Source organism: Lactococcus sp. (genome assembly GCF_036648155.1).
Classification (GTDB): domain Bacteria; phylum Bacillota; class Bacilli; order Lactobacillales; family Streptococcaceae; genus Lactococcus; species Lactococcus cremoris.
In genome coordinates, this window is sequence record NZ_JAVXIY010000004.1 from 1 (window position 1) to 113388 (window position 113388).

General features: G+C 35.2%; 135 protein-coding genes, 8 tRNA genes and 2 rRNA genes (1 of these 145 only partly in view). 124 read left to right on the forward strand and 21 right to left on the reverse strand.

Features of this window, described 5'->3' with window-relative positions; translation table 11 throughout:
• The 10 genes from RSC39_RS04640 to RSC39_RS04685 all read left to right on the forward strand — a co-directional run.
• Positions 1–335, forward strand: a 23S ribosomal RNA gene (locus tag RSC39_RS04640); the annotation flags it as partial.
• A gap of 83 nt (positions 336–418) precedes the next feature.
• Positions 419–534 (forward strand): 5S ribosomal RNA (rrf, locus tag RSC39_RS04645).
• 2 nt (positions 535–536) lie between these two features.
• Positions 537–609 (forward strand) — tRNA-Val (locus RSC39_RS04650).
• Positions 610–638: 29 nt separating this feature from the next.
• Positions 639–711 (forward strand) — tRNA-Asp (locus RSC39_RS04655).
• A 17-nt stretch (positions 712–728) separates the two neighbouring features.
• Positions 729–801: transfer RNA gene (locus RSC39_RS04660), tRNA-Lys, on the forward strand.
• 9 nt (positions 802–810) lie between these two features.
• Positions 811–892: transfer RNA gene (locus RSC39_RS04665), tRNA-Leu, on the forward strand.
• 13 nt (positions 893–905) lie between these two features.
• Positions 906–978, forward strand: a tRNA-Thr gene (locus tag RSC39_RS04670).
• A gap of 25 nt (positions 979–1003) precedes the next feature.
• Positions 1004–1075 (forward strand) — tRNA-Gly (locus RSC39_RS04675).
• 34 nt (positions 1076–1109) lie between these two features.
• Positions 1110–1195: transfer RNA gene (locus RSC39_RS04680), tRNA-Leu, on the forward strand.
• A gap of 160 nt (positions 1196–1355) precedes the next feature.
• Positions 1356–2252 (forward strand): class II fructose-bisphosphate aldolase, encoded by an 897-nt coding sequence (locus RSC39_RS04685; RefSeq protein ID WP_003131457.1) that lies wholly within the window; start codon positions 1356–1358, stop codon positions 2250–2252.
• A gap of 244 nt (positions 2253–2496) precedes the next feature.
• Here the strand turns inward: RSC39_RS04685 and RSC39_RS04690 are convergent, their stop codons facing one another.
• The 5 genes from RSC39_RS04690 to RSC39_RS04710 form a co-directional block, all read right to left on the reverse strand.
• Positions 2497–3846, reverse strand: a complete 1350-nt coding sequence (locus RSC39_RS04690) for a site-specific integrase (RefSeq protein ID WP_332535448.1) — start codon at positions 3844–3846, stop codon at positions 2497–2499.
• Between the two features lie 2 nt (positions 3847–3848).
• Complete coding sequence (locus RSC39_RS04695) at positions 3849–4097, reverse strand: DNA-binding protein (RefSeq protein ID WP_332535450.1); 249 nt, start codon at positions 4095–4097, stop codon at positions 3849–3851.
• Between the two features lie 83 nt (positions 4098–4180).
• Positions 4181–5542, reverse strand: a complete 1362-nt coding sequence (locus RSC39_RS04700; RefSeq protein ID WP_332535452.1) for a Rep family protein — start codon at positions 5540–5542, stop codon at positions 4181–4183.
• 359 nt (positions 5543–5901) lie between these two features.
• Positions 5902–6294 (reverse strand): hypothetical protein, encoded by a 393-nt coding sequence (locus RSC39_RS04705; protein WP_332535454.1) that lies wholly within the window; start codon positions 6292–6294, stop codon positions 5902–5904.
• Positions 6291–6752 (reverse strand): hypothetical protein, encoded by a 462-nt coding sequence (locus tag RSC39_RS04710; RefSeq protein ID WP_332535456.1) that lies wholly within the window; start codon positions 6750–6752, stop codon positions 6291–6293. The genes RSC39_RS04705 and RSC39_RS04710 overlap by 4 nt, the downstream gene beginning before the upstream one ends.
• Positions 6753–7050: 298 nt before the next feature.
• Between RSC39_RS04710 and RSC39_RS04715 the strand changes: the two genes are divergently transcribed.
• Together RSC39_RS04715 and RSC39_RS04720 are read left to right on the forward strand one after the other, a co-directional pair.
• Entirely contained in the window at positions 7051–7569 is a 519-nt protein-coding gene (locus RSC39_RS04715; protein WP_332535458.1) for a helix-turn-helix transcriptional regulator, read from the forward strand.
• Between the two features lies 1 nt (position 7570).
• The gene (locus tag RSC39_RS04720; protein ID WP_332535460.1) at positions 7571–8308 is read left to right on the forward strand and encodes a helix-turn-helix transcriptional regulator; all 738 of its coding nucleotides are present in this window, start codon (positions 7571–7573) and stop codon (positions 8306–8308) included.
• A gap of 365 nt (positions 8309–8673) precedes the next feature.
• Here RSC39_RS04720 and RSC39_RS04725 read toward each other — a convergent pair whose 3' ends face one another.
• Complete coding sequence (locus RSC39_RS04725; protein ID WP_332535462.1) at positions 8674–9651, reverse strand: LacI family DNA-binding transcriptional regulator; 978 nt, start codon at positions 9649–9651, stop codon at positions 8674–8676.
• A gap of 229 nt (positions 9652–9880) precedes the next feature.
• Between RSC39_RS04725 and RSC39_RS04730 the strand changes: the two genes are divergently transcribed.
• The 10 genes from RSC39_RS04730 to RSC39_RS04775 all read left to right on the forward strand — a co-directional run bounded on the left by RSC39_RS04730 (position 9881) and on the right by RSC39_RS04775 (position 20468).
• Positions 9881–11197, forward strand: coding sequence for an ABC transporter substrate-binding protein (locus tag RSC39_RS04730; RefSeq protein ID WP_332535464.1), 1317 nt, complete (start codon positions 9881–9883; stop codon positions 11195–11197).
• Between the two features lie 4 nt (positions 11198–11201).
• Positions 11202–12080, forward strand: coding sequence for a sugar ABC transporter permease (locus tag RSC39_RS04735; protein WP_332535466.1), 879 nt, complete (start codon positions 11202–11204; stop codon positions 12078–12080).
• A complete protein-coding gene (locus RSC39_RS04740) occupies positions 12067–12897 on the forward strand; it encodes a carbohydrate ABC transporter permease (RefSeq protein ID WP_332535468.1) in 831 nt (276 codons plus the stop codon). The genes RSC39_RS04735 and RSC39_RS04740 overlap by 14 nt, the downstream gene beginning before the upstream one ends.
• Positions 12898–13104: 207 nt before the next feature.
• Positions 13105–14025, forward strand: coding sequence for a DUF1861 family protein (locus RSC39_RS04745; RefSeq protein ID WP_332535470.1), 921 nt, complete (start codon positions 13105–13107; stop codon positions 14023–14025).
• Between the two features lie 227 nt (positions 14026–14252).
• Positions 14253–15308 carry a glycoside hydrolase family 130 protein gene (locus RSC39_RS04750; protein WP_332535472.1) on the forward strand — a complete coding sequence of 352 codons (1056 nt, stop codon included), beginning with the start codon at positions 14253–14255 and terminating at the stop codon, positions 15306–15308.
• A gap of 58 nt (positions 15309–15366) precedes the next feature.
• On the forward strand, positions 15367–16167 hold the full coding sequence (locus RSC39_RS04755) for an HAD-IIB family hydrolase (protein WP_332535474.1): 801 nt from the start codon (positions 15367–15369) through the stop codon (positions 16165–16167).
• A gap of 608 nt (positions 16168–16775) precedes the next feature.
• Positions 16776–18431: an amidase domain-containing protein gene (locus RSC39_RS04760; RefSeq protein WP_332535476.1), complete on the forward strand. Its 1656-nt coding sequence runs from the start codon at positions 16776–16778 to the stop codon at positions 18429–18431.
• A gap of 163 nt (positions 18432–18594) precedes the next feature.
• Positions 18595–19710: a DUF4097 domain-containing protein gene (locus RSC39_RS04765; RefSeq protein WP_063282067.1), complete on the forward strand. Its 1116-nt coding sequence runs from the start codon at positions 18595–18597 to the stop codon at positions 19708–19710.
• A 62-nt stretch (positions 19711–19772) separates the two neighbouring features.
• Positions 19773–19976, forward strand: a complete 204-nt coding sequence (locus RSC39_RS04770) for a PspC domain-containing protein (protein ID WP_332535478.1) — start codon at positions 19773–19775, stop codon at positions 19974–19976.
• 27 nt (positions 19977–20003) lie between these two features.
• Positions 20004–20468, forward strand: coding sequence for a PspC domain-containing protein (locus RSC39_RS04775; RefSeq protein WP_011835867.1), 465 nt, complete (start codon positions 20004–20006; stop codon positions 20466–20468).
• A 127-nt stretch (positions 20469–20595) separates the two neighbouring features.
• Here RSC39_RS04775 and RSC39_RS04780 read toward each other — a convergent pair whose 3' ends face one another.
• Entirely contained in the window at positions 20596–21348 is a 753-nt protein-coding gene (locus tag RSC39_RS04780) for a biotin--[acetyl-CoA-carboxylase] ligase (RefSeq protein ID WP_063282069.1), read from the reverse strand.
• 155 nt (positions 21349–21503) lie between these two features.
• On the opposite strand from RSC39_RS04780, the gene RSC39_RS04785 reads away from it, so the two are divergent.
• The 10 genes from RSC39_RS04785 to RSC39_RS04830 all read left to right on the forward strand — a co-directional run bounded on the left by RSC39_RS04785 (position 21504) and on the right by RSC39_RS04830 (position 32849).
• The gene (locus tag RSC39_RS04785) at positions 21504–22697 is read left to right on the forward strand and encodes a cyclopropane-fatty-acyl-phospholipid synthase family protein (protein WP_063282070.1); all 1194 of its coding nucleotides are present in this window, start codon (positions 21504–21506) and stop codon (positions 22695–22697) included.
• 544 nt (positions 22698–23241) lie between these two features.
• Entirely contained in the window at positions 23242–24441 is a 1200-nt protein-coding gene (metK, locus tag RSC39_RS04790; RefSeq protein WP_332535482.1) for a methionine adenosyltransferase, read from the forward strand.
• Between the two features lie 273 nt (positions 24442–24714).
• Complete coding sequence (locus RSC39_RS04795; protein ID WP_011676970.1) at positions 24715–25428, forward strand: glucosamine-6-phosphate deaminase; 714 nt, start codon at positions 24715–24717, stop codon at positions 25426–25428.
• Between the two features lie 233 nt (positions 25429–25661).
• On the forward strand, positions 25662–27257 hold the full coding sequence (rny, locus tag RSC39_RS04800; RefSeq protein WP_332535485.1) for a ribonuclease Y: 1596 nt from the start codon (positions 25662–25664) through the stop codon (positions 27255–27257).
• Between the two features lie 148 nt (positions 27258–27405).
• Positions 27406–28023: a guanylate kinase gene (gene gmk, locus RSC39_RS04805; protein WP_011835859.1), complete on the forward strand. Its 618-nt coding sequence runs from the start codon at positions 27406–27408 to the stop codon at positions 28021–28023.
• A 68-nt stretch (positions 28024–28091) separates the two neighbouring features.
• Positions 28092–28445: a DNA-directed RNA polymerase subunit omega gene (gene rpoZ, locus RSC39_RS04810; protein ID WP_011835858.1), complete on the forward strand. Its 354-nt coding sequence runs from the start codon at positions 28092–28094 to the stop codon at positions 28443–28445.
• 176 nt (positions 28446–28621) lie between these two features.
• Positions 28622–30967, forward strand: coding sequence for a primosomal protein N' (locus tag RSC39_RS04815; RefSeq protein ID WP_063282073.1), 2346 nt, complete (start codon positions 28622–28624; stop codon positions 30965–30967).
• A gap of 23 nt (positions 30968–30990) precedes the next feature.
• Entirely contained in the window at positions 30991–32241 is a 1251-nt protein-coding gene (locus RSC39_RS04820; protein WP_257013411.1) for a winged helix DNA-binding domain-containing protein, read from the forward strand.
• Positions 32228–32602 (forward strand): nuclear transport factor 2 family protein, encoded by a 375-nt coding sequence (locus tag RSC39_RS04825; RefSeq protein WP_063282074.1) that lies wholly within the window; start codon positions 32228–32230, stop codon positions 32600–32602. Before RSC39_RS04820 ends, RSC39_RS04825 begins: the two co-directional genes overlap by 14 nt.
• 13 nt (positions 32603–32615) lie before the next feature.
• Positions 32616–32849 (forward strand): NUDIX domain-containing protein, encoded by a 234-nt coding sequence (locus RSC39_RS04830; protein WP_332535491.1) that lies wholly within the window; start codon positions 32616–32618, stop codon positions 32847–32849.
• Between the two features lie 65 nt (positions 32850–32914).
• Here RSC39_RS04830 and RSC39_RS04835 read toward each other — a convergent pair whose 3' ends face one another.
• A complete protein-coding gene (locus RSC39_RS04835) occupies positions 32915–33049 on the reverse strand; it encodes a hypothetical protein (protein ID WP_332535493.1) in 135 nt (44 codons plus the stop codon).
• A 53-nt stretch (positions 33050–33102) separates the two neighbouring features.
• On the opposite strand from RSC39_RS04835, the gene RSC39_RS04840 reads away from it, so the two are divergent.
• The 7 genes from RSC39_RS04840 (at position 33103) to RSC39_RS04870 (ending at position 37402) form a co-directional block, all read left to right on the forward strand.
• Complete coding sequence (locus RSC39_RS04840; protein ID WP_332535495.1) at positions 33103–33567, forward strand: VOC family protein; 465 nt, start codon at positions 33103–33105, stop codon at positions 33565–33567.
• Entirely contained in the window at positions 33564–34535 is a 972-nt protein-coding gene (gene fmt, locus RSC39_RS04845) for a methionyl-tRNA formyltransferase (RefSeq protein WP_011676961.1), read from the forward strand. The genes RSC39_RS04840 and fmt overlap by 4 nt, the downstream gene beginning before the upstream one ends.
• A 235-nt stretch (positions 34536–34770) precedes the next feature.
• Entirely contained in the window at positions 34771–35013 is a 243-nt protein-coding gene (locus RSC39_RS04850; RefSeq protein WP_011676960.1) for a GlsB/YeaQ/YmgE family stress response membrane protein, read from the forward strand.
• Positions 35014–35040: 27 nt separating this feature from the next.
• Positions 35041–35601: an alkaline shock response membrane anchor protein AmaP gene (gene amaP / locus RSC39_RS04855; protein WP_021037831.1), complete on the forward strand. Its 561-nt coding sequence runs from the start codon at positions 35041–35043 to the stop codon at positions 35599–35601.
• A 10-nt stretch (positions 35602–35611) separates the two neighbouring features.
• Positions 35612–35800: a DUF2273 domain-containing protein gene (locus RSC39_RS04860; protein ID WP_011676958.1), complete on the forward strand. Its 189-nt coding sequence runs from the start codon at positions 35612–35614 to the stop codon at positions 35798–35800.
• Between the two features lie 9 nt (positions 35801–35809).
• Positions 35810–36316, forward strand: coding sequence for an Asp23/Gls24 family envelope stress response protein (locus RSC39_RS04865; protein ID WP_011676957.1), 507 nt, complete (start codon positions 35810–35812; stop codon positions 36314–36316).
• 366 nt (positions 36317–36682) lie between these two features.
• Positions 36683–37402 carry a hypothetical protein gene (locus tag RSC39_RS04870; protein ID WP_332535499.1) on the forward strand — a complete coding sequence of 240 codons (720 nt, stop codon included), beginning with the start codon at positions 36683–36685 and terminating at the stop codon, positions 37400–37402.
• Positions 37403–37865: 463 nt separating this feature from the next.
• Here the strand turns inward: RSC39_RS04870 and RSC39_RS04875 are convergent, their stop codons facing one another.
• From RSC39_RS04875 to RSC39_RS04890, 4 genes are all read right to left on the reverse strand, one after another.
• Positions 37866–39047, reverse strand: a complete 1182-nt coding sequence (locus tag RSC39_RS04875) for a site-specific integrase (protein WP_332535501.1) — start codon at positions 39045–39047, stop codon at positions 37866–37868.
• Between the two features lie 66 nt (positions 39048–39113).
• Positions 39114–39449 (reverse strand): hypothetical protein, encoded by a 336-nt coding sequence (locus RSC39_RS04880; protein ID WP_332535504.1) that lies wholly within the window; start codon positions 39447–39449, stop codon positions 39114–39116.
• A 13-nt stretch (positions 39450–39462) separates the two neighbouring features.
• Positions 39463–39897: a zinc peptidase gene (locus RSC39_RS04885; protein WP_011676954.1), complete on the reverse strand. Its 435-nt coding sequence runs from the start codon at positions 39895–39897 to the stop codon at positions 39463–39465.
• Between the two features lie 5 nt (positions 39898–39902).
• Complete coding sequence (locus tag RSC39_RS04890; RefSeq protein ID WP_332535506.1) at positions 39903–40415, reverse strand: helix-turn-helix domain-containing protein; 513 nt, start codon at positions 40413–40415, stop codon at positions 39903–39905.
• 205 nt (positions 40416–40620) lie between these two features.
• Between RSC39_RS04890 and RSC39_RS04895 the strand changes: the two genes are divergently transcribed.
• The gene (locus tag RSC39_RS04895) at positions 40621–40818 is read left to right on the forward strand and encodes a hypothetical protein (protein ID WP_058224595.1); all 198 of its coding nucleotides are present in this window, start codon (positions 40621–40623) and stop codon (positions 40816–40818) included.
• A gap of 27 nt (positions 40819–40845) precedes the next feature.
• Here RSC39_RS04895 and RSC39_RS04900 read toward each other — a convergent pair whose 3' ends face one another.
• Positions 40846–41538, reverse strand: a complete 693-nt coding sequence (locus tag RSC39_RS04900; RefSeq protein WP_058224596.1) for a hypothetical protein — start codon at positions 41536–41538, stop codon at positions 40846–40848.
• A gap of 153 nt (positions 41539–41691) precedes the next feature.
• On the opposite strand from RSC39_RS04900, the gene RSC39_RS04905 reads away from it, so the two are divergent.
• The 5 genes from RSC39_RS04905 (at position 41692) to RSC39_RS04925 (ending at position 43485) form a co-directional block, all read left to right on the forward strand.
• Positions 41692–41934: a hypothetical protein gene (locus tag RSC39_RS04905; protein WP_015966780.1), complete on the forward strand. Its 243-nt coding sequence runs from the start codon at positions 41692–41694 to the stop codon at positions 41932–41934.
• Between the two features lie 11 nt (positions 41935–41945).
• Entirely contained in the window at positions 41946–42164 is a 219-nt protein-coding gene (locus tag RSC39_RS04910; protein WP_075070419.1) for a hypothetical protein, read from the forward strand.
• 14 nt (positions 42165–42178) lie between these two features.
• Positions 42179–42946 (forward strand): phage antirepressor KilAC domain-containing protein, encoded by a 768-nt coding sequence (locus RSC39_RS04915; RefSeq protein ID WP_075070420.1) that lies wholly within the window; start codon positions 42179–42181, stop codon positions 42944–42946.
• A 12-nt stretch (positions 42947–42958) separates the two neighbouring features.
• Entirely contained in the window at positions 42959–43228 is a 270-nt protein-coding gene (locus RSC39_RS04920) for a hypothetical protein (protein ID WP_023164536.1), read from the forward strand.
• Between the two features lie 92 nt (positions 43229–43320).
• The gene (locus RSC39_RS04925) at positions 43321–43485 is read left to right on the forward strand and encodes a hypothetical protein (RefSeq protein WP_332535514.1); all 165 of its coding nucleotides are present in this window, start codon (positions 43321–43323) and stop codon (positions 43483–43485) included.
• Here RSC39_RS04925 and RSC39_RS04930 read toward each other — a convergent pair.
• The gene (locus RSC39_RS04930; RefSeq protein WP_311916830.1) at positions 43478–43867 is read right to left on the reverse strand and encodes a hypothetical protein; all 390 of its coding nucleotides are present in this window, start codon (positions 43865–43867) and stop codon (positions 43478–43480) included. The genes RSC39_RS04925 and RSC39_RS04930 overlap by 8 nt on opposite strands.
• A 104-nt stretch (positions 43868–43971) precedes the next feature.
• Between RSC39_RS04930 and RSC39_RS04935 the strand changes: the two genes are divergently transcribed.
• The 5 genes from RSC39_RS04935 to RSC39_RS04955 all read left to right on the forward strand — a co-directional run bounded on the left by RSC39_RS04935 (position 43972) and on the right by RSC39_RS04955 (position 46399).
• The gene (locus tag RSC39_RS04935) at positions 43972–44208 is read left to right on the forward strand and encodes a DUF1408 domain-containing protein (protein WP_015967983.1); all 237 of its coding nucleotides are present in this window, start codon (positions 43972–43974) and stop codon (positions 44206–44208) included.
• A gap of 98 nt (positions 44209–44306) precedes the next feature.
• Positions 44307–44696 (forward strand): hypothetical protein, encoded by a 390-nt coding sequence (locus RSC39_RS04940; RefSeq protein WP_332535519.1) that lies wholly within the window; start codon positions 44307–44309, stop codon positions 44694–44696.
• An 8-nt stretch (positions 44697–44704) separates the two neighbouring features.
• Positions 44705–45463: a Rad52/Rad22 family DNA repair protein gene (locus tag RSC39_RS04945; RefSeq protein ID WP_332535521.1), complete on the forward strand. Its 759-nt coding sequence runs from the start codon at positions 44705–44707 to the stop codon at positions 45461–45463.
• Positions 45456–45881 (forward strand): single-stranded DNA-binding protein, encoded by a 426-nt coding sequence (gene ssb, locus RSC39_RS04950; RefSeq protein WP_332535523.1) that lies wholly within the window; start codon positions 45456–45458, stop codon positions 45879–45881. The genes RSC39_RS04945 and ssb overlap by 8 nt, the downstream gene beginning before the upstream one ends.
• A 20-nt stretch (positions 45882–45901) precedes the next feature.
• On the forward strand, positions 45902–46399 hold the full coding sequence (locus RSC39_RS04955; RefSeq protein ID WP_332535525.1) for an NUMOD4 domain-containing protein: 498 nt from the start codon (positions 45902–45904) through the stop codon (positions 46397–46399).
• A gap of 150 nt (positions 46400–46549) precedes the next feature.
• Here the strand turns inward: RSC39_RS04955 and RSC39_RS04960 are convergent, their stop codons facing one another.
• Positions 46550–46792: a hypothetical protein gene (locus RSC39_RS04960; protein ID WP_332535527.1), complete on the reverse strand. Its 243-nt coding sequence runs from the start codon at positions 46790–46792 to the stop codon at positions 46550–46552.
• Positions 46793–46860: 68 nt separating this feature from the next.
• Between RSC39_RS04960 and RSC39_RS04965 the strand changes: the two genes are divergently transcribed.
• The 15 genes from RSC39_RS04965 (at position 46861) to RSC39_RS05035 (ending at position 52745) form a co-directional block, all read left to right on the forward strand.
• Complete coding sequence (locus RSC39_RS04965) at positions 46861–47649, forward strand: phage replisome organiser protein (RefSeq protein ID WP_332535529.1); 789 nt, start codon at positions 46861–46863, stop codon at positions 47647–47649.
• Complete coding sequence (locus RSC39_RS04970; RefSeq protein WP_332535531.1) at positions 47649–48374, forward strand: hypothetical protein; 726 nt, start codon at positions 47649–47651, stop codon at positions 48372–48374. The genes RSC39_RS04965 and RSC39_RS04970 overlap by 1 nt, the downstream gene beginning before the upstream one ends.
• Positions 48371–48745 (forward strand): DUF1064 domain-containing protein, encoded by a 375-nt coding sequence (locus tag RSC39_RS04975; RefSeq protein WP_011835831.1) that lies wholly within the window; start codon positions 48371–48373, stop codon positions 48743–48745. The genes RSC39_RS04970 and RSC39_RS04975 overlap by 4 nt, the downstream gene beginning before the upstream one ends.
• Complete coding sequence (locus tag RSC39_RS04980) at positions 48742–48987, forward strand: DUF1031 domain-containing protein (protein ID WP_332535533.1); 246 nt, start codon at positions 48742–48744, stop codon at positions 48985–48987. Before RSC39_RS04975 ends, RSC39_RS04980 begins: the two co-directional genes overlap by 4 nt.
• A 98-nt stretch (positions 48988–49085) precedes the next feature.
• Positions 49086–49418, forward strand: a complete 333-nt coding sequence (locus RSC39_RS04985; protein ID WP_332535535.1) for a hypothetical protein — start codon at positions 49086–49088, stop codon at positions 49416–49418.
• Between the two features lie 10 nt (positions 49419–49428).
• Positions 49429–49938: a hypothetical protein gene (locus RSC39_RS04990; protein WP_332535537.1), complete on the forward strand. Its 510-nt coding sequence runs from the start codon at positions 49429–49431 to the stop codon at positions 49936–49938.
• Positions 49939–49946: 8 nt separating this feature from the next.
• The gene (locus RSC39_RS04995) at positions 49947–50153 is read left to right on the forward strand and encodes a DUF1125 domain-containing protein (RefSeq protein WP_332535539.1); all 207 of its coding nucleotides are present in this window, start codon (positions 49947–49949) and stop codon (positions 50151–50153) included.
• Positions 50146–50775, forward strand: coding sequence for a DUF1642 domain-containing protein (locus RSC39_RS05000; RefSeq protein WP_332535541.1), 630 nt, complete (start codon positions 50146–50148; stop codon positions 50773–50775). Before RSC39_RS04995 ends, RSC39_RS05000 begins: the two co-directional genes overlap by 8 nt.
• The gene (locus tag RSC39_RS05005; protein WP_332535543.1) at positions 50772–51191 is read left to right on the forward strand and encodes a dUTP diphosphatase; all 420 of its coding nucleotides are present in this window, start codon (positions 50772–50774) and stop codon (positions 51189–51191) included. The genes RSC39_RS05000 and RSC39_RS05005 overlap by 4 nt, the downstream gene beginning before the upstream one ends.
• 4 nt (positions 51192–51195) lie before the next feature.
• Positions 51196–51459: a hypothetical protein gene (locus RSC39_RS05010; protein WP_332535545.1), complete on the forward strand. Its 264-nt coding sequence runs from the start codon at positions 51196–51198 to the stop codon at positions 51457–51459.
• Entirely contained in the window at positions 51446–51703 is a 258-nt protein-coding gene (locus RSC39_RS05015; RefSeq protein ID WP_332535547.1) for a hypothetical protein, read from the forward strand. The genes RSC39_RS05010 and RSC39_RS05015 overlap by 14 nt, the downstream gene beginning before the upstream one ends.
• Entirely contained in the window at positions 51693–52031 is a 339-nt protein-coding gene (locus RSC39_RS05020) for a hypothetical protein (RefSeq protein ID WP_332535549.1), read from the forward strand. The genes RSC39_RS05015 and RSC39_RS05020 overlap by 11 nt, the downstream gene beginning before the upstream one ends.
• A complete protein-coding gene (locus tag RSC39_RS05025) occupies positions 52021–52266 on the forward strand; it encodes a hypothetical protein (protein ID WP_259749506.1) in 246 nt (81 codons plus the stop codon). The genes RSC39_RS05020 and RSC39_RS05025 overlap by 11 nt, the downstream gene beginning before the upstream one ends.
• A 48-nt stretch (positions 52267–52314) precedes the next feature.
• Complete coding sequence (locus RSC39_RS05030) at positions 52315–52584, forward strand: hypothetical protein (RefSeq protein ID WP_332535554.1); 270 nt, start codon at positions 52315–52317, stop codon at positions 52582–52584.
• The gene (locus RSC39_RS05035; RefSeq protein WP_332535556.1) at positions 52581–52745 is read left to right on the forward strand and encodes a DUF1660 domain-containing protein; all 165 of its coding nucleotides are present in this window, start codon (positions 52581–52583) and stop codon (positions 52743–52745) included. Before RSC39_RS05030 ends, RSC39_RS05035 begins: the two co-directional genes overlap by 4 nt.
• A gap of 38 nt (positions 52746–52783) precedes the next feature.
• On the opposite strand, the gene RSC39_RS05040 is transcribed toward RSC39_RS05035, so the two are convergent.
• Positions 52784–52939 carry a hypothetical protein gene (locus RSC39_RS05040; protein WP_014572174.1) on the reverse strand — a complete coding sequence of 52 codons (156 nt, stop codon included), beginning with the start codon at positions 52937–52939 and terminating at the stop codon, positions 52784–52786.
• Between the two features lie 443 nt (positions 52940–53382).
• Here RSC39_RS05040 and RSC39_RS05045 point away from each other — a divergent pair, with 443 nt between their 5' ends.
• The 34 genes from RSC39_RS05045 (at position 53383) to rpsO (ending at position 84268) form a co-directional block, all read left to right on the forward strand.
• Positions 53383–54036, forward strand: a complete 654-nt coding sequence (locus RSC39_RS05045; protein WP_332535558.1) for an SPFH domain-containing protein — start codon at positions 53383–53385, stop codon at positions 54034–54036.
• Positions 54037–54111: 75 nt separating this feature from the next.
• Positions 54112–54411 carry a hypothetical protein gene (locus RSC39_RS05050; protein ID WP_332535560.1) on the forward strand — a complete coding sequence of 100 codons (300 nt, stop codon included), beginning with the start codon at positions 54112–54114 and terminating at the stop codon, positions 54409–54411.
• A gap of 48 nt (positions 54412–54459) precedes the next feature.
• Positions 54460–54759: an HNH endonuclease gene (locus RSC39_RS05055; protein WP_081213458.1), complete on the forward strand. Its 300-nt coding sequence runs from the start codon at positions 54460–54462 to the stop codon at positions 54757–54759.
• Positions 54760–54901: 142 nt separating this feature from the next.
• Positions 54902–55213, forward strand: a complete 312-nt coding sequence (locus tag RSC39_RS05060; protein ID WP_127093852.1) for a P27 family phage terminase small subunit — start codon at positions 54902–54904, stop codon at positions 55211–55213.
• Positions 55203–56942, forward strand: a complete 1740-nt coding sequence (locus tag RSC39_RS05065; protein WP_332535564.1) for a terminase TerL endonuclease subunit — start codon at positions 55203–55205, stop codon at positions 56940–56942. The genes RSC39_RS05060 and RSC39_RS05065 overlap by 11 nt, the downstream gene beginning before the upstream one ends.
• Before the next feature lie 813 nt (positions 56943–57755).
• Complete coding sequence (locus RSC39_RS05070; RefSeq protein ID WP_332535566.1) at positions 57756–59099, forward strand: phage portal protein; 1344 nt, start codon at positions 57756–57758, stop codon at positions 59097–59099.
• A complete protein-coding gene (locus RSC39_RS05075) occupies positions 59086–59874 on the forward strand; it encodes a head maturation protease, ClpP-related (protein WP_332535568.1) in 789 nt (262 codons plus the stop codon). The genes RSC39_RS05070 and RSC39_RS05075 overlap by 14 nt, the downstream gene beginning before the upstream one ends.
• Complete coding sequence (locus tag RSC39_RS05080; protein WP_332535570.1) at positions 59874–61019, forward strand: phage major capsid protein; 1146 nt, start codon at positions 59874–59876, stop codon at positions 61017–61019. Before RSC39_RS05075 ends, RSC39_RS05080 begins: the two co-directional genes overlap by 1 nt.
• A 10-nt stretch (positions 61020–61029) precedes the next feature.
• Positions 61030–61185, forward strand: a complete 156-nt coding sequence (locus RSC39_RS05085) for a hypothetical protein (RefSeq protein WP_167593704.1) — start codon at positions 61030–61032, stop codon at positions 61183–61185.
• Positions 61186–61197: 12 nt separating this feature from the next.
• On the forward strand, positions 61198–61503 hold the full coding sequence (locus RSC39_RS05090; protein ID WP_332535575.1) for a hypothetical protein: 306 nt from the start codon (positions 61198–61200) through the stop codon (positions 61501–61503).
• Entirely contained in the window at positions 61500–61886 is a 387-nt protein-coding gene (locus tag RSC39_RS05095) for a phage head-tail adapter protein (protein WP_332535577.1), read from the forward strand. Before RSC39_RS05090 ends, RSC39_RS05095 begins: the two co-directional genes overlap by 4 nt.
• Positions 61879–62283, forward strand: a complete 405-nt coding sequence (locus tag RSC39_RS05100) for an HK97 gp10 family phage protein (RefSeq protein ID WP_332535579.1) — start codon at positions 61879–61881, stop codon at positions 62281–62283. Before RSC39_RS05095 ends, RSC39_RS05100 begins: the two co-directional genes overlap by 8 nt.
• Positions 62280–62669 (forward strand): hypothetical protein, encoded by a 390-nt coding sequence (locus tag RSC39_RS05105; protein ID WP_332535581.1) that lies wholly within the window; start codon positions 62280–62282, stop codon positions 62667–62669. Before RSC39_RS05100 ends, RSC39_RS05105 begins: the two co-directional genes overlap by 4 nt.
• 14 nt (positions 62670–62683) lie before the next feature.
• Positions 62684–63262 carry a major tail protein gene (locus RSC39_RS05110; RefSeq protein WP_332535583.1) on the forward strand — a complete coding sequence of 193 codons (579 nt, stop codon included), beginning with the start codon at positions 62684–62686 and terminating at the stop codon, positions 63260–63262.
• A gap of 56 nt (positions 63263–63318) precedes the next feature.
• On the forward strand, positions 63319–63624 hold the full coding sequence (locus RSC39_RS05115) for a hypothetical protein (protein WP_029344157.1): 306 nt from the start codon (positions 63319–63321) through the stop codon (positions 63622–63624).
• Between the two features lie 307 nt (positions 63625–63931).
• On the forward strand, positions 63932–64633 hold the full coding sequence (locus RSC39_RS05120) for a DUF4352 domain-containing protein (RefSeq protein ID WP_332535586.1): 702 nt from the start codon (positions 63932–63934) through the stop codon (positions 64631–64633).
• A gap of 110 nt (positions 64634–64743) precedes the next feature.
• Positions 64744–68607, forward strand: coding sequence for a phage tail tape measure protein (locus RSC39_RS05125; RefSeq protein WP_332535589.1), 3864 nt, complete (start codon positions 64744–64746; stop codon positions 68605–68607).
• Complete coding sequence (locus RSC39_RS05130; RefSeq protein WP_332535591.1) at positions 68604–70139, forward strand: distal tail protein Dit; 1536 nt, start codon at positions 68604–68606, stop codon at positions 70137–70139. Before RSC39_RS05125 ends, RSC39_RS05130 begins: the two co-directional genes overlap by 4 nt.
• Positions 70139–71920, forward strand: coding sequence for a hypothetical protein (locus RSC39_RS05135; RefSeq protein WP_332535593.1), 1782 nt, complete (start codon positions 70139–70141; stop codon positions 71918–71920). Before RSC39_RS05130 ends, RSC39_RS05135 begins: the two co-directional genes overlap by 1 nt.
• 15 nt (positions 71921–71935) lie before the next feature.
• Positions 71936–73057 (forward strand): hypothetical protein, encoded by a 1122-nt coding sequence (locus tag RSC39_RS05140; RefSeq protein WP_332535595.1) that lies wholly within the window; start codon positions 71936–71938, stop codon positions 73055–73057.
• A complete protein-coding gene (locus RSC39_RS05145; RefSeq protein ID WP_023189746.1) occupies positions 73057–73230 on the forward strand; it encodes a hypothetical protein in 174 nt (57 codons plus the stop codon). The genes RSC39_RS05140 and RSC39_RS05145 overlap by 1 nt, the downstream gene beginning before the upstream one ends.
• Positions 73208–75220 carry a hypothetical protein gene (locus RSC39_RS05150; protein WP_332535597.1) on the forward strand — a complete coding sequence of 671 codons (2013 nt, stop codon included), beginning with the start codon at positions 73208–73210 and terminating at the stop codon, positions 75218–75220. The genes RSC39_RS05145 and RSC39_RS05150 overlap by 23 nt, the downstream gene beginning before the upstream one ends.
• Before the next feature lie 8 nt (positions 75221–75228).
• A complete protein-coding gene (locus RSC39_RS05155) occupies positions 75229–75465 on the forward strand; it encodes a hypothetical protein (protein ID WP_332535599.1) in 237 nt (78 codons plus the stop codon).
• 12 nt (positions 75466–75477) lie between these two features.
• Positions 75478–75825 (forward strand): hypothetical protein, encoded by a 348-nt coding sequence (locus RSC39_RS05160; RefSeq protein WP_259749483.1) that lies wholly within the window; start codon positions 75478–75480, stop codon positions 75823–75825.
• A gap of 15 nt (positions 75826–75840) precedes the next feature.
• Positions 75841–76302, forward strand: coding sequence for a phage holin (locus RSC39_RS05165; protein ID WP_259749482.1), 462 nt, complete (start codon positions 75841–75843; stop codon positions 76300–76302).
• A gap of 9 nt (positions 76303–76311) precedes the next feature.
• Positions 76312–77229: a GH25 family lysozyme gene (locus tag RSC39_RS05170; RefSeq protein WP_332535604.1), complete on the forward strand. Its 918-nt coding sequence runs from the start codon at positions 76312–76314 to the stop codon at positions 77227–77229.
• A 134-nt stretch (positions 77230–77363) separates the two neighbouring features.
• Positions 77364–77513: a hypothetical protein gene (locus tag RSC39_RS05175; RefSeq protein WP_160321621.1), complete on the forward strand. Its 150-nt coding sequence runs from the start codon at positions 77364–77366 to the stop codon at positions 77511–77513.
• A gap of 436 nt (positions 77514–77949) precedes the next feature.
• Positions 77950–78504 carry a PBECR4 domain-containing protein gene (locus RSC39_RS05180; protein ID WP_332535607.1) on the forward strand — a complete coding sequence of 185 codons (555 nt, stop codon included), beginning with the start codon at positions 77950–77952 and terminating at the stop codon, positions 78502–78504.
• A 76-nt stretch (positions 78505–78580) separates the two neighbouring features.
• Positions 78581–78724: a hypothetical protein gene (locus tag RSC39_RS05185; protein ID WP_182407466.1), complete on the forward strand. Its 144-nt coding sequence runs from the start codon at positions 78581–78583 to the stop codon at positions 78722–78724.
• A gap of 747 nt (positions 78725–79471) precedes the next feature.
• A tRNA-OTHER gene (locus tag RSC39_RS05190) sits at positions 79472–79532 on the forward strand.
• A gap of 245 nt (positions 79533–79777) precedes the next feature.
• Entirely contained in the window at positions 79778–81052 is a 1275-nt protein-coding gene (rsmB, locus tag RSC39_RS05195; RefSeq protein ID WP_332535612.1) for a 16S rRNA (cytosine(967)-C(5))-methyltransferase RsmB, read from the forward strand.
• Positions 81053–81183: 131 nt separating this feature from the next.
• Complete coding sequence (locus RSC39_RS05200; RefSeq protein WP_063282078.1) at positions 81184–81960, forward strand: Stp1/IreP family PP2C-type Ser/Thr phosphatase; 777 nt, start codon at positions 81184–81186, stop codon at positions 81958–81960.
• On the forward strand, positions 81960–83831 hold the full coding sequence (gene pknB / locus RSC39_RS05205) for a Stk1 family PASTA domain-containing Ser/Thr kinase (RefSeq protein ID WP_332535615.1): 1872 nt from the start codon (positions 81960–81962) through the stop codon (positions 83829–83831). The genes RSC39_RS05200 and pknB overlap by 1 nt, the downstream gene beginning before the upstream one ends.
• A 167-nt stretch (positions 83832–83998) precedes the next feature.
• A complete protein-coding gene (rpsO, locus tag RSC39_RS05210) occupies positions 83999–84268 on the forward strand; it encodes a 30S ribosomal protein S15 (RefSeq protein ID WP_010906184.1) in 270 nt (89 codons plus the stop codon).
• Between the two features lie 83 nt (positions 84269–84351).
• On the opposite strand, the gene proC is transcribed toward rpsO, so the two are convergent.
• On the reverse strand, positions 84352–85143 hold the full coding sequence (gene proC, locus RSC39_RS05215) for a pyrroline-5-carboxylate reductase (RefSeq protein ID WP_332535617.1): 792 nt from the start codon (positions 85141–85143) through the stop codon (positions 84352–84354).
• A gap of 223 nt (positions 85144–85366) precedes the next feature.
• Here proC and glmU point away from each other — a divergent pair, with 223 nt between their 5' ends.
• The 24 genes from glmU to ileS all read left to right on the forward strand — a co-directional run bounded on the left by glmU (position 85367) and on the right by ileS (position 110070).
• Positions 85367–86743 (forward strand): bifunctional UDP-N-acetylglucosamine diphosphorylase/glucosamine-1-phosphate N-acetyltransferase GlmU, encoded by a 1377-nt coding sequence (glmU, locus tag RSC39_RS05220; RefSeq protein WP_043735746.1) that lies wholly within the window; start codon positions 85367–85369, stop codon positions 86741–86743.
• A 100-nt stretch (positions 86744–86843) separates the two neighbouring features.
• The gene (locus tag RSC39_RS05225; RefSeq protein ID WP_332535621.1) at positions 86844–87428 is read left to right on the forward strand and encodes an NUDIX hydrolase; all 585 of its coding nucleotides are present in this window, start codon (positions 86844–86846) and stop codon (positions 87426–87428) included.
• On the forward strand, positions 87421–87699 hold the full coding sequence (gene macP, locus RSC39_RS05230) for a cell wall synthase accessory phosphoprotein MacP (RefSeq protein ID WP_011676893.1): 279 nt from the start codon (positions 87421–87423) through the stop codon (positions 87697–87699). Before RSC39_RS05225 ends, macP begins: the two co-directional genes overlap by 8 nt.
• A gap of 27 nt (positions 87700–87726) precedes the next feature.
• The gene (locus RSC39_RS05235) at positions 87727–88407 is read left to right on the forward strand and encodes a 5'-methylthioadenosine/adenosylhomocysteine nucleosidase (protein WP_063282081.1); all 681 of its coding nucleotides are present in this window, start codon (positions 87727–87729) and stop codon (positions 88405–88407) included.
• A gap of 135 nt (positions 88408–88542) precedes the next feature.
• Positions 88543–89046: a hypothetical protein gene (locus RSC39_RS05240; protein ID WP_063282082.1), complete on the forward strand. Its 504-nt coding sequence runs from the start codon at positions 88543–88545 to the stop codon at positions 89044–89046.
• 19 nt (positions 89047–89065) lie between these two features.
• Positions 89066–89740 carry an HD domain-containing protein gene (locus RSC39_RS05245; protein WP_332535624.1) on the forward strand — a complete coding sequence of 225 codons (675 nt, stop codon included), beginning with the start codon at positions 89066–89068 and terminating at the stop codon, positions 89738–89740.
• A 1035-nt stretch (positions 89741–90775) separates the two neighbouring features.
• Entirely contained in the window at positions 90776–91516 is a 741-nt protein-coding gene (locus RSC39_RS05250; RefSeq protein WP_063282084.1) for a hypothetical protein, read from the forward strand.
• Positions 91517–91531: 15 nt separating this feature from the next.
• A complete protein-coding gene (locus tag RSC39_RS05255; protein WP_332535628.1) occupies positions 91532–92242 on the forward strand; it encodes a hypothetical protein in 711 nt (236 codons plus the stop codon).
• Between the two features lie 308 nt (positions 92243–92550).
• Positions 92551–93861 carry an aminopeptidase C gene (gene pepC / locus RSC39_RS05260; RefSeq protein ID WP_063282086.1) on the forward strand — a complete coding sequence of 437 codons (1311 nt, stop codon included), beginning with the start codon at positions 92551–92553 and terminating at the stop codon, positions 93859–93861.
• Between the two features lie 79 nt (positions 93862–93940).
• Positions 93941–94345 (forward strand): MerR family transcriptional regulator, encoded by a 405-nt coding sequence (locus RSC39_RS05265; RefSeq protein ID WP_063282087.1) that lies wholly within the window; start codon positions 93941–93943, stop codon positions 94343–94345.
• Positions 94346–94360: 15 nt separating this feature from the next.
• Entirely contained in the window at positions 94361–95239 is an 879-nt protein-coding gene (locus RSC39_RS05270; protein ID WP_332535633.1) for a LysR family transcriptional regulator, read from the forward strand.
• 114 nt (positions 95240–95353) lie between these two features.
• Positions 95354–96679, forward strand: coding sequence for an MFS transporter (locus tag RSC39_RS05275; protein ID WP_332535635.1), 1326 nt, complete (start codon positions 95354–95356; stop codon positions 96677–96679).
• 11 nt (positions 96680–96690) lie between these two features.
• Entirely contained in the window at positions 96691–97536 is an 846-nt protein-coding gene (locus tag RSC39_RS05280) for an aldo/keto reductase (protein ID WP_332535637.1), read from the forward strand.
• A gap of 137 nt (positions 97537–97673) precedes the next feature.
• Positions 97674–98774, forward strand: a complete 1101-nt coding sequence (locus RSC39_RS05285; protein WP_332535639.1) for an FAD-dependent oxidoreductase — start codon at positions 97674–97676, stop codon at positions 98772–98774.
• Positions 98775–98937: 163 nt separating this feature from the next.
• The gene (gene rlmB, locus RSC39_RS05290) at positions 98938–99666 is read left to right on the forward strand and encodes a 23S rRNA (guanosine(2251)-2'-O)-methyltransferase RlmB (RefSeq protein WP_011835777.1); all 729 of its coding nucleotides are present in this window, start codon (positions 98938–98940) and stop codon (positions 99664–99666) included.
• A gap of 114 nt (positions 99667–99780) precedes the next feature.
• Entirely contained in the window at positions 99781–100650 is an 870-nt protein-coding gene (locus tag RSC39_RS05295; protein WP_063282092.1) for a DegV family protein, read from the forward strand.
• Positions 100651–100812: 162 nt separating this feature from the next.
• Positions 100813–102183 (forward strand): cell division protein FtsA, encoded by a 1371-nt coding sequence (gene ftsA, locus RSC39_RS05300; RefSeq protein ID WP_063282093.1) that lies wholly within the window; start codon positions 100813–100815, stop codon positions 102181–102183.
• A gap of 29 nt (positions 102184–102212) precedes the next feature.
• Positions 102213–103466, forward strand: coding sequence for a cell division protein FtsZ (ftsZ, locus tag RSC39_RS05305; RefSeq protein WP_332535642.1), 1254 nt, complete (start codon positions 102213–102215; stop codon positions 103464–103466).
• Between the two features lie 3 nt (positions 103467–103469).
• The gene (locus RSC39_RS05310) at positions 103470–104147 is read left to right on the forward strand and encodes a YggS family pyridoxal phosphate-dependent enzyme (protein WP_332535644.1); all 678 of its coding nucleotides are present in this window, start codon (positions 103470–103472) and stop codon (positions 104145–104147) included.
• Between the two features lie 33 nt (positions 104148–104180).
• Positions 104181–104768 (forward strand): cell division protein SepF, encoded by a 588-nt coding sequence (locus RSC39_RS05315; protein ID WP_332535647.1) that lies wholly within the window; start codon positions 104181–104183, stop codon positions 104766–104768.
• Positions 104768–105043 carry a YggT family protein gene (locus RSC39_RS05320; RefSeq protein ID WP_332535649.1) on the forward strand — a complete coding sequence of 92 codons (276 nt, stop codon included), beginning with the start codon at positions 104768–104770 and terminating at the stop codon, positions 105041–105043. Before RSC39_RS05315 ends, RSC39_RS05320 begins: the two co-directional genes overlap by 1 nt.
• Complete coding sequence (locus RSC39_RS05325; protein WP_332535651.1) at positions 105040–105837, forward strand: RNA-binding protein; 798 nt, start codon at positions 105040–105042, stop codon at positions 105835–105837. Before RSC39_RS05320 ends, RSC39_RS05325 begins: the two co-directional genes overlap by 4 nt.
• A 49-nt stretch (positions 105838–105886) precedes the next feature.
• Positions 105887–106822: a DivIVA domain-containing protein gene (locus RSC39_RS05330; RefSeq protein WP_332535653.1), complete on the forward strand. Its 936-nt coding sequence runs from the start codon at positions 105887–105889 to the stop codon at positions 106820–106822.
• Positions 106823–107271: 449 nt separating this feature from the next.
• Positions 107272–110070: an isoleucine--tRNA ligase gene (ileS, locus tag RSC39_RS05335; RefSeq protein WP_332535655.1), complete on the forward strand. Its 2799-nt coding sequence runs from the start codon at positions 107272–107274 to the stop codon at positions 110068–110070.
• A gap of 51 nt (positions 110071–110121) precedes the next feature.
• Here ileS and RSC39_RS05340 read toward each other — a convergent pair whose 3' ends face one another.
• Together RSC39_RS05340 and RSC39_RS05345 are read right to left on the reverse strand one after the other, a co-directional pair.
• The gene (locus tag RSC39_RS05340; RefSeq protein ID WP_081213940.1) at positions 110122–110238 is read right to left on the reverse strand and encodes a DUF4044 domain-containing protein; all 117 of its coding nucleotides are present in this window, start codon (positions 110236–110238) and stop codon (positions 110122–110124) included.
• A gap of 58 nt (positions 110239–110296) precedes the next feature.
• Positions 110297–110482: an SPJ_0845 family protein gene (locus tag RSC39_RS05345; protein ID WP_332535658.1), complete on the reverse strand. Its 186-nt coding sequence runs from the start codon at positions 110480–110482 to the stop codon at positions 110297–110299.
• Positions 110483–110725: 243 nt separating this feature from the next.
• On the opposite strand from RSC39_RS05345, the gene tuf reads away from it, so the two are divergent.
• Positions 110726–111913 carry an elongation factor Tu gene (gene tuf / locus RSC39_RS05350; RefSeq protein ID WP_063282102.1) on the forward strand — a complete coding sequence of 396 codons (1188 nt, stop codon included), beginning with the start codon at positions 110726–110728 and terminating at the stop codon, positions 111911–111913.
• Between the two features lie 88 nt (positions 111914–112001).
• On the opposite strand, the gene RSC39_RS05355 is transcribed toward tuf, so the two are convergent.
• Together RSC39_RS05355 and RSC39_RS05360 are read right to left on the reverse strand one after the other, a co-directional pair.
• A complete protein-coding gene (locus RSC39_RS05355) occupies positions 112002–112346 on the reverse strand; it encodes a DUF1831 domain-containing protein (protein WP_011835765.1) in 345 nt (114 codons plus the stop codon).
• 25 nt (positions 112347–112371) lie between these two features.
• On the reverse strand, positions 112372–113388 hold the 3' portion of the coding sequence (locus RSC39_RS05360) for a cysteine desulfurase family protein (protein WP_332535772.1). It continues 108 nt past the right edge of the window; 1017 of the gene's 1125 nt are visible here — the last part of the coding sequence; the start codon falls outside the window, past its right edge; its stop codon occupies positions 112372–112374.

Here is a 113388-nt window from a genome sequence, read left to right on the forward strand (position 1 = left end):
TAAAGCGGCACGCGAGCTGGGTTCTGAACGTCGTGAGACCGTTCGGTCCCTATCCGTCGCGGGCGTAGGTAATTTGAGAGGATCTGTCCTTAGTACGAGAGGACCGGGATGGACTTACCGCTGGTGTACCAGTTGTTCCGCCAGGAGCACGGCTGGATAGCTCTGTAGGGCAGGGCTAAGCGCTGAAAGCATCTAAGTGCGAAGCCCACCTCAAGATGAGATTACCCATTCGTAAGAATTAAGAGCCCAGAGAGATGATCTGGTAGATAGGCTGGAAGTGGAAGAGTTGCGAGACTTGGAGCGGACCAGTACTAATCGCTCGAGGACTTTACCAAAAGAGTCAAATATAAAATGCTTATGGTTTAGAAGTTAGAAGAATTGTTATTTAGTTTTGAATGTTCAAAGTAACATTTAATGATTTGGTCATCATTGCGATGGAGATACACCTGTTCCCATGTCGAACACAGAAGTTAAGTCCATCTACGGCGGAAGTACTTGGGGGTTGCCCCCTGGGAGATATGCGAGTGGCCAAGTTTGGGAGTTTAGCTCAGCTGGGAGAGCATCTGCCTTACAAGCAGAGGGTCAGCGGTTCGATCCCGTTAACTCCCATTGGTTGTTTCAGCCATTAATTGAATAAAGGTTCTGTAGTGTAGCGGTTATCACGTCGCCCTGTCACGGCGAAGATCGCGGGTTCGATTCCCGTCAGAACCGTTAGTAGTAATACTAATGACTCGTTAGCTCAGTTGGTAGAGCATTTGACTTTTAATCAAAGGGTCGCTGGTTCGAGCCCAGCACGGGTCATAATTCCTAGCGGATGTGGCGGAATTGGCAGACGCACTAGATTTAGGATCTAGCGCTTAACGGCGTGGGGGTTCAAGTCCCTTCATCCGCATACTAGGTTATTAGCCGACTTAGCTCAGTTGGTAGAGCATCTGATTTGTAATCAGAGGGTCGCGTGTTCGAATCATGTAGTCGGCATTGTCGTAAGACACAAAGTTTAAGTGCGAACGTAGTTCAGGGGTAGAACACAACCTTGCCATGGTTGGGGTCGCGAGTTCGAATCTCGTCGTTCGCTTGATAAATCTCCCTACGGGAGTTTTTGTATAATACCCGGGGTGGCGGAACTGGCAGACGCACAGGACTTAAAATCCTGCGAGGGGTAACCTTCGTACCGGTTCGAAACCGGTCCTCGGGATATGGTAAGATTAATAGTTTTAGCTATTAATCTTTTTTTATTTTTCTTTAAGAATGGCTTAATAAAGCGGTTACTTTGGATTTTTGTGAGCTTGGACTAGAAAAAAACTTCACAAAATGCTATACTAGGTAGGTAAAAAAATATTCGGAGGAATTTTGAAATGGCAATCGTTTCAGCAGAAAAATTCGTACAAGCCGCTCGTGATAACGGATACGCTATCGGTGGTTTCAACACAAACAACCTTGAATGGACTCAAGCTATCTTGCGCGCAGCAGAAGCTAAAAAGACTCCAGTATTGATCCAAACTTCTATGGGTGCGGCTAAATACATGGGTGGTTACAAAATGTGTAAACTCCTCATTGAAACTCTTGTAGAATCAATGGGAATCACAGTTCCAGTTGCTATTCATCTTGACCACGGTCATTTTGATGATGCTTTGGAATGTATCGAAGTTGGTTACTCATCATTGATGTTTGACGGCTCACATCTTCCAATCGAAGAAAACCTTAAACTTGCTGAAGAAGTTATCGCTAAAGCTCATGCTAAAGGCATTTCAGTTGAGTGTGAAGTTGGTTCAATTGGTGGTGAAGAAGACGGTATCGTTGGTGAAGGTGAACTTGCTCCTATCGATGATGCGGTTGCAATGGCTAAACTTGGTGTTGACTTCCTTGCAGCAGGTATCGGTAACATCCACGGTCCTTACCCAGAAAACTGGAAAGGTCTTCACATCGATCACCTTGAAAAATTGAACAAAGCACTTGTTGAAGCTATGGGACACAATGTGCCAATCGTACTTCACGGTGGTTCTGGTATTCCTGATGATCAAATCAGAGAAGCCATCGCTAACGGTGTAGCTAAAGTTAACGTTAACACTGAATGCCAACTTGCTTTCGCAGCTGCTACTCGTAAATTCGTTAATGAATTTGACGCAAATGAAGCAGAATACATGAAGAAAAAACTCTTTGACCCACGTAAATTCTTGAAACCTGGTTTCGATGCAATTACTGCGTCTGTTGAAGAACGTATCGACGTATTCGGTTCAGCAAACAAAGCTTAATCAGCTTATAAAACATGATTAAATAAACGTTTGTCACTTGTGACAGGCGTTTTTTTGATAGTTTGCCACTTATTTGCCACAGCTTTTAGTATTTCGCTTGACATCAATTATAAAACGCATATTTTGTAAGGGATATTATTCAAATATTGAGTACTCTTTATTCTTCTAGTTTGTAGTAAGATGATACTTACCGCATTTAGCTACAAAAAATAGGACATATCTTATTTGATAAGTCCTATAAATATTAATCAATAAGTGTGTCTATAGATTCTGTTATTGTGTCACTTGTTTTCTTTGTGATGTGTGTGTAGATTTCTTCTGTGATTTTGCTTCCAGACTTGTGACCGATGTATCGCTGAATTGCAAGAAGTGGAACATTTTTTTCAGCCATGTGGCTAACAAATGTGTGCCGAAAGATGTGAGTACTTATGTGCTTTTTGAATGTAAGTTGATTATCAATGTTTATCCCAACTTTTTTGACATGCCCTGTTTTAGTAATTTTTCCTGTTTCAGATGAATTAAGAAAATTATTGATTACAGAGTAATGGAGAGGGGTACCATTGAAATCAGTTTTGTAAAAACTTTTTGAAGAAAATATCCAATTGTTATCTCGGTAGTCAGGATTACCAATTATGTGGTATTGATTAATTTCTATTTCTTCTTGAAGTAGAAGCAGAGCTTTCTTTGATAGCCTAATTGTACGATAACTTTGTTTATTTTTTACATCTCCTTCATAATTATCTTTCGATGCTCCCCCGTATGTTGCACGAGTTCGCTCAATCTTAACTTTACCAGTGTCAAAAGAGATAGCAGAGGTTTTAAGTCCAAGGACTTCTCCAATACGCATTCCAGTTAATACCTGAAATTCAAGAATCCGAGCATACTGACTATTATGTTTTCTGACAATGGATAGGACTTCATTCAATTCATTTCTTTCCAAGTAATGATTTTCAATATCCTTATTTTTAAGTTGTTCAAGTTGTTCGTTCAATCCTTTTTCTTCAACTGTGACATAAGGCATTGGATTTTGTTCAGGTAATATATAGTTTTTCTTAATAGCAAATTTATAGATAGAACTCAAATCAGATTTTAAGGATTGAGCAATTCTTTTTTTATTTCCTAAAGGATAATAAGTATCTAACATACTTTGGATTAATTCAGAACGAATATTTTCTAATTTACTTTCAGAAGGGATATATTTTAATAAGTGATTTTTAAATCTACCATTTTCTCCTGCTAAAGTTTTGGGAGCGACTTTCTTTTTTTGAATTCTATCATTTTCCCATTCATTCCAAATTGTTTTAAAATTTATATTTTCTGTTGAATGTAGAGAGAATTTAGTAATATTTTGATAGATTTCGTTTGCTAAATTTTGCATATCACGTTGAATAATGCTTTTTAGCTGGTTTGAAATAAATATTTTTCCAGTTTTTTCATATTTTTCCTTGATTAAATACCATTCTGAAAGAAATTCCCTTCTTTTATTTGTCAATGGATGTTTAAAACTTGAACGAAATTTTACCTCAATAAATTCTTTCTTATTGGAAGCTTTAACAGCTTTTTGTAGTATGTTACTAATTTTTATATTATTCATTTTCAAGCACTCCTTTTGTAACGATGTTCTTGTTTATAATATAAAAACTTTAATAAGCCTTCAAAATTAATCCATACTATCTTTTGACTTGGATTAATTACATATTGTTTGTATTTAGGGTCATTTCTCATTGCTGTGAGATATGAATCAAGGGTCTTTATTTTTAAGCCATCAAATCTTTTGAGTACAGCTGATTTATTTCCCCACTCCGCCAGACAGTTTTCAACGGGAATATATTTTATATTTATCATATTTACTACCTCATTTGTGTTAAAATGTAGGTAAGCACTTATCCGACTAAAGTTTGTGCTTACCAAAACTATGGGAGTCCTTTTTAGGACTCTTTTGTTATAATTTTTGGTTTTAGAAAATCAAAATCGTTCTCAGTTTTTGGATATATTCTAGGTAAGAGATATTGATTTAAGAGTTTTTCAGTAAATTCATTTTGATTGTCTGTTGAAAAGATTGCTTCTAAATCAAAGTTAACTTCTTCTTTCTCATAAGTACTAATATTTCTTACTTTTGGAGAGAATAAGCGTTTGGTTTGTGAGAGTTGGTAATAAACGCCACCCTCATAACCTTTGCCTTGTTGCTTTTCAGAGAGGTTTGTACAAAAGTTAATCCGTCTGATATATTGGTCTAATGCTTCATCTTTAAAAATATTAAAGAACTGTTCTGGAAGTTGTGTATTAGTAATCAATATCAGCCTAGGCACCACTTGCTTATTAGTGAATCGAGCAGACATTCGAGAAGTGTTAATCGGGTCTAAGAGTTTAAGCCAGTCTGCCTTTCGTAAAGAATCGGGGCGGATATCGTCTAATAGGATAATATCTTCTCCGTAATAGTCATCAAAAGGATTAGAAGAAGAAGCGGAGTAGATACGACTTTTAAACTTATTTTCTTTCGCATATTCTCGTACTTTTTGAGCAATTGTTCTTGCAAGATAGGACTTTCCAAGTGAGCTTTTTCCTTGAAAGTACATGACTGTTAATTTATATTTTCCTGTGGTTAAATCTTTTAAATTTTTAAAAGCTAGTCTTTCAGCGTAAGAATCAAAAGCTTGTTTAAATTGTAGCTTATGATTACTGTAAAGGAGAAATAAATCATCATCTGCTAAGATATCTTCAAGGAAAAGTTTGCCTTTTAAGATTTGCTGATTAATTAAATCTAAACTTTCATCGGTTCGCTTTCTTTTGACCGTGGCACTTTGTTTCTCAAATTTTTTAGTATTGATTAAAATAAAATTTGAATAATCAAGTGTTCCAAAGGTTTCGACTTCATGAGTGGGGTATTGGTATTTATCTGGTTGTTGAGCATGTGTAAGATAAGCGAGTTGATTTTCTTCAAAATACTTGTTCCCATTTTTAGGAATTTCAATATACTGCTCTTTAATACCCAGTATTTTTGCAATTCTAGCGAGGGTTCGTTTGTCAGAGTATCTACCGTAGAGATGAACATGAGGAAAGATGAATTCGTTTAAATCATTCTTGTCTAAGTAGTGAACAATAAGCGCAATACATTCTAATTTAACTTTTTCCGACTCTAATGTTTTGAGTCGATGATAGATTTCTTCAAAAATAAGGGATTTGTTTTCTTTCCAATCATCAAAAAGCTTTAGTTTATCTTCTTCCCAATTCCAATATTCTGCTTTTAATTGTTGTTCAAAAACAAATTGTTTAATTCGTTTGTCTTCCATATGGAATTTCTTTCTTAATAAAAATGTCTAGGTAAAAGGGTAAAAGTGTCTAGCTAGATTTACCTTGCCAGTGATCTAGACAGTAAAAAGTGGAGATTTTATTAGGAAGGTTGAAATTGACAAAGTGCTGTTAAGTGTTGGTGTGTTTGGGGTTACACCATTTTGTTGACAAGCCCTAAAATGATGTGCACGTAGAAAACTGTCTAGGTAAGCACATTTTTATCTTCTCTAGGGCATGACTTCCACAGGCTGTTTTGTTCATTCGCCAGCGTCTCCCATGTGGTCTGCCCTACTCGTCTTGTGCTTCGCAGACGTCAGGCATCCCCCATGGCTTGTCGCATTCACACATCCTGTGGTAGTCATTCGCCTTTAGATAAAGTGATTTTATCAGTTACGAGTTTAACACCTCGCCAAGAACTCATTCCCATATCCCAAAGTAATCGAACTTGTGGATTTGTACATTCAATAACGGCTTCTTTTTCTTCCTCTTTGTAGTCTTGAAGTTCATCTAGTCCACTATAGACCTCAATTGTGATAGGTTTTAACTGTGAAAGGTCAACACCAGCTCGTTCTAATACGAGCGCCGTTCCGGCATCAAGTGCTTGTAAAACAGCTTTATTCCCGTCTTTTGAAAAGCGAGATTTTGCAAAATTGACCTTAAATTTTTTAGGGATATCGAAGTTATTTTTATCAAGGTTAACTCCACCAAGTTTTACAGTATTGTCATTGAGTGTTAATTTATTATTATTCATTTAAATAGTCCTTTTTTCTTTTTATTGTTTTCTTGATAAGCTCTAAATTCTTGCGTTAGAGTATCAAGTCCTGTTTTTAGTGACTGATTTTCTTTTTTTAGCAAATCAATTTGTTTTTTTGTTTGTAATCGATAGTTGATAAAAGCTTGTGCTAAGTGATTATGCTTGCCTTGGATATGTTCTAAGGTCAGAAGTTGTGCATTTCCCCAGACTTCGAATACAGTTTGTTCTAAACCTTTATAATCAATTAATTGTGCCATTTTTTGGAAACATCTTACTTCTTCTGAATCGAAGTCAGGGACTTTTTGCATCTGATTTCTTCCAATTTCCACAGTTTTTTCTTCAAATTCATATTTTGCTAGATGTTCAATTTGTTTTTTCCAACGTTTAAGAGTGGAAACAGATTTGCCCAAGTCATGAGCAAGGGTTTGAATATCCATATTAATATACTCTCTCATATTTAATTTTCAAAGGTCAGTATGTTATAATTGGGTTGTAAATTTTATTAAGTCGTCTTTTAGCCTGCCAGCGAAGACGATTTTTTTATTATTGGTGGGTCGTTCATACTCAAATTCTCCTTTCTTGTGATAAAAATCTTTTAAGTACTAATTAAATATGCTATAATAGATTAAAAATGTATAACTAACACTTAAAGTTTTATCTACTGTTTTTATAATATAACATCAAAAATGCTATTTGTCAATAAAAAAGTATTTATTTCTTTTTCAAATAGAACTAAAAGGACTATATAATAAAATGATTGAGAATCTTGGGAAAAATATAAAAACCTTACGTGTGAAGAATAACCTTTCACAACAAGACCTAGCAGATGAATTAGAGATTAGCATCGGAGCAATTTCTAAAATAGAACGTGGGGTAAGCTTCCCTTCTTTTTCTAATTTGGAAAAACTTAGTCTCATTTTAAGAACCAATGCGACAGAACTTTTTTCAGATGATACTGAACGCCTAAAACATTCGCAAGGGATTGACTTTGTGACTCATAATGTGATAAATGAAATAAAAGTACTTGATAACATTCGGGGTATTCAAAATACGACAGATGAACAAGAAGTTCAAAATGTTTTAGTTGGACTTGTTAAACAAATTATGGAGGTCGTTCAGAAAGAAAAGCGTCATATTCTCTATGAATCACTCAATCATTATTTATTTTCATTACTTAATCAACTGAATATTGAAAAAATTTATGAGGATTCGAAGAATAAAGAAGTTGTAGAAAAACAGAGGGTTTATAAAAATTCAAGAGAGGAGCAATAATATGAGAATGTTAGGAGAACATTGGAATGAAGAACGAGGATTGTATGTTGTTGATGAGAGTACAGGAGAAGTTTATGAGCAAGATGAATTATTTGATTTAATGGAGGAAATATTTACAAACGGATTCGGACATGAACCAGAAATAGCCGAAGAAAATAGGCCTCTATATGACTCTATGAGACTTGCCTTGAAACAAAAAAATTTTCACAAAAGCCCTCTGGGTCAACTTTTTGGAATGTCAGAATTGGAAACTAGAACACTTGCTTATAGAATGAAATACCAACGTTCACAGCAAAAGTTAGAAATTGGTGAAGTTGCCTCTAAAGTGGGAGTATCTGAAGAAGAATATGCTAATTGGGAAATGGGAGAAAGTAAGCCAACTGATGCTCAATTGAAAAAAGTAGCTTGGGAGTTAGGAACTTCATTAAATTATTTAATGGCAAAGGCTGATGCTTCCCCAAAGTTCGAAAAATTTGATAAAGAAGGAAAAGAGCGTTTCTATCAAATTTTTCGAGGAAGTTTAGATAAGCTATCAGAACAATTATCAAACCATACTATTACAAAAGAAGAATTTGAAAAGCAAGAAAAATTAATATTAGAAGTTCTTGAAGAAGCTCCAAATGTGGAAGTTCGTAAAGCACGGATTGGTTCACGAGGAATTGCTGAAACGAGTAGTGGAAGAAGTTTTGCTTTTAACTTAGAAGAAATAGAACAAAAAGAAACTGATGAGTTATCTTAATTGCAGTGAAAAAAGAAGAGTTTAAGGACCCTGAATTTAAGAAATTGTTTTCTGTGATTCATTATATAAACCAATCTCATGAGCTAATGGAAAAGTTATGTCAAATGCTTAATCTATTAGAAATCCTAAATATATTATTAATTTATGAATAAAATAATACTTATCTTAGCTAACCTATTTTTTCAAAAATACTATTAAAATAATATTTTTTTATATGAAAAAATTGAAAACAGGTAATAAAAATGCTTTCAATGTTTAACTAATAAAAACCACTATATCAATGTAGTGGTTTTCTTATGCTATAAATTTTAAAATCTACAAGTCTTTCGCTAAATTACGTAAGTTATTTTAATAGATTCACTAACTTACACTGAACCTAGAATAACAAGCGAAGGCATAATCTGTTTTATTATAAAAGGTGAATTTGGATTTTTAAGACGTTCCAACATGGATAGTGCTGCCTGCTTACCCATAAATTCTAGATTTGTACTTACATTAGTAAGTTTAGGATTTGAAATTTGTGTAAATTCCGTGTTATCGAAGCAGATAATATTAACATCCTTTGGGACATTATAGCCTTCAGACTGTAGGTAATAGTTAAGAATATATGCTAGTCCAGAGTTTACACAGAACCATGCATCGGGCATTGTTTTAATTTTTTTTAATTTGGAGAAGAGTATAGCTTGATTTTCTTCAATTTCAGTAATTTGATATTCAGGTTTAGCTGGGAGTTTAAAATCTTCAAGAGTTTGGATGTACCCCCTGTAGCGTTCATAGTAAGAAGGGGAAAAATTTATATCTCCTATGAAACCAATATTTTTATTATTATGACTGATCAAATACTTAACTGCTTCGTTAGCACCGTATGTATTGTTAGTTAAAATACAATCTGCCAAGAATGCCTGATTATGGTGGTCTACAATGATGCAAGGAATTCCTTGTTGAGTTAGAAGAGATATGTAATCATTAGTAATATGTGATATGACAAATAGCCCATCACATTTTAAAAGCTCGTTAGGAAGTATTTTATTATCTATCATATCTTCTGTTACTATTACTCTTTCTGTAAGATATTTTTCACTAGACAAATTATATTCAATACTTCGGATAATTTTATCAAAAAAACTCACTTGAGAAAAAGCAAAGTCAGTTGCTAAAATAAGAAATCGACCTTTTTCTTTTCTGTTTTGTTTTATATACCTATATCCTAATTCTTCAGCTTTTTCTCTTACTAATAATTTAGTTTCTTCACTCACCCCATTTTCATTTCTCAAAGCCTGTGAAACGGAATTTTTTGATATATCAAGGGCATCTGCTATTGTTTGCATAGATATCTGTTTCATTATATTCACCTTACAATATTTATAGTTAATATGATTATATACTTTTAAAAGGCTGATTACAAAGGATATATATGTCTAAAAATCAAAAAGTAATTTTTTGTAATTAGTCAATAAATAACTTTACAAATTAAAATAATTTAGATAAACTAATGTTGTAAAGGAAAACGCTTACTAATTTTTAAAAATTGAATTTTAAAATATTAGAAGTATTATAAAAGGAGGTTCTGGAATGAACTTAAGAAAAATAGTTATTGGCTCAGCAATTGTTTTAGCAGGGGTAGGAGGACTAACTGCTTGTGGGAAATCAGGAAATAATGCAAGTAAAGATGGTAAAACTACAATCACTTTTTGGGCAGCCACAAATCCTACACAATATAAGTTTTGGCAAAATATGGCTAAAGATTATGAAAAGGCCAATCCTGATATTACCATTAAAGTATCACAAATGAAGGAAAGTCCAACATCTGAAGCCACCATACAAGCAGCAATTGCCTCAAATACGCAACCCACAATGTCTGAAAATATTTCACGCTCATTTGCTGCGCAATTAGCAGATAGTAAAGCCATTATTCCACTTCAAAAAGAAAAAGGATTTGAGGACCTCGTTAATAAGAGAAATATGTCAAAAACAATGAAAAATTGGGAGTTTTCAGGTGGAAATGAATATGTTTTTCCAATTTATGTTAATCCAATGATGTTTGCATGGAATACGGTGGAACTTAAGAAATTAGGTTTTGATAAATCTCCTACCACCTATTCAGAGGTTGAAGCTGTTGCAAAAAAAATGAAAGAAGAGAATTCAAAAAAAGTAATTTGGCAATCACCAAATTTAACAAATACTACCGGGTACCAACGTTGGTTTGATTTCTTCTTACTTTATAATGCTGCAAGTAATGGAAGTCAATTTGTTTCAAATAATGAATATAAAGCTAATTCAAAATCTCTTTCTCAAGTTTATGGATTTATGAGTGACCTTTCTAAAGTAGGAGCGTTGAACACTGATAAAACTGAATCTCCTTTTGAAAAAGGATTATCTCTAGCTTCAGCAACTGGGTCGTGGAATTTCCCATACTGGCATGAGTCATTTCCTAAATTACAATACGGAAAGACTTATGATATAACAATGCCACCGGCACCAGATGGAACAGATAAATCTAATATCAAGACTTTTGCTGACTCGAAAGGGATAGTTGTTTACTCAAAAGCAACGAAAAAGGAAAAAGAAGCTGCTGTGGACTTCATGGAATATGTTTTTAAAGATAGTAAAAATGACTTAGCTTGGATGAAAACTACAAGTTTAACTCCTGCTACAGAAAATGCAACTTCAAATAAAGAGTTTAAGGAATACTTTGATAAGAATCCTGTGATGAAAAAATATGCAGATGCAGTTCCTGATGCTATTCCTGCAATGGATAACTCAAAATACAGTGAAATTCAACAAGCTTTTAGTGAAAAAGCGTGGGTTCCTGTTGTAAATGGGAAGATGAATGCAGCAGATGCTGTAAAAGAAACTGAAAAATCTGTAAATAATATTTTAGGTAAATAATGTTATGCAAAAAAATAATAATAAACTTGGGTGGTTGTTTGCATCGCCATACTTAATATTTACTGCTCTTTTCTTCTTATTGCCGTTATTTTGGTCTCTATGGCTAGCTTTTACAGATTGGAATATGATTAGTCCTAATATAAAATTTGTCGGTTTATCAAATTTTATTAAGGCAATTAAGGAACCTGCAGTACAATCAGCTTTCTTTGTAACCTATAAATTTCTTATTATATTTGTCCCTATAGCTTTGTTTCTATCTTTAGGAGTAGCTCTTCTAGTTAACTCATTACCTAAGTTCAAAGGAATGTTCATGGTTGCGTTTTTCCTTCCTTACTTGTCTAGTGGAGTTGTAACAGCTTTAATCGTAAAAGGGCTTACGTCGTCGAATGGTCCTCTTTCTAATTTTATAGAAAATACGTTCCATGTCAAGGTAGACTGGTTTAGTAATCCCACTATTGCAATTCTATTAATTTCATTTATGATTGCATGGAAAATGGCTGGATACTACGGTTTGATTCTAATATCTGGTCTACAAAACATTCAACCAGAAATTTATGAGTCTGCAAAGCTTGATGGAACAACTCCTTGGCAACGTTTTTGGAAAATTACCTTCCCATTATTATATCCCGCTTTTTTTACAGTAACTATTTTAGCGGTAGGCATTAGCTTTGGGATTTTTACGGAAGTTTATCAGTTGACTGGAGGTGGACCAGATTTTGCAACAAATACCTGGCAGATGGAAATTTATAGCCAAGCTTTTGTAAATCTTAACTCCGGTTATGCTTCAGCAATCGCGCTTATGTCAAGTATTATTACTTTTGCTTCTATTGGAGTAATTCGAAAGCTTTTAGAAATGTGGGGAAGAAAAAATGGGTGGCAATAGTAAAAAACGTCTAACTGCGCTCTATTCTGTTACGATTATAGTGATGTTAATGATGATTTTTCCATATATCTATTTATTACTACAATCATTTGCGCCTTGGGATCAAGTAAATCAGCGCATCATCCCAACATCGCTAACTCTAAGAAGTTGGGAATTTCTGTTCAGTGGATCATCAACCTCCTCAGACGTTCCGTGGATTGGGGCAATGTTTAATACTTTCTTTGTAACAACAGTATCAACAGCGTTAATGATTGTAACAGCATTAATGGTTGCCTATGCTTTGGCTAAAGTATCATTTAAAGGTAAAAAGTTGATTGGAAATTTTGTTATTTTTCAGATGTTTTTTCCAGCAATCATTCTATTGATTCCACAGTTTTTAATTGTAACAAAAATGGGATGGATAAATTCTTATCAAGGGATGATCGTACCAACTGCAATAAGCCTATGGGCTATATTTATGTACACAAATTTCTTTAAAGCAATTCCTAATGCAGTAATTGAAGCGGCTCGCATAGATGGTGCAAATGATTGGATTATTTTATTTAAGATAATTTTACCTATGTCACGATCTATAACAACGGTAATTTTCCTCATGCTATATACAGATCGTTGGACAACTCTTCTTTGGGACATGATTATTTCAAAAGATGATGCAACTGTCACACTCAATGTATTGATATCGCAAATGTTCGGACCTTATGGTTCGTACCCTGGTCCAATGTATGCCGCAAGTTTACTACTTACAGCCCCAATTATCATTCTATTTCTACTATTCTCAAAACAATTTCAAAAGGGAATGGATTTTGCATTAAAATGATGTGGAAGAACAGGGTAAATGTTCTGATTTAAGGAAAAAAGCCAATGAATCATGTAGAAGTCAAACTTGATTTAATAAAGCTAATACATCAAAAATTTAAAACCAGTGCTTCCTTTAAAAAATAGAGTGCTAAGAAGTTGATTAGAGTTTTAATTTGAAGATACACGTTATGTTTATCAAAATTTTGAAACTCTGATTTAGTATATATTGAAAGAAGAAAAAATGTTTAATTCAGAGAATTTATTAAGTAGTTATAGAAAACTAAGTATAGGGTTACAAGCTGAAAAGCTTATATTTACGGGTGTAGAAGGTTATGATGTTTATAATATATCTGCTCCATTTCAACTAAATAAACACCTTGTTTTAGCTGGAAGAATTGAAAAAAGAGATTCTGAAAATTCTCATATTGGATTATTTAAGTATAATAGTGAGAAAAAAATTTGGGAATTTATCAAAGATAGTATTGCTTTGGAACTCCAAGATCCTTTTGTAACAATAATTGATAATCAAATTATTATAGGAGGTGTAGAGGTTAGATTTGAAGGTGAGCATGTTGCTAAGTGGCGTACAGTATTTTATCAATTAAATGATACTAATAAGGTGGTTCTAATTTTTGAAGGCCCTTGGGGAATGAAAGATTTGCGCATAAAACAATTAAACGACGGGAAAATATTGATTTTGACACGACCTCAAGGTGATAAGGGAGGACTTGGAAAGATAGGATGTACAGTCATTAATAGCATGTCAGATCTTACTATCAGCGCCATTGAAAGTGCACATTTACTAAAGAATCAGTTTATTGATGAAGAGTGGGGGGGAGCTAATGAGATTCATATTATGAATGGTAAAATACATGTTTTGGGTCATATTGGGAGTAAAGACAAGAGTAAAAAGTTGCATTATCGTGCTTTTGTTTTTGAAATTAATGAAAAATATACCCATATATGTAAGCCTAGAATTATTGCAGAGCGATCAGATTTTTTAGATGGTCCAATGAAACGTCCGGATTTAAATGATGTTGTTTTTAGTGGAGGCTTAGTTATAGATGGAGAACAAGCTATACTTTATGCTGGAACAAGTGATGCTGAAGCACAAAAACTTATAATTCCCAATCCATTTACGGATTAAAAATGAAAAATAGTGATGTTTACAATAAATTAAAAGTTTAAGAAGTTGAGATGTGATAAATGATTTGAAAAATACTTACCTTATTTAAAAAAAGATAATGGGGTTTTTAAGTAAAAGATAATTTTTATCCAAACTTTATCCTAGCTTCTTGCTTAAAAATCTTAATTCTAAAGAAAGACTTCCAAAATAATATTAAAAAAATAGTATAAGGTAGAAAAGGTTAGTTTATGAAAATATATAGATTTAAAGAAAATCCATTAATTACTCCTCTTGATGTTCCACCCCTACATAAAAATCATGAAGTGATAGGAGCATTTAATGCTGGAGTTGCAGAGTACAAAGGTGAGACAATTTTACTTCTGCGTGTTGCGGAAAGGCCTCTAAGTAATGTTGAAAATATCGTAAAGGCACCTGTTTATAATATTAAAAGTCAAAGCCTTGATATAATTGAATTTAGTACTTTAGATACTGAATATGATTTTAAAGATCCTCGTACGATTAAAAAGCGAAGTGATCTGATTGGATTCGAGTATCTCACTTCTTTATCATACATTCGTATAGCGCGTAGTAAAGACGGGCATAATTTTGAAATTGACGATGAAGCTTTTATATATCCATTTAATGAGTATCAGACATTTGGGATTGAGGATGCCCGCTGCACACAAATTGGGGATGAATACTATATTAATTTTACTTCTGTCTCACCAAAAGGAATAGTTGACTCGCTTGTAGTAACAAAAGATTTTGAGAGTATCGACTATCTAGGTAATATTTTTGCGCCAGATAATAAAGACATTTTAATTTTTCCAGAGAAGATTAATGATAAATATTATGCCTTACATCGTCCAGAATCTAGTAATTTAAATAAAAGAGATGTTTGGATTGCTACAAGCCCAGATTTAATATCTTGGGGAAATCATAAACATCTAATCAAGACAAGCGAAGGAGATTGGGATAATGGTAGAGTTGGAGGTGGTCTAGTTCCTATTAAGACGGATAAAGGCTGGCTAGAAATATATCATGGGGCAACAAAAGATAATCGCTATTGCATGGGAGCTATATTACTTGATTTAGAGGATCCTTCAAAAGTTATAGCCAAGAGTGATAAACCTATAATGGTACCCGAAGAATCATATGAGAAAGAAGGATTTTTTGGTGAGGTTGTTTTCGGATGTGGAGGAATTGTTAAAGGTGATGAACTAACGATGTACTACGGAGTTGCGGACACTTCGATGGCTGGCTGTAGAATTAAAATTAGTGAAATACTTGAGCAGTTAGACTGAAAAATGAAAGATAAAACAGGTGTTGAAGTACCTGTTTTTTTAAAGGAGGAGCATAGAAATGAAACAACTAATAGCGTTTGATCAAGATGATACAATAAACATTACGAAATTACCCATGGATAGAGAAATGGCAATTCTTTTCAGCAAACTTTTAGAAAATTTTCAGGTATGTATTATTTCTGGTTGCGACTGGGAAGTAATGAAGAAAAATGATATTGAACCACTGAATGAACTAGGGGCTAGGATAAATTTTAAAAACTACTATATTTTACCTACGACTGGAACACAATTTTGGAAATATTGTGGAAATAGAAACATTAAGTTACAAGATGACGAAATTAAAGAAGAGGGTTGGAAGAGAGAATATGCCCATTTTTTGACAGATGAACAAGTGGGAATTATCACTTATGAAATTGAAACAGCAGTACGATCTTTGGGCTATTGGTGTGAAAATCCCAAAGGTGATATTATTGAAAATCGTGGTTCACAAGTAACCTATTCAGCTCTTGGACAATGGGCTCTACCTGAGAATAAGCATGGGTGGGATCAAGATTTATCTAAAAGGAAAGAGATAGTATCTAGAATTGAAACTAAGTTGTCTTCTATTGGGGTACAAGTGAATATTGGAGGGTCAACATCAATTGATGTAACGTTGCCAGGTATTGATAAATCATACGGAATGTCGAGACTAATTGAACAGACAGGTATTAAAAAAGAAGATATACTATTCATTGGGGATAAGCTTCGTCCTGGCGGAAATGACTATCCAGTTAAAGAATTTGGAATTGATACAATTGAAGTGAGTAATTGTGAGGACACCAAATGGCTATTAAAAGGAATTTTAGGTATGAAATATTAGAAGTAATAATCATACAAATGCACTAGAGGTTAGAGCTATAGTAAGAAAAAAATAACAGTTTAATACGATAAAGTAGGAATAATTAATGATTTTAGTAACCTGCCATCCTAACCTATTTGCCTCAAATTTGCCACACTATTTTGAGTAACATTGTGGATTATTGAAAATTACTTAACTGAATTAGTAACGAGGGAATAGGTTCTATTTCCTGTTTAAGAATTATTTAGTATCTTTTGTTGTGTGAGATGGTAAATTCAGCAAACAAAGCTTAATTTGCTTGTGGAACTAATATAAAAATAGAAATTGCTATTAGGCAGTTTCTTTTTTTGATTTAAGAGTAGAATTATGAAAATGATATCTAACTGGTTTAGTTGCTGAATTATATTAAGGTTTAGAATGCGATATAAGTGTTTCAAGCCTTTTATATCTAAATTATTTACTCCATAGAAGAGATTTTTCAAGCGATATGTATCATATAAGATACATATGATAATTAAAAGTCTTTAAGTTGACTTGGGTGTTTAAAAGTGTTACAATTTTGTAAATGTTAGCGTCTTTAAGAAATGATGTTGAAATTATAATATTGTAAGCATGGAGGATAAAATACATTGGTAAATACGCAAGTGAAGCGAGTGAAAAAACAAAAATTTATTGCCGGTACTGCTCTGATTTTAGGTATGGCAACGTTTGGTGTGGTTGGGAAGGCTGATGACCTTTCTTCTTCAAATACAAATGGAGGAGTAGATAACTCAAAAGTAGATAATAATAATCAGGAAAGTGTAAAAAAATCTACTGAAAGTGTTTCATCAACGCTTGAGAATTCGAATATTGTGTCCGAAAGTAAAACCACCTCAACAGTAGATTCTGAAAGTGCGCCTTCCAAGGTGATTAGTACAGGGGTTCAATCAAATATACCAAGTACATCTGACTCATCATCACAGCCAAGTACATCTGATTCATCATCAAAACCAAGTACATCTGACTCATCATCACAGCCAAGTACATCTGATTCATCATCAAAGCCAAGTACATCTGATTCATCATCAAAACCAAGTACACCTGATTCATCATCAAAACCAAGTACATCTAATTCATCATCAAATAATAATTCAGCTACTAAACCATCTACAACGACACAAGCGCCTCCAGTAGCACCTTCTACGCCATCAGCAATACCATCTACAACGGCGCCTTCTAATTATTATCAGAATAATTCTTATAATCAAACGTCAACTGCAGCGCAAGTTCCTTATTCTTCATCAGATTCAGCAGCCTCTGTATATAGTGGACCTGTATTGAAAAAAATCGAAGCAGCTAAACCAATTGAAAAAATTGACTCTTCTAGTACAGAAGCTTTTATTAAGAGTATCGCGGATCGAGTGCGCATTTTGGCAGGTAAGAATAATTTATTTGCTTCAATTATCTTGGCGCAAGCGATTTTAGAATCTGGTTCTGGCCAAAGTAATATGACCCAACAATATTTTAATATTTTCAATATTACAGGTGCCTATTTAGGAAAATCAATTTCATTTGAAACAGAAGAATTTTCTGGAAATAATCCTTATTATATTGAGCAAAGTTTTAGAGTTTATAGCAACTATGACCAAGCTTTAGATGATTATATCAACTTAATGATTAAGGGAACAACTTGGAATTCAGAAATTTACGCTGGTGCTTGGAAATCTCATGCAAAAACTTATCAAGAAGCAGCTCAAGCTTTACAAGGTATCTTTGCTACAGACCCTGAATATGCTCAAAAATTGATTGAAATTATTGAAGAATATAACTTGAATTTTTATGATAATGTCGACAGTACGACTCAAGTTTTAGATAGTAATATTCCAGAAAGTCCACTTGTCGCTTCAAAATTAGATTCATCAACTTATCCAGATTATAATGGGGTGGAATATCCTGGAGCGGATAGTTATGCTTTCGGTAACTGTACTCAATATGTTTATAATCGAATTATTCAGCTTGGTGGACAAATTGGGACTCATATGGGTAATGGTGGAGAATGGGGTATCAATGCTCAAACTCAAGGCTACTTTACGACAACTGTTCCTACTGAGGGGGATGCCGTCAGTTTCCCACCAGGTGTAGCTGGTTCTAGTCCAGAATATGGACATGTAGCTTTTGTTGAGAAAGTTTATCCTGATAATTCTATTTTAGTTTCTGAAATGAATGTAAAAGGAAATAATATTGTCAGTGAACGCCATATTTCTGCCGGAGTGGCTGCTTTAGCAACTTATATCCAACCTAAATAATTAGTAATGATAGAATAAAAAAGAAGAGATTAAAAATCAGCCCAAAGGCTGATTTTTATTTGGCAAAAGTTTGAGATAATAAGTGTACGAGATAAAGACAATCTCAATAAAAAAGTTTTTAAGATATTGAATGCTTGAATGAGCAGAGAAAGGATCTAAAAAAATGGCTAATAAAAAAGATAGAATAATGGATTTGATGCGTCGTGGAATTATCACGGAAGATGAAGCTTTAGAGCTACTTGAAAAAAATGGTTCAGTTGATTCAGAAACTTCGGATGAAAAAACAGATTCAAAAGAATTCTCATATACAGACAAAGAAGGATATGTTAATCACGATGTAGATTTTCCTGATGCAATGAAAAATGTTGCAGAAAGTTTGTTTGCTAGAGGAAAAGAAATTTTTCAAGGGGTAGCTAAATCAGTTGATGATAATATTGATTTTTCAAAAGGGTTTCCAAAAGTTAAATCAACTTCTCATATCGTAGAAAAAGATATTGAAGAAGATTTCAAAAAAATTGATCTCAATCTTAAAAGTGGTAAGGTAAGTATTTTACCTGGTGAAAATGCTCATGTAAAAGTAGAATACAAAGTTTACGGGGCAGTTGAAGATGGAAATGTAGAAGCTTATATCGCTGAAAAAACTAAACTTGAAGTTGAAGATGATGTGCTTGAAATTGAAGCAAATGGTCGAATTTCTGCAGATATTGAACTCTATTTACCAATTAAAGATTACGAAAATATCGAAATCAATGCACCTCATGCAGAACTTAAAGTTGAAAAAATTTCAACTCAAAAATTAAACATTAATCTCATTAATGGGACAGCTGAAGTTGTCGAAGTAAATAGTGATGAATTAAAAATTAATAATAAAAATGGTGAAATCAAGGTTCTTGATGGAACAAATTCAGATTTGGAATTAACTGCTGTTAATGGTAATATTAGAATTACGACAGCTTTCGAATCTGGTGATATCTCACTCGTTAACGGAAATATTTTGTTGACCGAAAAAACAGGAACGGCTCACAAATTAAACGTTAAAAATGTAAATGGGGACATTAAAGTTTCTGTGCCTGAAAGCTTAGGGTTAGTTGGACATGTTCGGACAGTCTTTGGCGGTTACAAAACACGTTTAAATCTTGATAGTCCATTTGAAGCAGGACGTAATGGTGCAGCTGTTGTCCGTCAAGGAGCAGAATCATTAACCTTCGAATTCGAAACGAAATCAGGAACAATTTGGCTTAAAGATACTGAAATGACTGACAAAGAAGAAAATGAATAATATTTTACTGACAGGATTTTTATAAGAGTTCTGTCAGTAAATTTTGAGAAGAAAGGTGAGAAATGGCTAAGAAACCTCTGAAAAGATCAAGTAGTAATCGAGTTATAGCAGGAACCGTCGGGGGACTTGGGGAATACTTTGGCTTGAGCCGTATAGTAATTAATGTAATTCGGGTTCTGATTGTGCTTGGTACTTTCGGAAGTTGGGGAACATTACTCATTGTTTATGTGATTGCGAGTCTATTAATGACACCGTCACAGGGATAACTCAATTATTAAAAGAAAGGATAAATTATGTCTCAAAGACAATTAACAAAATCGGTGACAAATCGTCGAGTGAGCGGTGTCATTGCAGGGATTGCAGAATATTTTGGTCTAGGTCGTGATGTTGTGACGATTCTTCGGATATTGTTTGTCGTCCTAGCTTTTGGTAGCTGGGGTGGCTTGATTCCCTTGTATTTCGTAGCAAGTTGGATTATTCCAAGTGCTAGACCACGAAATTACTATGATGATTCAGAAAATGATTATCAAGAAAAATGGAACCGCAAAGCGCAACATTTTGATGAAAAAATGGATCGTTGGTCAGAACGTTATTCAGATAAAATGAATAATTGGGCACGCCGTTATGAAGATAAAGGGCGCCAAAATCAACAAGATTCAAATCAATGGGGAAATCCGTGGGAAGAACCCAAAGGTCGTAAGACTAAAGAAGCTCAACCAGTTGAAAAAGAAAAAGAAGATGACTGGTCAGATTTTTAATAAATTTAACTGACAGAACTGTAAGTTCATCATAAGTTGTTCTGTCAGTCATTCATAACTGGTCCACCATGACCTAAAACTGGCCTCCTATATAATATAATAATAATAACTGGAAAAATGGACTTGATTAAGTCCATTTTTTTAGTGATATTTCACCGCTGGAAAGTATTTTTTGTTGACCATTAGCAAGCTTAACAATAAGCTCACCGTTGGAAGTCAAATCTGTAGCGATTCCTGAAAAGTTCTGACCAGATTGGACAAACTCAACTTCTTTTCCAAGAATAAAAGAGTGTGATTTATAGATTTCAAAAAAAGTTCCAGTGGATAGACGATGAAACTCTGACCAGATTTCGGCAATTAATTCTGAACGGTTGATGTTTGGTTTTTCATTGTAAAATAGAGAAGTTGCTTTATTCTCGATTTCAGGTGGAAATTGGGAAATAGAAAAATTAATTCCGACTCCAATTACAACCTGAGTTTCCTTAGCTGGATTTAGAGAAGTTTCGGCAAGGATACCGACAAACTTTTTATTATTTAAATAAAGATCATTAACCCATTTGATTTGTGGTTTTTTGTCAGTAAGTTTTTCAATGGCTGACACAACCGCGGCACCAGTAAGTAAAGTAAATTCTGGCAATTTTTCTGGTGCAACTGATGGCATAAGAGACAAACTCATATAAATTCCACCGGAGTCCGCAGCAAAATACTGACGGCCAAATCGACCATAAGTTTGATTTTGTTTTTCTGTGAGATAGAGACAATTTTCTTGACCATCTAATTTGGCATCTTTTTGAGTTGATTCAGATTCAGCAACAATCTTAACATCAGATAACCAAGGATTTTTTTGTAAAATGATAGATTTTTCGAGTTTGTCATTCATTTTTTTATTATATCAAAAAACTATTCTCTTATTCTTTTTTGCGATTTTAAAGCTGATGAAAGTTTTCAGAAAAGTCTAACGATAGTAAGTATTTGACTTTCAATTGTCTACGGAGTATAGTTTTATTAGAACAAAGTTAGGAAAGGGAAAATAACTTGGTATTTGAAAAAACAGTCTTGAACAAAGCACTTGCAGTTGCTTTCGATATCCCCATTGCAGTGACTTATTGGGATGGAAAAACAGAAAAGTATGGTGAAGGCGAAACGCAAGTTCACATCACTTTCAATAAAAAATTCTCATTTAGCGATTTATCATCAATGCCAACCTTGGTATTAGCTGAGGCTTATATGAATGAAGAAATTGACATTGAAGGGAGTATCCAAGAGCTTGTTGCATCAGCTTACCGTAAAGCGGGCAGTTTTTTAACTGACCAATCTGGCTTTGGTAAATCAATGCTCAAACTTTTGGGAAATCATTCTCAAAAACAATCTCGTGAAGATATTCATAGTCATTATGACATCGGAAATGACTTTTACAACAAATGGCTTGATCCAACAATGACTTACTCATGTGCATATTTTGAACATGAAGAAATGACACTTGAAGAAGCACAAATTGCTAAAGTTCATCATATCTTGGACAAACTTGATAGCAAACCTGGTGGACGTTTACTTGACATTGGATGTGGTTGGGGAACTTTGATGTTTAAAGCCGTGCAAGAATACGGACTTTCAGCAGTTGGAGTGACGCTTTCTGAAGAACAATATTATTATGTTCGTAAAAAAGCTGATGATTTGGGACTTTCTGACAAGGTTAAAGTTTACTTAGTTGACTATCGTGACCTCAAAGAAGAGCCATTTGATTACATTACCTCTGTCGGAATGTTTGAACATGTTGGGAAAGAAAACTTGGAAATGTATTTCCAAAAAGTGTCTGATTATCTCAAACCAAACGGTCGTGCCTTGATTCATGGAATTACTGGTCAACACCGTGGTGCCGGAGTGGACCCATTTATTGAAAAATATATTTTCCCCGGAGGATATATTCCAAACATCGCTGAAAATGTTGAGCATATCATGACAGCTGGTTTGCAAATGGATGACCTTGAACCTCTTCGCCGTCATTACCAAAAAACCCTTGAAATTTGGAATGAGAATTATCTTGAAGTATTTGGTGAAGTTGAAAAAGAAATGGGTAGACCATTTGCTCGCATGTGGACTCTTTATCTTCAAGCTTGTGCCGCAAGTTTTGAAGCTGGAAATATTGATGTCGTTCAATATCTCTTGACCAAAGGAGCCTCAGGACAAGGCTTGCCAATGACACGCGAATACATGTTTAAAAAACATTAAGTTTGACAATTGATAAGTTGAAAAGCAAGACCATTCAGTGTTTCGGGTCTGAATTATCATAAGAACAACTTATTTCAAATTTACTGATGAAAATACTAGCATATCTGTAAGCGCTGAAGCGCCAACGGCTATCCTATGATGAAAATACTAGCATATCCGTAATCGCTATCCATGCACTTCGTGCTACCTGAAGCATTTGCTTGTAGGGCGAATCGTCCATGGTTATTCTATGACAGAAATGAAACTCATCAGTAAATTTATTTTTAAAACATGTTAAGGAAAGAGTGCATTTTTTCCAAAAAAGAGGTAAAATAAGAGAGTTACGAGTCCCGAAAGGATTTGACCTATTTTAAAAATTACTGATGAAAATACTAGCATATCCGTAAGCGCTGAAGCGCCAACGGCTATCCTATGATGAAAATACTAGCATATCTGTAAATTGCTGAAGCAATAACAGCTATCCTATGACAGAACTTTCTGTCAGTAAAATTGAATAAGTTTAAAGACGCCTTGTAACCAAAATTTAGATTGGGGGACATTTTTAATGTCAGAAAAACATTTATTTACATCAGAATCAGTATCAGAAGGCCATCCAGATAAGGTTGCTGACCAAATCTCAGATGCCATTCTTGATGCCATTCTCGCACAAGACCCACAGGCACACGTTGCTTGTGAAACGGTCGTATATACAGGGACAGTCAATGTCTTTGGAGAAATATCAACATCAGCTTACGTTGATATTGCCCATGTTGTTCGCGAAACCATCAAAAAAATTGGCTATACTGATAGCGAAAATGGTTTTGATTACAAATCAGTCGGTGTTCACGTCTCACTCGTTGAGCAATCAAGCGATATTGCTCAAGGGGTAAACGAAGCTGAAGAAGTTCGCGATAAAAATGGTCAGTTAGTTGACCCACTTGATTTGATTGGTGCTGGTGACCAAGGAATGATGTTCGGTTTTGCAACTAACGAAACTGCCGAATACATGCCACTTGCCATTTCACTTTCACATAAATTAGTTAAGAAATTGGCTGATTTGCGTAAATCAGGTGAAATTTCATACTTGCGTCCAGATGCAAAATCACAAGTGACTGTAGAATATGATAATAATGGAAAAGCAAAACGTGTTGATACCGTTGTTATCTCGACTCAACATGCTGCTACAGCAACAAATGAAGAAATTCATGATGATGTGATTAACAAAGTGATTAAGGCTATTATTCCTGCCGAACTTTTGGATAATGAAACAAAATACTTTATCAATCCAACAGGACGTTTTGTTATCGGTGGTCCTCAAGGAGACTCAGGTTTGACTGGCCGTAAGATTATTGTTGATACTTACGGTGGTTATGCACCACATGGTGGTGGGGCCTTCTCAGGTAAGGATGCAACTAAGGTTGACCGTTCAGCTTCTTATGCGGCTCGCTATGTGGCTAAAAACATTGTGGCTGCTGGACTTGCTGATAAAGCTCAAATTCAACTTTCTTATGCGATTGGTGTGGCCACTCCTACATCAATCAATGTTGAGACTTTTGGTACAGGTAAAGTTTCAGATGATGAACTTTTGGCCGCAATCCGCAAGGTATTTGACCTCCGTCCAGCAGGTATTATCCAAATGCTTGACTTGCTTCGTCCAATTTATGGACAAACAGCAGCTTATGGGCACTTCGGCCGTACGGATATTGAATTGCCATGGGAACAAACGGACAAGGTTGAAGAATTGAAAGCTGTTTTAGGTAAATAAAATGCCTCGCCGAACTATGTTCGGTCTGACCTGACTTTGTCAGCTCCGCTGTCCGTTTTGTCTATCCGCTAAAGCGAATGACAAAAAGGCACTTCGGCCGTACGGATATTGAATTGCCATGGGAACAAACAGACAAGGTTGAAAAATTGAAAGCAATTCTTGAAAAATAATAAAAAAGCGGATTTCCGCTTTTTTATTTTCAACGAGTAGAGTTGCTTTCAATAGAATACTTAATCCTGTAAAATAGAAGTAACGATAAAAAAAGGAGCTTCTATGAAAAAAATAATCACTAAAGACTATGCAACGATGAGTGAACTTGCTGCAGCGATTGTTCTTGATAAGATGATGCAGCCAAAAAGAGTGAATCTTTCGCTAACAGCGGGGAATACTCCTCTTGGGATGTATGAGATTCTCTTTGATCGACTTCAAAAAATGAATTTTGACCGCTCAAATATCCATTATTATAATTTTGATGAAGTGCCTCTTGCTGGAGAACGTTATGGTTTGACAATGAGTGCTTTAAAAATGGCTTTTTATGACCGAGTGCATATTGATGATGGGAATCTCCATGAGTTAAATTCTCAAAATAATCAAGTTTTTGATCAAAAAATCTTGCAGGATGGTGGGATTGATTTGATTGTCATGGGGATAGGAGAAGATGGTCATTTTTGTGCAAATATGCCAGGACATACAAGTTTTGAGCGAGAAGTTTTTGCTGTTCCATTTGAAGAAGGGGATGAAATTTATCGGTCAATCAAAGAGCTGACAGATAAAGAACCGGCTTCTCCTTATGTCACTTTTGGGCCACGAACAGTTCTAGCAAGCAAGCAACTTTTAGTCTTTGCTGATGGAAAAAATAAAGCAGAGATTATGAAAAAAGTTCTTGAAGGACCAATAACGGAGGAAGTTCCTGCTTCGATTTTGCGAACGCATCCAAATATTACTTTTATTTTAGATGAGGCAGCAGCAGCTTTACTTGAAGATTAAAGAATAAATAAAGACAGTTATTGAAGTAGCTGTTTTTATTTATTCTCTTTGAAGTCTATTTATCATGACATAAATGACTTTAAAATATTCTGAAAGCGTTACACTATCTTTCATTGAATATTGAAGCTTAAAATGATATAATTAATGAGTGTTTTGCTATGCAAAATACATTAATTTATAATCAAACTGTGAGTAGAATTTATTGGAATGATTACTCACTTTAGAGGAGACTAATGGACATTATTTCTATCGTTCTCTTGGTCTTATTGGTTGTATTAGTTGTCGCATTTATTTTTTATGCCCAAAATATTAAGAAAAATAAGCAAGATGCTGAATCTCTTTTTAACGAAGCAGAAAATAAAGCAAATGAGGTGATGGCGAGTGCTAAACGTGAGGCGGAGTCTTTGAAAAGGGAGGCTGAAGCCTTCAAAAAAGAAGCCCGTTACACCCTTCGTGAAGAAGAACAAAAGCAACGTCGCGAAATCGAAGATGAATTTAAGCAGGAACGTCAGGAGTTAAAGGAGACTGAAAAGCGCCTAAAACAACGTGAAGAAATCTTAGACCGTAAGGATGATACCTTAACGAAAAAAGAAGAAAACTTAGATTCTAAAGAGGAAAACCTCGTTAGAAAAACTGATACGCTCAGTAAGCGAGAAGAACAATTAGCGCATATTGAAGAAAAGAAACGACTGGAATTGGAGCGTATTTCAAATTTGAGCATGGATGATGCTCGTGAAATTATCTTGAGTGAAACCCGTGATGGTTTAACAAAAGAGATGGCTCAAACAATTCGTCAAAGTGAAGAAAAAGCTCAAGCAGAAGCAGATAAAAGAGCTAAAAATATTATTTCACTTGCCATTCAACGTGTTTCATCTGATTCGGTAGCTGAACAAACTGTTTCAGTTGTCAATTTACCAGATGATGGCATGAAGGGTCGAATTATCGGTCGTGAAGGTCGTAATATTCGTACTTTTGAAGCTTTGACTGGAATTGATGTCATCATTGATGATACGCCAGAAGCAGTTGTACTTTCAGGATTTGATCCAATTCGTCGTGAAATTGCTCGAATGACACTTGAACAATTAGTTCAAGATGGTCGAATTCATCCAGCTCGCATTGAAGAGTTGGTTGAGAAAAATCGTAAGGCCCTTGATCACAAGATGCGTGAATATGGGGAACAAGCTGCATTTGAAGTGGGCGCGCATAATTTGCATCCTGACTTGATGAAGATTATGGGACGTTTACACTTCCGTACTTCTTATGGTCAAAATGTGCTTGACCATTCTGTTGAAGTGGCTCATATTGCTGGTAATTTAGCTGGTGAAATGGGAGAAAATGAGGCTCTTGCCAAACGTGCAGGATTCTTGCATGATATTGGTAAAGCACTTGACCATGAGGTTGAGGGAAGCCACGTTGAGATTGGTACAGAACTTGCACGTAAGTACAAGGAAAATCCAATTGTAATCAACACAATTGCTAGTCACCATGGCGATACAGAACCATTAAGTAACATCGCAGTACTTGTTGCAGCAGCAGATGCATTGTCAGCAGCACGTCCTGGAGCTCGTCGTGAATCAATTGAAAATTACATCAAACGTTTGAAAGACCTCGAAGCAATTTCAACAAGCTTTGATGGTGTGGAAACAGCCTTTGCTCTGCAAGCTGGACGTGAAATTCGAGTGATGGTTAAACCAGATAAATTGACGGATGACCAAATCGTAATTTTGGCGCGTGATGTGAAAAATCGAATCGAAGGTGAGATGGATTATCCTGGTAATATTAAAGTTACCGTTATCCGAGAAACTCGAGCGATTGACTACGCAAAATAAAAAAACTGTCTTAGGACGGTTTTTTTATTTCGGATTACTAAGTTATATATCTTTTGGGTTACAAAAGCTAGTTTCTAGAGTGGAGTTTTGATAGAATGAACTTAATCGTTGATTTATATAGAGAATTAAAGATATATCGGAGGAAAAAATGCGTGAGCGTGGTTTATTAATTGTTTTTTCTGGGCCTTCTGGTGTTGGAAAAGGAACAGTTCGTGCTAAAATTTTTGAAAGTGATAACAACTTTGAATATTCAGTGTCGATGACAACAAGAAAGCAACGTCCTGGTGAAGTAGATGGAAAAGATTATTATTTCCGGACACGTGATGAATTTGAAGAAATGATTCGCAATGGACAAATGCTCGAATATGCTGAATATGTTGGAAATTACTATGGCACACCTTTAACTTATGTCAATCAGACATTGGATGAAGGAAAAGATGTTTTTCTAGAAATTGAAGTGCAAGGTGCACTCCAAGTGAAAGAAAAAGTTCCAGATGGTGTTTTTGTCTTCTTGACTCCACCAGATTTGGAAGAATTGCGTGGACGTTTGGTGGGACGTGGAACAGATTCAGCTGAGGTCATTGCTTCACGACTTGAAAAAGCAAAAGAAGAAATTCGGTTGATGAGTGAATATGATTATGCGGTTGTCAATGATAAAGTTGAACTTGCTGCTGAACGTGTCAAGAAAATTATTGAGGCTGAACATTATCGAGTGGACCGCGTGATTGAACGTTATGTTCATATGATTGATGATGTAAAAGCTTAATATAAAAAATACTGACAGCCAAGTCAGAAATATTAAAATGAAAAGTTTAGAAAATGAGGTAATGGATTATGATGTTAGAACCTTCAATTGACAAATTATTGGATCAAGTGGACTCAAAATACTCTTTAGTTGTTTTGGAAGCAAAACGCGCTCATGAATTGCGTGATAAAGAACGTCCAACAAAAGAATTTAAAGCCGTAAAACGGACTTTGCAAGCTTTGGAAGAAATTGCTGATGGAACAGTTAAAATTCACCCAGCACCTGAATTGAAGCGCGAAACTTTGGTTGAAAAACGTGAGTTGGAACGTTTGCAAGCGAAAATGAAAGAACAACTTATCAAAGAACAAATTGCAAAAGAAGAAGCTGAAGAAGAAGCAAAACAAAAAAATAGTCGTGCGGCTAAAGCAGCTGCTGCAGAATAATTTTTTAGGCGTCAATTGGCGCTTTTTTTATTTTGTTTTACTGATTTTTATTAATATTAGCGGATATAGGACATCTGACAGAATCAAAGTTTATTCCATTGTCTAGTCGTAATTGGCAAATATCAAATAGTGAACTGTGTTATAATTAAAAGAAGAATTACGGAGGTCAAAACTGAATGAAAATTGCTAAAGTAATCGTTGACCTGCCTCTGATGCAGACTGATAAGCCTTTTTCTTATGCCATTTCAAAAGAATTTCAAAGTTTGATTGAACTGGGAATGCGGGTTCATGTTCCTTTTGGGACAGGAAATCGTTTGGTTCAAGGAATTATTGTTGGGATTGAGGAAGAAAAGGATGCAGAAAATTCGTCAGTAAATTTGAAAGATATTGCTGAGTTACTGGATGTTGAACCGGTACTGACCGAAGAACAACTCTGGTTAGCTGATGAAATGCGCCACTCGGTTTTCTCATATAAAATTTCTTGTTTGAAAGCGATGCTGCCTAATCTTTTGAATTCTAATTATGACAAACTCTTGAAATCTGCTGACGGAGCTGTCAGCAAATGGTCACAGCTGACAGAAGAAGAAAAAATTTCGTCAGCAAAAGCGGTGCGTGCTGGACAGCTGTCAGTAGAATATTTAGCCAAATCCAAAGAAAATCGGAAGACCGAAAAATATTTATCTATTCCGGATTTGGAAAAATTGGCTGAATTTGAAATTGAAAAACGAGCGAAAAAACGCTTGGAACTAAAATATTTTCTCTTACGAATGACCGAAGAAAAAATTGCTCTAAAATCTTTAAATTTTTCTTCACAAATTATCAAATTTTTCATTGAGCATGATTTGGTCAAAATTGAAGAAGTTGAAATTTCTCGGACAAAAGATAAATTTGAAGCGATTGAAAATGACAGCGCCAAAGTGCTGAATTCTGAACAAGAATCAGCTTATGAAAAAATAATTGCTTCTTCTGACAAACCATTTTTGTTGGAAGGTATCACTGGCTCAGGTAAAACAGAAGTTTACTTACAGACCATTGACCATTTTCTACAAATGGGAAAAACGGCCATCATGCTTGTGCCGGAAATTTCACTGACGCCGCAGATTACCAATCGATTTATTGCTCGTTTTGGTGACAAAGTGGCCATCATGCACTCAGGTTTGTCTGACGGTGAAAAATATGATGAATGGCGTAAAATTAAGTCTGGCAAAGCTCAAGTCGTTGTCGGTGCTCGCTCGGCAATTTTTACGCCAGTCGAAAATTTAGGTATTATCATCATTGATGAGGAGCACGAAACTTCCTATAAGCAAGATTCTAGTCCGCGTTATCATGCCAGAGATATTGCACTTTTGCGAGCAAAATGGCATGGAGCCACCCTAGTTTTGGGTTCAGCAACGCCAAGTTTAGAATCACGGGCGCGTGCCATGCGTGGCGTTTATGAGCTTTTATTACTGACAAAACGGGCAAATGAAGCGGCAATCTTGCCAGAAATTAAAATCATTGATATGCGCAGTGAAATTTCTGACCAGTCAGCAAATTTCTCACAATCATTACTGACAAAAATTAAAGAAAAAATTGACAAAGATGAACAAGTCATTTTGATGCTGAATCGTCGAGGTTATTCTTCTTTTGTCATGTGTCGAGAATGTGGTTTCGTTGTTGATTGCCCCAACTGTGATATTTCTTTGACCCTTCACATGGACACCAGAACGCTGAATTGTCATTATTGTGGTCACGTTCAAGGCATTCCTCAAACTTGTCCCAACTGTCAATCACGAAAAATTCGTTATTATGGTTCTGGAACGCAAAAAGTCGAAGAAGAACTTCGAGAAATCATGCCTGAGGCTCGAGTTTTACGAATGGATGTGGATACCACTCGAACGAAAAATGCTCACGAAAAAATTCTTGAAAAATTTGGTAACCATGAAGCTGATATCCTTTTAGGAACTCAGATGATTGCCAAAGGTTTAGATTTTCCAAACGTGACTTTGGTGGGTGTCATTAATGCAGATACCGGTCTAAATTTACCTGATTTTCGGGCCAGTGAACGTTCATTTGAATTGTTGATGCAGGTGGCTGGACGAGCTGGACGTGCGGATAAAAAAGGTGAAGTTTTGATTCAAACCTTCAATCCACATCATTATGCCATTGAAATGACCAAAGCTCAAGATTATGAAAAATTTTATGAAATGGAAATGAGATTTCGTCGTGAACTTTCCTATCCACCTTATTATTTCACGGTTCAAGTGCTTGTTTCTCATCAAGAGGAAGAAGTTGCCATTCAAAAATCTTATGAAATTTCCCAAATTTTAAAACAAAATCTGACAGAAAAAGCCAAAATTTTGGGACCAACTGCCAGACCAATTGCCAGAACACATAATCTTTATCATTATCAAATTTTAGTTAAATATCGTTTTGAAGAAGAATTAGAGTCCGCTTTGAATCAAGTGCTTGAATTAACCCAACTTCGTGACAATAAAAATTTACGAATTTTGATTGATAGCGAACCACAAAATTTTGTATAAAATCAGAGTTGATGAGGTTAAAAATGATTAGATTAACCAAAGAAGAAGCCAGAAATTTTTTATTGGCTAAGCAGGGTTTGCTTGGTCATAAACAGTTTTCAGGAAAAGAAGGGCTTATGGATTTTGTCAGGCAGGCAGGTTCGGTACAGTTTGATCCGGTAGATGTTTGTGGAACTAGTCCAGAACTGACTTTGCAGGCGCGAATTGAGTATTTCACTAAAGAAATGCTCGATGAATTACTTTATCAAGACCGTCTTTTGATTGATTTTTTTGACAAAAATCTTTGTATTTTGCCAATAGAAGATTTGACAGTTTTTACTCGAAAATATGCGGGAATCAGCTATGCAGAAGCAATGGCGCGTAGACAAAGTGAACCTGTTCTGCAAATGATGATTGAAATCAGAAAAATACTCTCTGAAAAAGAATATATTTTTGCCAAAGATTTGCGTCATTTGGAAAGTGGAAATTTGATTTGGGATTGGGGTGCCTCTTCATCCGTGGCAAGAGCCGCACTTGAAACCATGTATTTTAAAGGTGAACTGATTATTCATCATAAAAATGGACGGCAAAAAGCTTATGCCTTGGCAGAAAAATTTTTGTCAGCAAAACTTTTGAGCGCGAAAAGTCCTTTTGAAAGTGAACTTGATTATCATCAGCAACTTGTTTTGAGACGAATTGGCACGATTGGATTTTTATGGAACAAGCGAAGTGATGCTTGGTTGGGGATTGAGCATTTCAAAACTTTTGAGCGAAATCAAGCTTTTCAAAGTCTTTTAGAAGATAAAAAAATTACAGAAATTCAAATTGAAGGAATTTCAACAATTTTTTATATGAAAAAAGAAGATGAAAAGTTGCTGACAAGTTCGCACCTTGTCCCTGATCGCTCTGACAGTCTGTCAGTAAATCCAAAATCGCCAGTACGAATGGAATTCCTTGCTCCGCTTGACAATTTGCTTTGGGACCGAAATTTGATTCGAGAAATCTTTGATTTTGACTACAAATGGGAAATTTACACTCCAAAGGAAAAAAGAAAATATGGGGCTTATGTTCTTCCAGTCCTTTACAAAAATCGTTTTGTTGGCCGTCTGGAAATTGAGCGACATACTAAAGAAAAAGTTTTGCTTGTTAAAAACTTTTGGCTAGAAGACAACGAAGTTTTTAACAAGTCATGCAAGGAGGCTTTTTCCACATGTGTAGAAGTTTTTAGAGCATTCAATCACTGTGAAAAAGTCGAATATGTGAAAGGTTGGTGCAAAGAAAATGACCAAAAGTGAACTTTTTCAACAAACAATTGACGCTTGGCTGACCAAAGATATCAATAAGTTATTAAGTGGTCTGTCAGCAGATATTATTTACACAGAATGTTACGGCGCTCAATATCAAGGAAAAGCAGAAATTGAAAAGTGGTTCCGTCAGTGGAATAATCCTGTGGAAAATCAAGTGAAATCATGGTCTGTGGATAAGTCTTATGTAGATAATGAGACTTGTTTTTTCACATGGACTTTCCATTATGTCTATAAAGGGGAAGAAAATATTTTTGATGGAATTTCTCTTGTTAAATTTTCTGGAAATAAAATTTGTCAAATTCAAGAATTTGAACAAAAACATGAAAAATTTCGTCCATTTTTGAAGTAAAATGAGGTAAAATATGGTTGAGAAATTTGATTTATTGAAACATTTTGGAGTATACGGAGTGGCAATTGACAATGATAAATTACTAGTCATTGAAAAAAATTCAGGTTCCTACCAAAATCGTTATGATTTGCCCGGAGGGGCTCAAGAAGTTGGTGAATCAATGATTGACACATTAGAGCGAGAAATTCTTGAAGAAACTGGATTTACTGTCCTTTCAAGTGCTAAGAGTCGCCTCTATTCGGCTTAGATCTATGAAAATGACCGTCGAGTCGTTAGTCACCACATTTTTAACCTTTTTGATGTAAAATTAAATCATGTAGCCAAAAAACTACCACAATTTGTTGCTGATGGAAAAAACGATTCTGACAGAGCAGTTTGGAAATTAGTGACAGAACTATCAGTAGAAAATTCATCTCCACTTGTCCTAAAAGTAATTGCTGAAGTCAATAATTATCCCCATGTGGATAAAGCCGAAATTTACAGAGATTGGAAGGTCAATTATGGAAGCAAAAATTATCCCAAGCCTTTGGTTTAACAATAATGCTGAAGAAGCAATAAACTATTATGTATCTGTATTTCCAAATTCAAAAATCAAAAATATCGAATATTATCCTGATGAAAAGCTAGATGAGCATTTCGTAGGAATGTCTGGAAAAGTATTAAATGGTGAATTTAGTCTGAATGGACTTGACTTTATCTGTCTTGACGGTGGGCCAATTTTTAAATTTAATGAAGCAGTCAGTTTCACTGTGACTTGTAAAAATCAAGCCGAAATTGATGATTATTGGGCAAAACTTTCTCACGTACCAGAAGCCGAACAGTGTGGTTGGTGCAAAGACAAATTTGGCCTTTCTTGGCAAATCATTCCAGAAAATCTGGGTCAATTAATGGCAAAAGGTGACAAGGCCGTTCAAGTATTAATGAAACAAAAGAAAATTATTATCGAGGAGTTTGAAAACTTATGACAAAAACAAAAATTATCTTTATGGGGACGCCACAATTTGCTGCGACCGTTTTGAAAGGTTTGATTGACTCTAATCAATATGAAATCCTAGCAGTTGTGACCCAACCAGACCGTAAAGTTGGTCGAAAACAGGAATTAAGAATGACACCAGTTAAAGAACTTGCTTTAACGGTTAACTTGCCTGTTCTTCAACCAGAAAAGCTATCTGGCTCAGTAGAAATGACTCAAATCATGACGCTCCTTGAATCAGGAGAAGTTGGAATTGTGACTGCCGCATTTGGACAATTTTTGCCAGGGAAATTATTAGATGTCGCTCGTTTTGCGGTAAATACACACGCTTCCTTACTACCGAAATATCGCGGTGGAGCGCCGATTCATTATGCCATTATGAATGGCGAAAAAGAAGCTGGTGTGACAATTATGGAAATGATTCGTAAAATGGATGCCGGTGACATGATTGCTCAAAATTCTACTCCAATTCTTGAAGAAGACAATGTCGGCACTATGTTTGAAAAATTGGCTTTTGTTGGACGTGATTTACTCCTTGAAACATTACCCAAGTATCTGGAGGGTCAACTCAAAGCTCAAGCTCAAAATGAAGATGAAGTGACTTTTAGTCCAAATATTTCACCAGAAGAAGAAAAAATCGATTGGAACAAATCCGCGCGTGAAATTTTCAATAAAGTTCGTGGCATGAATCCTTTTCCAGTCGCCCATACCCTGTGGAATGGGGAACGCTTTAAGATTTATGAAAGCAAAGTAGCTGACGAAATTGTTAACAATTCTGATAATCCCTTACAGGCTGGTCAAATTGTGGAAAAAACAAAAAAATCATTAAAAGTTGCTACTGGCAATGGAATTCTTGAGCTTTTAACTGTCCAACCGGCAGGCAAACCTAAAATGGACATTGTTAGTTTTCTTAATGGTTTAGGTCAAAAAATGCAAGTTGGGGATAAACTTGGGGATTAGATAAAAAATAAGATATTTCAAGTAGAAATATTTATCCACAGAAACTAAAAGTATGAGATCTGAGATACAATTTATCTCTAAAAAAGTTCTATCATTGTTAATGATGGAATTTTTTGTTTACTAAAATATCGTAAAAAAGGGTAAATGTAATAAAAAGAAAGCGGATTATTTTATAAATGCCTCAAAGTTTGTTATAGTAAAAATGTGCAGGAACTGTACTAGAAAGAGGTGCTTTATGATTTGGTCGTTAATTGTCGGAGCCATTATTGGTGTAATTGCAGGAGCTATTACCAATAAAGGCAAATCAATGGGATGGATTGCTAATATTTTAGCTGGACTTGTTGGGGCTGCAGTAGGTCAAGGACTCCTAGGAACATGGGGACCAAAGTTGGCCGGAATGGCTCTAATTCCCTCTATTATAGGTGCTGTCATCGTTGTAGCTGTTGTTTCATTCTTTTTAGGTAAGGCAAACAACTAGAAGAAACAATAACAGAGAGGAGGTATCGTGTCAAAAGGAAAAAAATTTATTTTTATTCTGGCTGATTTATTTTTCCTCACCATTCTCATACCAATTTTATGGGATTATTTTAATCAAATGAATTTTCGTTGGGAGCTTAGTCCCTCATCAGAAATTCCTTACATTGGAGAAAAACTTCCCCAATATATATTTATCAGCGCTTCAATTTTAGGAATACTCTTATTATTTGCCTTGTTGGTTGTCATCTTTTATCCCAAAACCTATATGGAGATTTTATTAGATGATAAAGCAGGAAGTTTGACTCTAAAACGTTCAGCAATCGAAGGATTAGTTAGAGAGCTCGTGCTTGATAATGGCTATATTAGAAACCCTAAAATAAATGTGACTTTATATCAGTCCACAATAAAAATTGATGTACAAGGAGAAATTATTCCCAGAGTTGAAATTGTTGAAAAAACAAAAGCGATTGAGCAAGAAATCAAAGAAAGTTTAAAAAATTTCTTTGGTTTGAATCATGAGGTGAAATTAAAAATCAAAGTCAGCTCAATTGTTGAAAAGAAAGACTCGACAAGTCCACGCGTAGTCTAAGGAGGTAGAAATGGATCTTTTCGAAAGATATCGATACCCGATTATTGGCGGAATAATAGGCTGTATTATTGCAGTTTGTATCTTCACAATCGGATTTTGGAAAATGATTCTTCTCTTCTTGCTTATTGGGTTAGGGATTTTTGTAGGTCTCTATCTTCAACGCACGGGAATCATTGAACAAATAAAGAAGAAAAAATAGGAGGAAATTATGGTACAAGAAAACACAAAAACGGAAACAACTGAAGTTAAAGGCAACTTAGCATATGAAGACAAAGTCATCCAAAAAATTGTCGGACTTGCCCTTGAATCTGTCAATGGATTACTTGCTGTTGATGGAGGATTTTTCTCAAATCTCACAGGAAAACTTGTAAATACAGAGGATGTCACCGCTGGTGTTGGCGTTGAAGTCGGCAAAAAGCAAGTTGCTGTGGACCTTAAGGTAGTAACAGAATATAAAAAGAATGTTCCAGATATCTATCAAAAAATCAAAGAAGTTATCCGTAAAGAAGTTTCGGATATGACTGATTTGGAAGTTGTTGAAGTCAATGTAACGGTCGTAGATATTAAGACAAAAGAACAACAAAAAGATGATGAAAAAAGTTTACAAGATCGTGTGGTTGGCGCAGCTCAAACAACAGGGAAATTTACATCTGATCAGGTAGACAAAGTTAAAGAAAAAGTTGATGATATGGGTGATGACTCCCGTGTGAAATAAGATCAAATTAATAAAAAGCTGGCTTGCTTGTCAGCTTTTTATTAATTTGAGTGGAAAAATAATTTAGTTAACAGACTGGGAATGACTAAAATAGAAGGAAAAATTACAATACAATTAAATATAATTAAGTTTATTTTAACTTAAATCTCATAATGAATAGACTTATTAAAATACTAATTTTAATCTAATAATAAATTCATTATTCTTTCGCATATAGTCACTGTTCATCAGAGATGCCGGAAAAGCCACTGCATTTTTATGCTTTATATTGTATTTTTATTCCAAAAGGAGGCTTTTAGAAAGGGTTTGCATTAATTTTTAGATTACTATATACTGGTTTTATCAAATAAAGAAAGTAGTATAAATATGAAAAAAATTACTTTAATGACTAGTTCTATTCTTGCATTAGGAATCGTTGGTATATCAACAAGTGCAACGAACATCTCGGCAGCAAGTACGTCCCATCAAACTTCTATTAGTAATAGTGTGGATATGAGGGATAATTTTGAGGATATCATTTTAGATAAGGGAGAATTTTCATCTCCACTCACTCTTGAGAAATATGATTATGATTTGAATCACATGCCTGGTAATTTTAATTTTGAGACAGGAAAAGTAGTTATTGATTACAGTGCAAAAGTTTTAACTGATTTGGATGGAGAAGTGGATAAATACTTCAATTTAGAACTCCCTTCAGAATTTTATATTATCTCAGAAATAAATAATGGAGAAGCAATGAAAACTGCTATTACAGCAGCTTCCTACCATCTTCCTGGAGAGAGTGATCCTATAAAATTCACTCCTGCGGAGATTGATACAAGTCATTTTGGCAAGATTAATTTTACCCTACCAAAAACTGCTGTGATTTCTGCAGATGAAGTAATTAATATAAAAATTCAGATTTATTTTGGACAAATCTTAGATGATTTAAATTATGGACCCGATTATGATTACACTCAGCTAATTCCCAATGCAGCTAGTGGTCCCTATCATTTTAAAGGTGCTTTAACATCTAAAAATAATTTAGAACCCTTTCCTGAGGGAGTTGCGATTGGATATACAGATGAGAAACAAGCCATTCAATAAAATTAAACCTTTTATTATATAAAATTAATTTTAAAATCCAAGTAAAAAAGAGCCTCTTCAATTTTGAAGAGGCTTATTTTTATTTTAAGTATAAAGCTCTTTGAATTAGGGTTTTAGAAATAGATTTACCATCCTCATGTTCTACGCTTTAAATAAATAATATTTTGAACGAATATTAAATTGGACTGCTTACATGATGAACTATAATTTGACTTGAAAAAATGTTGTAGTGATGTTACTCCCTCTTCATTTATGGGGAATCTATTGAACTTTATTATGTATTTATTTTCTCTAAATCACAAAAAAGCATATTTAGAGAAACCTATTGAACCATATTGCTATACTATGTTATACTAGCTCTGTATCACAACAAATCCCTAGAATCCCTTATATAAAGGGATTTCAGTTGTCATTATATTAGTTAGTTACGTTTTTAGTTACGTTCGGGAAAAAACTCGAAAAATCATAGTGCTTTAAGTATATTAGCGAACTTTTCAGCAGTTTCTTTCTTTTTCTCTTTAGCAAGATGACTGTACAAATTCATTGTGATCGAATAGTCTGCATGTCCTAATCTCATTTGAATTTCTTTAGGATTTACATCATTGTTCATTAGTAGGCTTGCGTGAGTGTGACGGAAACCATGAAAACCTATGTTAGGAACTTTTGCTTTTTTAAAGTGTCGAACTAAGTGCTGTCTTTCGAGTTCGTAAGTTCTCATTTTTTGATGATATGAGAAAACTAGAGAATCATGCAAAGATATAGCACCGTAATTTTGGTGTTTTCTCCACTCTTTCAACATTGAAATTGTCTCGCTATCTACAGAAACTAAACGATTGCTTTCTTTTGTTTTTGCACTGTCTTGTATCTCATTGCTGTATTGTATGAGTGTCTTAGATACACTAACGGTATTATTGACAAAATCAATATCAGACCATGATAAGGCTAAAGCCTCACAGATACGCAAACCAGTAGCAAGCAAAAGCTTGTATAGAGTAGTGCTTTTTATATTTGCTATGGTTGATTGTAACGAGTCAAGGTAATCCAAGAAGCGTTTGAGTTCATCATTGTTAAAATACTTTATTTTTTTGACTGTTCTTGTCTTAAGTTTTGGAGAAAATACTTTTATAGCTGGGTTGTCTGAGATAACACCTAGTTGCATACCATAATCAAGAATGCGTTTGATGATATTGAGCAACAATTTATAATCTTTACTTTTTCCCTTTTCACGATTACCGTTAACTATTTCAGCAGTATTGGCATTTCTAGCCCAGTCATTAACAATATTTTGCAATAGTACAGTTGTAATTTTCTCAACTTTATAGTTTCCGAGTGCTGGCAAAATATAATTTTTTAAAAAATTACTATTGATTCTGATAGTGTTTGCTTTTACTGTCAATTTATAAGAATCAAACCAACTAGTGGCTAAGGCATTAAAATTGTCAAATGAAACTTTTTCTCTTGCAACAGTAGAGCCATTTTTGATAAACTTATTCATAGCTTGGTGAGCTTTATTCTCGCACGTTTTACGGTTCTTGGCTGTAACCGTGGTGCGTACTTGCTTACCTGTTAGGCTATCTACACCAAGATAGACATTTACTTTATAGACGGTTGTACCGTCTTTTTTTTGAACTTCTTTAATATTCATTTTTTCTCCTGTTCTATTGTCGGGCAAGACATGATTAAGGAGAAAGCGATAGTATTAAAGTTTTATTTATTCAAATTCCATATCATCGATACCGTCAGTAAAGTTTTCTAAAAACTCATACTCATTCATGAAGTTTATCCAGTAATCTACTTGCTCTTCGTGACTGTGAAAGCGAGGCTTGTTTTCTGCATTTTTAATTCCTTCTGCCACGTTTGTGAAAGCGCCGCTTATGTTCATATCCCACATCTTGTTAGCTTCTTTTTCAATACGAGAATCAGGCCATTTAGCAGCTGGCTTTCTACTGGCGTTTTTATCTAGCAAGTAAACTGTAGATTTTTCCAAAAATTTACCTTGAGCACGAGTATTTTCTTCAACATATTTTCTAAATTCTGTGTAATCCATTTTTCATCCCTTACTATAAACAGTGGCTATCTAGTTGAGGTTGACCGATTATTTCATCAAACACCTCAACAACCAATCCATAATGACGTTTTTCTAACTCAAAATGTTCAATAAATTTATCATAATCAATAACATCCGGTTCCCAATCGAACTGAGCAAGCCATTCATCGGCTCTATGTTCAATCATATAGCGGTCGGCTTCTCTTTCTTGCCTTCTGTCCCAACCAGAAGAACGACAATCAAGATGTCTATGCCCAAAGGAAACGTGCCCTATTTCATGAAGTAATATATTCTGAGTTACCTTTTCACTATTGAATATATCAATAAAAATGTAAGTTGTTCCTCTAATATTAAATTTCATTCCATCTTTAAGATGAGGGTAATCTGAAAGATTATAATATTTTATTTTTAGTGCGAGTTCTGAAAGCAACTCTTTTATAACTGACATATATTTTACCCCCTGTCATGGTCTTCTTCCCACGCTTCACGGAGCAAATGTTTATAAAGTTCTTTTTCTCTATCTGTTAGAGGCACGCCATCAAAAGCTACAGCTTCGTCTACGGCTTCTTGAAGTTCTTCGTCAGTAAGCGGAGAATTTATATCAAAAAGAGGAGTAACTTTTGGTTTTGGTTTAACAGCTCTTTTAGCCTTTTCTTGCTCTTCCAATTGAGAAGAAGCAGTGTTTAAAACAATTTTCTGACGTGGTTCTTCGAGTTGTGAACTGATTTTATTTATTTCGGATAGAGTTGTAGAAAGGTCAGAAGCACCATACATTAATGTATCAGGATCAGTATTGAATAGATTGACCATTTTATCAAAATCTTCAACCATGGGACTTCTAACCCCTTTTATCCATTTCGAAATAGCTGACTCAGATTTTCCTAGTTTTTCGCCAAACTCTTTCATTGTCCAACCATTCTCTTTTCTGAAATAATCTATCATTTCAGGTAGTCGTATTTTTTTCATACACTAATTATAGTACAAACAACAAAACTTGTCAATTTGGAAAGTTTTAACTTGACAAATTGGACAGTTAAGGTTATAATTAACTCATAAAGTCAAACAAGCGAACAAACAAAACAGTTGCGAAGCTTCTGTGAATGTAGTTACACGTTGTATTCAACTCAGCGTAAGTAGCAAGTTTGGCAAATAAAAAATATCAGGAGAAATTATGGAGAGTTTACAAATTCCTAATTGGGTTGTAAAAGAATTAGAATCAGCAAGTATTGGTTCCCACGGTAATTGTCCTAGGTTCCTTAGAAGATTTGATAGTTATTCTAAAGAATTTCAAGGTTTTTGGTTGAATAACTATGATATCTGTAATGCATGGTTAAATCCATTGACACGACAATTTGTAAAAATTGTTTAAAATAAAAAGCCCCAGAGGGGGCGGAATTCATTTTGATTTATCGCTACTTAGGTAAAAAGCTATAATAATTATGATTACCGTCTTGGCTTGTATGGGTACATCTTTTGAAGTCATTACTTGTTCAAGTGCAAAATAAACTATCCATTTAGACATCTCAGTTTTATCAGAAAAAGGAGCAATCATATTATGAGAGAGATTATACATACGTTTTTTCAATTCTTTTCCGAAGGATTGAGAATTATAGGGCTTTATTTCATCTTTTATTGGTTTATCAGGATAGTCAGATGGATCAAATTGAGACTGGTTGTAAATGGTATTTTTATTACTGATAAAAGAATTATTAATTGTATCAATAGACTGCAAAGTGATATTGATAGACTCCAAAGGCTGCTTGATAGAAAGTAATTTTATTTCTTTGAAAAGTTCTGAATAATTTGGTATCGTCCACCTTATGTTTTCATTAATAGCATTACTGATGGCAGTCATTTCTTGTACTAGATTTGCAGTAGGTTGAATAGATTCTTTTAAATAATCAGTAAGATTTGGGAAAGCTTGGCTCACAATTAATTGATTATTTCTTAATGCAGCTTGATTTATAGTGTTTATTGCGGACATTGTACCTTTAAGTGAATCATTATAAATAGGACTCAAAGAATCATTAAGTTCTTTAATAAGTCTTTGTAATTGTTCAAAGGGTGAATAATCATCATTATCGTTCATAAAACCTCCAATATAATTTTAGTTTAGTCACTTACATTATATCACGGAGTTATGATATCGCTCACAACGAGCAGGGAAGACTGGCGAACAGGTTCGATTCCTGAACTTCCCTTACTGCGAAAGCAGAAATTTAAAGCAAAGAAAGGAGCCAGTATGGCAGAGAAAAAAACTTATGAGCCACTAGATGAGTTATTAGACTCTTCAGGAATGAAGTATAAAGTTATCGCAAAAAAAATTAACGTTCCCTATACAACATTTTATAAGTGGCGTATCAACCCATCTAGAATAGATGCTGTTTCAGCAGCGAACATTGCAGAGGTTATTGGAGTAGATTTAACCGATGTTATTTTCGTGCTGAAAAATTTTAATCAAAAACTTGACAAATTGGCTAGTTAGAAAGGCAAAACATGAACGAATTAATTAAAATTTCGTCAAATGAAAATGACGAACAAGAAGTAACAGTTAAATCTTCACTTGTCGAAGCAAATGAATTAATTAAAGCAGTCTTCTCGGATTATGGAATTCAAAATGAAGACGGAGAACAAATCACTCGAAAAGAATTTGCTGACTTGGTTGGTCAAAAAATTTGGCTAGTAGCTGAAATTTTAGGAATTGAATTAGATTAGAAAGGAGTTCATAAATGAACGAATTACAAAACATTGATGGCTTTAATGCCAAAATCTACGGAACAGCAGAAAATCCTCTATTCCTCGCGAAAGATATTGCAGACATGTTGGAGATAAAAAATAATCGAGACATGCTTAATAATGTTGATGAAGATGAAAAGCTGATGTCGTCAGTATCTACATCAGGTCAAAATAGAAACATGTGGTTTTTAACAGAAGATGGTCTTTACGAAGTACTTATGACTTCGCGTAAACCACAAGCGAAAGTTTTCAAGAGAAAAGTAAAAGAAATTTTGAAGTCTATCCGCAAAAATGGAGCTTACATGACTAATGAAGTTATTGAAAAAGCTTTAACAAGTCCAGATTTCATCATTCAACTTGCTACTAATCTTAAAGATGAGCAAGAAAAAACAGCGATGTTATCTCAACAGGTTGCAGAAAGCAGACCCAAAGCAGATTATTATGACCGCATCATGAAATCAAAATCTTTGGTAACGATTAGTCAGATTGCCGAAGATTATGGAATGAGCGCCCAAGCATTAAATAAAATGCTTTATGAGTTAAAAGTTCAACATAAAGTTGGTGGACAGTGGTTATTATACGCTAAACATAAAAATCATGGTTATACATTTAGTGAAACAAATGTTATTCCGAATCACAAAGATGGCGGAGAAAAAGTTGTTATGAATACTAAGTGGACTCAAAAAGGCAGAATGTTTATTTACAACTTACTAAAAACAGAAGGTATTTATCCCACAATTGAACGAGATGACGTTGCTTAGAAAGGAGAAGCTATGGGAGAACGATATGATCCAATGGCTGCATATCTAGCTAATGGCGTTCTGGAAGAATTTCGTAAGATGACGAATGAATGGCTGAAATTCCAAAAGGAGCTGTTCAAATACGAAAGCAAGACTGGAGAAATCAGGCAGGTTGATTTGTTGAAAGAATTCCACATGTCATCAGATACGCTTAAAAAGTGGAGAGAAAACGGATTACCTTCGATAAATCGAGGTGGTTCAGTCTTCTATCTCTTGGAAGATTTACATGATTTTTATTACTAAAATGTCGGGCAAGACATGATTAAAGAGAAAATGACTACCTCCACATACCAAGTTAATTTATTAAATGCGGTGCTCCGCTAGAAAGGCAGAAAATGCACTATATACCTAAATATTCAAGAGATAGACAAAATAAAAGACAGTCACAAAAATTTGTAACCGTCCTTGATAAAAAGAAATTAGCTAAAAGTTTGGATGAAAATAAACTCATTGTTACTAACTTACGAGTAGATACTTTAAAAAAAGTAAAGCTTATATGAAATACAAGCTAGTTTCAGCAGTGTCTACAATTTTACCATTTTTTCTTAAAGTCAAAGTTAAAGTAAAAAACTCTTTTTTATGTATGACTGGGATAGTTATGTCAAATGATAATCCTAGTGCTGTTAAAGATTTTTGGCCAGTTTCCATTGTGACTCTTTCATCAGGGAAAGCTTGTTCTGGAATTAAATTTTGTTCCGTTCCATCTTTTAATGAAGTTACCTGAATAGAATAATTATCTGGCTCACTATCTAATAGCAAATTTGATTTCACTTTAAAAACAGTATTCATAATCGGTTCTTTTGGGTAATCATCTACAGTAAATATTGTAGAAGGTGCTTCATTATTATGACTAGCATAGAAAAAATTAATTTTATTAGACATACTTTTTCCTCCTTTCCATAAAACTAAGCAAATACCGCAAATATCTGCTCACAGTAATTATAGCACTCGGAGGATTAAAACGCATACATAGAAAGGAAAACGAAATGGAAACAACAATAATAAACGGGCGCAAAGTCCGAGTGTTGCCAACCAATGTTGGACAAATCTATCATGATTTAATCAAACGAGAAAATCGTGGAGTAGTAGTCTTTGAAACTTGGCAACGTCCAGACGGAAGTCTTTATATGACTTCACGCAAAAAGAATAAACAAGAGCTTGCTGCTGATAAAGCTGCAATGCTTAACGAATGTATTTCAGACTGGAAAAAAGTTTGGAACTAAAAAAGCCCTGCATGGCACGCAGAGCAAGTAGGAAATTCGCCAAAACTTCTACTTAAATTATACCACGAATGCCTAAAAATTTGAAATGGAGAATTGAAATGGACTTACAACTTATACCAGTAGATGGTAATGGACAAAGGGTTGACTTGAATCCATCAGCTATAAAAGATATGGATAATATCACACTTACAGAATTCTTAGCTCAGGCAAAGATTATAGCTGACCTTTATAAAAAGGGCGAAACTGAGGTTAAAAAACGGCTCGATGAAGGTCAACAATTTAATCGTTTGAGTTATGGCAAAAAGTCCGAACGAAGAGTTTTAAAAATGAATAATAAACAGAAGCGTGATTTAGTAATTTCTCGCGGTTGGGATTGTGTAGAACCAATTCCATTAGGCAAATTAATAGAAAAATTCGGGAAAGATATCGAAAACGAATTGCCAGTAGTAATTACTAAAAATAAGCCACCTCTTAAATGGGATGCGTGAGGTAAATCATGGCTGATTATGAAGAACAAATGCTTGCCTTACAAAAACCTTTGCAACCAGACCGAGTAGTTTGGAGAGTTCAACAATCAGGATTTTCTAAACAAGGGAAACCTTGGGCTATGGTTCTAGCTTATATGGATAATCGGGCAGTTCAAGAACGTTTTGATGAAGTTTTTGGAATTGCCGGATGGAAGAACGAATTCAAAACAGCTCCAGATGGTGGAACATTATGTGGTATATCCGTTAAGTTTGGAGACGAATGGGTCACCAAATGGGATGGCGCAGAAAATACTCAGGTTGAAGCAGTTAAAGGTGGATTATCTGGATCAATGAAGAGAGCAGCTGTCCAATGGGGAGTAGGTAGATATTTATATGACTTACCTACCAGTTTTGCTCAAACATCACTTGAAAAGACTGATGGTTGGAACAAAGTTTTTGATAAAAAAGCAGGAAAGAACTTTTGGTGGAATAATCCACAACTTCCAAGTTGGGCTTTACCTCAGAATTCAAAGGTTCAAAATACAAAAGCTGATTTTACTGAAGAAGAGGTACCAGCTCCGCCTAAATTATATTTTGTTGGTAAAGATAAAAAAGAATTTGATGAGAAAAAGCTTCAAGCTGTAGTTAACAAAATGGCTATTATTGCCGGAAAAGACTATGGAGCAAGTGTTGATGAACAAAATGATTGGCTAAAAATGCCACTTGATGAAGCATACAATGATATCGAAAAATTCGTAGATATAAAAAAGGAAGAACAAAATGATTAACAATGTCACTCTAGTAGGAAGAATCACTAAAGAACCTGAACTTAGATATACACAACAAAATAAAGCAGTTGCTTCATTTACTCTTGCAGTTAATCGAGCATTTAAAAATGCTAATGGAGAAAGAGAAGCTGACTTTATCAATTGTATTATTTGGGGTAAATCAGCCGAAAACTTGGCCAATTGGACTCATAAAGGTCAATTAATTGGAGTTACTGGTAGTATTCAAACTCGAAACTATGAGAACCAACAAGGGCAACGAATTTATGTAACAGAAGTCATTGCAAACAATTTCCAATTACTTGAAAAAAGCAATCAAGCAAATGGTGAACGAGCTGGTAATACAGCTTCAAAACCACAAAATAATGATTCTTTTGGAAGTGATCCAATAGAAATTTCAGATGATGACCTACCATTCTAATAAGTGCTGGAGGGTGGCGGATGAAAGAAATGTGGATAAAACTAGACAATAATTATTCTGTAAGTAATTTGGGAAGAGTAAAATCTTTCCTAAAAAATAGCGACGGAAATATTTTAAAGCAATCAACCGATAATTATGGTTATAAAAGAGTTGGAATCAAAGGCCAAGACGGAAAATGGAAAATCGTTCAGGTCCATAGATTGGTAGCTAAATTATTTTGTGATGGTCACTTTGAGGGAGCAGTCGTTAACCATCTTGATGAGAACAAAAGCAATAATAACTTCTTGAATTTAAAGTGGTGCACCCTAAAAGAAAATAATAATTACGGTACTGCAATAGAGCGCATGAGGAATAAAAAGTCTCACCCCATTTATTCACTAAACCCAATAAATGGCGAAGTGACTTTCTATAAAAGTATGACTGAAGCAGAGAAACAAGGATATCATAGTGGCCATATCTCCGCATGCTGTAAAGGCAAACAACGTACACATAAAGGTTTAAGTTGGCATGAAATTTAAAATTATGGTGCTGATGCAATGAGCTTAAAACAGGGATAGTTCCAGTCGGTGGTAGCATCCCAGCCATATTATTTTATGAGTATTCAGTGCCTGCACATAAACACTCATTGCCAGCTTTTAATTTGAAATAAAAAAAGCTCCTAAGAGCAATTAGTCATATTTTTGAGGTTGGATAAGCCCGTCTTTGAAGTACTTAGTTTCTGAGCCACAATAATTACAAAAACAATCAGTTTCTGGGAATGCAACTGGATCATCAGGATCGTTCATTTCACAGTTATCATCCGAACAGTAATTTGAGTTAGCAGGATATCCACAGTTTGGACAAAAAGTAAACATTTCTTCGAGATTTGGATAGTGACATTTAATGCATCTTGATTTATTTTCTTCTTTCATGAGAACCTCCATTTATTTTCATTATAACATTTTCCGAAGAAATTAATCACAAGAAGGAAAGGAAAAACTTGGCAACAAAAAGTAAAACTAAAATATATTTTTGGATAAAACTAGATGAAAATTTCTTTAAAAATCTAGCAATTAAAAATTTGAGGAAAACAGTAACTGGTGGAGATACTTTAGTGATAATTTACCAGCAAATGTTGTTATCTTCTTTACCTAATAATGGAGTTATCTATTATGAGGGTACTTTACAAGATATCGCTCAAGAAATTGCATTAAATCTTGATGAAAAGCTTGATGATGTCAGATTGGCTATAGATTATTTCCAAAAAGCAGGTTTATTGCAAATAGGAGATGACGGAAGTGCAGAAATGCTTCAAGTTCCAATGCTTATAGGACAAGAAACAAATTGGAATAAATATAAAAGGGATAAAAAGTTGGAAAATTTCCAACCAACTTCCAACCAACTTCCAACTAGTTCCAACCAAGCTCCAACAGAGATAGAGAAAGAAATAGAATTAGAAATAGAATTAGAAAAAGAAATAGAAAAAGAGAAAAAAACAGAAACAGAAGAATTATTCTCGAACTATTTTTCTATTTTCACTAATTTATCAAAAAAGAATCTTTCAAGAAGAGCAATGGCATTGCAAGTATTTATTACACTATCTTATGAACAAAAGGAACGTTCTGTTATTGGAGCAAACAACTATGTAGAATATTATAAATCTAAAAATCCTGGAGATAATGAAGCAAAGTTTAGTATTAATGCTTATGAATTTCTTAGCAATATGATGTTTGAAGAATATCAGCAAAAAGTAAAAGTTAAAAAAGAAACTCTCGGGGGTCTTATCTAATGGCTTTTGATACATGGAGAGATGACGGAGAGTTTGCTATTAAAGCAACTGATGTTTTAAAAAACTATCAAGAAGGTGGGGAACTTGGCGTGTGTGAAGTTCACGGCTGTGAGATTATCGGATCTAAGAAATCTGTGCTTTCTTATCCTAAGAATGAAAAAGGTGAAGTGATTGGAGAACCTTACTTATACGATGTAAGAGTTTGTCCGATGTGCCATGCTGAAGGAATAAAGACAGTTGCTACTAAAGCTGTCAATGACTTCTTAGGAGAATTCAAAGCTAAAAAGGGTATTGATTTGACTGAAAATGTCATTGTTAAATATGATTTCGCTGATGAATTAAGTGTTGTATCTTGTGACAACATGGTCAAGTGGATTGTTACCAATGTTGGCAGACAGAAAAAAGTAAAACGATTAAAGGTCAGAAAGTACATACAGATTTCTGAAAATAGATTTTCTAGTGATGAAGCAAGAGAAAAATATTTGAAGATATTACACGATATTGAAGAAGCAGAAATTCTTATTTTCGATTCATTGGCAGATTTTACAGCAAATCAAGCTGAAAAAGCATTGACCCCTTTATTAAGCGCAAGTGATAACTGCTCAATTATCATGTTAACAATTCCAGAAAGTGATGAAAGGCTTGAACAATTGCCAGCAAGATTGAAATTTAAACTCAATAATGCGCAAGTAATGAATTTCTCAAGTACAGGACACCAAAGATGAAGTTCCAGAAAACTAAAAAGTCAAAATATGGAGCAAAGAAAACAACGGTTGATGGTATTGTATTCGATAGCAAAGCTGAATCAATCTACTATTTGCAACATAAAAATGATGAGCGGATGACCATGCAAGAGAAGTTTGTTCTCATGGATAAATTCAGATTGAACGGAAAACTTTATAGAGAAATAGCTTATAAAGCGGACTTTGTTTTCAGAAATGAAGCTAACGAGATTATCAAAGTTGTCGATGTAAAAGGCATGGTCCTACCTGAATTTAAAATGAAAGCAAAATTATTTGCTAACAGATACGGTATTCCAATAACAATAGCTAAAAAAGTAGCGAGAATGAATATGTTCGAGGAGAGCGCGATATGACAGCATTCAGAATCATACCAACTGTTAAATTATTTAACTTAGCTAAGAAAGCAAGATATGACGGTTATGGAAGTAATTCGGTTTATATCACAGTTAGAACTAAAGGAAGTCATGAGCTGGTTGAAATTTATCGAGATATTAAATCTGTTTTCAACAACGGAAAAGATATGACTTGGAATCAACTGTTTAATTTTATGGATAAGCAACTGACAGAATCATTAGTTATATTTGAACAGCTCTAATTCATGAAAATTACGGTTACATTGAGCGCTTAAACCATTTCGTGGATAATTTATCACGAACAATCTAAAAGCGCTTAGAAAGGATTTAATAGTCATAAATGAAAGCATTAGAATTTTGGAATTTAATTGATAAATATCTCAAAGAGAACAATATGAGCTTGACTCAATTAAACAATGAATTATGTTTTAGACCAGGATATTTAAAAGTTAGAAAAGACAGGCATAAAATTCCATCAGCCATTAAAATGGTTAAGCTCAAAAATATTCTTAGTGATGATGTCTTATACGAATTAATTACAACTTTCTGTGTACTCCCAACAAGTTTGCATGATATTAGAGAAGTTGATGATTTTATCTTATCACTCGAAATATCGAAAGAGATGAGAGAAAAACAACGAATGAGACGCAAATTACAAAGAACAACTAATTAAAGGAAAAACAATGAATAAAAAATTAATCACAACAGCAGTAGTCGCAGCAGGAATCTTTGGTTCATCAACTTTTGGAGCTTATGCAGCTAATGCATGGGCAGGACATCAAAATATGGTCGCTGTGCAACAGAATATCTCTATCTTGAAACAACGCTTGCTAGACCGAAACGAACAGCTTAAACAGGCTAATAATAGCTCACAGCAATATGCAGACCAACTTAATCAATTGAACAACCGAATCAACCAGTTGAAAGACCAAATCAATCAAGATAACTCAAACTTGCAAAATCAAGCTGCTAGCTATCAAAATCAACTGAACGCACTCAATCAGCAAAAAGAAGAAGTCGCTAGACAATTGAATCAAGCGAACCAAGACAAGGCGAAGATGGCGCAACAAGTTAGTGACTTGAACTCAAAGCTAACTGCCGCTCAACAAAAGACTGACGAGCTATCTCAAGCTGTGACTGATGCGCAACAGACTAAAGATTTATCAGACGATGCTGTAAATGCTACGAAGTGAGGTGGGAAATGACAGTTGAAAGTTTACTAAAAGTGATTGCGGATCACACTTCAGTGATTTTAAAAGATACTATCGGGAATACTTTAATTCAATTTAATTATGGCGAGAATGTTGAAGTATTTAGCCCAGTATTCCTATATCGTAAAGTGAAGATTCTTGAAATAGACAATACTAGAGAACTAATTGCTGTCTTGGAGGACATGAAAAATGACTAAGTTTGAATTACCTGAAAAACCAAAGAAAACGAACACGTCAGAAGACTTTAATAACTTGAGAAAAGCCGTTGATGAGCTGGATAAGTTCGATTATACATGGAAAATGTATGCTAATAAAGCTGACCGCAGAATAAATGCCGCAAACAAGTATATTGAAGAATTAGAACGAGAAAACCAACGATTGGTAGCTGAAAACTTGACTGTCAAAACATTGGTTGATAGCGCAAAACCACAGCAAGCCCTGCCAGTCATGCCTGAGTGTGTGGGTAGCTGGATTGAAAAAGATAAAAATTATGGACGAAGTGTTTATCATGGTTTACGAAGACTTGATGATGAGGTTGGTGTTACAGCTCCGAGAGATGTAGCTAAATGGGTATTTGAAAATAATGAGAACTTAAATCTATTTATCCGTGCATGGCTAGACGGCTACACAATCGAAAAACCGCAGCTGTTCTATTTGCGTGAGAAGAATACTAATTATTATTTGAATATGTCAAAAAATAATGGGCTTGAATTAGTTCCAAATCCATATTTTGATGAAGATAACCAGTTCACCCAGCAAGAAATCGACAGCATGGAAACTGGGAGCTATGAGCTTGTGCCTGTGGAGGACGGAGAATGACAAGAGGATTTAAAAAACTAGACGAAAATGCGACTATTCCAGAACGAGCGACAAAACATAGCGCAGGATATGACATTTCAGCAAGTGAAACAGTTACGATTCAACCTGATGAAATTAAAATGGTAAGTACAGGTCTAGCTGTTCAACTCGGACATGACGAAGTACTGAAATTATATGACCGCTCAAGCAATCCAGTTAAGCGTGGCATTGCATTGATTAATTCAGTAGGAATTATCGATTCAGATTACTATCCGCAAGAATTTAAAGGCTTATTTATGAACATTTCAAAAGAGCCTGTAACCATTTCTAAAGGTCAAAGAATAATGCAAGGGGTATTTGTCAAATACCTTACAACAGACGATGACAACGCAAATGGAAAGCGTACAGGCGGTTTTGGTAGCACTGGGGAGGTGTGAAAAAATGATGAAGCAAACAACATGTTATGGATGTGATAAACCAATCGAACCTGAATGGCTTCCAGAAGGAGAATTTATTGTATGTGATGAATGTTCTTCAGACACTGACAAACTTTCGGTTGAAAAACTCCAAGAACAGCTTAACACTGCGAAAAAAGCACTGACAGAAATAGCTGGTGGTCATACAGTTGAAGACGCAATATTTAATCATCAACTTATTGCAAGTAAAGCACTCGCAGCGATTGGAGGGGATGATGATAGGGAATAGAAAACGGTGGCAGCTTCCTATCAAAGCTAAAAATGCTGGGGAAGGACTCTATATCCATTCTAAGGCGAAATTCCATTACTTTACAGATGAAAATAAATCTCTATGTGGGAATCACAACCAGTTATGGTATGTTTTTGAAACTTATCCTGATGAAAGAGACTGGAAAACTTTTGATGACAGTGTTTATTGTTCACGCTGTTTAAAAATACTCAAAAAAATTGAAGGGAGCGGCGATGGACAATAAAAGAATTTCTGAAATCGTTGAAGAAGAAATGATAAAGCAAGATGCAAACAGATATCGTGATATGAGGAAAATTCTCAAGATTCCGAAAAGCATTGCGGATGAGTTGGAAGAAGAAATTGAAGAAGCATACAGCAACGATTACATTCGTTCTTATAGTGATGTCGGGGCTTATATGGAAGTAATCACTGATGGACTTGATGAAGATAGTGAGCTTTATAAATTTATGTTTCCAACTAATGATGCCTTACTCGGATGTTCACATCGTAATATAATCTATCTCTACATGGTGGATAATGATTTAGTGAAAGTGGGTGCTGATGAAAATTGAATTAGAAACAAGACCTTGCTTGGTAACTTTTAGTAGTAAAAAGCAGGTCGAAGGAACTTTTATGGGACTATTTCAGCATTCGTATACTCATGGAGATTCACCAATAGTTGGTGGGTTTAAAGCTGGAACTGTTGCTTATCCTATTGCTATTGTAGAAATCAATGGAAAAATGTCAGAAGTACGAATTAGTCAGATTGAATTTCTTGATGTTGCAAAAAGCGAGGTCTCACAATGACCGACAAACTAATATCGCTGGTCAATGACTGGTGGGGAGGGATTGAATATGAATAAGAATAACTTAGCTGAAATTAACAAGATCGAACGTGAGATTAAAGAGATTGATTCAATTGTCGATACTTATATTACAGCACCTAGAAATTTACGTTTAATTCAATTCAAGAGACGTTTCAAGATTCGACTTAGAGGATATGGTGTTTTAGAAGAAAAAGAATATCTCATGGATGATACTCTTACTTCCAAAGTAATCGGCATACTCAGAGAATATAAAGAAGATTTAATAGCTAAGCAAAAAAAACTGTGGGAGGAAGAATGAAACTTTTGTGTAAGCTGTTCGGGCATGATTATGACCCACCAGCACTTATTGGAGATGAAGCACCAACATATTGTAGTCGTTGCGGTGAATTATATGTGGACCAGTCTTATTTCAACCGCTCAGACTTTGACGAGTCAGAGAACGTGAGAGGGGAGGAATGAAAAAACTACCACCATATTGGTAGTAGTTGTATGTCATTTTAGACTAAGTTTTCCAAATGTTTAACTGCGTCTTCAATGGTATTTCCATAACCATAGATTCCTGAGTTATCAGCAAGATTTGCTCTAAAAATATCATTTGAAGTATCAAGAGTTACTGTATATTGGAAAAATTTATTTTTGTTAGTGAATGTCATAATTGCATTCTCCTTTCTTAAAATATGAAAGGCATAGCGAAATTCTATACTGCCAAGTATAGCACGAATAACTTTAAAATGCAAAAAAGCCCAAGCTGACCTAGCTTGAGCGGTTGTTGTAAAAATTATTAGTTACTATTGAATGGTCACATTCATTATACCACTGATTAATTGATAACTATAAAATTTGATTTATTAAAAAATCTTTAACTATAACAAAAAACCCGAACTGACCAGGTTCGAGTTATATGTTCTAGGTTTAAATTTTATTCTTAAAATTTAGGTCTACTACATTATACCATAAGAAAAATAAATAATAATAAAAAAGCTCGAGTTGACCAAGTTCGAGCGCAAGTAAAACCAAAACTTTTTGTTTTTATGGTCTTACAAATTATATCATACTGAGCTAGGAACTCGCTAAACTCAACTGGAGGAGAAATAAAATGTGGATTTCATTTATGATTTTAATTACTATTATTGTAATCACAACAATCATTTCAATATTATTCTGGATATTCAGTGATAGATATTATAGAGTATCTAATACTATTATCACTTCTATTTGTGGTTTCTTTATTGCCCTAGTATGGTTCTTGCTTATATTTGCGCTCTCAAGTGTTTCAGTTCCAACTGGATATGCTTCACTAGAGAAAAGTTGGGGAGGACGATATACTGGGAAAGTTTTCACTGAAACTGGAAGACACTTCTGGGCTATAGCTCCATCTTATGACACAAAGCGAGTAGATATTAGGAATAACAAAGAAGCTGTTCCAGTCAATGTAATGAAAGACAAAACTTACAATGTAAGCGCCAGTGTTGAAGTAGTATATGATTTGCAACCAAATAAGTTGGTAGATCTACTCTCTAACTATTCTGACTATAAGAATACAGTTATCGGAGCAATCGTTAAGAATGTTATTACCAGTAATAATATACTTGCAAATTCTCAATCTTTAACTCCAAAAGATGAGAAAGAAATTGAGAACGAATTAGCAAAATATGGTGTTAAAGTTACAAATATTTATATGAACAGTTATAAGCTGACTAACTCTAGCAATTACGCATTGAATGCCAACGTTAATTCAAATAATAATTAATAATAAAAAGCCCACGGCAATGGGCTTTACAAAGGATTTATTCTAATACTATTATAACATAACAGGAGTTAGAATATGACAAAAGAATTGACGAAAGCACAATGGCATGATGTTCGAATGACCTTAAGAATTATCATTCGCAATAAGAAGAATGCCAAACAATCTCTGCTTATCAATGAAGCATTAGACAATATTAAAGACGAAGATGATCGTAAGATATTCAAACGTTATTATATTGATGGCTGGGGTATCATTAAGATCACAATGAATATGTATTACTCAAAGACTGCAGTCATTGCAAGGAATAACAAAGCGACGCAGCAGTTTGCTGAGAAATATGACGGTGGTCATTTACTTAAGATGTTCCATGAATAATATAAAGAACGCTACTTTTTCGTAGCGTTTTTGTTTTACGATTGAATCATGATAGATGTGAGTACACCAAAGGCAAGACATAGGTTCTATTGCTCAGGAGCTTGGAGACGTATGAGAGAACAGATACTCAAGCGTGATAACAATGAATGTCAATGGTGCAAAGCAGAAGGTAGAGTGACAACGGCTAAGACTGCGACACTAGAGATAGATCATATCAAGGAACTTGAGTATCATCCAGAGCTTGCACTAGAGCCTAGTAACCTTCGTACCTTGTGTCACGACTGCCATAACAAGAGGCACGAGAGACACAGATACAAGCAGTTTGATGATGAAACTTTTGAATTCTGATTTTATTGTTCGGAAATTACAAAAAAATAATTAAAATATACCCCCGGGTCTAAAATAATTGGGTTTATTTCCGAATTTACCACAGACCGGTTGGGGTTTTTTAACCAAATATAAAGCCATTTTTTTGAAAGGGGGGGTAACCATGGCAAAAAGCAAACTTGAAACAGAATTATTAGGGCTAATTAATGAAAAATCAGCTTCAGAAATCGAAAAGGTGGAGAGATATTGTAGTTTGGTTAGAATATCCAGAAACCTTGATAAATCTATTTCTAAAGATGGAACGATGATAAAAGTCGTTAATGGTAATCAAGAATTTTTGAAACCAAACCCTGCCATTTCTGAGAAAGTGAAAATTAATACAGCTCTTATAAAATTGGATGAATTTTTCGAGGAAAAACGAGCCGAAAAGGGCAAAAATAATGATTTTAATGAGGAAGATTTATATGCTGATTAAATATGTCAGTGATTATATCAATTCTTATCATGCTCAAAAAGTAAAACTTAACAAGGAACGTATAGAACTTGTTGAATATATCGCTAGAGAAATTGAACCTCGTCTTGAAAGAAAAGAGATTTACTTTGATGAAAATCAAATAAATAAATGTATCAGATATATCGAAACGTTTTATTTTAAACTAGAGGACTTTCAAAAATTTATTATTAGTTTCATTTTTTTATTTTGGAGTGATGGTGATGATATTGTTTTTGAACAATTTTTAATCATGATGGGACGTGGTGGCGGTAAGAATGGTTTAATTTCTGGAGTAACTAACTACTTGCAAACTCCAATGCACGGAATACCCAAATATCATATTTCGCTTGTCGCAAATAGTGAAGATCAAGCTAAAATGAGCTTCGAAGAAATCTACGACACAATTGAGATGAATGAAAAACTTCAAAGAATGTTTTCTTGGGGCAAAAAAGAAATCAAAAATCGCAAAACCCAGTCTATTATTCGCTATAAGACAAGCAATGGAAATACAAAAGATGGGTTGCGTGATGGGGCAGTAGTATTTGATGAAATACACCAGTATGAAGATCACAAAGTAACAGATGTTTATATTTCTGGTTTGGGGAAAGTTGCTAATCCAAGAGAATTCTACATTGGGACAGATGGATTTGTCCGCGAGGGATTTATTGATGAAATGAAGGAATTAGCTCAAAAAGTACTCAAAGGAGATGCTAATTTTGATGAATTATTTCCTTTTATTTGCAAACTGAACGATGAGCAAGAAGTCGATGATCCAACAAATTGGGAAATGGCTAATCCTATGTTTACTCTTCCAATGAGTAGTTACGCGAAAAGATTGTATAAAAAGGTTACAAAGCAATATAAGAAACTGGAAGTAAATCCGAGTGGGCGTGATGAATTTATGACCAAACGTATGAATTTGCCGGTTACTGACATCGAAAGAAGTGTAGCCACCTATGAAGAATTAAAAGCAACTAAAAAAGAATTTCCAGAATTAAGAAATCTACCTGCGGTTGGAGGATTTGACTTTGCCTCTACTCGTGACTTTATTGCAGTTGGTGCTTTGTTTAAGGTTGATGGGGATTATGTTTTCAAATCTCATTCATTTGTTCGTAAAGAATTTGTCGATAGAATATATAGCTATTCAAAACCAAATGAAAATGTTAATGGTAAGCGGCGATTTGCTCCGATTAGACAATGGGAGGATGAGGGGTTGCTCACAGTATTAGATGAACCCTCAATGGATGCACAGCACGTTGTAGACTGGTTTGTTCGTATGCGTGATGAAGAAGGCTATGAATTCCAAACTATTTGTGGAGATGGCTATAAAATGAGGGAGTATTTACAACCTAAATTTGAAGAAGCTGGGTTTGAAGTCTCTTGGAATGGCAAATTTGAAGAACCGCTCGGTTATCGTGTGGAAGTTATTCGCAACTTTAGGGCTATCGATGCTCAATTATCAACTGTAATTGAGGATAGTTTCGCTAATCAAAAAATTAATTTCGGGGATAATGACATGATGCGGTGGTACACAAATAACGTGCTTCGACACTTGAAAAAAGATGGGAATGTGGAATATATCAAAAAAGAAGATGTCAGACGAAAAACAGATGGATTTAAAGCTTTTGAAGCAGCAATGTTTAAGGCTGATTTACTAAATGAAGTAGATACCACTGATTTCTATGATAATTTGGGGTGGTTTATGGGATAAAACGATACTTTTTGAGAGTAAAAATATTAGATAATTTACTTATGAAGTTATCAGCGAAAGCAAACAAAATGTAATTCGTTCGGTTGGATATACTTCTAAGCAAGTCATTGCTCGAACCAGTGGCTTACTATATTATTGGTGCTGGCGATTGAAGTTCAGTTAAATGACCAAGAGGGAGTAACAGCCAATACAGTTACGAGTTATAGTTCTAGGGATTGAGCGTATCGTAACATAGTTAGTGGCTATCTAGCATAGCGAGGGGTGACAGGCACCAGAACTAAACCTGACTGCAATGTCCGATTTAATGGCGGAATAGCGTTGCTGGACGATAAAACCAGCGTAGCAAGAGAGGACGCTGAAAAGTGTGGCTGAGGGGCTAGGTTCGAATCCTAGACTTGCTATATCCAACATTATTTGGGGCTGATAATACTAGTACAGTTTCCGAATAATATTAATAAGTCAGTGCGGTTGGAGCTGACAGCAAGGGATAGAAACGACTTCGCTAATAGAAGTTATAGAGTTCGAGCCTCTATCTTGCTATTGCCATTTGATGGCGCAAATGAATTAGGCGTGTGGCTATACATTCCCTAATTCAACCCTGTGCAGGGTGCAAGCACAAAAAGAAATAATAGTCATTTGTATACTGTCTTTGCAAGAGCTAGTACATTAAACAGGATGGGTGGCAAGGCGTCACGCTAGTTTCATAAGCTAGAATAGAACGGTTCAATCCCGTTATCCTGAATTGAGAGCTAATGACTCTCTGGGGCTTGCAAGTTTGCGGGCGACTTCGATTGCATTGCCTAATACCGGTGCATGGAAAAATATTTAAATTATTTATTAGTCAGTTTACGCTGGCTATTTTATTACAGGTTGTCCAGTGGGCAGCCTTTTATTTATAAAAACGCTACTTTTTCGCCCTACTTTTCCATTAAACTTGAATTAAAAGTACGGAAAGGAGAAAATGTGGGACTATTTTCAGACATTTGGTCATCTGTAAAAGATAAATTAAGCACAACCGATTTAACTGGGTATGACGCATTATTTAATGCACAAGTCACGCTTGGTATTAAGAATGCTGCTTTAGAATCTTGTGTTTCTTACTTAGCAAGAACTGTTTCTAAAGGTAAATTTGTATTTAAAAACGAAAGCTCAATTACAGATTCTAAATTTGATTATGCTTTAAATATGAGACCAAATCCTAACCAAACAGCTAGTGAATTCAAAATTTCAATGATAAAAAAGCTGTTAAATGGTGAGTTATTAGTTATACAGGATGGTGATCAGTTCTATATTGCTGATAATTTTGTAACAAACTATTCGCTTGACGGGAACACATACACGGGAGTGACAGTTAACTTCTCCAATAGCAAAGTTTCTAATGCTCCTAATTCTGGACCATACGCTCAAAAATATTTTAATAGAACCTTTATTCAAGGAGTGGATTGTTTTCACTTAGATAATGACAATATTGGTATAAAAAAATATGTTGATAGTCTATGGGATGATTATGGGAAATTATTTGGAATCTTAATTGCTAATCAGCTCCGTGTAGGGCAAGTTAGAGCAAAAATTAGCATTCCTGTTACTAGTAAGATTGATGATAATGAAAGAATAAAATTACAGCAACAATATGCGACAACCTTATACGAAAAAATGATGAATGATCCTATTGTCTTTATTCCTGCAGACGATAAAGCAAAGTCTTCGTATGATGAAATTTCTTCTAGCAAGTCCGCAACACTTCAAAATCAGATTACTGACTTTTGGTCTTTAAAAAAAGTTTTTATTGGAGAAGTAGCAGGATTGTTGGGAATTCCTCCGGCACTAGTGCTTGGAGAAACTGCTAATAATTCTGAAAACTTGGATTTGGCGATTGAATCCGCAGTGATTCCATTAGGGAACAAATTATCAGAAGGATTTGCAAGTATTTTAATTAAAAAATCAGGATATTCAGTTGGTAATACCCTACAAATGACTGGATTTAAAACAATTAACATCCTTGATAGGGCTGATGCAATTGATAAAGTTGGTTCAAGTGGTGTGGTTAAAGTAAATGAAGTTCGTGAGGCTGCCAATTTACCACCAACAGAAGATGGTGACAGATTTATTATGACTAAAAATTATGAAGAGAAAGGAAAAAATAGTGAAGACACTTAAGTTTAATGGCGTAGTTGCCGATAACGATTATGAAGAAGTGTATGACTGGTTTGGTATGGAATGCATCACCCCGCAAAAAGTTGCAGACTTCTTAAATGAGGCTAATGGAGAAGATGTTACCATTCAAATTAACTCTGGAGGTGGCTCTGTATTTGCTGGGAGTGAGATTTTCACAGATTTAAGCAAGTATCAAGGTAAAGTTATTGCTGAAATCTCTGGTCTTTGTGCAAGTGCTGCGACATTCCCACTTTTAGCAGCTGATAGGGTGGCGATAACTCCCATCGGTCAAGTTATGATTCATAACGTATCAATGGTTCAACAAGGCGACTATAGAGATATGGCTTCAAGCTCGGATTATTTATTGGGGTCAAGTGGAAATTTAGCAAATCTCTATGCTGACCGAATGAATATTTCAGCAGAGGAAGCTCAAAAATTAATGGACAACGAAACTTGGTTTAATGCAAAACAAGCTGTTGAATCGGGAATAGTTGATGAAATTCTTTTTGAAAATAATCAATCTGTTCAAATGGTTGCAAGTTTCTCACCAATGTTATCACCTGATAAGATTAATCAATTTAAAAACATGATTAAAGGAGATGACAACAAAAATCACACGATTAATATTGCTCTTGACAAGAAACAAATGGATTCAATTAGTAAATTAATTGATGAAAAAATATCTGAAGTAAAAGCAGAATTTGAAGCTGATAACTCGGCAGACAAGCCACTTAAAAATCAAAAATTTAAACCACTTTTCCTAGGAGGAATTAAATAATGGACTACACAAAATTACCTAATTACGAAGCAGCTGTAGGAAAATATACAGATGCAGTTGCTAACGGAGCAGATGAAAAAGAACAACAAAAATTATTTGCACAGACTATGGAAGTTATGGGCACTGAAATTGTTGAAAAACTTGCTGATCAAACAAACGAAAAAATCAACTCTCTAATGTCATCTCGTTCTTCTGAAGTAATGTCAGCAGAAGAAACAAAATTTTTTAACGATATTACTTCTGGTGTTGGAAATGTAGAAAAAACCTTGCCTCTTGAAATTATCAATCAAGTTTTTGACGAATTGACTTATGCTCATCCGTTGCTTGATATTATCAAATTCCAAGATATGGGGCTTCGCACTAAAGCGATTATCTCTGATGGTATCTATAATGGTGGAACAGCAGTATGGGGGACATTTGCTGGTGATATCCAAGGTAAGTTGAACCAAAACTTCGGGGAACATGATTTTTCTCAAAATAAACTTACTGCATATACTGTTATCCCTAAAGATGCTCTTGACTATAGTTATGATTGGTTGAAAACCTTTATCATCTTACAATTGTCAGAATCTATTGCAGTTGCTCTCGAAACAGCTTTAGTACTTGGAGATGGGAATAACAAACCTGTTGGTTTAATCAAAGATGCTACAGTTGTAAATGGAACTACTACATATGGAGATAAAAAAGTATCAGCCGACCTTTCACCGCTTGCTGCTTTAGAAAATTCTCAAGATGTTTCCAAACAAGCTGCTAAAATTCTAGCACCTATCATGAAAAAGTTGTCATTCAGCGAAAAAGGCATTCCTCTCAATATTGCTGGACAAGCAAAAATTTTGGTTAATCCTCAAGATTATTACAATTTCACTGCGATGTTCTTATATTTGAATGCTAATGGAGTATGGGTTGATATCTTGCCTTTCAATATCTCTGTAGTCCAATCAATGGCCGTACCTGCTGGTAAAGGAATTGTATTTGTTGCAAATCGATATAATGCTTATCGTGGAAAAATGACAATGCAAGAATTTGACCAAACGTTTGCTCTTGAAGATCTTCAACTTTATACTACCAAATCATTCTATTGGGGCAAACCAAAAGATAATAATGCTTCAGCCCTTGTTACAATTGCGACCGTACCTGCCGGGTAAGGAGTAGTCAATGAAATTAAAAGTAAAAGCTGTCTTTGATGATTTAAAGGAAAATGTTAGACGTGAAGTTGATGAAGTTTTTGAGGCTTCCGTAGCAAGATTCAAGGAGCTTGAAAAAAAGCTCCCTGGTTTTGTTGAAAAAGTGGAGGAAAAAGAAGATAAATAATAGGAGTTAAATATGAGTAATGCAGAAACTTGGGCCGATGATAACCTTAATTCATTCAAACAAAGAATGAGAATCAGTACTAATGATTCTGACGAACTTGCTAACTTAACAGATATGCTCATAGCCTCTTATACCTCAATTCTTAGATTAGTTGGAGTGCCTGATGCAAGTGATCCAGAAGTTAAGGAATTAATTTTTGAGCGTTCACGTTATACTTACAATGATGCTTTAGATGAATTTAAGGAGAATTATAAGCAAAATATCCGTGACGTTTTTCTAGCTAATCAACCTACTGATGATGTAGGAGAGACGCAATGATTAAATCGCAAAAACTACTTAAATCATCTAATCGTACAAATAACGGAACGATGCGGACTAAAGTTACATTTCAAGGAGTAGGGCTTGATACGTCATTCGACGGGAGAGGCGGTGATCCTATTGTTCTTTTTAAAACCTACGCAGATCTTTACTCCCCTAGCAATAAAGATTTAACAATCTTGGGGAATCAAAATGTTAAGAATGGAGCAACGATAAAAATTCGTGATCCCTTAACGAGTTATCAACCTAAAAATGATGACAAGGTTATTATTGATGATCCTAGATATTCAGGTCAGGTTTGGGGGATAGTTGACATTCAGCCTGATTTTCATGACCGAACTTTCTTGAAAATAATTCTAGGAGGGACGAATCTTAATGAGTAGTTCAATGACAATCAAAGGGTTTGAAGAAATTGAAGCAAAACTAAGAGAAAAATTTAGTGAAACTCGTGTAAGAACAATCGAAGGTAAAGCTCTTGGAAAAGCAGCAGATGAAGCTGTTGTTGATTTGAAAAGTACTCTTCAAGGATTCGCTGATAGTGGAGATACGGTGGCTGGGGTTGTTCGAGGGAATGTTTCAAGAGCTTCGGGATTTCCAATAATTAAGATTGGGAACAGTGGTAAACATTGGAGATTAGTTCATTTAGAAAATAATGGATTTACTAGGAATGGTAAGAGCTATCGTTATAAAAGCTTTGGTGCTTTACAAAAGTTTTCAAACGCACAAAGAAGTAAGTTTGTAGAGTCAGCTCAAAGGGATCTAAAGGAGTTAATTGAATGAAAGATATGCTTAACGAATTAATGGAAGAGTTAGCAACTGATTCAGAAATTCAAGAAATTAAGCAAAATCAAGGTTTTAAGAGCTATGTTCGCTATGATGAACTTCCAAAAGATAAAACGAGCATTACTGTTATTCCTTCTGGTCCTCCTGAATCAGTGGGATTTGCGAGTAATGATTCATTATCAAAACATTTTATCTTCCAAGTGAGTATTGAAGCGATTCAGCGCGATGTTCCAAAAAAACTTCAAAGGAAAGTTGAACAAATTCTTAAAACTAAGGGATTCTATCAAATGTCAGGTGGTTTAGATGATTATTTCTCAACCACTAAGAGATATGTGGATGCAAGATTTTATCAAGGCAATAGCCAATTATATGATGATTATTAATAAAGGAGAAAAAAATGGGTACAGCTACAGTTGGATTTAAAAAATTAACCATTCGAATTTTGGATGGTAAGCCAGCTACACTTGACACAAATTTATTTGTTGTTGAAGGTAAAAAAGATAAAGGGGCAACTTCAAGTGCTAAAATTTCAGGGCTTGCAGTTGATCCAGTAAAAACTTGGGGTTCAAATGGTGTTTACCACATCTCAGGTAAAGGTGTGGGTGATGGTAAGATTGATTTTGATATCATTGATATTCCTGACAAAGTTCAGTCTGCCATTCTTGGATATACCATTGATGCAGATGAAATCATTACAGCAGGAAGTGACACTCAAGCTCCTGACTGCTCAATTTTGATTGAAGATTATGATATCCGTGGTGATAAATTTATGCTTGGATTTTTGACTGGTGTCTTTTCTTATGATGGAGTAGAAATTGAAACTTCACAAGGGAAAGCATCTGAAATTAAGCCAGATACTCTCTCTTATTCTGTTGGTTCAGCAGATAATGGCGATTTCTTCAAGAAATATGCAGGAACTGACACAGCTGCGCAGGATAAAGTACGTGCCGCTTTGAACATGACCACTACGCCCTAATAGCCCCGTAGTCGGTCAGGCGACCGTAGGGGACGCAAAACTTTGAAAGGTAAGAAATGGCTAAGTTAGAAATTACTCTCCACCAAAAGGGTGGGGATGTCACTTATAAGCAAAATCATATCACTGGTCAGAAGTATCTTGATTTTTGGAATATTCAAGAGAAAATCGAGAAAGAATCACTTAATAATGTAGAAATTATTGCTTTGAGACTTGAATATATTGCCAGTCTTTTCCCAGATGATAAACTTACGAAAGAACAAGTTTTGAAAGGACTAGACCCATGGGAATTAGACGCGACTATCTCACATTTGATTTCTGTTGTTTTGGGAAACGAGGAAAGTGACGAAAAAAAAGAACCATAACTGCTAAAGAAGCTAAGGAAAGTTTCTTAAACTTCATTAAGCAGTTAGTTGTCAATACTGGATTTACCGTTTCAGACATTTTAGATAATGACTTTGAGACTATTGTCGGAGTGATCAATTCTAATGACGATGATTCAGAAGCAAGTTTGGTTGAAGAAGAAACTGAGGTAATGTCCCTTGGTGACTTCATGAATAAATTATAAAAACGGCTCTTAGGAGCTGTTTTTTTAGTTTCGTTTTAGGTAACGCTTGCAAAATTAATAAATAAATTTGTATAATAGGTATAGTATTTATTGAGGAGAATATAATGAATAACAAAGATAATAAACCATTTTTTAAAATAGCGTGGTTCTGGATATCGCTTAGTAGCATATTAATTGCAATCATCTGTTTAATTATTACCACAGTTAATACATCAAAATCTGCAGCATTAAAGAAAAAAACAAGCTCCATGAGCCAATCGTACTCAAAAGCAATGTCTTTTAACAGGGACTTTGAAAAGTACCTTGATAAAAATGTTCCTAATTATAGTTCTTATGTTAGCGATGCAGTAGACTCAGTATTAAATAAAACAAAAAATGATTATTCAGATGATGACGAAAATGCAAATGACACAGCGAGTTCTAGTTCCGAAGAACTAAGTTATTCATTTGGAAAAGCTGTATCTTTTAATAATGAGTCTGATGATACTAATATTGATGTTACTATAGTAAGTGCTGGTATTGATGAGAACTATTCATCACAACTAAATAATCCACCAACTGGAATAAAACCAATGGTAGTTACAATAAAAATGAAGAATACAGGAAATTCGGCTTACGAATTTAACCCACAAGAATTCAATGCATATGATTCTGAAGGAAATACATTGAACTTTGATTCAGGGACATATAATAATACAATGCCAAGTTCGGTAAATGTGGGACAAACTGTATCTATCAAAATATTCTTTGATGCTAAAAACGATGGACCATTTTCAGTAACATTTGCTGATGGAACATGGAAATAAATTAAAAAAGACCGATAGGTCTCTTTTTTATTCTAAACAAAAAAACGCTACTTTTTAAGGGCGTTTTTTGTTTATCCTTGAATTAAGAATAAAAGTTCAAGGAGAAAGTAATGGCAGATACACCTTTAGGGAAAATGATAATTGAAATGGGGTTTGATGATTCCAGCTTTTCAAAAGGCATTACTGGCGTTAACAAGCAACTAGCTGCTTTAAAAAATGATTTAAAAACTTCTCAAACCTCCTTTTCAACATTTGGTAAAGGTGTTGATGGAGTTAGAAGTCCAATGGAAGTTTTGAATAAATCAATTGCTAAGCAAAAGGAACAGCTTGATTTATTGAAAAAATCATATTCAGGCTCACTAGTAGATGGAAAAGCAACTTCCAGTACTCAAAATTACGCGAACCAGATTTCTCGAGCAAATGCCCAATTAGCACAATATCAAGCCCAATTAAAAAATGCAGCAATTGAACAATATAAACAAACTTCTATTTTACCTAAACTATCATCCGGTTTTGAAAAGATAAGTGGAGGGCTAGACACAGTTTCTAGGAAAACTGCACCAGTCACAGTAGGAATTACAGCCGCTTTTGCGAAAGGAATTCAAGCAGCAACCAATTTCAATGGTAAGATGACTGAAATTCAAGCGTTGCTAGCTGATGATACTTCGCCAAAGCAATTAGCCCAAAATATGGATGTATTATCCAGCAAATCCAAACAATGGGCTAGACAATACGGTATCGATACCTCATCTATCAATGATGGTATGGAAGAAATGATTAAGCGCGGTTATGATTTTAATCAAACCGTTGGGGCTATGCCAGCAGTATTAGATGCCTCAAGAGCATCAGGGGAAGATTTCGGAACAGTAATGTCTGCATCAACTGCTATTCTAGAACAGTTTGGCTTGAAGACTGAAGATACAGCATCCATGATGAAAAATACCCAACGTGTAACGGATAGTTTGACATTTGTAGCCAATAAAACATCTGCAGGTTTTGAAGACATGGGTGTGGCAATGGAATATGTTGGACCCGTTGCTCATTCGTTAGGGATGAATCTTGAAGAAACTTCATCTGCAATTGGTTTACTTTCAAATAATGGTATCGAAGGTGAAAAAGCTGGTACCTCATTACGTGGTGCTTTATCTCGCTTGTTAAAACCTACTAAACAATCTTCGGCAGCTTTTGAAGAACTTGGCATTAATATCGATGAGTGGAAAAAAGGAAATATCGGTTTACCTGATATGCTCGATACCATCAAAAAACATACCGAAGGTATGACAGACGCTGAAAAAAGTTCATTAGTTGCTAAAGCATTTGGTACAGAAGCTCAAACAGGAATGAATATCTTGATTGACCAGGGTGGCAATGCATTACGCAACTTAACTAAAGAAACACAAAATGCGACTGGTTATACTAAAAAACTCGCAGACCAAATGAACAATTCTGATAAGAATGCTTTTAATAAAGCTAAAGCGACTTTGGAAGTTTTATCAATTAATTTAGGTCAAAAGCTCCTACCTTCAATCATTCCAGTTGTTAAAGAAATAGATAATTTGGCAGGCTCGTTTTCAAAATTAAGCCCAGAAACTCAACAATTCATCATTAAAATGGCAATAGCAGCGGCCGCAGTTGCTCCAACAGCGAAAGCTTTGAGTGGATTAACAAGTATTCTTTCGGGAGTGACTGGTGGTCTGGCTAAGCTTGGAGCAAAAGGAGCTGGAGAACTCGCGCTTAAAGGAATAGCAACTGGCGCAACTGGTGCCGCTACAGAAGTAGGTGGACTATCAGCTGTATTGGCAGGAATGGGGCCGGCGTCAATGATTGCTATTGGTGCATTAGGTGCAGCTGGCTTAGGATTAGTTATTTGGAAGCTTACAGAAGGATTACGCGAGCAACAAAAAGAGGTTTCTAAATGGGGAACAGTTGTTGGTACTGAAGCGAGCGGGAAATTAGATACGCTTAATCAAAAATTTGTGGCTGTTAAAGATGCAGCGATTCAGTTTGATGTTCAGGGAAGCCCAGCTATCGGAAATGTGAAACAGGCAATAAGTGATTTAGGTACTGTAGCGAGTGAATCAATCACAGAAACAGAAAAGGCACTAACTAAAGGAGCTGAAACAGCAGGCCTGACTGACAAACAAGTTAATGATGCAAAAGCTGGTTTAGAACAACAAAAAGCAAATGTGCAATCAATCACCAATCAAACCACAGCGATTTATCAAAATGCAGCAAATGCTCATCGTGCTATCACCGATGCTGAGCGTTCCATTGTAGAGAGCAACCAACAAAAGTTAATTGAAACTACCATTAAAAATTACGGAATTACAGGGAATAAAGCCAAAGAAGTAATGAAAGTATTTAGTGGTGATCTTAAATCTATGAATGATGATGCGCTTAAACAATCAAGTGCAGGAATCAGTAAAATGATGCAAGAAGAAATCAAAACTTATAAAACAGGACAAGCTTCTTTAGATTCTGCTAAGGCATCTGGTGCATTAAAAGCTGATGAGTATAATAAAAAAACTCAAGCACTTGAAAAATCTCACAATGATACCATGGAAAAATATGGCGAAGAGTACGTGAAAGTTAAAGCTGAACAGCAACAGCGAGAAATCGATAATCTCCAAGGTGGTGCTCATAAAATTGAACGTCAAAGGGCAATCATTCAAAAAAATCAACAACAGTTAAAAGATGACTTTAAAAAATTTGGATTAGATTATGATCAAGTTATGTCAAATGTTGGTAAAAGTGGAGATAAAGGCTCAAAGGCATTCGGTGATACTGGTAATTTAATCGCACAATACACCACAAAAATGAGTGCGGATGCTAAAAAAGCAAATGATTCTTGGAATGGTATTATTTTAGACCCTAAGACAGGTAAAATGACAACAGATGCACCAAAAGCAATTGCGGAAGCGTTGAATGCTAAAGGTGGTTGGGACAATATGCAGTTCATCTTGAAGAATGCCAATCTTTCTACAAACGCTCGAATCAAAATTGCAGAGGCTTTAATTGCCAATGGGCAATGGAATCAAATGACTCCAGAACAAAAGCAATTAGTTGTCAATAATAACCCAGCTTTACAAGCTATCACGAGTGGTAAAGGCAGTATGGCTTCATGGAACTCTATGCCAGAAAATGTTAAAAAACTTCTTGGTAACGATAAAGATTTCCAAAACAAAAAAGGGGCAGCCGCAAGTGCTTTAAAAGCGTGGGATGCCATGCCAGAAAACGTTAAGAAAATGTTCGCGAACAATGCGGATGTATTAAGTAAGAAAAAAGGCGCGGCCGATGCGATTACTCAATGGAATTCATTATCTCCTAAACAGCAAAAACTTCTTGCTCAAAATCTTACAGGAGATGGAGTTTCTAAAGCTCAAAAAGCTATTGATAGTTTACCTAAAGAGAAGAATACAACTTTAACTACCACTCATAAAAATATTTTTCAAGAAATATATGAAAAAATAACCAAACATGCTACAGGTACTAATTACCACCAAGGCGGACTCGCAATGGTTAATGACCAAAAAGGTTCGCTATATAAGGAATTGATTACTTTGCCAACAGGCCAAAGCTTCATTCCCGAAGGTCGAGATGTCGTTTTAAACTTACCTAGGGGTTCGAGCGTTTTGAAAGCCAGTAAAACAGCTCAGCTTATCCCTAAATATGCCGATGGTACTGGTGGAATTCCAGCTAATGCGAAAATATTTAGAGATATGCGAGCTGTGCAACAGCAGCTAGTAGTTAATACACCAGGTGTTGACAACAGTAATCAACTTAGCGCCATTTTAAGAGTATTGGAAACGATAGCTTCAAGTGGTACAAATAAAGATGTTATTAGTGCTTTACAGATTTTAGGGAACCGTCCAATTGAAGCTTACTTGGATTTAGACAAAGTTACTAATAAAATTACTGATAAGCAAAATCAAAAAAATAGAATGGCAAATCTAATGAAAGGGAAAAGCATATGAAGAAAGTAATGAAAATTACCTATGGTGGTACTGATTTATCAAGCTTTTTTGATTCTGTGACAAATATTAAAAGAAATATTGGTTCAACTTGGGAGAATTCGACGGAAAAACAAGGCAATGGCGTTGATTTTCTTTATAACTCAAGGGGGTCAAAAGGAATTTCGTTTGATTATATTTTAAAGGGAATATTCTTTAGTGATATTAATCATAATAAAGAAAAACTGGCTAGTCTGATTAATACTAAAGTTCCTATTGAATTAATATTTGAGGATGAACCAAATAAAGTTTGGTTAGCCCTTCCTGACGGTGAACAAAGTTTTGATTTGGATTCTGGGTCATTAAATTTTCTCGTGCCATCTGGAGAAGCTGAGTCGGTCGATACTAAAGTTTTGAATGAATCTAATTCAGGAGGCGAGCTTGGAACAATTACTCATAATGCTGACGGTTCGACAAAAGTTCAAATCAATAATCAAGGAACTCTTGAAACTTTCCCACAAATTAAAATTACTAATGTTCATGAAAATGGCTATCTTGGGCTTGTAAATGAGAATGGTATTTTAGAGATTGGTAAAAGAGATGAGGCGGATGGAGAAACTGTTCCTGAAAGCGAAGTTCTATATACAACCGATAATGACTTGCAATTCAGTGATTTTGTAGATGCAACTGGTAAAGTAAACCCTCAAATGGATTCAGTGGGTCTTACATGCGATACAACAGGAAAAATTGGTTATTTAAAAGATGGATTAAGACTTATAACCCCTAGTACATCTACTGCGAGTTCTCACCGAGGGGGGATGCTTTCTTTCGATATCCCACCAGACTCAAACGGTGATAAAGGGGCAGTTAATTTTTATGCATGGTTTAATATTTTTGTCCACGCATTGCAAAATGGACAGACCGGAATACTTCAAATTATGTTTACAGATTCTAATGATAAATTCATTGCTGGATATGGGGTTGTGAAAGGTGATAAAACAGGTAATAAAGGAGAAGCGAAGTTCTGGATTGGTGGGGATCACCCTAAAGAGTGGAAATCAATTGTTTTTCAAACGAATGACGGAGAACACGTTAAAGACCCTTTAAACAATACAATGTTTAATAGTAAAACTGGTTCAGCTGATTTTGTCAAACAAGGAGCAAGTTTGGGTTTTTATTGGAAAGGCAGCAGACAAACGATTAATGTTCCAGAATTAGAAAACATACCGATTGAGAGAGTCTATATCTTTATTGGTAACTTTACAAATTCAGATAAGTTTTTTGGGGAATTATCACTCCGTAGATTCCTTTGTAGAAAAGATAAAGTAAATGTTTGGCATGATTTACCAAATAGGTATCAAGCTGGTTCAGTTATGGAATTAGATATGCAGAACGGAAAATTAATAAAGGATGGAATTGCTTCAAATAATGAGCTAGTTACAGGTTCAGAATTTTTCTCACTTCCTCCAGGAGAAAGTGAGCTTGATATTTATCAATCGTCATGGAATTCTACTCCTCCTCAAATCGAAATCCAATGGAAGGAACATTTTTTATAATGCAGATTACAATTCATGATAATCAAATGAATAAAGTTGGCTTCTTAAGTAATGAAGTCCCAGGTATTCCTTCTTTCTTTAATGATGCTTGGCACCGCTATTTAGCAGAAGGGGCATCCACTTTTAATTTCTCAGTCAATAAATTTAAAAACGGATTTATACAAGACTATTGTCAGTTTTTGAACGATCAGGCATACATCAGTTTCACTTTTGAAGGTGTGGACCAAGTTTTTAGTGTTCTAACTTTAGAAGAAACAGATGATATTATCACATTGAATTGTGCCACTTTGAACCTTGAACTAAGAAACGAACAAGCTAATCCTTTAGTTAATACTTCCAATCACAATATTAAATGGTACTTTGACACAATGGGATTAATTTCTTATAGTCAAATCTCTCTTGGGATTAATGAGGTTTCTGACCTTACACGAACCATTAGTTATGATGGACAAGAATCCAAACTTGCCCGACTTTTATCTGTTATCGGCAACTTTGATGCAGAGTTTGAGTTTGTAACAAATTTGAATGATGACGGCACGTTAAAGAGTATCATTCTTAATATTTATAAAGCCAATGATGGAGTAAACATTCAAGGTGTAGGGACATGGCGTAATGATGTCACCCTATATTTTGGAAAGAATATATCAGAGGTTCGTAGAGCAATTGATAGAACACAGATATTCAATGCTACAACTGTCAAAGGAGCTGATGGATTAAGTTGGAAAAATTCAGAGTGGTCAGTTAAGAATGAAGATGGAAAGGAAGAGTTTTATAAACGAAAAGGAGATGATACAGCCTATGCGCCAATATCTGCGGAGTTGTACCCTTCTCAAATTCAATCAGTAAGTCGTGATATTTGGATTCGTAAAGACTTTGAGACTGAATATAAAAATGTAAATGATATGTGGGGCTATGCACTGAGTCAGTTTAAGAAATACGCTTATTCATTAGTCACCTATGAAGTCAATGCGAGCAGTCGTTTAATTAGTCAAAGTGTCGGAGATGGGCAATCCCTATCCATTGGCGATACTGTTCGAATTCAAGACGAAAATTTCAACATTCAAACAGGAGGATTGATTCTTCAAGCTCGTGTTTCAGAATTAGAAATAAGTTTTTCTAACCCTTCTAATAATAAACTGATATTTAGTAATTACGTAGAATTGGAAAGTGGGATTTCTGATGATTTGGAAGCACGATTATCCCAATTAATCAAAGATAATACACCTTATCGTTCGGACATTACTTCTACAAATGGGACTCAGTTTAAAAATGGGACCGGAACTACAACTCTAGGTGCTCATGTTTATTTTGGGTCAGATGACAAAGAAACAATTGCGGATAGCTACGAATGGTCGAAAGATGGAACGGTTGTCGCAAACGTTCAAGAAATCACTGTGGATGCCAGCGGAGTTGCGAATAAGGCAGTTTATAGCTTTAAAGCAATGGTTGCGGGTAAAGTAGTCGCAAGTCAGTCGGTCACTATCACTAATGTGGATGATGGAACTAGCCCGATTAATCTAGTTATTGATTCATCTAATGGCTATCAATTTAAAAATAATATCATTAATACAACTTTCACTGCGATACTTTATCAAAATAATAAAGAAATTGATAGTGATGGTACAAAATTTGCTTATATATGGTCTAAAACTAACTCTGATGGAACGGTAGATATTGCTTGGAATCTTGCCCATCAGACAAGTCGAAAATCAATTACAATCACAAATAGTGATGTTTGGCAGAGAGCTACATTTGATTGCACTGCAGAACCACTTAATTAATAGGAGGAATAAAATATGTCAATTGTCTCAAGTGGACAAATCACAATCACAGATTTATCAGATGGGATGCAACTCAACGCTTTCATCACAGCGAGTGGGGTGACTACTCAAACTTATGATGCAACAGCTCAAACATGGTCACCAAGTTATGCGACTACTCCACAAGTTTTAACGCTCAACCTTACTAAAGCAGGGAGTACAACTTCTGTTGTTAGTGGGATTTCTGGAACTATTACTTGGACACGAGCAGATGGAACAACAACAACAACTATCTCTTCAACCACTAATACTGATACTCAATATATGAGCGGAACTTCAAATAGTGTGTTGACAACAAAAGTCAATGTCCCAATTGCTAACTCAGCATCACGATTCACCGCTTCTGGATTATGGGTTGACCCTAATACAGGCTTAAATGTTCCATTCTCAGCTGTTTTAGATTTAACTGTTGTACAACTTGCTAAATCAGCTGTTCTTGCGAATGTTTATGCTGGAAATGGTGGAGCGTTCTACAATTCTATGCCTGCAAGCTTAACAGTTAACGCTGATTTATATAAAGGAGGGCAACTTTCTGCAGGAAACAAGCAAATATTCTTCGGTTATGCAGATAGTACTGTAACTACAACTGGTTCAACTGGCTATAACTCAAACCTTGGATTAGGTTGGCATTTATGTACTTCATCTACAACTGGTCAAACACCAAATGTAACTGCTGGTACAAATACAACTTCTCAAGGGATACTAACAGTTCTACCAACGGCTGTTACAAACTCGCAAAGCTTTAAGGCAGTTGTTATTGACCAAGCAGGTGGTACAGCAGGAACTGCAGTTAGTGGTATATGTACTCTTCTTGATTATACAGACCCATTAACTTGTACGATTGATAGTACAGCAGGTAGCATTTTTAAAAACGGTTCTGGTACAACAACACTTACTTGCCGAGTATTTCAATCTGGTGCTGAAATTGATACAGCTGGAACAACCTATACTTATAAATGGTCTCAACGTAATCAAAATGGCGTATTAAATGCCAATTTTGGCGGTACAGGCAATCAATATAAAACTGGTAAAACAATTAGTGTTGCGGCGACTGATATCAATGTCAAAGCTCAATATACATGCGAGGTGAATCAATAATGAAAAGTACATTTTATGCCAATATTGAACTTGGGGGAGAAATCACACAAGTTAGCTTTGAAGCAACAAGCGCAAGTGATGTGATTGAACAAATCTGGCGGACTTACGGTATCTCCACTCCAATTATTGAAATTTGGGCGGAGGTAACTGATGACGATAGTAGCAAGCAATAGCCTCACCGTAAGTAACGTTAATGATGGAACAACAACTCACATAGCCTATGCCAACAGCGCTGACGGCACGGATGGTTTCACTACTGTTTATCCGAATTTGAATCTGTTGACTGATAGCAAAGAGTTTAATAATAAAAATAAACAAGGAAGTAATCTAACCACTTCTATAACATCACAAGCGTCAACTATATTGGTTGAAAATAATGAAAGTTACTTGAAATTTGTAAAAACAGATGGACAGTCACAGGATTGGTTTAGAGCTTTATTAAAACCTGACAACACATTTACCAATGCACCAAATCTTAACATTTTACCTAATACGCAATATACTTTTAGTTTTTTAGCAAAAGGTAGCGGCGAACATATTGTTTTTGCTTACAGCTCTTGGACATCATTGCCATCATCTGGAGCCTTAAGAATTGATTTAACTAATGAGTGGAAATTATATGCTTTCACAGTGACATCTGCAACTGTTATTCCAGATAAGAATGTTCAATTCTTTATCCGTTCTGGAATAACTGGAAGCGAAATTAATCTTAAAAAACCTAAAGTAGAAGAAGGTTCCGTCGCTACTCCACACATGCCATCAGCTAGTGAAGTCACAACTGCTGACTGGCCACGATACATCGGTCAGTACACAGACTTTACGCAAGCTGACAACACTAATCCGTCCAATTACATTTGGAGTCTGATGCGAGGGGATGACGGAAAACCTGGGGCAGATGGTAAAGACGGATTAGCAGGTAAGGATGGTAAGGGGATTAAAGCCACTGCAATCACTTATCAAGCAAGCACTAATGGCACCACTGCTCCAACTGGTACATGGTCAACTAGTGTCCCTAGTGTGGCTAAAGGGAGTTTTCTGTGGACACGCACCATCTGGACGTATACAGATAACACTACAGAAACTGGATATGCTGTAGCTTACATGGGTACAAATGGTAACAATGGTACTAATGGTGTAGCAGGTAAAGATGGTGTCGGTATCAAAACTACGACCATTACCTATGCAGGCTCAACGAGTGGAACAACGGCACCATCTAGTGGTTGGACTTCCACAATTCCGACAGTTGCTGCAGGTAGTTATCTCTGGACTAAGACATTATGGACGTACACGGACAATACCAGTGAAACAGGTTATTCAGTAGCTAAAATGGGAAATACTGGTCCAACTGGTCCTTCTGGCGTAGACGGTAATCCCGGTAAAGTCGTTTCAGACACTGAGCCAACTACACGTTTTAAAGGCTTGACTTGGAAATATTCAGGAACAACAGACCTTACAGCTAGTGATGGAACAGTTATATTATCTGGTACCGAATATTATTGGTCAGGAACTAACTGGATATTAAGCGAAATAAATGTACATAATATAAATGGAAATAATCTAAAAATTACTGATGGTGAGTTCATAAGCACAACAACTAATGGTCTAGTTACAACCTCTACTGAAATTAAAGATAATCATATTTCAATCTCTAAGGATGATAGTGCATCTGATATTTTAAACAGCATTACTTTAGATCCTGAACAAGGTTTAGCAATGGCTTATTTGAACCGCTCAACAGGCGATAACAGAGGAGTTGGTGTAAATTTTCAAGGTTTATTTACCAATGACAATGCCGGAAATTATGCTCAACTCACCCCACAAGGAACAAAATTATCAACTGATGTTCCTTGGACGAGTTTGACTCCCACAGGAGGATTTAACGGTGGTTCAATTCAGTTTTCAGTACAAAATGGCGTTGCCTATTTTTCAGTTTCTGCTTTGGGTGTCCCAGCAATGACTGCTAATAATTGGTATCAATGCGCTCAACTTCCAACTGGAAGTAGTGCAATTCCTTCTGTTAATAAGGTAACAACTGCTTTCGGTAATGCTTCAGTTTGGGGATTTTATGTCTCGAGAAGTGGAGGACTATTCTTCCAATGTAAGTCAAATGTCTCGGCGACAGGAAATCTAGCAAATGCACTTGCCGCATTCCCAATAGGATAGGAGAGAAAATGGAAAAAGTAAACCAAACAAACACAACAACTGACATTTATGTTAGTGATAAAAAAGTGGGGGATTTCACTCTCACTACGTTCGATAACGGGTCAATGAATGCAAATTTCATGATCAATGATGCAGCAATATTTCATGGTACGCCCGAAGCAGCTCAAGACCTAGCTAATTTGGTTAGTTCAGCAGTCAATCAGTCTAAAGCTTTGTTGGCTGATTTTGAAGCTAGTAAAGAATAGAAAGCAGGGGTTATGGAATTAGAACAACTTGTGGAGCAACACGAGGATAAGCTTAAACAGCATGACAAAGAGTTATCTCGGCTTAATGATATGTCGGTTGAAATGCAAAAGCAAATGAATGACGGTCTGACTCGTGTGGATGAATCAAATCGCTTTTTAAGAGAACAGAATACTCGTCAATCCGAGCAGAATGCGCAAATATTGCAAGCCGTCATCAAAGGCAACGAAAGCTCAGATGAACATCAGTTTCAGTTGAAGCTGCTTGATAAAACAAACTTTTGGAAACTAATTTTCGGAATTGGTGGAGCTTCGGCTTTCATATATACGATTATCATGGAAGTTATAAAATTAATTAGATAAAAGAGGAAAAATAAAATGGATCAAAATTTAATGACAATCTTTAGCGGTATCTTAACAGTAGCTGGCTCTGTAGTCTCTTACTTCATTTCACAGGCTGCTAAAAAACATAGCAATGTAAAAAACATTGACGCTTTAGCTAAATTGGCGAACCAGGCAGTAAGTTGGGTACAAAAAAACTATACAGATAACCCTGAAAAATTATCTGAAGCTATTAATTATGTGACAGGAGAAGCTAAGAAACTTAAAATTAAAACCAATCCAGCACAAATTGAAGCTCAAATTGAAGCTTCTTTGGCTCAGTTGAAAAAGAATTTTACTGCTGATCCAGCTAAAACAATTAAAGATGTTGCACAAGCTACATCTGAAGTTGCTCAATCAGTATCTAAAACAGCAGATACTATTTCTACTAACGCTGAAGAACTGTCTAATCTTGTAGAACCAATTATTAATGGAACAGAAGGACTCACTGAAGAATAGGGGGCTATTATGAATGGATATGACATTTCCAGTTATCAAGCAGAATTGAATGCTGGAATTGTTCCTTCTGACTTTGTATTTATTAAAGTTACTGAGGGAACGAATTATATAAATCCAACTTGGAAAGAACAAGCTGGACAAACCACTCAAGCCGGTAAGTTACTCGGCTTCTATCATTTCGCTAGTACTGGCAATCCAATTGCGGAGGCAGACTTCTTTATCAGCGTTGTTAAAGACTATATTGGTAAAGCAGTTCTGGTCTTAGACTTTGAAGCTGGGGCAATTAATGCATGGGGAAATGTTGGTGCTCGTCAATTTTTGAATCGTGTAAAAGAAAAAACTGGCATCAATCCAATGATTTACATGTCAGCTGAAGTTACTCGTCAATTTAATTGGAGCACTCTTTCAAATACTAACGCTTTGTGGGTTGCTCAATATGCTTCAACAAGTCCTACAGGCTATCAATCTGCCCCTTGGTCAGATGGTCAAGGATATGGCGCTTGGAGTTCAGCAGCGATTCATCAGTACAGCTCATCAGGAACTTTAATGAACTGGAACGGACAGCTTGATTTAAATCTTGCTTATATTAATTCTGCTCAATGGAAAGAATTAGCTGGCGGAAATTCTACACCACAAAATAACAATAACTCAAATACTAATTCACAATTGGAGGATGATGACCTTATGAAATTTACCTATAAAATTATTGATGCAAAAACTAATAAATCTCAAGGCACGGTTTATTATTACGATGGAAATAAAATAGTTGCTTTATCTAATGGAGACCAACTCAAAATTATCCATCAAATCTATAAAGACACAACAGGAAAAGAGATGAAACATTATGATTGGCGAACAGATGCTCCATGGTATGTTCGTTTCATGCAAGCAATCAATCAAAAAACAGTGGAAGTTGCTTGGAAATAAAACTAACCCTGACTTCGGTCAGGGATTTTATTATGTCTATTTCAAAAATCATACTTTAGTACGATTTTATAATTGCTCTAACTGTTATATAATATAATCGAGATTATTATCATACACGGAATAGGATGAGATTTATGAAAAATTTGAAAAAGAAGGCAGTAATAGGTGTTGTTTTAGGGCTATTTATAGGATTATCTTACGGCTATATCATTCATAATATGGCGCTTGGTATTTGTATCGGGTTGAGCTTCAGTGCAATGAGTTACTTTAGGTATAGAAAATAAATTAACCCCGCTTCGGCGGGTGTTTTTTTAGAATAGAGGTATATTTTACAGAAAACTTTCTCGAATGTTACTTTTTAATAATCGATACGGTTTGTATGAAAAGATATGATATAATGTTTAGCCGAACTTTTTCGCTTGACACGAATAATAATAATGTTATAATTAATTTAACGAACAAATCAGGAAAAGTCGTCTAACCTTGTCTGTTGTTGTGTCGTTGTGTTGTAGTTGTGTAGTTGGCATACCATGTAAGATTGTTTATTTTATCTAATTTATAGATAAAATAAAATAGGGTGGCAGGCACCATAATAAAACTTGTGATATTTGTTTATTGAATGTTTTCAATAAAATAGGGTGGCAGGCACCATAATAAAAAGCTGACTATATACGAGTCCACCTTGCGTTGTACAGGGTGGGCTTTTTTTGGAGAATTTTAATGAGCGGTTATAGAAAACCAAGCACAAAAGATTTAGTGAGACTGCATAAGAATTTGAAGTTTATATATGAAATTAGTGATTTTTATTCGGAAAAACTTGCAGGAAACGATATTCACATCAAAGCTGGAGAAGAAAAAGTTGTAGTATGTTTCGAAAAGAATAGCCTATTTCATTTGTTAGGATTGAAGTACTGTTATGGAAATAATCAATTATGGAAAAACCTTCGTAAACGTACTTTAACGGTAGATGATTTTTTAATTCAGAATTATACTTTTAATAAGTTACAAGTTATGCATGAGTTTGTAGAAATTTTTAATGGTAATGGTTATTTATTAAATGGTTTTGAATTGCAAAGTGCCTGTTTTGATAAAGCCATGAGAACTAATAAATTAATACTTGCAATAGGTCTAGGAAATAAAAATAATTTAGTTCAGTATTTTCCTCAGAGCGCTATTGATCTAAGGAAAAGAAGTGATGGTATTAATCTTGGTGTAAAAATTGAAGAAATTATTTCTATTAATAAAATTACTAAAGAGACTATTAAAGTCCTTTAAGTATATCACTCGCCCTCCGGGGCGTTTTTCTTTTGCCGTTATTATGATATAATTTTCGTAAAGAGAGGAAAAGCTTATGAAAAAAGGTAGCGATAGATTAGGAATCGAAACAGGTTTGTGCTTAGGAGTGGCATTTGGGATTATTTTTCATAACTTAGCTATGGGTATTGGTATCGGATTGTTATTTGGTCTTGCTTTTGATTACAGGAAAAAGAAATAATACTGGCTCTAGGGCGTTTTTCTTTACAACGGAAATGGAAAGTTATATAATTTTTATATTCCAAAAATACTTTTTTCATAAAGTTTACTCCGAGCGTCCCTCTCCTAACTGGGGCGCTTTTTTATTGACAAAGAATAATGATAGCGCTATAATAAATTATCCTGATATTTTATTCCTAGAGTTTTCTTCATCCATGAGAAGCTCGTTATAAAATTTTTCTTAAATGCCTCCTCCCCCTTATGAGGCATTTTTTATATAAAAAAGCACTAGCATAAGCCAGTGCCGAAAAGTGATTAGAGCAAGGTATGAATAATATAGTATAAAACTAGATTAACTTGCAATAACTTTTATAATATTATCAATTTTATGAACAATTGTCAATAATAATATGTTATAATGTATTCGGGATGATTATGGGATTTCATCTCCTTTCTAGATTTAAGCTGCTCTTCGGAGTGGCTTTTTTTGTTTTCCGAATTAAACCTAATCGTCCGTAAAAAAGCAAGAAACATTTCTATATAGCGATTTAATCGTCCGTAGATTCGCACATCTTTATTTTCCAAATTAAATCCAAACCCGTCGAATTCCATGGGTTTACATTATTGCTGACCTCAGCAATATTTGGTATTATGCGGGTTGAATGTCTGTGACCCTCATTTTTGATGGTCGCAAAATATGGTATAATATTAGTGAGAGGATTGCAGTACTAGACTGTGATACGGAGTGTACGATTAATGCGTATATTTTGGTTCTTTAGCTCAGTTGGTAGCTAACCGTTCGGTCGCTGGTTCGAGTCCAGCAAGAACCATAATAAAAAGGTACATATAACAGTAGAAACTCCCAAAGGAGTTTTTTAGTTACGTTAATTAAAATAAAAAAACTGTATATCTAAGATATACAGCCTCTTGCCCGACAAAAATTAGTTACGTTTTTAGTTACGTTTTAGATGTAACTCATAGGTATTCATTAGTACAATAATTTGCATATATCCCCTAAAACAAGGTTTAGCGGTATCTATTGACATTTATTGACACAGTATGTCATAATAGCTCTATGACAAAAAATGCAAGACAAACCGCACTCGATGTACTAAATGATATTTTTGGTAATGATGCCTATGCAAATATTTCATTGGATCGAAATTTGCGAGATTCTGAACTATCCACAGTGGATAAAGGCTTTGTAACAGCCCTTGTTTACGGTGTAGTTTCTAAAAAAGCTTTATTAGAGTGGTACATTACTCCTTTATTAAAAAAAGAGCCTAAACCTTGGGCTAAAATGCTTTTATTACTCACAATTTATCAAGTCCTATTTATGGATAAGGTGCCTACTTCGGCAGCAGTTGATGAAGCTGTAAAAATTGCTAAACGACATGATGGACAAGCAACAGCTAATTTTATTAATGCTGTTTTAAGAAACTTTATGCGTTCTGAGCACAGAAATGAAGAACCTAAAGATTGGGAAACTAAATATTCAATGCCAAAACTGTTATTGGATAAAATGGTTCGCCAATTCGGTGGGAAAAGAACAGGAGAAATCCTCGAAAGTCTTGAAAAACCAAGTCATGTGAGCTTACGAAAAATTGATCCAACTGTAGAAATTGCTGGGACTCGTCCGTCTTTACTGACAGAAACAGCATTAATTGCTGACAGTGGAAATTTTTCAATTACAGAAGAGTTTCAAACTGGAAGAATTACGATTCAAGATGAAACAAGTCAATTAGTTGCTCCTCAACTTGAATTAGAAGGAACAGAAGAAGTTCTTGATGCCTGTGCTGCCCCAGGTGGCAAAAGCACACATATGGCTCAATATTTGACAACTGGTCATATCACGGCATTGGATTTATACGAGCATAAACTTGATTTAATTAATCAAAATGCACAACGTCAGCATGTTGCGGATAAAATTACCACTCAAAAAGCTGATGCGACAATGATTTATGAGAATTTTGGTCCAGAAAAATTTGATCGAATTCTAGTCGATGCTCCATGTTCAGGAATTGGATTAATTCGCCGTAAACCAGATATCCGTTACCGGAAAGAAAGTTCGGATTTCATAGATTTACAAAAAATTCAATTAGAAATTCTAAACAGCGCCTCGAAAAGCCTGAAAAAAAGTGGTATAATGGTATACAGTACTTGTACAATTTTTGATGAAGAGAATTTTGACGTAGTCCGTCAATTTCTTGAAAGTCATTCTAATTTTGAACAAGTTGAAATTTCAAATGAAAAACCAGAAGTGATTAAAGAGGGATGTCTTTTCATTACTCCAGAAATGTATCATACAGACGGATTCTTCATCGCGAAATTTAAGAAAATAGGTGAATAATTTACTGACAAATCTTTTGTTCTTGAGTTTCTTTAATTTTTGAGGAAAAATCATTTTTCTCGAAAATTTTTAAACTCTATCAGTAATTTTTAGACCTAAAAATAAAACTTTATTCTTGTTAAGGAGAAAAAGTGGAATATAGTATTTTATCAGATATCGGTTCAAAACGTAGTACTAATCAAGACTATGCTGGGACTTATGTCAACCGTGCCGGTTATCAGCTCTTTTTATTAGCTGATGGTATGGGTGGACACAAAGCAGGTAATGTCGCAAGTAAACTTACCGTGGAAGATCTCGGCAAACTTTGGTCAGAGACATTTTTTGATGCGGGAACACCAGAAGCAACTCTTGAGATTTGGCTTAGAAATCAAATACGCAATGAAAATGAAAATATTGCGAGTCTTGGTAAACTTGATGAATATCAAGGAATGGGGACGACTCTTGAAGCTCTAGTTATAAAAGGAAATACACTTGTATCCGCCCATGTGGGAGACAGTCGTACTTATTTGATGCGTGATGGTGAGTTAAATAAAATAACAACAGACCATTCTTTAGTTCAAGAGCTTGTAGACGCAGGACAAATTACTGAAGAAGAAGCTGAAGTTCATCCTAACAAAAATATCATTACTCGCTCACTTGGTCAGACTAATGAAGTTCAAGCGGATATTCAAGCTTTAGAACTTCAAGCTGGAGATATCATTTTAATGAACTCTGACGGATTGACAAACATGGTTTCAACCACTGAAATTATGGGAGTTTTAGAACGAGAAGATTTGACTTTAGATAATAAATCCGAGGCTTTGATTCGGTTAGCTAATGAACATGGAGGACTTGATAACATTACTGTTGTTTTGATTAAGTTTGAAGAAACATCAGAAGCCGAAACACAAGCACAGGAGGTTAGTTGATGATTCAAATCGGTAAAATCTTTGCCGATCGTTATCGGATTATCAAAGAAATCGGACGTGGGGGAATGGCGAATGTTTACCAAGGAGAAGATACTTTCCTTGGTGATCGAAAAGTTGCGATTAAAGTACTTCGTTCTAATTTTGAAAATGATGACATTGCAATCGCTCGTTTTCAAAGAGAAGCTTTTGCGATGGCGGAACTCTCTCATCCGAATATCGTAGGTATTTCTGACGTCGGTGAATTCGAAAGTCAACAATACATTGTAATGGAATTTGTTGATGGTATGACGCTCAAACAATACATCAACCAAAATGCTCCTCTAGCTAATGATGAAGCCATTGAAATTATTACAGAAATTCTATCAGCAATGGATATGGCTCATTCACATGGAATAATTCACCGGGATTTAAAACCACAAAATGTTTTAGTTTCAAGTAGTGGAACAGTAAAAGTAACAGATTTCGGAATTGCCAAAGCCCTTTCTGAAACTTCACTCACTCAAACAAATACAATGTTTGGATCGGTTCATTATCTATCACCTGAACAAGCGCGTGGTTCAAATGCTACTGTACAATCAGACATTTATGCCATTGGGATTATTTTATTTGAGCTTTTAACAGGTCAAATACCTTTTGATGGGGATTCAGCCGTAGCAATTGCCCTCAAACATTTCCAAGAAAATATTCCAAGCATCATAAATCTCAACCCAGAAGTTCCGCAAGCATTGGAAAATGTCGTCATCAAAGCAACAGCAAAAGATATCAACAATCGATATGCTGATGTTGAAGAAATGATGACAGATGTCGCTACTTCGACTAGTCTTGATCGACGTGGGGAAGAAAAATTAGTTTTCAACAAGGACCATGATGAAACAAAAATCATGCCTGCCAATCTAATTAATCCCTATGATACTAAGCCTTTGATTGATAAGAAAACAGATGATCAGGAAAAAGCGCAATCAGAATCATCAACTACAGAAAACAATAAGAATAAAAATAAAAAATCTAAAAAAGGATTGATTATTAGTCTTGTTGTTCTCCTTCTTGTCATTGGTGGTGGAGCCTTTGCATGGGCTGTTTCTACACCGACAAATGTTAAGGTTCCTAATGTGACTAATAACTTAACATTGGATCAAGCGAAGAAAAAGATTAAAGCAGCTGATCTTAAGGTGGGAACGGTTCATAAACAACAAAGCACAACCGTTGCCGAAGGTAAAGTGATTAAAACTGATCCAGCAAGTGGAGCTACCGTAAGGTCTAAAAGTTCTGTTGATATTTACGTTTCATCTGGAAATGAAAATATTATCAAAATGAAAGACTTTGTTGGTGAAAAGATTGATGATGCGATGGCAAGTCTTCTCAAAGACTATGGTATTGATGAGAGTCAAGTCAATCAGAAAGCTGTTTCTAGTGACTCTTATCCAGTGGGTACCATCATTAAACAAACTCCTAAAAAGGGTGAGAAGTTTGATACCACCGGCAGTGAAAAGATTACCTTTGAAGTTTCAAGTGGTAAGCAAATTTCAATTCCACCTTATGCTAATCAAGATGCTGAAAGTTATAAGGCAATTTTGACAAATGCTGGATTTACAAATGTTACCTTGAGCTATATTAACACACCAGGTAGCACGACAGGTTGGGTCTTTGGAGTCACTCCAGAAGTTGGTAAGGAAGTTTCACCAGATACACCAATTGTTGTGAAAGTGACTCAAGCAGTTGAACAATCTTCCTCAGAACAAGTTTCCACATCGGAAACTTCAACTTCTAAATCATCGTCAACTTCAAATTCAACAACGACTTCATCCTCCTCAAGTTCAACGACGGAAGGATCAGGATCATCTTCCTCAAGTTCAACAACATCGAACAATTAGAGTTAAAAAGAATCAGATTGTATTCCTGGTTCTTTTTATTTCTAATAGCTTGTAAAATCAGTCAAAAAAGTGTATCATGGTAGAGTAGTTTTTTACAACCCGTTCTTGGTTTCATGCTTGCCAAGCTGTCACTCGGACTGGGCAATACAAATAAAGGAGAAAAACTCATGGCAATTTCAAAAGAAAAAAAACAAGAAATCATCGCTCAATACGCTCGTAAAGAAGGCGATACTGGTTCACCTGAAGTACAAATCGCTGTATTGACTTGGGAAATTAACCACCTTAACGACCACATCAAATCTCATAAAAAAGACCACGCAACTCAACGTGGTTTGATGAAAAAAATTGGTCACCGTCGTAACCTTCTTGGATACCTTCGTGGAAAAGACGTTCAACGTTACCGTGAACTTATCGCTTCATTGGGACTTCGTCGTTAATAAAAAAATGCCATTTGGCATTTTTTTTATTATTTGAAATTAAAAATCTAAAAAAGAAATTCTTCTTTTTTAGATTTTTAAATTTATTTAAGATATTTTTCTCTTTCGATTGTTGCAGAAATTGCGTCAATAACTGTTCCACCAAAATGGTTTTGTTCTAAGCTTACTACACCTGCTACAGTAGTTCCACCGGGACTTGAAACTTTATCAACTAAAGACCAAGGATTTTCACCACTCTTTAGAAGCATTTCAGCTGAGGCTTTGACTGTTTCAGAAACAATCGCAGTGGCTTGATCTTTAGGAAGTCCATGAAGTACACCGGCGCGAGCCATAGCATCAATAAACATATAAATAAATGCAGGACTTGATCCCGCGATTGCTGCAAAAGTTGAAAAATCTTTTTCAGCAATCTCGTGGATAGAGCCGACTGCTTTAAAAATTTCTTGGGCTATTTCGTAAGCTGAATCATCAACAAATTCATTTTTGACAATCGCAGAGGTAGATTGACCAATTTGAGCATTGATATTAGGCATTACTCGAATAATCGGTTGATTTTCTGAATCAGCTAGATGTTTTAAGTCAGATAAAGTTAATCCAGCAGCAATTGATATCAATGTTTTATCTTTTGATAAATGATTAATCAGCTGGCTTAAAACAGACGGAAGAACCTGTGGTTTGACAGAGAGAACAATGAAGTCTGATTGTTGAACAAGTTCTTCATGATTTTCAGAAGCTTTAACATTAAGTTCCTCAGCTTGTTTTTTTGTCTTGGATAAATTGTGACCAGAAATGATGATTTCAAATTTATTTTTATCAAGTCCAGAAATGATGGCTGTGGCCATTTTTCCGACTCCGATAAATCCTATAGTTTGCATAAATAAAATCCTTTCTATCTTTCAGTCCATTTTATCATAATTTAAAGCGAGAAATCGATATGTTAGTATCGCAAATTAAATCTAGCTATTTTTTTGAAAAAAAGATTTGCTCAATTGAAAAATACTATGAGTGTTTGAATTAAAAAGATAACGAAAATGCCTAGCGATTATGGTATAATTGAGTAAACATTTTATTTTATTTGTAACAATAAAGGAGAAATCTATGAATAAATTCGCTATTGTCCTAGCGGCTGGTAAAGGAACACGCATGAAATCAGCACTTCCAAAAGTGTTGCATCAAGTAGCTGGAAAATCAATGCTGGCGCATGTGCTTAAAAGTGTATCCGAAGTGGAGATTGCCAAAAATGTGGTCATCGTTGGACACGAAGCAGACCGTGTAATTGCGACTTTACCTAAGGGAACTCAATTTGTTAAACAGGTAGAACAATTAGGAACAGGACATGCTGTACGTATTGCTGCGGATTTGTTGGCTAATGAAGAAGGGGCAACCTTAGTTATCGCTGGCGATACTCCCTTAATTACAGGCGAAACATTAGGAGCACTTTTTGATTATCATTTTGCCCAAAAAGCAACAGCAACAATCTTGACTGCTATTGCACCAAATCCAACAGGATACGGTCGAATTATTCGAGATGAAAAGGGTTCAGTAGAAAAAATTGTTGAGCAAAAAGACGCCAATGATTTTGAAAAATCAATTACCGAAATTAACACAGGGACTTATATTTTTGATAACAAATCGCTCTTTAAAGCACTGACGGAAATCACAACCGATAATGCGCAAGGTGAATATTATTTAACTGATGTTATTGAAATCTTCAAAAAAGCAGGTCAAACGATAGCTGCTCATATTCTTGATGATTTTGATGAAAGTTTAGGTGTGAATGACCGTGTGGCTCTTTCACAAGCTGAAGCGACAATGCGTAAACGTATTAATCATGAACATATGGTTAATGGTGTGACCTTGATTGATCCTGCAACAACTTATATTGACAGTGAAGTAACAATTGGGGCAGAAACGGTGATTGAAGCAAATGTAACCATTAAGGGGAACACTTTTATTGGTAAAAATGTTTTGATTACAAATGGCAGCCGCATTGAAAATTCGGAAATTCATTCAAATTGTGAGGTTCGTAACTCAACAGTTGAAGAAAGTCGGATGAGTGTTGGAAGTAATGTTGGACCTTATGCTCATTTACGCCCAGGAACTGTTTTAAGTGAAGAAGTTCATGTTGGAAACTTTGTTGAAATTAAAGGCTCAACTCTTGGTAAAGGAACCAAGGCCGGACATTTGACTTACATTGGTAATGCAACAGTGGGTGAAAAAGTGAACTTTGGTGCTGGTACAATTACGGCTAACTTTGATGGTAAAAATAAATTCAATACTGAAATTGATGATTTTGCCTTTATTGGTTCAAATTCAACCATAATCGCACCTTTGCATATTGGTAAAAATGCCTTGACAGCAGCTGGGTCTGTTGTGACTGAGGATGTACCAGATGAAGCAGTTGAAATTGGACGTGGAAAACAAGTGAATAAACTTGGACGTGCGAAAAAAATGCCACATTATCGTGGACAATAATTTAAAATAATAAGAAAGAGTTTCTCATGAAGCTCTTTCCTTCGATTTGATGAGAGGGAAATTTTACTTTTTCAAAAGTAAATTCCATGGAAAGGGTACAATGTTAAATTTTGATGATAAAAAATTTGAAGAAAAAACTTTGACTAGAGATGAAATTTTTCAAGGAAAGATTTTTCATGTTGTGAGGGATACGGTTAGTTTGCCAGGAGGAACAGAAAGTTTTCGAGAACTTGTTTTTCATAATGGTGGAACGGCTATTGCACCCGTTCACGATAATAAAATGATTTTGGTTGGTCAATATCGTAAGGCATTGGAAAAATTTATTTTTGAAATTCCGGCTGGAAAGCTTGAAATAGGAGAAGAAAAAGACTCCAAGGCCGCTGCGCTTCGTGAACTTGAGGAAGAAACAGGCTACCGAGCAGAAAATTTAACAGAAATCACAGCTTTTTATGGAACACCTGGTTTTTCATCAGAAAAAACTTATGTGTACTTCTCGTCAGACCTAACAAAGGTAGAGCATCCAAGACCCGCTGATGATGGAGAGTTTTTGGAACAAATTGAAGTTACTTTAAGCGAAGCGAAAAGAATGATTGAACTTGAACAAATTGCCGATGCAAAAACAATTATGGCTATTTGGTATTGGGAAATGCAACACTTTAAAAAGGAGGTTGAAGACAATGCCTAAACCACTTTTAACGGATGAGGTAATTGAACAAGCAAATCAAGAGAAGAAAAATCTTGAACGTAGGCTTCAAAGAGAGCTTGAAGAAGATACTGAAATTGCTGAGAAATACGACAGTATTGAAAAAAAATTAAGTAAAAACTCTGTTTATAAAAGTCGAAGGATTGAAAACGCTAAAGCTCAAAAAAGAGGGAAAGCAATTAATAAATGGCTTTTCATTGTTACTTTAATTGTTGTTTTACTGGTGGTTGCGTTCTTTTTGTATTACTTTTAAACAAAATAATTAGAAATAAGGAAAAAAATGAAAATAGGAATTATTTGTGCGATGGATGAAGAAATTCGCATACTTGTTGAAAATTTGGAAAATGCTGAAAAACATACCCGTCATGGTTTAGTTTTTCATAGTGGTGCAATTGGCCGTCACGAAGTAGTTTTGGTTCAATCTGGTATTGGTAAAGTCATGTCAGCTTTGGCAGTTGGATTTTTGGTTGACATTTTTGATGTTGATGCAATTATCAATACAGGTTCTGCAGGAGCGGTTGCTCAAGGATTGGCAATTGGAGATGTTGTGGTTGCTGATAAACTTGCTTATCATGATGTAGATGTCACTGCTTTTGGTTATGCCTATGGACAAATGGCTCAACAACCTCTGTACTTTGAATCAAGCAAATACTTTGTTTCTGAATTGAAAAAGGTTTTAGAAAATGTGCATGTTGGGTTGATTACAAGTTCTGACAGTTTCATCAGTAGTTCTAGTAAAATTGCTGAAATTAAAGAACATTTTCCAGATGTTTTAGCAGTCGAAATGGAAGGGGCTTCTATTGCACAAGCTGCAACAGCACTTGGGAAACCTTTTGTAATTATTCGGGCGATGTCGGATACAGCTGACCATGATGCCAATGTTAATTTTGATAAATTCATCATTGAAGCAGGGAAAAAATCAGCCCAAGGTCTGATTCGCTTGCTTGAAGAAATGGTATAATTAATAAAAAAGCTGAGTTTTATTTGATTAAAGTTTATTAGGGGTAATAAAGTAATAAATCAAACGAAAGTGCCAAATTCTCACTGGTCAATTAAAGTGAAAATAATAAAATTGGTAAAAATTTGGGGAAACTAAATGTCAGCTCAACAAAAAACAAAAATTGCTTTATCATTAATTCTTAGTTTAATAATTTTATCAGCCTGTGGACATCATCAAGCAAATCATACGGGACAAACGAAAGTAAGTGCATCTATTAAGCAGGTGATTCCATCATCTAGCGCTCCAGCACTCTATTTTGAGTTGAGTAGTGTGAAAGATTATCTGGCCAGTCAAGGTTATAAACAAATTGATAATCAAGCTTTTCAGGAGGATTTGACCAATAAAAAAATGCAAACAAAAACTTATTGGTTAAATGATGGAACGGATAAAAGTCAACCTCTTGCTAAGGGAATTGGTGCTGTGATTATATTTATGACAGCAGACCAACAATTCAAGATGCTTGCTCAATTTTCTGAGGACCAAAACGCAAACCTGAAAAAGCATTCTTGGATAATCGGGGACTATGATATTGATAATCAGTCATTAAAAAATCAAACACTCATAAATGGTTTGGATAGTATCTTTTCAGAAAACAAGTAATTTTAAAGAGAGTAATTAAATGGATGAGCTGCAGTTGGTAGAAGAAGTTAGACTTTTTCTGCAAAATCAAAAACTTTTTGAACATTGTTTAGCCGTGGCAAAGACAGCTGAACAACTGGTAATTGATTATTCAAAGAAAAGTGTGATCATTCAAAAAGAAAAATTAATTGCAAAAAATACTGACGAAAATTTGAAGCTAATTTTTACTGATGGAGGGCAACAAAAAGAGATTAACCAGTCTATCAGTAAGAGTCAAGCTTTTGTTGCTGGACTTCTACATGATATTGGTGGGGTTTATCCAAATCATCAGCGAGTAGAAAAAGCAGAATTATTTGGTATAGAATTACTGACAGAAGAGCGTGAATTTCCTTTGATTATTCATCAAAAACTTTCTAAATATCTGGCGCGTGAGCATTTTAAAATTACTGACGAAAATATCTTGTCAGCGATTGAGTGCCACACAACACTGGAGGAAAATTTTACAGAGTTAGATTTGACTGTTTTTCTTGCTGACAAAATTTCTTGGGATGGTGGGGATAATGCACCATTCAAAGAAGGATTACTGACAGCTCTGTCAGTAAATTTGCAAAGTGCAGCACTTTATTATATAGACTTCATCATCAATGATGGCTTGAAAGTTGCGCACCCGTGGCTTTTAGAAGCAAAGAAAGATTTAGAAAATCAGCTTTCCTAGCTGATTTTTTTTATGGGATAGAATTATGACTAAAATGAGCGAGTATAAAATTTAATATTAACATGTCTGGATTCATACTTATTAAGATGATAATCCTATTATTCATAAAAATATAAAAAAATAGATGAATGAATCGTAAAGACTATTACTTAAAAAAAGAAAAAATTCAGAAAAAAACCCGATGAATCTCACACAATTTATTACTTTTGGTTACTTTTTGTACTGTTTTGAAATGAAAAAGATAAAATAAACAAATTAAAGTAATTTATGTTGCGTTTAGATTAATAAAATGCTATAATATTTCATGGGAGTTGGAAGAAGAGAAATTTCTGGGTAGATTTTTAAATTCTTTTGTGTTGTTCAAATGATATTGAAAATTGGGCGATAAAGGTTTTTGACCTTGATTGTTAAATATATTGTATTTATAACAAAATAAATATTACAGTTTTCTAAATATCTTACCAAATAGCAAGACGAATAGCCTTTGAAAATAAATGGCCATATTGATAATCTTCTTAAAATGATAAAAGTAATCACATTAACTTGTTGTTTAGGCATCAGTTAGATAGCTGAACATCTCATTCTTAGAAATCAATTCCCTCAGTGTGTTGTGAGTACAATTTTCGCGAAAATATATATTTTATGCTAAGCCTTTAGAGGTTTGGTCCCATTACCCAGAACTTCAAAAGCTATCAATAAAGACTTTTAAGGTGGGATTAAGTTCTCAACTTACATCTTTAATAGTTAATTCTTAACATGATGGGTTGATTGCAAGCCCGTATTGGTAGCCGTTTTCTTTTTTACCCTAATAAACTCTCCCACCAGTTTCTTTTAACTTACTGTCGGGTTTATTGTACCCATTATAATTTTTAATCGGAAGTAGTTAATACTTTTGATTAAATAAAAATAAATTTTTGCCTCTAGAATTCTGATTTTAGTTAAATTAAGTAAAATTTAATACATTCAGAAATTTTAGAACACATTAGACTAGTTTTATCGAATATGGACTAGTTTATCAAAGAAAGAGTATTCTCAATGAAAAAAATTACACTATTAACTGCCTCTATTCTTGCACTTGGAACAGCTGGTTTTACTGCAGGAAGTCAAGTTGCTCACGCAGATGTTGCGACGCCTAGCGCTCAAAGCGTTGGAATTTCAGCACGAAGTAACGCTGGAATTACAATCGCTGATACTGGAAAGTTTGAATCACCAATTAATTTAAGCGCATACGATCATGAGTTAAATGGATTGGGTATGGGTTTCCAAACAGGTGAAGTAACAATTAATTATGATTCTAAGGCACTTGTTTCATTTGGACTTGGAATGACAAAACACTTTAATTTGAAACTTCCAAAAGAGTTTGATGCTATTTCAACGATGAATGGTGGACTTAACCTAAGAAATGCTATTACTGCTTCTTACAAACTTCCAGGCGCAACTGATTACACTGATTTCGAACCAGAAGATATTAACACTGCCTATGCTGGACAAATTGATTTCCGTTTATCACCAACTTGTCTCGTTAATTTAGGGTCAACAACTAAAATTAGAATCACAATTGATTATGGTAAAATCTTAGATGGGCTTAAAGTACCAGCAGGTTTTGACTATAAATCAATTATTCAAGATTCAAAAGCAGGAGGATATATTTTCCGCGGAGTATTAACTGATAATGAATGTATCCAACTTTGGCCTGATACTGCGGCCGAAGGAATAACTAATGGAATTGAAGCTACTCTTTATAATGGTAATGGAACAGTTCCTTCAAATCCATAAAAAAGGAGGAGTGACATGAAGAAAAATACTTTAGTGGCTAGTTCAATTCTAGCATTAGGAATCATTGGCATGTCAACACCTATCACTAGTGTCTTTGCGGAATCTATCACTTATCAATCCGTGAATAATAGTACTGATATTAATGGAGAAAATCCTGAGAATATTGTCTTAGATCAAGGAGAATTTGATTCTCCAATTAATCTTAGTCAATATAATTATTCTTTTAATAATGGTGATTTTAACTTTGGTACAGGAAAAGTAGTATTTGATTATAGTTCGAAAAGTTTAATTGATTTGGATGAAGAAACGGATAGATATTTCAACTTGAAGCTTCCTTCAGAATTTAAACTAATTTCAGGGAAAAATAATGAGACTGTTTTGAAAAATGCTATCACAGCGTCTTATAAATTACCTGGGAAAACGGATTATACAAACTTCAGTGTATCAAATATTGATACAAGTCACAAAGGACAAATTAATTTTACTTTGCCAAAAACGGCTTTGATTTCGACTAATCAAGTGACTAACATTAAGGTCCAAATTGATTTTGGCAAAATTTTAGATGATTTAGCTTTGGGTTCTGACTATGATTACACTCAAATTATTCCAAATGCTAAAAATGGTTCATATAAGTTTAAAGGTGCCGTAACCTCTGAAGACCATTTCAATGTTATCCCTGATGGTATGACAATTGGATATACTGATGATGGTGAAGCAGTTAAGTAAAATCAAATTATTCTTTTTATCAAATTAGATTTGATTGAGAATTAAAAAGTGGGGCACTTCAAATATTATTTTGAAGTGCCTCTTTGTTATATTACTGCTATTCAGAGACATAGACAACAAATTATGAGAAGAAGTTTACTAATTTTAGTAAGTTTTTAAATTAAGAAAATTTTCGTTTTTTCTGATTGTTCTACCTATTGAAACATATTGATGCAATGTGATATAATAAAAAAATATCATCATTCAAAACTAAGGATGAGTATTTGCTCGACACTCTCGTCAAGAGTGTCGATCTATTGGGAGGTATTATGACAGTAACATCAGATTTCACACAAAAACTCTACGAAAATTTTGCTGAAAACACAAAATTGCGTGCGGTGGAAAATGCCGTGACTAAAAATGGTTTGCTTTCATCACTCGAAGTGCGTGGTTCACATGCAGCGAATTTGCCTGAGTTTTCACTTGACTTGACAAAAGACCCTGTAACGAATCAAAAACAATCTGGACGTTGCTGGATGTTTGCTGCTTTGAACACTTTCCGTCATAAATTTATTAATGAATTTAAAACAGAAGATTTTGAGTTTTCACAAGCTTATACTTTCTTCTGGGATAAATATGAAAAATCAAACTGGTTTATGGAACAAATTATCGGAGATGTTGCGATGGATGACCGTCGTTTGAAATTCCTTTTGCAAACGCCACAACAAGATGGTGGTCAATGGGATATGATGGTTGCTATTTTTGACAAATATGGAATTGTTCCAAAAGCTGTTTATCCTGAATCACAAGCTTCAAGTAGCTCACGTGAATTGAATCAATACTTGAACAAATTGCTCCGTCAAGATGCTGAAATCTTACGTTATACAATTGAGCAAGACGGTGATGTTCAAGCGGTCAAAGAAGAACTTTTACAAGAAGTTTTTAATTTCCTTGCCGTAACATTGGGGTTGCCACCACAAAATTTTGAATTTGCTTTCCGTAACAAAGATAATGAATACCAAAAATTTGTTGGAACACCCAAAGAGTTCTATAATGAATATGTTGGGATTTATTTGAATAATTATGTTTCGGTCATTAATGCTCCAACTGCTGACAAACCTTATAACAAAAGCTATACCGTTGAATTTCTTGGTAATGTAGTCGGTGGTAAAGATGTTAAACACTTGAACGTTGAAATGGACCGTTTCAAAAAATTGGCTATTGCCCAAATGCAAGCGGGCGAAACGGTCTGGTTTGGTTGTGATGTTGGTCAAGAATCAAACCGTTCAGCAGGACTTTTGACAATGGATTCTTATGATTTTAAATCTTCATTGGATATTGAATTCACACAAAGTAAGGCTGGACGTCTTGACTATGGCGAATCACTGATGACTCATGCCATGGTTTTAGCGGGTGTTGATTTAGATGCTGACGGGAATTCAACTAAATGGAAAGTTGAAAATTCTTGGGGTAAAGATGCCGGTCAAAAAGGATATTTCGTTGCTTCTGATGAATGGATGGACGAATATACTTATCAAATTGTTGTCCGCAAAGACCTTTTAAGCGAAGAAGAATTAGCTGCTTATGAAGCAAAACCTCAAGTTCTGCTTCCATGGGATCCAATGGGAGCCTTAGCTTAATTTATAAATTGAAACATTTAACTTTTGTTAAATGTTTTTTTATTGACTTAAAGTTCACTTCAAGTGTTAAAATAAAAGAATGAATATAAAAAAGGCCGCCGATTTATCAGGAATAAAAACAGATAATATCAGATATTATGAAAGAATTGGGCTAATTCCTAAAATTGCACGGACAGAGTCTGGAATACGAAATTTTTCAGAAGCGAATATTAGAACATTAAAATTCGTTAAACATATGAGAGATGCAGGAGTGCAAGTAGAACCCTTGACACGTTATATGGCATTGGTAACTGAAGGAAATCCTAACACTAAAGAAGAAAGAATTGAAATTCTGAAGAGTCAGGTTGAACAATTGAGAGCAGAAATTATTGAAAAACAATCTGCTTTAGATTATTTAACATTCAAAATTGAAAATTATGATGAAGTCATGCTTCCAAGCGAAATGAATTTGAATCAAAGTTCAACAGAAGCAATAAAAATTTGAAGAGGATAAGGATAAATGGAACTTCGATTATTAAAGTATTTTTGGACAGTTGCCACTGCTGGGACGGTATCCAAAGCTGCTGAGCAGTTATATATTACACAGCCAACATTATCAAGACAAATTAAAGAACTTGAACGAGAATTAGAGACTCAGCTTTTTATGCGTGATGGGAAAAAGCTTATCTTGACTGAAGATGGTCAATTTCTTAAAATCAAAGCTGAAGAGATTTTACAGCTGACCAGTAAAACAGTCCAAGTTTTTGAAGACCGGAAAAATGCGGAATTATCAGGACATTTGACAATTGGAGCCTTAGAAGGGTGGACAAGTTCCAGCATTGCTAAAACACTTCAAACACTCACAAATAAGTATCCTGCCATCACTTTTACAATCTTGTCAGGAAATGCAGATGACATCAAATGGAAGATTGATAATGGACTTGTGGATGTCGGATTTTTGTTAGAGCCAACATCTACAGAAAAATATAATGTAGAAAAAATTGGTTTTCCTGAGCGTTGGATGATGCTTACACAATCCGATTCAGAACTTGCAGAATTAGATGAAGTAAGTCCAGAAGTATTTAAAAAACAACGAATTTTGATTTCAGAACGACCAGAAGTTCGTCAGTATATAGCTGATTGGGCGGACTGCCAAGTGAGTGATTTAAATATTATTGGGGGCTTCAATCTTGGATTTCATCTTTTTGAGATTGCTCGTGCAGGAATTGGTGAGGCAGTCGTTACAGAAGGTGCACTCATTAGAAATTATCCAGATTTAAAAGCGATTCCCTTAAGTCCAGAAGTGAAGACATATAGCGTTCTTGCTTGGAAGAAAAATATTCCTTTGACACCAGTCACTAGAGCATTTATCAAACAATACTTACAAGAAAATGATTAAAAATTTACTGACCAATCTGTCAGTAAATTTTTTATTTTTTAATATGCTTTATAAGCATAATTAATACTAAAATAAGCATTTTTCATCAGTTGATTTTTGTTTTAAAATAAATTCATGAAAAATAAAAAAACTTTTGGCTTAGTCCTCTTTATTATCTTATTTTCCTATTTTTTAATTTTGATGGATAATTCGATAATTTTCACAAGTACTGTAAAAATATCTCAGGATTTAAATATGAACGAAGCAAGCCTTTCTTGGGTTTCAAATGCCTATACCATTACATTTGGAGGTTTTCTTTTGTTGGCAGGGCGTTTAGGAGATTTAATGGGTCGGAAAATAATTTTTGTCTCTGGCCTTTTTATTTTTGGACTATCAAGTTTAGCGGTTGGTTTATCTACGTCAACAGAAATGATGATTATAGCAAGAGAAGTTCAAGGAATTGGCTCAGCCGTCATTGCGCCAACGAGCTTGGCTTTACTGATGGATAGCTATCAGGGAAATTTGCGAATGAAGGCCATCTCTTACTATGGAGCAACCGCGGGTATTGGTTCAAGTTTTGGTTTAATTCTAGGCGGTTGGCTTACCTCGGCAATTTCATGGCGTGTCGGCTTTTTATTGAATGTTCCTTTTAGTTTATTACTAATTGTTTTAACGCTTGCGAAAGTTCAACAAAATGAAATCAAGCCAAGTAAAATTGATTTTCTTGGAAGTTTATTATCGGTCATTATTTCAGTTCTGTTTGTTTACGGAATTACCATAAGTAATTTATTAATTATAGTTGCTTCTTTAATTTTGATTTTGGTTTTTCTTTTATGGGAAAAAAGAATTACTTATGCTCTCATACCTTTAGAGCTATTTAAGAATCGAAATCGAACAGGTTCTTACATTGCTCGTTTTACTTTTATGATGGCCATGTTGACTTACTGGTTTATTCTTCCACAAATTATGCAAAAAATGTATCACTTTTCACCATTAGAGTCAGGGCTTGCTTTTCTGCCTTTAACACTTGTTAATTTTATTGCTGCTCTATTTTTGCCTAAATTAACAAAAGCTTTGGGAAATAGTAAAGTCATGATTTTAGGACAAGTGATTTTACTGACAGGAATGTTTTTGTCATTTATATCACAACCAGAATGGGGATATTTTTATGCAATGGCTTTTCAAATGATGATTATTGGTCTTGGGCAAGGCTGGCTACTTGCCCCACTTACAGCGGCCGGTGTGGCAGGAGTTCCCCCAGAATTATCAGGTGCTGCGTCGGGCTTAACAAATATGATGCATCAACTTGGAGGACCGGTAGGTTTATCAATCGTTGTTCTATTTAGTTCATCTGTCATTGATTTAAGTGCTTATTATCATTTGATAATGGCTTTCATCACAGTATTTTTACTGATAGGATTTTTAGTTTTAATTTTCACGAACCCAGTTAATGAAAAATAAAAGGAGAAAAAATGCAAACACAAATCGTACTTAATGATGGAAATATCCTTCCTCAATTTGGCTTGGGAGTTTATCAAATTCTTGAAGGAGAAGCAACTGAAAATGCAGTCAAAGAAGCGCTGAGATTGGGATATCGTCATATCGATACCGCCCATGCTTATCAAAACGAACGCTCTGTTGGTCGAGCCATCCATTCATCTGGAATTCCAATTTCTGAAATTTGGATAACTAGTAAACTCTGGCCTTCTGATTATGATGATGCTTCACAAGCCATTGAGCGAATGCTTGAACGATTAAATCTTAAGCAAATTGACCTGCTTTTACTTCATCAGCAGGTTGGAAATTATCGTAAAGCTTGGATTGCTTTGGAAAATGCTGTCAAATCAGGAAAAGTAAAATCAATTGGAATTTCAAATTTTGATGGTGAGAGATTGGTTGATTTATTTAACTTTGCTGACATTAAACCAAGTGTTCTTCAAGTAGAAACACATCCTTACCATCAACAAAAAGAACTCCAAGAATTTCTCAAACCTTATGGGACTAAAATTGAAAGTTGGTATCCTCTTGGACATGGCGATCAAAGACTACTTGATGAAAGTCGTTTAAAAAAAATAGCCCAAAAATATAATAAGACAGTGGCTCAGATTATCTTACGCTGGCATATTCAAGAAGGAATCATAGTTTTTCCACGTTCAACTCGAGTCGAACATTTAGCCGAAAATATCAATATTTTTGATTTTGAATTATCCTGTACTGAAATCAAAGAAATTCGTAAGTTAGATAAAAAGCAACCTTATTTTACAATGACTTATGATGAACAAGTCCAAAATTTTTTGTCATGGAAATTGAAAGATTGATATTAGATTAAAACAAAGAAAGTTACTGACAGTTTTAAAAATGATATACTTTAAAGAGTTAGAACATTTAAAAGAAAATCAAAATCAAGCATAATACGTCTTGATTTTTATTTATTTAAAAAAGCAAAGGAGTCATGATGAAAAAAATTGCAATCATTGGTGGTGGAATAATTGGGATGACCTTAGCGAATTATCTGGACACTGATAAATTCGAGATAAGTCTTTTTGATGATGAAAAAAATCAAGCCACTAAAGCGAGTGCTGGAATTATTTCACCATGGCTTTCTAAAAGAAGAAATCAAAAATGGTATCAACTAGCTAAAGATGGTGCAGCATTTTTTGAAAAATTAAAAACTGATTTTGAATTAACTGATGAAGTATATGAAAAATGTGGGACCTTATTTTTACGAAAAAATTCAGACTTAGAAGAGTTAGAGAAGTTAGCTTTAGAAAGAAGAAAAAATGCACCAGAGATGGGCGAGATTAAGGTGCTCTCAAAAGAGGAAACCGTCAGCTTATTTCCATTACTTAAGCCAATTGAAAGTTTGTACCTATCGGGAGGCGCACGATTAGATGGAAAAGCTTATTTAGCACATTTGAAAAAGCGAGCACAAGCAAGAGGAGTGAAATTTTTTGCGGAGCGTGCAACTATTCTAAAAGCAGACGAAAAATGGGAGATTGTTCATAAAGGAGAAAGTGATGTTGTAGATGATTTAGTACTTTGCCCAGGTCCGGCATTAAAAGAACTCCTTTCCGAAATTGGGATTGATGTTGATGTTCGGCCTCAAAAAGGACAATTGCTCTCCTTTAAAACCGATTTTGATACTAAAGATTGGCCGGTTTTATTTTTAGAAGGAGCAGCAGATATTATTCCCTTTCAAGAAGGAAAAATTCTCATAGGCGCCACTCATGAAAATGAAAAAGGTTGGGATTTATCAGAAAGTGAAGCTGCTTTTTTTGATTTGACAGAAGGGATAAAACCTTATCTTTCAGAAAGTAAGTTAATAGAGTTTCCTTACCACTATCGCGTAGGAACGCGAGCTTATTCGGCAGATTTTTCTCCTTTCTTTGGTCCGCATCCAGCTTTTTCCAGTCTAGCTTTTGCAAGTGCATTAGGCTCATCTGGTTTAACAACGGGTCCCTACATTGCCTATTTGCTTGCTCAATATTTTAATCATCCGGAAACAAAATGGGATTATTCAATTTATCAAAAAGATATAAATACTTATCTAAAATAGTAGAAATAAGAAGAAAAAAGACTAAAAAATTGTTTAAAAAAATTATGTAAAAGTCAAAAACAGATGCTTTTGTTGATTTACATAATTTTTTTATAGGCTACATAATCAAATAAAATGACGAATTGAGACAGGTTTTTTTCTTTAAAAATGATATAATGATTTCATGGAAAATACAGATTTGATTTACGGATTGCATGCGGTCACGGAAGCACTAAATGGAGACCTTGTCAACAAGCTTTACGTTCAAGAAGATTTGCGCGGAAAAAATGTTGAAAAAATAAAAGAACTCGCACGAATTAAGAAAGTTAATATTTCATGGACTCCCAAAACAGAATTAAATAAGCTGACAGAAAATGGAGTCCATCAAGGATTTATGGCAAGGGTTTCTGAATTTGCTTACGCTGATTTAGCAACATTGCTCCCAGAATTAGCGGAAAAAGCAGAAGCTACAATTTTAATTTTAGATGAGTTGACAGACCCTCACAATTTGGGTTCTATTGCGCGTACAGCTGATGCAACTGGTGTGGATGCAATTATTATTCCAAAACATCGCGCAGTTGGTATTACACCGACAGCAGTTAAAGCATCAACAGGTGCCTTACAACATGTGCCCGTAGTTCGAGTAACTAATCTGTCACAAACTTTAGATAAACTAAAAAGTGCTGGATTTTGGATTTTTGGAACAGATATGGATGGTACGGTTTATAACAAATGGAATACTAAAGGAAAAATTGCTTTGATTATTGGTAATGAGGGACACGGTATTGGTCAGAACCTCAAAAAGCAAGTTGATGAAATGATTACAATTCCGATGGTGGGACATGTGCAAAGCCTTAATGCGTCAGTAGCAGCCAGTATTTTGATGTACGAAGTTTTCAGAAATCGTCTTTAAGATTTACTGACGAAATTAAAGGATATTTTTCATCACAAATAGGCAATAGTATCCTAAAAAAAACTCTCAATAAAGCAGTATTTCTGTCATTTGTAATAAAAAGAAAGGATTTTCATGACTTTTCAAATCATGACCGACTCAACATCAGACTTGAGTCAATATTATCTTAAAAAAAACCATATTGAAATATTAGGAATGACCGTAACAGTTGGTAATCAGATCTATGAAACCATTGGAGAAGAGGCGCTAGATAATAGTACACTCCTTTCGGCAATTAAAAAAGGCGCGACGGTTCATACTTCCCAAATCAATTCGGGACAATTTTTAGAAGTGTTTAAAAAATATGCCTTGGCTGAGGAAGAACTCCTTTATCTTGCTTTTTCATCTGGGCTTTCTGGAACTTATCAGTCTGCCCTTATTGCCCAAAATATGATTTTAGAAGAATTTCCTAACGCAAAAATAACAGTTATTGATACCCTTGCGGCAGCATCAGGAGAAGGGTTCATCGTTGAAGAAACTGTCAAACTTAGAGATGCGGGGAAATCACTGACAGAAACGCTGACAGTTTTGTCAGATATCATTCCACGTTTACAGAGTCGTTTCATGGTTGACGATTTAAACCATCTTGCAAGAGGAGGTCGGATACCAAAGGCTGTAGCCTTGGTTGGAACAATGGCGAATATCAAACCCTTACTTGATGTTGATCCTGCAGGTAAATTACGACAAGTGACCAAAGTTCGTGGGAAGAAAAAAGCGATAAATCAAATGCTTGAAAAAACGCTTGAGGAAATGGATACGGCCTATCCCCGCTTGGTTATTTCTTATTCGGGCACAGATGAGGTGGCTCAAGAAATCAAGAAACAAGCTATGCAAAAAAATGGAATTAGCGATGTCGATGTTCGCCCACTCAGTCCAACGATTGTAACCCATACAGGAGACGGGACAATCGCAATTTTTTCAATAAGTAGACAAAGTAGAGAATAATTTAATAAAAAACTGAAAAAATCACAGCTAAACTCTTGTTTTACTGTGATTTTATGTTAAAATAATTAATGAGTGTAACTGTATATAAAATTATCTGTACACTTACCTAATTTATTAAAAAAAAATATGAATCGTGATGTGTGAGGGAAAGGAGTCGCTTTTATGGCCAAAAGTGGACTTTATACAGGCGTAGATATCGGGACAAACACAATAAAGGTGCTTGTTGCTGAATACGTCTCAGGTGAAATGAATATAATTGGTGTCGGAAACGCAAAATCCGATGGCCTTAAAAATGGAATTATTGTAGATATTGAGAAGGTAGCACAAGCATTACGAAAAGCTGTAAATGCTGCTGAAGAACGTGCCGGAATCACGATTGATCGAATTAACGTGAGCATTCCAGCAAATTCCCTCGAAATGGAACCATGCCAAGGTATGGTCCCAATTGTTAGTGATACAAAAGAAATTACAGATAACGATGTGATTCAAGTCGTTCAAAACGCTTTAATGCGTGGGATTGTTCCTGAAAGAGAAATTATTGCTGTAGAAACAAAAGAGTTTACAGTCGATGGATTTACAGGCATATCAGATCCCCGTGGAATGTTTGGTGTTCGACTTGAAATTCGTGGGGTTGTTTACACCGGTCCTAAAACTCTTGTTCATAATGTTCGTAAAGTTGTTGAACGTGCTGGATTGCTTGTTGACAATATTGTTATTGCTCCTCTTGCAATGGCACAATATGTGCTCACAGAAGGTGAACGCGAATTTGGAACAATCATGGTTGATTTAGGTGCTGGACAAACAACAGTTAGCATTGTAAAAGATCAATCTTTGAAATTTACACATACAAGCCCTGAAGGCGGCGACTATGTGACTAAAGACATTTCAACTGTCTTAAATACCTCTGTTTCGGCAGCGGAAGACTTGAAAGTTAACTATGGTGAAGCAAGTACTGAACGTGCGAGTCAAGATGAGTATTTCCTTGTGGATGTTGTTGGTAAAGATGAACCAGAACAAATCACAGAATACTACCTCTCACAAATCATTGAAGCGCGAATGACTCAAGTCTTTAATCGCGTACGTCAAGATTTGGAACACGGACACATATCAGAAACTCCTGGAGGACTGATTTTAGTCGGTGGGACAGCTGCTATGCCAGGTGTTGTTGATTTAGCAACAAAAATCTTGGGAATGAATGCTCGGCTTTACGTTCCTGGAGAAATGGGCTTGCGCAATCCTGCTTTCGCTCAAGTCATTAGTGTGGTTAATTATATCGGAAGTCGCAGTGATATTGATGTTTTAGTATCACAAGCTTTTTCTGGCGATTATGCCTATACGGCAGCTGAAGAAACTTACGTTGCTCCTGTTCAAACAATTGCACCACAAGTGACAACAGTAGCCGACGTAGAAAATGATTTCTACACTGAACCTCAATCGCGTCCAGTTGCAACTCAAAAAGTAACTGAGCCCGAAGAAGAAAAAGAAGGTCTTGTTGACCGCGCCAAAAGTTTCTTTGGCAACCTCTTTGACTAATCTGAAAGTAAAAACGGAGAAATAAAAACATGGAATTTTCATTTGATACAGACTTAACTTCTGGTGCTGTAATTAAAGTTATCGGTGTTGGTGGTGGTGGTGGTAATGCCATCAACCGTATGATTGAAGAAGGTGTTTCTGGCGTTGAATTTATCGCTGCAAACACTGATGTACAAGCTTTACGTAGTTCAAAAGCAGATACAGTAATTCAACTTGGCCCAAAATTGACTCGTGGTTTGGGTGCTGGCGCACAACCTGAAGTGGGTAAACGTGCAGCTGAAGAATCAGCTGAAACTGTTTCACAAGCCCTTGAAGGATCAGATATGATTTTCATCACTGCTGGTATGGGTGGTGGAACTGGTACGGGTGCTGCACCAGTTATTGCTCAAATCGCTAAAGAACTTGGTGCTTTGACTGTCGGTGTTGTTACTCGTCCTTTCGGTTTCGAAGGCTCAAAACGTTCATATTTTGCAACAGAAGGAATCGAAGCACTTCGTGCAAATGTTGATACGCTTCTTATCATCTCAAACAACAACTTGCTTGAAATTGTTGATAAGAAAACTCCATTGACTGAAGCATTACGTGAAGCTGATAATGTTTTGCGCCAAGGTGTTCAAGGGGTTACTGATTTGATTACTAACCCAGGAATGATTAACCTTGACTTTGCCGATGTTAAAACAGTCATGGAAAATAAAGGTGATGCTCTTATGGGTATCGGAGTTGCAACTGGTGAAGAACGCGTTATCGAAGCAACTCGCAAAGCGATCTACTCACCACTTCTTGAAACTACAATTGAAGGAGCTGAAAATGTTCTTTTGAATGTGACAGGTGGAATGGATATGAGTTTGATTGAAGCACAAGATGCTTCAGAAATTGTTATCCAAGCAGCTGGTAATGATGTTAATATTATGTTAGGTACAGCAATTGATCCTAACCTCAAAGATGAAATCCGTGTAACAGTTGTTGCAACTGGTGTTGCTAAAGAAGATGCAGATGAAGCTTTGGGCTTGCAACCAGAATCACGTCGTCAACCTAATTTGACACATAATTCTAATATGCAACAAGGTCAAATAAGTCGTCCAATGCAAAGTCAACAACAACCGCAAGCGACTCAGCAAGGACAAAATCAATCCTCGGCATTTGGAGATTGGGATATTCGCCGTGAAAATTCAACACGTCAAAACGTAAGTAATACACGCGATACATCTTCAGTAACAAGCTTTGGTGGAGTACCAACTACAGACGAAGACCTTGATACACCACCATTCTTCCGTAAAAATTAATCTATGACGATTAAAGAGAATGTTAAAAGAATACTGAATAATGTGGATGCAGCAAAAGCTGCGTCTTCTTATTCTAATCAATCAGTTTCAGTCGTTGCTGTAACAAAATCTGTTGAAGCTAATCTTGCACGCGAAGTATTTGAAAATGGAATTTCACATTTGGCAGAAAATCGGACAGAACTTTTTCTAGAAAAATATGAAGCCCTAAAAGATTGTGAGATTACTTGGCATCTAATTGGTAATTTACAAAGACGTAAAGTTAAAAAAGTTATTAATCATGTTGATTATTTTCATGCACTAGATTCTTTGAAATTAGCGCAGGAAATAAGTAAGCGAGCTGAGCATCTCATTAAGTGTTTTATCGAAGTTAATATTTCTGGTGAAGAAAGTAAACATGGTTTTTCTGTGGATGAGCTTAAGGTAACTTTAGCTGATTTCTCTGAGTTAGAAAATATTGAAATTGTTGGATTGATGACAATGGCTCCGTTTGATGCGACTGAAAGCGAATGTAATGACATTTTCGGACGAATGAAAGAATTACAAGTTGAAATTTCTGAAATGAATATTCCAAAAATTCCCTGCACAGAATTAAGCATGGGAATGAGTCGGGATTATGAAATTGCCATTAAAAATGGAGCAACTTTTGTTCGAATCGGCACAGAATTTTTTAAAGATTTATAAGCCTAAAGATTAACGTAAACAACGGAGGAAAATATGGCATTTAAAGATTGGATGAATAATCTACGAGATTATTTTGTAGAGGATGATGAAGAGTTCAACGAACCTACACGTCCTGTGCAAGAATCTAGGCCAACGGTGGCATCTACGCCAAAACCAAAGGTTGAAGAGCGGAAAGCGCAAGCAGACTATCAAAGTCGTCCAGCACAATCAACTCCAAAACCGCAAGCACAAACAGCAGCGTCAAAACGCTCTGCTTCAACTTTCTCAAAACCTATGCCTGAAAAAATCGTACAACAACAAACCGTTTCACAAGCTCAATCATTAGCTGCAACGGTCTCTACTATTGCAATTAAAGAACCACGTGCCTATGCAGACATCATGGAATCAGCACGCATTGTCAAAAATGGCGAATGTGTACTTGTCAATTTTAAATTTATGGGTGACGCCCAAGCGCGTCGTTCAATTGACTTCATGACTGGGGTGGTCTTTACCCTTGATGGTGATATTCAAAATGTGGGTGGTCAAATCTTCTTGATGACTCCAGCGAATATTACAGTTGATGCAGCAAAAGAAATGTCTATCTTAGCTGGTCAAAATTTTGAAAGTTATGATATTTACTAATGTCTAATATAATTACAATAATAAACTGGCTATTACGTTTATTGGATTTTTATTCAATTATTTTAGTAATTTATGCCTTGATGAGTTGGATTCCAAATCTTTATGGAACATGGTTTGGACGATTAATTATTAAGGTTTCTCGCCCCTATTTGAGTTTATTTGAAAATTTGCCCTTACAAATCTGGGGACTTGATTTCACAATCTTAGTTGCTCTTATTGGTTTGCAATTTATTCAACGCTTTATTATTATTGTTTTTAATGGTGTATTCCATTGATTACTGAAAATGTGTATCAACACTTCCAAGCAAATGAACGTCATTTTATTGATCGATGTTTAGAATGGATGAGTAGGGTAGAAGATTCATATTCTGTGATAAGTACCTCTTTTCTTAATCCTCGGCAAGTAGAGATTTTGAAAACACTGGCTAATAAAAGAAAGCTTCAAATCTTTTCTAGTGGAGAGGTAGTCGAGTCAGAATTAGTCAAAATTATTTTGGCACCCAATTTTTATATGCTTGATAAGGGTGATTTTGATATAGCTTTGCTTGAAATATCTTATGCGTTTAAGTTTATACAAATTTCTCATTCACAAGTTTTAGGAACTTTTTTAGGCCAAGCCGGTGTCAAACGACAAGAATTGGGAGACATCATTGTTACTAATACAAAAATTCAAATTTTTGTCAGTAAGCACCTTGTAGAAAGTTTTAAAGTAATTGAAAAAATAGGACGAGCAGTAGTTAAAATTAATGAAATTTCACTGACAGATTTAGTCAAAGAAACTGATAAATCTATTAATGAAGTTGTTCTTGTTGATAGTCTGAGAGTAGACAAAATGATTGCAGTCGCTTTCAAAATGTCTCGCAATATTGCTACAAATATGTTAGAATCAAAGAAGGTTAAGATTAATTACCTAGAAATTGATAAAAAAGACTTTTCTGTTGGAATTGGTGATTTGATTAGCGTTCGAGGTTTCGGGCGCATCAAAATTTTAGGTCTTTTAAATTTGACTAAAAAAGGAAAACAGAGAGTTGAAATAGAACTTATTAGAAATCAAAAAAATAGTTTCTAAGTTGAAAATCATTTTGATAAGATTTTCTAAGGATAAAGAGGAGTGATTGATGACATTAAATAGTCTAGATGTTCAAAACAAAACCTTTAATCCACAATTTCGTGGGTTTAGTAAACATGAAGTTGATGAATTTTTGGATATCGTTGTTCGCGATTATGATGAATTTGCCCAAACAATAAAAGATCAAGAACGTGAATTAAAAGCATTACGTGAACGTGTGAAATATTTTGATGACATGAAAGATTCGTTGAATAAATCAATTGTTGTTGCTCAAGATGCTGCTGATAATCTTCGTGAACAAGCGAAAAGTGAAGCTGATACACTTAAAATTAATTCTGAAAAAGAATCGGCTGATATTATTGCGAATGCGGGGCAAAAGAGTTCGTTGATTATTGAAGCGGCTAAAAAAGAAGCTGGATTTATTTTGAATGCTGCTTCTGATGATGCTCGTAAATTGGTACGTGATACAGATGATTTGAAGCGTAAAATGCGTCTCTACCACCAACGAATGACTTCAATTATCGAAAATCAACTTGCGTCTATTCAATCGGATGATTGGGCTGAGATTTTTAGACCGACACAAGATTATGCAATCAATCCTGAAGAAAAATTGCAAATGATTATTGAAGAACATCTGGAAAATGCTGAGTCAACTTTAGTAAAAACTCAAGCAATCAAACCATTGACAGATGAAGATATTCAGCAAGCTGACAAAAAAAACAAAGAGCTTGAAGAGGAAACCGAATCCATTGAGCCATCTGAAATTTCTGAAAAAATTGAAGTGACTGACGAAGTAAAAGAAGAAGTTCAAGTCGCTGTTGGGGTTGTGAGTGATGATTCTCAAATAGATCAAGAAACTGATACCCCTAAAGTAGATGATTCAGAAATTTTTCCAGAATTAGAAGCGAAAGCACCAGCTGAAACAACTGAGGTTGTTGAAAAAGATAATCAAGAAACGATTGATTTAAGCGAATTGAAAAATTAAAATCAGACCAAGATGAGAAAAAATATAATTAAAGCAAGCGAGTGATGATGGAAGACTCGTATTCCCTATTTTTCTTATTATCAGCTGATTGGACTTCTAAAGTTACTGACAGAATTTATTTTCTCAAAGAATCTTTAGAAAAATCTTGGACTGAACTAAAAGTAAGTTCAAGCGTCTTGCACGTTACGCAAAAGAGTTTCTGTCAGTAAAATTTACTGACAGAAAAAATGAAGGTGGTACCACGGTTTTTCGTCCTTTGCGAAAGACCGTTTTTTTGTTTAGTTAAGAACTTTAAAGGAAATCTTGGGTTTATAGCTCAAATAAAAGATTACTTTTCATGGGTGAGAAATAGGATAGATTGCTTTTAAATTGGATAAATTATTTTATTGGATTATCCACTAAAAAATAAAGATTAAAAAACAAAGATTAAAAAATAGAAAGAAGAAAATATGAAAATCAAAGATACTTTGAACTTGGGGAAAACAGCTTTTCCAATGCGTGCAGGATTGCCAAATAAAGAGCCCAATTGGCAAAAAGATTGGTCAGATGCCGCACTTTATGAAAAACGTCAAGAATTAAACGCAGGGAAACCGTCATTTATGCTCCATGATGGACCTCCCTATGCAAACGGGAATATTCACCTTGGACATTCTTTGAACAAAATTTCAAAAGACATCATTGTTCGCTACAAATCAATGGCTGGATTTCGCGCGCCTTATGTTCCTGGTTGGGACACTCATGGTTTGCCAATTGAGCAACAACTTGCTAAAGCAGGTATGAAACGCAAAGAAATGGACTTGCTTGACTATCTTGAAGAGTGTCGCAAATATGCGATGAAACAAGTAGACATGCAACGTTCAGATTTTAAATCTCTTGGTGTTTTGGCCGATTGGGATCGTCCATATCTGACTTTATTGCCAGAATACGAAGCGGCTCAAATTCGCGTTTTTGGGAAAATGGCTGAAAAAGGATACATCTATAAAGGACAAAAACCAATTTATTGGTCACCTTCATCTGAAAGTTCACTTGCTGAAGCTGAAATTGAATATCAAGATGTTCGTTCAGCCTCAATTTTTGTAGCCTTTAAAGCTAAAGATACCAAAGGAAAATTGCCAGAAGATGTTGAATTTGTTATCTGGACAACAACGCCATGGACCATCCCATCAAACTTGGGAATTTTTGCTCATCCTGACTATGATTATTCAGTTGTGGCGGTTAATAATCGCAAATTTGTGATTGCTTCTGAAATGCTTGAGGCCGTTGCTGAAAAACTCGAATGGGAAAATCCAGAAGTTCTTCAAACCTTGAAAGGTTCTGATTTAGAATACATGGTTGCTAAGCACCCATTTTATGACCGTGAAACACTAATCATGAATGCAGATTACGTCACACTTGATTCTGGGACTGGACTTGTCCACGTTGCTCCTGGTCATGGTGAAGATGACTATTTTGCTAGTCGTAAATATAAATTGCCAGTCTTGTCACCAATCGATAACCGTGGTTATTATACTGATGAAGCCCCTGGACTTGAAGGACTTTTCTACGATGAAGGAAATAAAGTTGTCAGTAAATGGCTTGAAGAAAAAGATGCCTTGTTGAAACTCGAATTCTTCACTCACAGTTATCCGCATGATTGGCGCACTAAAAAACCAGTCATTTTCCGTGCCACACCGCAATGGTTTGCTTCAATCGATGACTTCCGTCAAAATATTTTGGATGAAGTTGAAAAAGTAGATTGGGTTATTCCATGGGGAAAAACTCGTTTATTCAACATGGTTCGCGACCGTGGGGATTGGGTCATTTCACGTCAACGTGCTTGGGGAGTACCATTGCCAATTTTCTACGGTGAAAATGGTGAACCAATTATCACACCAGAAACAACTGAGCACGTAGCTAAACTTTTTGCTGAATTTGGCTCAAAAGTTTGGTTTGAACGTGAAGCAAAAGACCTTCTACCAGAAGGATTTACTCATCCAGCTTCACCAAATGGTGAATTTACAAAAGAAAAAGACATCATGGACGTTTGGTTTGACTCAGGTTCTTCTTGGAATGGTGTCCTTAACGAACGCGACTATCTTAGCTTCCCAGCGGATCTTTACCTTGAAGGTTCAGACCAATACCGTGGTTGGTTCAACTCATCTATTACAACCTCAGTGGCGGTAAATGGCGTCGCACCATATAAAGCAGTTCTTTCACAAGGATTCGTTTTGGATGGTAAAGGTCGCAAAATGTCTAAATCAATTGGAAATACAATTGTGCCAAAAGATGTCACTAAGAAATTTGGTGCCGATATTCTCCGTCTTTGGGTGGCCTCAATTGATACCGAATCAGATGTTCGGGTATCTATGGATATTCTCAGTCAAGTCTCTGAAGTTTACCGTAAAATCCGTAACACTTTGCGTTTCTTAATCGCAAATACATCTGATTTTAATCCTAAAGAAGATGGAATTGACTTTGCTGAACTTCGTCCGGTAGATAAGTATATGCTTGTGAAATTTAATGAACTTGTAAAACAAATCCGTAAAGCTTATGATAATTACAGTTTTATGAGTGTATACAAATCAATCATTAATTTCATCACGAATGATTTGTCATCATTCTATCTTGATTTTGCAAAAGATGTGGTTTATATTGAAGCAGCAAATTCACCAGAACGACGTTCAATGCAAACAGTTATGTATGTTATTTTGAAAGATTTGGTAAAAGTTCTTGTTCCAATTTTGCCTCATACAGCAGAAGAAACATGGACTTACTTAGAGCATGAACCAGAAAATTTTGCTTATCTTGCAGAAATGCCAGAAGCAGCGGAAATTCCAGGTAGTGAAGAACTATTAGGAAATTGGCAAGAATTTCTTGATTTCCGTGATAAGATTTTGAAAGCTTTAGAAAGTGCTCGTGAAGCGAAACTTATTGGTAAATCATTGGAAGCAACAGTGACAATTTATCCAAATGAAGTTGTACGTACTTTACTGACAGCAATTGACGAAAATGTTGCGCAACTTTTGATTGTATCAAACTTTGTAGTAGCGAACGGAACTGTAAGTGATGCACCAGAAGCAGCTATGAAATTTGATGACCTAGCTGTTCTTGTGGAACATGCCGCTGGTGATGTTTGTGACCGTTGCCGCAGAACTGATGAAACAGTTGGGCATAACGCCAATGAAAATCTCAAAATGCTTTGTGAACATTGTGCACATATTGTTGAAAAAGAATTTCCAGAAATCTTTGTAGAAGGTTTTGAAGATTAATAAAAAAAAGTTACTGACAGATTTGTCAGTAACTTTTTTTTAATTTAATAATTACAATACAGTAAGCATTGATGCAATTACGCTAAAAAGAGTTAGAACGACCATGATAATCACAACGACCATCGTGACTTTTTGGAAAGTACTTTTTTGTGGTTTTTTATATGCCATAAGTTCCTCAATAAGAATATTTTTAATTAATTGTAACAAGAAAAAGAAAACTTTTCAATTAGTTGTGGTCTTTTTTTTCAGTACTTGTTTCTTTTGGAGCTAAAAACTTAGCGAAAGGATCTCCCTTTTTTTCAAGAGAAGGAACTGTTTTTTCATCTTCATCAGTCACTAAATCAACAGTTGAGACGCCTAAATCATCCATCATTTTATCAAAATCATCGCGTTTTTTAAAAGTTAGTCCCATTATATTCTCCTTGGAATTAAATAATTTACAGTGCTCGAAAAGAGAAGAGCAACACTAGAACCATTTTACTACTTAAGAGATAAAAAAGCTAGATATATGAAAAAACTTGTTGAAAAAATGCGATTAAAGGCTGATAAGACTTGCATTTCAAAACGATTTTAAGTATAATGATAAGGAACGGTAGATTGCAATTATGCAGACTACCTATAATAAAACAAATTCCCCAAAGGAGACATTTTTAAAATGGCTAAAGAAGTATACGACCGTAGCAAACCACACGTTAATATTGGTACTATCGGACACGTTGACCATGGTAAAACTACCCTCTCAGCTGCAATCTCTAAAGTATTGTCTGACAAAGGTTACTCTAAAGCGACTGACTTTGCATCTATCGATGCTGCTCCAGAAGAACGCGAACGTGGTATCACTATCAACACTGCTCACATCGAGTACGAAACTGAAAAACGTCACTATGCCCACATCGACGCTCCAGGTCACGCGGACTACGTTAAAAACATGATCACTGGTGCTGCCCAAATGGACGGTGCAATCCTCGTTGTTGCTGCAACTGACGGACCAATGCCACAAACTCGTGAACACATCTTGCTTTCACGTCAAGTTGGTGTTAAATACCTTATCGTCTTCCTTAACAAAGCAGACCTTGTTGATGATGAAGAATTGATGGAACTCGTTGAAATGGAAGTTCGTGACCTCTTGAGCGAATACGACTTCCCAGGTGACGATATTCCTGTAATCGCTGGTTCAGCACTTGGTGCTTTGAACGGTGAACCACAATGGGTTGCTAAAGTTGAAGAATTGATGGACATCGTTGATGAATACATCCCAACTCCAGAACGCGACACTGAAAAACCACTCCTTCTTCCAGTCGAAGACGTATTCTCTATCACTGGTCGTGGTACTGTTGCTTCAGGACGTATCGAACGTGGTACTGTTAAAGTTGGTGACGAAGTTGAAATCGTTGGTATCAAAGAAGAAACTAAGAAAGCTGTTGTTACTGGTATCGAAATGTTCCGTAAAACACTTACTGAAGGTCTTGCTGGTGATAACGTCGGTGCACTTCTCCGTGGTATCCAACGTGACGAAATCGAACGTGGTCAAGTTATTGCTAAACCAGGTTCAATCACTCCACACAAACTTTTCGAAGGTGAAGTTTACGTATTGAGCAAAGAAGAAGGCGGACGTCACACTCCATTCTTCGACAACTACCGTCCTCAATTCTACTTCCACACAACTGACGTTACTGGTTCAGTTAAACTTCCTGAAGGAACTGAAATGGTAATGCCTGGTGACAACGTGCATATCGACGTTGAATTGATCCACCCAGTTGCGATCGAACAAGGTACTACTTTCTCTATCCGTGAAGGTGGACGTACTGTTGGTTCAGGTATCGTTGCTGAAATCAAAGCTTAATTATAAAACTAAGCAAATAAAAACTGTCATTTATGACAGTTTTTTTATATAAAATTTTAGTAAAATAAAAACTCCCATAGGGAGTTTTTTAAATTTCTGATTTTGTAAATACACCGCGGTCAACAAGTGCATCCATTTGGAAATAAAACTTATTTTGAATCATTTCATTCGCATTTTTGAAAATATCAACATTGCGTAACCCTGATTTGTCAGTAACTGAAAGCTTAAAACCAGATAAATCAGGATTAACGATAATTTTTAATAAAAAACCTTCATTTGAATTTGGAACTTCTTCAAGAAGTCTCTTAAATTCAAAATTACCAATTTTAGTTTGGATAAAAGTTGTATCTTTTAGAGTAAATTTTTTAACGGTAGGCGCAAGTTGATAAACATACTTGCTTCCCTCTAAATGTTTTTCTGTGATAAATGCCATTGCATTCTCCTGACTAAATATTAATTTATTTTAAAATAGAACTAAGCTTTTCAACAAAGAGATTAACTTCATCAAGTGTGTTTAATTCTGAAAATGAAATACGAATATTTTCTTTGAGTTTATCAGAATTTTTTCCGTAAACTGCCTCAAGAACGTGAGAAGGTTCAATTGTTCCAGCAGTGCAAGCAGAACCTGTTGAAATTGCAAAACCAGCTAAATCCAGTTTCGTCAGTAATAAGTCATGATTCTCATTTGGAAAAGCAAGATTAAGAACATGAGGCATACTTGGACCAAAATTATTTTTATAAAAAGGAATTTCTTGTTCTTTTAATTTACTGAGCAAGTGGTGATTGAGTTCTTCGACTGCTTGATAATTAGACTCAATATTTTCAAGTGCGAGTTCTAAGGCCTTAGCTAGACCAACCAGTGAGTGAAGATTTTCTGTACCGGCCCGTCTTTTTTCTTCTTGTTCACCACCGTGAATCAGAGCATCAAAGTGAAGAAGTTCATTATAGTATAAGAAGCCGACACCTTTTGGTCCATGAAATTTATGAGCAGAAGCAGATAAGAAATCGGCACCAATTTCAATAGGGTGAACTGGAATTTTTCCCATAACTTGTGTTGCATCAACATGGAAAACGGCTTGATGTTGACTCAAAAGTTCTCCGACTTCCTTTACTGGAAGAAGTTGTCCTGTTTCATTATTAGCCCACATCATACTGACTAAAATTGTGTCTGGACGCAAGTTTTTTTCAATGAGTGCCTCTGGAAAAGTGCCATCAGCATTTGGTTTTACAAAAGTCACATCAAATTTATAACGGTCATGAAGGTATTGAACAGTATTTAAAACGGATGGATGTTCAATAGCTGTAGTGATAATATGATTTCCTTTATCTCTATTTGCCAAGGCATAACCAATTAAAGCTTGATTATTGGCTTCGCTAGCGCCAGAGGTAAAAATGATATTTCGACTTGGAACTTCAAGAGCAGTGGCGACCGTTTCACGGGATTTGCGAACAATCTGACTAGCAGCACGTCCGAG

Bases quoted from the DNA above. Each gene is read 5' to 3' on its own strand.
- RSC39_RS04995 (WP_332535539.1), top strand. From the start codon at position 49,947: ATGACAGTTGAAAGTTTACTAAAAGTGATTGCGGATCACACTTCAGTG.
- macP (WP_011676893.1), top strand. From the start codon at position 87,421: ATGCCTAAACCACTTTTAACGGATGAGGTAATTGAACAAGCAAATCAA.
- RSC39_RS05150 (WP_332535597.1), top strand. From the start codon at position 73,208: ATGACGATAGTAGCAAGCAATAGCCTCACCGTAAGTAACGTTAATGAT.
- RSC39_RS05270 (WP_332535633.1), top strand. From the start codon at position 94,361: ATGGAACTTCGATTATTAAAGTATTTTTGGACAGTTGCCACTGCTGGG.
- RSC39_RS05045 (WP_332535558.1), top strand. From the start codon at position 53,383: ATGTGGATTTCATTTATGATTTTAATTACTATTATTGTAATCACAACA.
- RSC39_RS04815 (WP_063282073.1), top strand. From the start codon at position 28,622: ATGAAAATTGCTAAAGTAATCGTTGACCTGCCTCTGATGCAGACTGAT.
- RSC39_RS04840 (WP_332535495.1), top strand. From the start codon at position 33,103: ATGGAAGCAAAAATTATCCCAAGCCTTTGGTTTAACAATAATGCTGAA.
- RSC39_RS05065 (WP_332535564.1), top strand. From the start codon at position 55,203: ATGCTGATTAAATATGTCAGTGATTATATCAATTCTTATCATGCTCAA.
- RSC39_RS04765 (WP_063282067.1), top strand. From the start codon at position 18,595: ATGGCTAATAAAAAAGATAGAATAATGGATTTGATGCGTCGTGGAATT.
- RSC39_RS04700 (WP_332535452.1), bottom strand. From the start codon at position 5,542: ATGGAAGACAAACGAATTAAACAATTTGTTTTTGAACAACAATTAAAA.
- RSC39_RS04795 (WP_011676970.1), top strand. From the start codon at position 24,715: ATGAAAAAAATAATCACTAAAGACTATGCAACGATGAGTGAACTTGCT.
- RSC39_RS05030 (WP_332535554.1), top strand. From the start codon at position 52,315: ATGAATAAGAATAACTTAGCTGAAATTAACAAGATCGAACGTGAGATT.
- RSC39_RS04970 (WP_332535531.1), top strand. From the start codon at position 47,649: ATGGCTTTTGATACATGGAGAGATGACGGAGAGTTTGCTATTAAAGCA.
- RSC39_RS05345 (WP_332535658.1), bottom strand. From the start codon at position 110,482: ATGGGACTAACTTTTAAAAAACGCGATGATTTTGATAAAATGATGGAT.
- RSC39_RS04715 (WP_332535458.1), top strand. From the start codon at position 7,051: ATGATTGAGAATCTTGGGAAAAATATAAAAACCTTACGTGTGAAGAAT.
- RSC39_RS04830 (WP_332535491.1), top strand. From the start codon at position 32,616: ATGGTTGAGAAATTTGATTTATTGAAACATTTTGGAGTATACGGAGTG.
- RSC39_RS05040 (WP_014572174.1), bottom strand. From the start codon at position 52,939: ATGACATTCACTAACAAAAATAAATTTTTCCAATATACAGTAACTCTT.
- RSC39_RS04880 (WP_332535504.1), bottom strand. From the start codon at position 39,449: ATGGATTACACAGAATTTAGAAAATATGTTGAAGAAAATACTCGTGCT.
- RSC39_RS04690 (WP_332535448.1), bottom strand. From the start codon at position 3,846: ATGAATAATATAAAAATTAGTAACATACTACAAAAAGCTGTTAAAGCT.
- RSC39_RS04775 (WP_011835867.1), top strand. From the start codon at position 20,004: ATGTCTCAAAGACAATTAACAAAATCGGTGACAAATCGTCGAGTGAGC.
- RSC39_RS04780 (WP_063282069.1), bottom strand. From the start codon at position 21,348: ATGAATGACAAACTCGAAAAATCTATCATTTTACAAAAAAATCCTTGG.
- RSC39_RS05340 (WP_081213940.1), bottom strand. From the start codon at position 110,238: ATGGCATATAAAAAACCACAAAAAAGTACTTTCCAAAAAGTCACGATG.
- RSC39_RS04755 (WP_332535474.1), top strand. From the start codon at position 15,367: ATGAAACAACTAATAGCGTTTGATCAAGATGATACAATAAACATTACG.
- RSC39_RS05085 (WP_167593704.1), top strand. From the start codon at position 61,030: ATGAAATTAAAAGTAAAAGCTGTCTTTGATGATTTAAAGGAAAATGTT.
- RSC39_RS05240 (WP_063282082.1), top strand. From the start codon at position 88,543: ATGTCAGCTCAACAAAAAACAAAAATTGCTTTATCATTAATTCTTAGT.
- RSC39_RS04725 (WP_332535462.1), bottom strand. From the start codon at position 9,651: ATGAAACAGATATCTATGCAAACAATAGCAGATGCCCTTGATATATCA.
- rsmB (WP_332535612.1), top strand. From the start codon at position 79,778: ATGACAAAAAATGCAAGACAAACCGCACTCGATGTACTAAATGATATT.
- proC (WP_332535617.1), bottom strand. From the start codon at position 85,143: ATGCAAACTATAGGATTTATCGGAGTCGGAAAAATGGCCACAGCCATC.
- RSC39_RS04820 (WP_257013411.1), top strand. From the start codon at position 30,991: ATGATTAGATTAACCAAAGAAGAAGCCAGAAATTTTTTATTGGCTAAG.
- RSC39_RS05000 (WP_332535541.1), top strand. From the start codon at position 50,146: ATGACTAAGTTTGAATTACCTGAAAAACCAAAGAAAACGAACACGTCA.
- RSC39_RS04750 (WP_332535472.1), top strand. From the start codon at position 14,253: ATGAAAATATATAGATTTAAAGAAAATCCATTAATTACTCCTCTTGAT.
- RSC39_RS05170 (WP_332535604.1), top strand. From the start codon at position 76,312: ATGAATGGATATGACATTTCCAGTTATCAAGCAGAATTGAATGCTGGA.
- rlmB (WP_011835777.1), top strand. From the start codon at position 98,938: ATGGAAAATACAGATTTGATTTACGGATTGCATGCGGTCACGGAAGCA.
- RSC39_RS04990 (WP_332535537.1), top strand. From the start codon at position 49,429: ATGAATAAAAAATTAATCACAACAGCAGTAGTCGCAGCAGGAATCTTT.
- RSC39_RS05320 (WP_332535649.1), top strand. From the start codon at position 104,768: ATGTCTAATATAATTACAATAATAAACTGGCTATTACGTTTATTGGAT.
- RSC39_RS04910 (WP_075070419.1), top strand. From the start codon at position 41,946: ATGAACGAATTAATTAAAATTTCGTCAAATGAAAATGACGAACAAGAA.
- RSC39_RS05225 (WP_332535621.1), top strand. From the start codon at position 86,844: ATGTTAAATTTTGATGATAAAAAATTTGAAGAAAAAACTTTGACTAGA.
- RSC39_RS05155 (WP_332535599.1), top strand. From the start codon at position 75,229: ATGGAAAAAGTAAACCAAACAAACACAACAACTGACATTTATGTTAGT.
- RSC39_RS04975 (WP_011835831.1), top strand. From the start codon at position 48,371: ATGAAGTTCCAGAAAACTAAAAAGTCAAAATATGGAGCAAAGAAAACA.
- RSC39_RS05285 (WP_332535639.1), top strand. From the start codon at position 97,674: ATGAAAAAAATTGCAATCATTGGTGGTGGAATAATTGGGATGACCTTA.
- RSC39_RS04955 (WP_332535525.1), top strand. From the start codon at position 45,902: ATGAAAGAAATGTGGATAAAACTAGACAATAATTATTCTGTAAGTAAT.
- ssb (WP_332535523.1), top strand. From the start codon at position 45,456: ATGATTAACAATGTCACTCTAGTAGGAAGAATCACTAAAGAACCTGAA.
- RSC39_RS05315 (WP_332535647.1), top strand. From the start codon at position 104,181: ATGGCATTTAAAGATTGGATGAATAATCTACGAGATTATTTTGTAGAG.
- RSC39_RS05250 (WP_063282084.1), top strand. From the start codon at position 90,776: ATGAAAAAAATTACACTATTAACTGCCTCTATTCTTGCACTTGGAACA.
- RSC39_RS04900 (WP_058224596.1), bottom strand. From the start codon at position 41,538: ATGAACGATAATGATGATTATTCACCCTTTGAACAATTACAAAGACTT.
- RSC39_RS05005 (WP_332535543.1), top strand. From the start codon at position 50,772: ATGACAAGAGGATTTAAAAAACTAGACGAAAATGCGACTATTCCAGAA.
- RSC39_RS05050 (WP_332535560.1), top strand. From the start codon at position 54,112: ATGACAAAAGAATTGACGAAAGCACAATGGCATGATGTTCGAATGACC.
- RSC39_RS05275 (WP_332535635.1), top strand. From the start codon at position 95,354: ATGAAAAATAAAAAAACTTTTGGCTTAGTCCTCTTTATTATCTTATTT.
- RSC39_RS05070 (WP_332535566.1), top strand. From the start codon at position 57,756: ATGGAAAAATATTTAAATTATTTATTAGTCAGTTTACGCTGGCTATTT.
- RSC39_RS05310 (WP_332535644.1), top strand. From the start codon at position 103,470: ATGACGATTAAAGAGAATGTTAAAAGAATACTGAATAATGTGGATGCA.
- RSC39_RS05095 (WP_332535577.1), top strand. From the start codon at position 61,500: ATGATTAAATCGCAAAAACTACTTAAATCATCTAATCGTACAAATAAC.
- pknB (WP_332535615.1), top strand. From the start codon at position 81,960: ATGATTCAAATCGGTAAAATCTTTGCCGATCGTTATCGGATTATCAAA.
- RSC39_RS05035 (WP_332535556.1), top strand. From the start codon at position 52,581: ATGAAACTTTTGTGTAAGCTGTTCGGGCATGATTATGACCCACCAGCA.
- RSC39_RS05105 (WP_332535581.1), top strand. From the start codon at position 62,280: ATGAAAGATATGCTTAACGAATTAATGGAAGAGTTAGCAACTGATTCA.
- RSC39_RS04770 (WP_332535478.1), top strand. From the start codon at position 19,773: ATGGCTAAGAAACCTCTGAAAAGATCAAGTAGTAATCGAGTTATAGCA.
- RSC39_RS04945 (WP_332535521.1), top strand. From the start codon at position 44,705: ATGGCTGATTATGAAGAACAAATGCTTGCCTTACAAAAACCTTTGCAA.
- RSC39_RS05145 (WP_023189746.1), top strand. From the start codon at position 73,057: ATGAAAAGTACATTTTATGCCAATATTGAACTTGGGGGAGAAATCACA.
- RSC39_RS05175 (WP_160321621.1), top strand. From the start codon at position 77,364: ATGAAAAATTTGAAAAAGAAGGCAGTAATAGGTGTTGTTTTAGGGCTA.
- RSC39_RS05080 (WP_332535570.1), top strand. From the start codon at position 59,874: ATGGACTACACAAAATTACCTAATTACGAAGCAGCTGTAGGAAAATAT.
- RSC39_RS04735 (WP_332535466.1), top strand. From the start codon at position 11,202: ATGCAAAAAAATAATAATAAACTTGGGTGGTTGTTTGCATCGCCATAC.
- RSC39_RS05090 (WP_332535575.1), top strand. From the start codon at position 61,198: ATGAGTAATGCAGAAACTTGGGCCGATGATAACCTTAATTCATTCAAA.
- RSC39_RS05265 (WP_063282087.1), top strand. From the start codon at position 93,941: ATGAATATAAAAAAGGCCGCCGATTTATCAGGAATAAAAACAGATAAT.
- RSC39_RS04940 (WP_332535519.1), top strand. From the start codon at position 44,307: ATGGACTTACAACTTATACCAGTAGATGGTAATGGACAAAGGGTTGAC.
- RSC39_RS04885 (WP_011676954.1), bottom strand. From the start codon at position 39,897: ATGTCAGTTATAAAAGAGTTGCTTTCAGAACTCGCACTAAAAATAAAA.
- RSC39_RS05245 (WP_332535624.1), top strand. From the start codon at position 89,066: ATGGATGAGCTGCAGTTGGTAGAAGAAGTTAGACTTTTTCTGCAAAAT.
- RSC39_RS05015 (WP_332535547.1), top strand. From the start codon at position 51,446: ATGATAGGGAATAGAAAACGGTGGCAGCTTCCTATCAAAGCTAAAAAT.
- RSC39_RS04825 (WP_063282074.1), top strand. From the start codon at position 32,228: ATGACCAAAAGTGAACTTTTTCAACAAACAATTGACGCTTGGCTGACC.
- gmk (WP_011835859.1), top strand. From the start codon at position 27,406: ATGCGTGAGCGTGGTTTATTAATTGTTTTTTCTGGGCCTTCTGGTGTT.
- RSC39_RS04730 (WP_332535464.1), top strand. From the start codon at position 9,881: ATGAACTTAAGAAAAATAGTTATTGGCTCAGCAATTGTTTTAGCAGGG.
- RSC39_RS04960 (WP_332535527.1), bottom strand. From the start codon at position 46,792: ATGAAAGAAGAAAATAAATCAAGATGCATTAAATGTCACTATCCAAAT.
- RSC39_RS05125 (WP_332535589.1), top strand. From the start codon at position 64,744: ATGGCAGATACACCTTTAGGGAAAATGATAATTGAAATGGGGTTTGAT.
- RSC39_RS04685 (WP_003131457.1), top strand. From the start codon at position 1,356: ATGGCAATCGTTTCAGCAGAAAAATTCGTACAAGCCGCTCGTGATAAC.
- RSC39_RS04980 (WP_332535533.1), top strand. From the start codon at position 48,742: ATGACAGCATTCAGAATCATACCAACTGTTAAATTATTTAACTTAGCT.
- RSC39_RS05025 (WP_259749506.1), top strand. From the start codon at position 52,021: ATGAAAATTGAATTAGAAACAAGACCTTGCTTGGTAACTTTTAGTAGT.
- RSC39_RS04905 (WP_015966780.1), top strand. From the start codon at position 41,692: ATGGCAGAGAAAAAAACTTATGAGCCACTAGATGAGTTATTAGACTCT.
- RSC39_RS05120 (WP_332535586.1), top strand. From the start codon at position 63,932: ATGAATAACAAAGATAATAAACCATTTTTTAAAATAGCGTGGTTCTGG.
- RSC39_RS04710 (WP_332535456.1), bottom strand. From the start codon at position 6,752: ATGAGAGAGTATATTAATATGGATATTCAAACCCTTGCTCATGACTTG.
- RSC39_RS04740 (WP_332535468.1), top strand. From the start codon at position 12,067: ATGGGTGGCAATAGTAAAAAACGTCTAACTGCGCTCTATTCTGTTACG.
- rpsO (WP_010906184.1), top strand. From the start codon at position 83,999: ATGGCAATTTCAAAAGAAAAAAAACAAGAAATCATCGCTCAATACGCT.
- RSC39_RS05135 (WP_332535593.1), top strand. From the start codon at position 70,139: ATGCAGATTACAATTCATGATAATCAAATGAATAAAGTTGGCTTCTTA.
- RSC39_RS04860 (WP_011676958.1), top strand. From the start codon at position 35,612: ATGGATCTTTTCGAAAGATATCGATACCCGATTATTGGCGGAATAATA.
- RSC39_RS05160 (WP_259749483.1), top strand. From the start codon at position 75,478: ATGGAATTAGAACAACTTGTGGAGCAACACGAGGATAAGCTTAAACAG.
- RSC39_RS04930 (WP_311916830.1), bottom strand. From the start codon at position 43,867: ATGTCTAATAAAATTAATTTTTTCTATGCTAGTCATAATAATGAAGCA.
- ileS (WP_332535655.1), top strand. From the start codon at position 107,272: ATGAAAATCAAAGATACTTTGAACTTGGGGAAAACAGCTTTTCCAATG.
- RSC39_RS05330 (WP_332535653.1), top strand. From the start codon at position 105,887: ATGACATTAAATAGTCTAGATGTTCAAAACAAAACCTTTAATCCACAA.
- RSC39_RS05115 (WP_029344157.1), top strand. From the start codon at position 63,319: ATGGCTAAGTTAGAAATTACTCTCCACCAAAAGGGTGGGGATGTCACT.
- RSC39_RS04870 (WP_332535499.1), top strand. From the start codon at position 36,683: ATGAAAAAAATTACTTTAATGACTAGTTCTATTCTTGCATTAGGAATC.
- RSC39_RS04720 (WP_332535460.1), top strand. From the start codon at position 7,571: ATGAGAATGTTAGGAGAACATTGGAATGAAGAACGAGGATTGTATGTT.
- rny (WP_332535485.1), top strand. From the start codon at position 25,662: ATGGACATTATTTCTATCGTTCTCTTGGTCTTATTGGTTGTATTAGTT.
- RSC39_RS05055 (WP_081213458.1), top strand. From the start codon at position 54,460: ATGATAGATGTGAGTACACCAAAGGCAAGACATAGGTTCTATTGCTCA.
- RSC39_RS05110 (WP_332535583.1), top strand. From the start codon at position 62,684: ATGGGTACAGCTACAGTTGGATTTAAAAAATTAACCATTCGAATTTTG.
- RSC39_RS05235 (WP_063282081.1), top strand. From the start codon at position 87,727: ATGAAAATAGGAATTATTTGTGCGATGGATGAAGAAATTCGCATACTT.
- RSC39_RS05060 (WP_127093852.1), top strand. From the start codon at position 54,902: ATGGCAAAAAGCAAACTTGAAACAGAATTATTAGGGCTAATTAATGAA.
- RSC39_RS04920 (WP_023164536.1), top strand. From the start codon at position 42,959: ATGGGAGAACGATATGATCCAATGGCTGCATATCTAGCTAATGGCGTT.
- RSC39_RS05185 (WP_182407466.1), top strand. From the start codon at position 78,581: ATGAAAAAAGGTAGCGATAGATTAGGAATCGAAACAGGTTTGTGCTTA.
- RSC39_RS04695 (WP_332535450.1), bottom strand. From the start codon at position 4,097: ATGATAAATATAAAATATATTCCCGTTGAAAACTGTCTGGCGGAGTGG.
- RSC39_RS04705 (WP_332535454.1), bottom strand. From the start codon at position 6,294: ATGAATAATAATAAATTAACACTCAATGACAATACTGTAAAACTTGGT.
- RSC39_RS04895 (WP_058224595.1), top strand. From the start codon at position 40,621: ATGGAGAGTTTACAAATTCCTAATTGGGTTGTAAAAGAATTAGAATCA.
- glmU (WP_043735746.1), top strand. From the start codon at position 85,367: ATGAATAAATTCGCTATTGTCCTAGCGGCTGGTAAAGGAACACGCATG.
- RSC39_RS04925 (WP_332535514.1), top strand. From the start codon at position 43,321: ATGCACTATATACCTAAATATTCAAGAGATAGACAAAATAAAAGACAG.
- tuf (WP_063282102.1), top strand. From the start codon at position 110,726: ATGGCTAAAGAAGTATACGACCGTAGCAAACCACACGTTAATATTGGT.
- fmt (WP_011676961.1), top strand. From the start codon at position 33,564: ATGACAAAAACAAAAATTATCTTTATGGGGACGCCACAATTTGCTGCG.
- RSC39_RS04915 (WP_075070420.1), top strand. From the start codon at position 42,179: ATGAACGAATTACAAAACATTGATGGCTTTAATGCCAAAATCTACGGA.
- RSC39_RS05295 (WP_063282092.1), top strand. From the start codon at position 99,781: ATGACTTTTCAAATCATGACCGACTCAACATCAGACTTGAGTCAATAT.
- metK (WP_332535482.1), top strand. From the start codon at position 23,242: ATGTCAGAAAAACATTTATTTACATCAGAATCAGTATCAGAAGGCCAT.
- RSC39_RS04850 (WP_011676960.1), top strand. From the start codon at position 34,771: ATGATTTGGTCGTTAATTGTCGGAGCCATTATTGGTGTAATTGCAGGA.
- RSC39_RS04865 (WP_011676957.1), top strand. From the start codon at position 35,810: ATGGTACAAGAAAACACAAAAACGGAAACAACTGAAGTTAAAGGCAAC.
- RSC39_RS05355 (WP_011835765.1), bottom strand. From the start codon at position 112,346: ATGGCATTTATCACAGAAAAACATTTAGAGGGAAGCAAGTATGTTTAT.
- RSC39_RS05255 (WP_332535628.1), top strand. From the start codon at position 91,532: ATGAAGAAAAATACTTTAGTGGCTAGTTCAATTCTAGCATTAGGAATC.
- RSC39_RS05020 (WP_332535549.1), top strand. From the start codon at position 51,693: ATGGACAATAAAAGAATTTCTGAAATCGTTGAAGAAGAAATGATAAAG.
- RSC39_RS04890 (WP_332535506.1), bottom strand. From the start codon at position 40,415: ATGAAAAAAATACGACTACCTGAAATGATAGATTATTTCAGAAAAGAG.
- rpoZ (WP_011835858.1), top strand. From the start codon at position 28,092: ATGATGTTAGAACCTTCAATTGACAAATTATTGGATCAAGTGGACTCA.
- RSC39_RS04935 (WP_015967983.1), top strand. From the start codon at position 43,972: ATGGAAACAACAATAATAAACGGGCGCAAAGTCCGAGTGTTGCCAACC.
- RSC39_RS05100 (WP_332535579.1), top strand. From the start codon at position 61,879: ATGAGTAGTTCAATGACAATCAAAGGGTTTGAAGAAATTGAAGCAAAA.
- pepC (WP_063282086.1), top strand. From the start codon at position 92,551: ATGACAGTAACATCAGATTTCACACAAAAACTCTACGAAAATTTTGCT.
- RSC39_RS04985 (WP_332535535.1), top strand. From the start codon at position 49,086: ATGAAAGCATTAGAATTTTGGAATTTAATTGATAAATATCTCAAAGAG.
- RSC39_RS05140 (WP_332535595.1), top strand. From the start codon at position 71,936: ATGTCAATTGTCTCAAGTGGACAAATCACAATCACAGATTTATCAGAT.
- RSC39_RS05180 (WP_332535607.1), top strand. From the start codon at position 77,950: ATGAGCGGTTATAGAAAACCAAGCACAAAAGATTTAGTGAGACTGCAT.
- RSC39_RS05130 (WP_332535591.1), top strand. From the start codon at position 68,604: ATGAAGAAAGTAATGAAAATTACCTATGGTGGTACTGATTTATCAAGC.
- RSC39_RS05010 (WP_332535545.1), top strand. From the start codon at position 51,196: ATGATGAAGCAAACAACATGTTATGGATGTGATAAACCAATCGAACCT.
- RSC39_RS05165 (WP_259749482.1), top strand. From the start codon at position 75,841: ATGGATCAAAATTTAATGACAATCTTTAGCGGTATCTTAACAGTAGCT.
- RSC39_RS04875 (WP_332535501.1), bottom strand. From the start codon at position 39,047: ATGAATATTAAAGAAGTTCAAAAAAAAGACGGTACAACCGTCTATAAA.
- ftsA (WP_063282093.1), top strand. From the start codon at position 100,813: ATGGCCAAAAGTGGACTTTATACAGGCGTAGATATCGGGACAAACACA.
- RSC39_RS05280 (WP_332535637.1), top strand. From the start codon at position 96,691: ATGCAAACACAAATCGTACTTAATGATGGAAATATCCTTCCTCAATTT.
- ftsZ (WP_332535642.1), top strand. From the start codon at position 102,213: ATGGAATTTTCATTTGATACAGACTTAACTTCTGGTGCTGTAATTAAA.